Source organism: Kitasatospora sp. NBC_01302 (genome assembly GCF_035976515.1).
Classification (GTDB): Bacteria; Actinomycetota; Actinomycetes; order Streptomycetales; family Streptomycetaceae; genus Kitasatospora.
This window is the reverse complement of sequence record NZ_CP108404.1, coordinates 7192131-7307473: the sequence shown is the minus strand read 5'-3', so window position 1 is coordinate 7307473 and position 115343 is coordinate 7192131. Positions and strand designations below refer to the sequence as shown.

Genomic DNA, 115343 nt, shown 5'->3' with positions numbered 1-115343 from the left:
GAGGACGTGGTCCGCGCGCTGCCCACCGCGCTGCGCCACCCGCGCGGCGAGCGCTGGATCGAGGGCGTGTTCAACCTGCGCGCCCGGGCCGAGGGCGCCGGCACCGGCTACGAGACCATCGCGGCCTCGGGCGCCCACGCCGGTGTGCTGCACTGGATCCGCAACGACGGCGCGCTCGACCCCGCCCAACTGCTGCTGCTCGACGCCGGGGTGGAGACCGACACCCGCTACACCGCCGACATCACCCGTACCCTGCCGCTGAGCGGCACCTTCTCCCCCGTCCAACGGCAGGTCTACGAGCTCGTGCTGGCCGCCCAGGACGCGGGCATCGCCGCACTGCGCCCCGGCGCCGCCTTCCGCGACTTCCACCGCGCGGCGATGCGGGTGATCGCCGAGGGGCTGGCCGACTGGGGCGTGCTGCCGGTCCCGGCCGAGCAGGCGCTGCGGGAGGAGAGCGGCCTGTACCGCCGCTACACCCTGTGCGGCAGCGGGCACATGCTGGGCCTGGACGTGCACGACTGCGCGAAGGCCCGGGCGGAGGCCTACCTGGACGGAGTGCTGGAGGCCGGTCAGGTGCTGACCGTCGAGCCCGGGCTCTACCTGCAGCCGGACGACCTGACGCTGCCGCCCGAGCTGCGCGGGATCGGGGTGCGGATCGAGGACGACCTGGTGATCACCGAGGACGGTGCGCGACTGATGTCCGGTGCGCTGCCGCGCACGGTGGCCGGGATCGAGGAGTGGATGGGGACGCTGCTCGGGTGACGGTGCCGTCAGCCCGCCGTCCGCCTCCCGGTCGGCGGGCTGACGAGGTGTCACTATGCGGGCGTATCCGAGATGTTATCGCCGGATTTTCCGCCCGAGGAGGACCTGCACGATGCCCCGCCCCACCACCCGACCCGCACTGCTGGCGGGCCTCGCCCTTGCCCTGCTCTCCCTGGCCGGTTGCGCCGGCGCCGACGAGAGCCCCGTCGCGGCCGGCGGCCCCCCGCCGCCGGAGAAGCCCTTCGGCCAGAGCTGCGCCGCACTGCCCGCGGACGGCCCGGGCAGTCTGGACTCGATGGGCGGCATCCCCGTGCTGTCGGCGATCGAGCAGTCCAAGGACCTGACCACGCTGGCCAAGCTGGTCAAGACGGCCAAGGCCAAGGACGTCTTCGACTCGATGGACAACGTCACCGTCTTCGCCCCCGACGACGCCGCCTTCGCCAAGCTCCCCGACGACCAGCGCAAGGCGCTGGACACCCAGCCGGGCGCCGGCGAGCTGCTGCGCAAGCTCATCGTGGTGCGCGACCTGAAGAAGAACGACCTCACCGACAAGTCCTACACCTCGCTCCAGGGCGCGGTACTGAAGGCGACCGGCACCGGGGACGACTACCGGATCGGCGGCGCGCGGGTGCTCTGCGGCAGCATCCGCACCTCCAACGCCCGCCTCGCGACGCTCGACCAGGTACCGGCCTTCGGCGGCTGAACCACCCACCGCTGGGCGCCGCCTCCCCTGCGGAGGCGGCGCCCAGCGGTGTGAACCGGGCAGGCCCCAAGGACGTCCTGGTGCCGCGTCAGGCAGCCTTTGCCCGACGGGGCGAAGGCTGCCTGACGCGGCACTAGATCACCGACTGCCAGACCCCCAGCAGGTACGCCCCGTACCAGCTCCCGGCCAGCAGCGCCGCCCCCGCGACCGGCCAGGCCACCCGCCCGCGGGCCCTGGCCAGCGCGACGGCGCCGGGCAGCAGGAAGAGCAGCGCCGGCACCAGCAGGCGCGGCTTGCAGGAGGAGTAGTCGCTCTGGCCGATCGCGAGGGCCGTCACCAGCAGCCCGTAGAGCGCCAGCGGCGGCCAGGGCCGCCAGAGCAGCGCCAGCAGGCTGCCGCCGAGCGCCGCCAGCACCAGCAGCGCGATGCTGACGTCCACCCAGCCGGTGCCGCCGGTCAGCTGGTCGGTCACGTAGTCCCAGCTGTGCGCGCCCCAGTCCAGCGCGGTGCCCCACCCCGCCTGCTGGATCCGGAACCACCCGTCGGCCCGGCCGGTCCGCAACCCCACCCAGAGCAGGTAGCCCGGCGTGGCCGAGCAGGCCACCAGGGCGGAGACCAACGGCCGCACCCACGGCTTTCTCTGATGGATCGTCAGCCAGGCCGCCAGGGCGACCGCCGCGCCGACCGCGAGCCCGCTGGGACGGGTCAGCCCGGCCAGCACCCCCCAGGCCGCAGCCGCCGGCCACCGTTCGCGGTGGGCGGCCAGCAGCGCGCCCACCGCGCAGGCCAGGAAGACGGCCTCGCTGTACCCCATGCCGAGCACCACGGCCATCGGCTGCGCGACCGTCAGCAGCACCATGAAGAGCCCGGTCCGACGGTCGTACAACCGCCCGAAGAGCTGGTAGAGCAGCACCACCGCGACCGCCCCCGCCACCCGGGAGACCGCCAGCGCCGCGTCCCCGAAGCTCGCGCCGGTGGCCAGGTGCACCAGGCGGATCGCGGCCGGGAAGACCGGGAAGAAGGCGAGATTGCTGCCGAGCCAGGCGCCGCTCAGATCACGCGGCGCGCCGGGGGCGGGGTAGCCGTGCTGGGCCACGTCCAGGAAGAGCCGCGCGTCCCAGCCCAGCAGCACCCGGCCGAGCTCGGGCGAGCCGGGCTGGCGCAGCAGCGCGAGCAGGCCGAGCTGGAGCGCGCAGGCCACACCGTAGAGCAGCAGCGGCGGCCCCCAGTCCAGCGCCAGGCGGCGGGCCGGGCGGGCTTGCGGGCCGCGGCACGCACCGGGCGCGAGGGTCACCAACCCCGGGGCGTCGCCCGAGACCGGCCCCGCGGTGGCGCCGGTCGGCCGCCCGTCCTCGGGGTCGGGCGGCGCGGGGCGCGGCTGGAGTGCGAAGTCGGTCATGCACGCGACGGTACGGTCGCCGTCGGCGCCGCCCCGCCTTGCTCGGACGTGTTGCGGCGCGACTGCACCGAACGGCGCCGAACGCTAGGCCGAAAGCGGGGAATCATATTCAAAGCACGATGACACGACGTCAGCTGATCATTTTTTAATCTCTTCTCCGGCTACTCCTTGACGCGCATGTGTGTTCGCGGGGGTCGCGAGAGGAGACGCCGGTGCGTCCGGTGCGGTCCAGGGCTGGCTTCGAGGGTCGGCTCTCCACGGTGGTGCGGTGCGTCCTCGCACTCCTCTGCCTGATCCCGCAAGGCGGTTTCGCCCTCGCAGCCACCCCCGTGCGCCTGTCGGCGGCCGCCCCGACGCGCGCCACCGCGCCGGCGGCCACACCGGCGGCGACATCCGCGGCCCCGTCTGCTGCGTCGGCGTCCGCCTCCGTCCCCGGGAGCGCACCGGCGGCCTCGTCCACACCGACGGCAGCGTCCCCCTCGGCCTCCGCGCCCGAGCCGACGGCCACGCCGACCGGCACATCGACCGGCACGTCGACCGGCACGTCGGCCGACACAGGCGAGTCGACCGCGCAGGCCGCGACCGACGCCCCCGCGCAGGCCGCCCCCGAACAGGCGGGCTCCGCCGACCCCGGCGAGCAGCAGCGTGCCGTGGTCTCCTGCACGCCCACCGGCAGCTTCACCAACTGCTCCCGGTTCACCTACAGCGGCGCCGACCAGTCCTTCACCGTGCCACCCGGCGTGAGCAGCGTCTTCGTCCGCCTCTGGGGCGGTGGTGGCGGCGGCTCGCCGAGCGCGTACTACACCGGCCAGCGCGGCGGCGGTGGCGGCGGCTACACCACCGGCACCGTCGCGGTGACGCCCGGTCAGAGCTTCACCGTCACCAGTGGCCAGGGCGGCGTCCAGAACGGCACCAGCCGCACCTACGGCGGCGGCGGGGCGGGCGGTGTCGGCAAGAGCCTCGCCTCCGGCGGCAGCGGCGGTGGCCTGAGCGCGCTGTGGAACGGTGCCTACGCCTCCACCCCACTGCTGATCGCCGGCGGCGGTGGCGGCTCCTCACCGGGCGCCGACACCCTCAACCCCGCCGGCGGCAGCGGCGGCGGCAGCACCGGCGGCCAGGACAGCCAGCCGACGGTCTCCGGCCGGGGCGGCACCCAGAGCGCCGGCGGCGCCGCGGCCACCGACACCCGCTGCGGCGCCGGCGCCCCGGCCACCGCGGGCGGCCGGTACCTGGGCGGTGCGGGCGCCGGCGACACCGGCTACGAGGGCGGTGGCGGTGGCGGCAGCGGTCTGTTCGGCGGTGGCGGCGGCGAGTGCCAGCGCTCCGGCGGGCCCGAGGCCAACGGCATGGGCGGCGGCGGCTCCGGCTACACCGGCGGCAGCGGCGTCAGCGGCGCGCAGACCGCCAACGGCGGGATGAGCACGCAGAACCAGGTCGGCGGCACCGCGGGCGGCAGCAACGACCCGCTGTACAGCAGCGGTGTCGGTGCCGGCGGGGCCAACTCCAACGGCGGCAACGGCGAGGTGACCATCGAGTGGGTCACCCAGGTCGCCCTGGCGATCAACAAGACCGCGGACAAGGCGAGCTACACCCCCGGCGAGAGCCTCACCTACACGATCACCGCCACCAACGCGGGCCCGGCCCCGGCGCTCGGGGCAGCCATCCGCGACACCCTGCCGTCCGCGCTCGCCGGGTTCACCTGGACCTGTTCGGCGACCGCGCCCAGCACCTGCAACAGTCCGACCAGCGGCACCGGTACCATCGACACCACCGCGGACATCGCGGTGAACGGCACGGTCAGCTACACCGTCACCGGCACCGTCCCCGCGAACACCACCGGCACCCTCGCCAACACGGCCACCGTCACCCGTCCCGCGGCCACCGCCGACGACAACTGCGGCCCGACCTGCTCCAGCACGCTCAACACCCCCGCACTGCCCAGGACCGGCCTGTCCGTCACCAAGACGCCGGACAAGAACCGGTACGTCCCGGGCCAGTCGCTGACCTACACCATCGTGGTGCGCAACGCCGGCCCCTCCGACGCGACCGGTGTGACCGTGCAGGACACGCTGCCCGCCGCGATCCAGGGCTTCACCTGGTCCTGCACGGCGACCGGCGGCAGCAGCTGCGGCAGCACCAGCAGCGGGACGGGGAACATCAACACCACGGTCAACATCCCGGCCGGCGGCCAGGTCACCTACACCGTGACCGGCACCGTCCCCTCGACCGCCACCGGCTCGCTCGACAACCGCGCCACCGTCACACCGCCCAGCGGCGCCACCGACCCGAACTGCTCGCCGAACTGCACCAGCACCGCCAACCCGCTGCCGCCCGACGGGCAGGCGAACCTGGTGATCTCCAAGGTGCTGCAGACCAACCCCGTGGTGGCCGGGCAGCAGATCCAGTGGCAGGTCCGGGTCACCAACAACGGACCCTCGCTGGCGCGCAACGTGGTCGTCCGGGACCGGGTCCCGGTCGGCGTCACCGGCGCCACGATGACCGCCGACGCCGACGGCACGCCCTGCCCGATCAGCGGCGGCACCGCCACCTGCCCGGCCGTCGAGATCCCCGTCGGTGCCTCGCTGACGTGGACGCTCACCGGCACCCTGCCGCCCGACGCGACAGCAACGCCGGTGAACACCGCCACCGTCACCGGCGGACCCGACCCCTCCGCCTCGGTCCGCACCGCCATCGCCTCACCGTCCACCTCACCGTCGGTCCAGGCGAACCTGGCGATCTCCAAGGCGCTGCTCACGAGCCCCGTCGTGCCGGGGCAGCAGATCCAGTGGCGCGTCACTGTCACCAACAACGGACCCTCACGGGCACGGAACGTCGTCGTCACCGACCAGATCCCCACAGGCGTCACCGGCACCACCATGACCGCCGACGCCGACGGCACCCCCTGCCCCATCAGCGGCACCACCGCGACGTGCCCCGCTGTCGAGATTCCCGCCGGCGGTTCGCTGACGTGGGCGGTCAGTGGCACGCTCGACCCCAACGCCACCATCGCACCCACCAACACCGCGGTGGTCACCGGCGGACCTGACCCCTCGGCATCGGCTCACACCGCCATCGCCTCGCCCTCCAACTCGCCCACACCGCAGGCGAACCTGACCATCTCGAAGGTGCTGCTCACCGACCCGGTGGTCCCCGGCCAGCAGATCCAGTGGCACGTCACCGTCACCAACAACGGACCCTCCCGCGCCCGTAACGTCGTCCTCACCGACCAGATCCCCACCGGCATCACCGGCGCCACCATGATCGCCGAGGCTGACGACAGCGCCTGCCCGATCGCCAACGGCACCGCCACCTGCCCGGCCGTCGAAATCCCCGCAGGCGGTTCGCTCTCCTGGACGGTCAGCGGCACCCTGGCGGCTGACGCCACAACGACACCCACCAACACCGCGGTGGTCACCGGCGGACCCGACCCCTCGGCATCGGCCCACACCGCCATGGCCTCGCCCTCCAACTCGCCCACACCGCAGGCGAACCTGACCATCTCGAAGGTGCTGCTCACCAACCCGGTCGTCCCCGGCCAGCAGATCCAATGGCACGTCACCGTCACCAACAACGGACCCTCCCGGGCACGTAACGTCGTCCTCACCGACCAGATCCCCACCGGCATCACCGGCGCCACCATGACCACCGACGCCGACGGCACCCCCTGCCCGATCAGCGGCACCACCGCCACCTGCCCCGCCACCGAGATCCCCGCAGGCGGCTCTGCCACCTGGACCGTGACCGGCACCCTGGCCGCCGACGCCACGACAACGCCCACCAACACCGCGGTCGTCACCGGCGGCCCCGACCCCTCGGCCTCCGCCCACACCGCCATCGCCTCGCCCTCCAACTCGCCGTCCCCCCAGGCGAACCTGGCAGTGACCAAGACCCTGTTGACCAACCCGGTCATCCCCGGTCAGCAGATCCAATGGCGCGTCACCGTCACGAACGACGGACCCAGCCGCGCCCGCAACGTCGTCGTCACCGACCAGATCCCCGCCAGCCTGACCGAGGCGACGATGACGGCCGACGCCGACAGCACCCCCTGCTCTGTCACCAACGGCACCGCCACCTGCCCAGCCACCGAAATCCCCGCAGGCGGTTCCGCGACCTGGACGGTCAGCGGCGTACTCGACCCCAACGCCACCACCGCGCCCGACAACACCGTCGTCGTCACGGGCGGCCCTGACCCCTCGGCATCGGCTCACACTGCCGTCGCAACACCGTCGACCTCGCCCTCGCTCCAGGCGAAGCTTGCGATCTCCAAGGTGCTGCTCACCACCCCGGTCGTCCCCGGCCAGCAGATCCAATGGCGCGTCACCGTCACCAACAAGGGCCCCAGTCGCGCCCGCAACGTCATCGTCACCGACCAGATCCCCACCGGCATCAACAACGCCACGATGACCGCCGACGCCGATGACAGCACCTGCCCGATCACCAACGGCACCGCCACCTGCCCCGCCGTCGAGATCCCCGCAGGCGGCTCGCTCTCCTGGACGGTGCGCGGCACGCTCGACCCCAACGCCACCGCCACACCCACCAACACCGCCGCCGTCACCGGCGGCCCCGACCCCTCGGCCAGCGCCCACACCGCCGTCGCCTCGCCGACGAGTTCGCCCGCGCTCCAGGCGAGCCTGACCATCTCCAAGGCCCTGCTCACCAACCCCGTCGTTCCCGGCCAGCAGATCCAATGGCGCGTCACCGTCACCAACAACGGGCCGTCCCGGGCTCGGAACGTCGTGGTCACCGACCAGCTCCCGGCCGGCGTGAACAACGCCACGATGACCGCCGATGCCGATGACAGCACCTGCCCGATCACCAACGGCACCGCCACCTGCCCCGCCGTCGAAATCCCCACCGGCGGCACGCTCTCCTGGACGGTCAGCGGCACCCTGGCCGCCGACGCCACGACAACGCCCACCAACACCGCGGTCGTCACCGGCGGCCCCGACCCCTCGGTCTTCGCCCACACCGCCGTCGCCAGCCCCACCGGCTCCCCCGTGGCCCATGCGAACCTGGCCGTCTCGAAGGTCCTGCTCACCAACCCGGTGATCCCCGGCCAGCAGGTCCAGTGGCGCGTCAGCGTCACCAACAACGGCCCCAGCCGCGCGCGGAACGTCGTCGTCACCGACCGCATCCCCGACGGTGTGGCGGACGCCGTGCTGCAGTCCGACTCCGACAGCACGGTCTGCCCGATCACCAACGGCACCGCGACCTGCGCGCCCCTCGAGCTGGCCGTGGGCCAGGTGCAGTCCTACACGCTCACCGGCACGCTCGCCCAGGACGCGACCGCCACGCCGACCAACATCGCCGTCGTCACCGGCGGGCCGAACCCGTCCGTGAGCGCGTACACCGCCGTCGCCTCGCCGAGTGGCCTGCTCACCCCACAGGCGAACCTGACCATCGCCAAGGCCCTGCTCACCAATCCGGTGGTGCCCGGCGGGCCGATCCAGTGGCTGGTCACGGTGACCAACAACGGCCCCTCGCTCGCCCGCAACGTCGTGGTCACCGACCGGATTCCGGCCGGCGTCACCCATGCGACCATGCAGGCGAACGTCGACGACCGCAGCTGCCCGATCACCGGCGGCATCGCCACCTGCCCGGCGATCGAACTCACCGTCGGCCAGTCGGCCTCGTACACCGTGACGGGCGTGCTCGACCCGAACGCCACCACCGCACCGACCAACATCGCCGTGGTCACCGGCGGCCCCGACCCCTCGGCCAGCGCCCACACCGCCGTCGCCAGCCCCACCGGCCTCCCGGACCTGCGGGCGGATCTCGAGATCGGCAAGGTGCTGCTCACCAGCCCGGTGGTTCCTGGCCAGCAGATCCAATGGCGCGTCACCGTCACCAACAACGGACCCTCCCGCGCCCGCAACGTCGTCGTCACCGACCAGATCCCGGCCGGCGTCACCAACGCCACCATGACCGCCGACACCGACAACACACCGTGCCCGGTCAGCAGCGGTGTCGCGACCTGCCCGGCCATCGAGCTGGCCGCCGAGGCATCGGTCTCCTACACAGTCACCGGCACGCTCGACCCGAGCGCGACGAGCACACCGGTCAACGTCGCCTCCGTCAGCGGCGGCCCCGACCCCGACCCGTCCAACAACACCGCCACCGCCCAGCCCTCCGAGAGCACCCGGCCGCAGGCCGCGCTCAGCATCTCCAAGGTGCTGCTGACCAACCCGGTGGTACCCGGCCAGCAGATCCAATGGCGGGTCGCCGTCACCAACCACGGCCCCTCGCTGGCCCGCGACGTCGTGGTCACCGACACCGTGCCGAACGAGGTGGTCGGCGCCACCATGACGGTCGACGAGACCGGGGCCGCGTGCCCGATCACGGGCACCACCGCGACCTGCCCGCCGGTGCAGATCGCGCCCGGCGCCACCGCGTCCTTCACGCTCAGCGGCACCCTCGCCCAGGACGCGACCGCTACGCCGACCAACATCGCCGTGGTCACCGGCGGCCCCGACCCGTCGGCCAGTGCGCACACCGCCGTCGCCTCGCCCACCGACTCGCCCGCACCGCAGGCCGCGCTCAGCATCTCCAAGATCCTGCTCACCGACCCGGTCGTCCCGGGCCGCCAGATCCAGTGGCGGGTCACGGTGACCAACCACGGCCCCTCGCTCGCCCGCGACGTCGTGGTCACCGACCGCATCCCCGACAGTGTGTCGGGTGCGGCCATGGCCTCCGACACCGACGCGACCCCATGCCCGATCGCCAACGGCACCGCCACCTGCCCGGCGATCGAGCTGGCGGCGGGCCAGTCCCACAGCTACACGGTCAGCGGTGTGCTCGACCCCAACGCGACCGGAACGCCCGGTAACACGGCAGTCGTCACCGGCGGCCCCGACCCCTCCGCCAGCGCCCACACCGCCGTCGTCTCGCCCACCAACTCCCCCACCCCGCAGGCCAACCTGACCATCTCCAAGGCCCTGCTCACCAACCCCGTGATCCCCGGCCAGCAGATCCAATGGCGCATCACCGTCACCAACAACGGACCCTCCCGCGCCCGCAACGTCATCGTCACCGACCAGATCCCCACCGGCGTCACCAACGCCACCATGACCGCTGACACCGACAACACCCCCTGCCCCATCACCAACAACACCGCCACCTGCCCCGCCACCGAAATCCCCGCCAGCACCACCCTCACCTGGACCATCACCGGCACCCTCGCCCCCGAGGCCACCACCACCCCCACCAACACCGCCACCGTCACCGGCGGCCCCGACCCGGCCACCCCCACCCACACCGCCGTCGCCACCCCGACCGGGTCGCCGGAGCGACAGGCCCACCTCGACATCGCCAAGGTGCTGCTCACCTCCCCGGTGATCGCCGGGCAGCCGATCGCCTGGCGGGTGACGGTCACCAACAACGGTCCCTCGCTCGCCCGTGACGTCCAGGTCACCGATCAGGTCCCCGAGCAGGTCGACGGCGCGGCGATGAGCGCGGACGCCGACGGCACCCCGTGCCCGATCGCCAACGGCACCGCCACTTGCCCCGCCGTGGAGCTGGCACCCGGTCGGACGATCAGCTACACGCTCACCGGCACACTGTCGCCGGATGCCACCAGCGTCCCGGTGAACACCGCGGTGGTCACCGGTGGCCCCGACCCGTCCGCCTCCGCGCACACCGCGGTGGCCACGCCGACCGAGCCGATCACGCTCCGCCCTGACCTGCGGCTCGACAAGCAGGTCAGCCCCGCCCACCCCAAGCCCGGCGACCGGGTCACCTACACCGTGACCGCGACCAACAACGCGACCGGGACGTACTTCGGCGCCACCATCGTCGACGACTTCACCGGCGTGCTCGCTGCGGCCGTGTACGAGAGCGACGCCAAGGCCAGCACCGGCCAGACCTCCTACGTCGAGCCCAGGCTGACCTGGACCCTCGACATCCGTCCGGGTGCCACCGAGACGCTCGTCTACAGCTTCACGGTGCGGCGCGACGCCGGTGGCAAGCAGCTGCAGAACGTGATCGTCTCGCTCGGCGACGGCACCAACTGCCCCGCCGGTACCAACCTTCGCGCCACGGACACGTCCGGCTCCTGCAGCACCGACATCACGGTGACCCCGTCCAGCCCGTCCCCGTCCCCGTCCCCGCACCCCACGCACACCCACCGCCCGAGGCCCACCTCGGAGCCGTCCCCCGGCGGGAGGCCGGGCCCGCTGCCCGGGACCGGTCTGCGGGACGTCGCTCTGGCGGCCCTGGTGGCCACGCTCCTGCTGGGCGTCGGCGGTGGCATGCTGATCATCCGCCGCAGCCGCCGCTGACCGCAGGTCACCGACCGGGAGTGAACCGATCCGCCCGTACGCCGCGCTCCTACGGCGAACGGGCGGATCGCGTTCCCCCGGCCCGGCGCGGATCGGCGCACCGGGCAGGGCACCGCCCAAGGATGGCGCCATGCCGGCCCGCCGACCCTCCGTTGCCCTGCGCGCGGCCATCAGCAGCAGCTGGACCGGCCCGCTCCTGGTCACCCTGCTCGCCGGGCTGCTCCGGTTCTGGTACCTGGGTAGCCCGCGCGCGGTGGTCTTCGCGAGACCTACTACGCCAAGGACGCCTGGTCCCTGCTGCAGTACGGCTACGAGGGCAGCTGGCCGGACCAGGCCGACGCCCAGCTCCTCACCCATCCGGCCACGATCAGGCTCAGCCGTGCACCGGAGTTCGTCGCGCATCCGCCGGTCGGCAAGTGGCTGATCGCGCTCGGCGAGGGGCTCTTCGGCATGACGCCGTTCGGCTGGCGGTTCGTCCCCGCGCTGCTCGGCACCCTCTCCGTGCTGCTGCTCTGCCGGGCCGCCCGCCGTCTGCTGCGCTCCACCGCGCTGGGCTGCCTGGCCGGCCTGCTGCTCTCGCTGGACGGGCTGCACCTGGTGATGAGCCGCACGGCGCTGCTCGACATCGTGCTGATGTTCTGGGTGCTGGCCGCGTTCGGCTGCCTGCTGCTCGCCCGGGATGCCCTCGCTGCTCTGGTGGACCGCCCTGCTCGCCCTGGCCTACCTCGGCCACCTCCTGCTACGCCACCGCGACCCCCGTGCCGCCGCCGTGCTGGGTGCGGTCGCGGCCGGGCTACCTCCCGTGGTTCCTCTACCAGGGCCGCACCCTCCTTCTACGCGGTCGCCTTCGTGCCCTTCCTCTGCCTGGCCGTCGCCGTCCTGGCACAGGACCTGCTGCGCACCCCGACCCGCCCGCGCATCCTCGTCGCCGGTCTGGCGCTGACCGCGATCGCCACCAACTTCGTCTGGTTCCTGCCGCTCTACACGGCCCACCCGATCCCGACGGCGGCCTGGCGGGCACGGATCTGGTTCGACGGCTGGCTCTGAAGCTCCCCGGCGGCGCGCAGCGGCCTCACCGCGGCTCCCGCTCCTGTGCCGTGCCCGTCCGCCAGGGAGTGTCCTGCCGCTGCGCCTCGTGCCACAGCCGCGCGGTGATCTCGCCCGCCGTCCCCGGCCGGGCCTTGGCGAAGGCGGTGCCCGCCCACAGGTGCATCTGCTGGGTGTCGGCGCGGGCGGTGGCCGCGGCGCGCAGCGGGGCGGTCAGGTGGTGCACCTCGGGGTAGGCGTGGGGGGCGTGCCCGGCGTGCTCGTCGATGAAGGCGTTGCGCAGGCCGCGGGCGACCCGGCCGGTGAAGGCACGGGTGCCGACGGTCTCGGTGAAGGCCGGGTCGGCCAGTGCCGCGCGGTGCGGTGCGGAGGTGCCGGCCTCCTCGGCGAGCAGGTAGGCGGTGCCGAGTTGGACGGCCCTGGCCCCGGCCCGCAGCGCCGCGGCGATCGCGGCGCCGTCGCCGAGCCCGCCGGCCGCGATCAGCGGCAGGTCGACGGCGGCGCGGACCAGGGCGAGCAGCTCCAGCAGGGGTTCACCGCCCGGTTCGGGGCCGGCCTGGTGGGTGCCCCGGTGACCGCCCGCCTCCGGGCCCTGGACGCAGAGCGCGTCCACTCCCAGCGCCACCGCCGCGCGGGCCTCGGCCACGCTGGTCACGGTGGCCACCTGGGCGGTGCCGGCCGCCCGCAGTGCGTCGGCCTCCTGACGGGTCGGCAGGCCGAAGGTGTAGGAGACCACGGGCACCGGATCGGCGAGCAGTGCGGCGATCTTGGCGTTCCAGTCCTCGTCGTCCGGGGCGATCCGCTCCGGCAGGGCGACGCCCCGGCGCTCCGCCTCGGGGAGCAGCTCCGCCCGGTAGGCGGGAACGCCGGCCAGCGCGGCGGGGTCGGTGGCGGCGGGGACGAAGAGGTTGACGCCGAACGGACGGTCCGTCAGTTCGCGTGTCCGGGCGATCTGCTCGCTCATCGCGTCGGCTCGTCTGTATCCGGCGGCGAGGTAGCCGAGGCCGCCCGCCTCACTGACGGCCGCGACCAGCGCGGGAGTTGAGGCGCCACCGGCCATGGGGGCGGCGATGATCGGCAGGGTCGGCTCGGGAAGAGTGGACACGCGCCCCACTGTACGACGCTGCGGGTGGGACGGGCGGGCCGGGCCGCGCGTGATCGCGGGCCAGGTGACCGTCGGGTGTGCGGGCCACGGGTCAGCCGGGCAGCCCGTGCGCCGCCGTCCGGATGGCCGTGAGCCGCTCGGGCGGGCAGCCGGCCCCGCAGGCCAGGCGCACCGCGGCATCGGCCACCGCGACGCAGACCGTCTCCGTCGCGTGCTCGGCGCACTGTCGCGAGACGGCCACGGTGCCCTCCACCAGGCCGAGCACCAGCTCGGCCCGCAGGGTCAGCTCCGACGCGGGCAGACCGTCCAGCCCGGCCAGCAGGGTGCGGTAGGCAGCGCCGAGTTCGCAGCGGAGCCGGCGGAAGTCGGCGAACCGCTCGCCTCGCACCTCGGGCAGCAGGTAGAGCGCGCCCAGGTTGGAGAAGCCGCCGAGCAGCAGAGCGGTGTCGAAGTGGACCATCGACCAGAGCCGGGCACCAGGCACCGGTTCGGCGGTCTCCAGCAGGCGGTTGGCGTGGGCGAGGGCGGGGGTGACGGTGCCTTCGAGCAGGGTGGCGAGGATGGCGTCCTTGCTCGCGAAGTGGTGGTACAGGGTGGACTGGCGCAGTCCGGCGCGTTCGGCGACCGCACGGGTGGTGGTGGCCGCGTAGCCGTCCCGGGTGAACAACTCGGCGGCGGCCGCGAGGACCTGGGCGCGGCCGGCGGTACCGCGCGCGACCGCGGCGGTGGGGCTGGAGTTGGAGGCAGCGGCGGCGGGGGACGGTGAGGCGGGGGGCATGGCGCGATCCTCCCACAGCCGGGTTGCATCAGATTCTCCTGATGCAGGCCGTTTCGTCAGCGGATCGTCCGCTTTGCCACCCCGGAAGCCGTAAAATCTTTTGCCTTGTCATGTCCGAGGTATGGACGCTCCCAGGGCCGGGCTGCTTGGGTAGGGCGTGTCACCCCCATGCGCCCCGCGCTTCCTCGGTGCCCATCGCCATCGGCAGGCCGTGCCGCCGTATGACTGGTACCCGCGTACAGCAGGGCTGAGCCCCGCGACGCCCCCGGTTCCCGGGCGGCCCGGCCTTGACGTGCGGTCAGGCCGAGCCGCCCGGCCACAACCGGTCTCCGGGTGCCCTCGGAGACCTCCAGCGGCTCCGGACGCCCTCCGTTCAGCCGGCGCGGTGTCAGCCGGCGCGGATCAGGCCGCTGCTCAGCCCGGCGGCGATCGCGGCGGTGCGGCTGTCCACGCCGAGCTTCTCGTAGATGTGCACCAGGTGGGTCTTGACGGTGGCCTCGCTGATGAAGAGGCGCTTGGAGATCTGACGGTTCGCCAGCCCCGATGCGAGCAGTTGGAGGATCTCGGACTCGCGGGGCGACAGCGTGGGCCGGCCGGCCCGTACCCGCCCGAGCAGGCGCGCCGCCACCGGCGGTGCCAGCACCGTCTCGCCCCGGGCGGCGGCCTGGACCGCGGCGACCAGCTCCGGTGGCGGGGCGTCCTTGAGCAGGTACCCGGTCGCACCGGCCTCAACGGCGGCCAGGATGTCGGCGTCGGTGCTGTAGGTGGTCAGGATGAGCACCGCGGGCGGGTCGGGCAGGGCGGTGATCCGCCGCGTGGCCTCCACGCCGTGCATGCCGGAGCCCATCTGCAGGTCCATCAGGACCACGTCGGGCCGCCGGGGCAGGGCGTCGAGCAGGCGCAGCGCCTCCGCTCCGTCGCCGGCCTCGCCGACGGCCTCCAGCTCGGGCAGCTCGTCGACCATGGCGCGCAGGCCCCGCCGCACCACCGGGTGGTCATCGACCAGCAGCACCTGGATCATCGCGGGGCCGCCAGACTCTCGCCCGAGCTCGCGGCCCGGGGACCGAGCAGGCGCGCGGCCAAGGCGTCGAGCCCCTCGTGGCCGTCCTGCGCGCTCAACCCGTCGAACGACAGGGGCCGCACCGGGCCGGACGGCTCGTCCGAGCCGTCCGGCCCGGGTGGGCCGCCCAGCGTGCCCGGCTCGTCCGGCTCAGGCTCGTCCAGCCCATCCGGCCCGTCCGGCTCGTCCAGCCCGATCGGGCCCGTGAGAGCGACGAGCCGCAGGGAGGCCGCGACCACCGTGCCCTCGCCCGGGGCCGACTCGACGGTGAGACTGCCGCCGAGCGCCGCGATCCGCTCGTGCATCCCGTGCAGGCCGAAGCCGCTCCCGACCGCCGGGTCGGCCACCGCTCGGGGGTCGAAGCCCACCCCGTCGTCGAACACGTCGAGCGTCACCTCGTCGTCCAGGTAGCTGAGGGTCACCGCGATCCGCTCGGCCGCCGCATGCCGCTCGGCGTTGGCCAGCGCCTCCTGGGTCAGCCGGAGCAGGGCCACCTCGGCCTCCACCGGGAGCGGGTACGGTTCGCCGTCCAGGTGGAAGACCGCCCCGCGCCCGGCCGCCAGCCGGCGCAGCGCCTCGGCCAGCGTGGCGTCGTCCAGCGCGGGCGGGGTGAGCGCCTGCACGAAGCGGCGGGCCTCGGCCAGGTTCTCGGCGGCGGTGCGGCCCACTTCGCGGATCCAGTCGGCGGCGGCCTGCGGGTCGGCGGGCAGGGCCGCCTCGGCGGAGCGGGCCAGCATGACGATGCTGGAGAGCCCCTGGGCGAGCGTGTCGTGGATCTCCCGGGCCAGGCGCTGACGCTCCGCCAGCCGCCCCGCCTCGCGCTGGCTGGCGACCAGCTTGCCCTCGGTGCGTACCAGGTCCTCGATCAGGTGCTGCCGCTGGCGGTTCTCCCGGTAGAGGGCCGCGTAGCCGTAGGCGGTGAGCAGCGCGACCGCGGCCCCGGCCAGCGGGCCGAGCACCTTCGCCGTGCTCAGCCCGCCCGCCGTGCCGGCCTGGGCCGCTACCACCAGGCCGGTCAGGCCCAGCACGGCGGGCACTGCCCAGCGCACCGGGAGCAGGTGCAGGCAGATGAAGTAGAGCGGGAAGGCGAGGTAGCAGAACTCCGGGTGGCCGAGCGTGAGCGCCGCCCAGAGGAGCACCACCACGCCGAGCCAGGCACCGGCCCAGCGCCGGTCGAACCGGATCCGCCGCACCAGCCCGCCGACGGCGTAGGCGGCGCCGAGCGCCAGCGCCGCGGCCAGCCCGGCCGCCCCGAGCTGGCCGTCCAGCAGACCGCGCAGCACCAGCACCGCCAGGAGGGTGAAGAACAGCCCGTGCAGGGCGAGGTTCATCACCCGCAGGGCGGGGGTGCTCACAGAATGTCCGGCGAGGGCGAGGGCAGGGACGGGGGCAGGGGTGGGACGACCGGGGTGATCGGCCCGGTCGGCACGGTTGAGGCGGCTCACGCCTTCCGAGGGTACGGGCCGGGCACGGCATCGCCGCACCTCTCGGCATCAACCGTTCGATGGATTCCGGGCTCCACCAGACGAGCGGCTTGCGAGCCGCTCCTCTCGGCGATGGCAGGCAGCCCGCCGGCCGACAGAGTGGAGCCACAACCTCTCCCCCAACCACGACACGACCACGACCATCCGCCCGCCCGCCCTCGACCAAGTAGGTTCCCGTGTTCGTCGCTCTGCGTGACCTCCGCTTCGCCAGGGGCCGCTTCGCCCTGATGGGCGCGGTGGTCACCTTGATCAGCACCCTGGTGGTCTTCCTCTACGGGCTGACCGGCGGGCTGGCCTCGGCGGCCTCCTCCACCATCGCCGGGCTGCCGGCCGACCGGATCGTCTTCGGCGCGCCCGCCGGCGCCGCGCCGACCGTCTCCTTCAGCTCCAGCTCCATCTCGTCCGAGCAGCAGGCGGGGTGGACGAGTGCGCCCGGGATCTCTTCGGTCGAGCCCCTCGGGGTCTCGATGACCAGGCTGACCGCCGGCGGGGGCGCCACCTCGGTCAGCGTGCTGGGCGCCGGCGGCCCGCTGCTGCCGCCGCTGCGCTCGGGAGCCGCCCCGGGCGACGGTCAGGTCGCGGTGGGCGCCGACACCGCCGCCGACAGCCACCTGGCGGTCGGCCAGCAGGTCCGGCTGGGGCCCCGGACGCTGACCGTCAGCGCGATCACGGACCAGCGCTCCTATGCACACGCCCCCACCGTCTGGACCACGCTGCCCACCTGGCAGGCGCTCAGCGGCCAGACCCGCCCGACCGCCCTGGCGATCACCGCGGGCCGCGCCGCCGACCTCGGCTCCCTCGATCGATCCCAGAACACGAAGGCCGCCACGCTGGACGGCGCCCTGGCCGGCATCGACGGCTACGCGGCCGAGCAAGGCAGCCTGCAACTGATCCAGGCCTTCCTCTTCGCGGTCAGTGCGCTGGTGGTCGGCGCCTTCTTCACCGTCTGGACGATCCAGCGCAAACCCGATATCGCCGTCCTCAAGGCGGTCGGCGCGAGCAGCGCCTACCTGGTGCGGGACGCACTCGCCCAGGCCACCGCGGTGCTGCTGGCCGGCGCCCTGCTCGGCGGGGCGGCGGGTGCGGCCGGCGGGGCGATCGCCGCCACCGACGTCCCCTTCGACCTGAGCGCGACCAGCGTGGCCGTACCGGTGGCCGCCATGGTGCTGCTCGGCCTGCTCGGCGCCGTGCTGGCCGTGCGCCGGATCACCGCCGTCGACCCGATCACCGCCCTGGGAGCCGCCCGATGACCAGTACCCTGACCACGCCGCGCACCCGCACAGGCCTGGCGCTGCGTGAGGTGACCCTCACCTACCCCGACGGCGAGCAGCGGCTCACCGCGCTGGACGAGGTCAACCTGGAGGTCGCGCCCGGCGAGTTCACGGCGGTGGTGGGGCCCTCGGGTTCCGGCAAGTCCAGCCTGCTGGCCGTGGCCGCGACCCTGCTGCGGCCCGACCGCGGCCAGGTGCTGATAGACGGTCAGGACGCGGGCGCGCTGTCCGCCAAGGCCCGCACCGCGCTGCGTCGCGAGCGGTTGGGCATCGTCTTCCAGCAGTCCAATCTGCTCGCCTCGCTCACCGCAGTGGAGCAGTTGCTGGTCCTGGCGGACCTGCGGGGCGAGCGTCCCGGCCGGGTCCGCTCCCGGGCCGAGCAGTTGCTCGCCTCGGTCGGGCTGGACGAGGCCAAGCAGCGCCGCCGCCCCCACCAGCTCTCGGGTGGTGAACGCCAGCGGGTCAACATCGCCCGGGCACTCTTCGGCCGGCCCTCGGTGCTGCTGGTCGACGAGCCCACGTCCGCGCTGGATCACGAGCGCGGGGCCCAGATCGTGCGGCTGCTGGCCGAGGCCACCCGCGAGCACGGCACGGCCACGGTGATGGTCACCCACGACCGGGCGCTCCTGAGGGAGGTGGACCGGGTGCTGGAAATGGCGGACGGACGTCTGCGCGGGTGACGGTCGACCGCGAGCGCTACCGCGTCCCCAGGCGCAGGGCCGGCTTCTCCGCCGCGGCCTCCTCGCGGCCGGCCGCCCACAGGGAGCGGACGTGGCTGAGGTGGCGGGCCATGCAGGCCTCGGCGGCCTCGGCGTCGCCGGAGATCATCAGGTCCAGCAGTTCCAGGTGCTCCTCGGCGGAGGAGACCAGCTCGCCGCGCTGGTCGAGGCGGGTCAGGCCGTAGAGGCGGGAGCGCTTGCGCAGGTCACCGACCACCTCGACCAGGCGGGCGTTGCCGGCCAGGCCCAGCAGGGTCAGGTGGAACTGGCGGTCGGCCTCCAGGTACCCGATCAGGTCGTGCTGGCGGGCGGCGGCCACGATCTCCTCGGCGACCGGCCGCAGCGCCTCCAACTGCTCGGCCGTGGCGCCGCGGGCGACCCGACCGACCGTCGGGACCTCGATCAGCTCACGGATCTCGGTGAAGTCGTCCAGGTCCCGCTCGGTCATCTCGGTGACCCGGAAACCCTTGTTGCGCACGGCCTCGACCAGGCCCTCACGGGCCAGGTCAAGCATCGCCTCGCGGACCGGGGTGGCCGAGACGCCGAAGTCGGCGGCCAGCGCGGGCGCGGAGTAGACCACACCCGGGCGCAGCTCACCGGAGATCAGCGCGGCCCGCAGGGCGTGGGCGACCTGGTCGCGCAGACGCTCCTGAACGGAGATGAGGGGGCGGGGCTTTGACTCGGTCACTGCGGTCCTCCGGAGAGTGCGGAGCCCCCAGCGTACAATGTCACGTTTCGACTGGTCAGCACGGCTGAGCGACGGATCGGCGCCGAATCGCCCGGCCGGCGAACCGCGAACACCCCACAGACGGTCCACGGATGCTCCACGGATGGTCCGCGCATGCCGCACGGATGACCCACGGGTGATCCACGGACGGCCCCCGGACCGCCCGGCCGGCCACCTTGCGGGCACGCCCGCCGTCCGGCACGCCCCCGCAATCCCTTTGACGCCGGGTCAGCCGTCAACGTCGGCGACGGTGAAGTTCCGCGGCGAGGGCGAGGTCCTGCCAGGCCATGCCGACGCTCTTGAAGAAGCGCGGCCGGTCCGTCGGGACGGCGGCCCTCCCGTTCACCAGCTCGGTGAGGTTGGCCCACGCCTTCGGCGCCTCGGGCCCGGCCCCGCCGTCCGCGAGCAGCAGGTCCCCCGCCTCCAGCCGGGCCGCCGCCCGGGCCTCCACGTAGCAGGCGGCCCGGGCCACCAGGACGCCGTCCACCTCCCGCGCCCGCGGGCTGTGCGAGCCGACCGCCGCCACCACCGCGTGCTCGCGGACGAGCGCGCCGTCGAAGAGCGGCGTGGTCGCGGTGGTGCAGCAGACCACCAGGTCGGCCCCGGCGACCGCGTCCGGCTCCCCCGCCAGCGCCGAAAGCCCCAGCTCTTGGGCGTACCGGACCAGCCCCGCAGCCGGTTCGGCCCGGCGCGCCACCACCGTGACCCGTCCCAGCGGCCGGACGGCGCACAGCGCATCGAGGTGCCCGTAGGCCTGCGGCCCGGCGCCGAAGAGCACCAGGTGCTCGGCATCGGCAGCGGCCAGCCGGTCCACGGCGACAGCGGTCACGGCAGGCGTGCGCAGCGCCGTGAGTGCCGCACCGTCCAACAGCGCGAGCGGCAGCAGGGTGGCGCCGTCCAGCAGCAGATAGCTGCCGGTGATCCTGGGCAGGCCGAGCGCCGGGTTGGCCGGGGCCACGCCCGCGATCTTGACACCCGCGTACCCGTCGGCGGCGGCCGGCATCAGCAGCAGCTCGCCGCTCGGTACGGCCACGTTGCTGCGGCCCGGGCAGGCCTCCACATCGAGTCCGGCCCGCAGCACCTCGGCGATCGCGTCGATGGCCTGACGCATCGTCAGATCGACCGCCAGCTCGGTGATCACAGCAGGAATCCGGTGCCGAGCAGGTCGGCCGGGTCCAGCACGAACGTGTGCTCGCCGGTGCGATGGGCCTGCCCGGTGACCTCGGTCAGCACACCGCCCGGCCCGTGGCCGAGGACCCGGCCGGTGAAGACGGTGCCGATCACCGACTCGTGGCGCAACTCCTGTCCGGGGCCCAGCCGCCCGTCGGCCGCGAGCAGGGCCAGCCGCGCCGAGGTGCCGGAGCCGCAGGGCGAGCGGTCGATCTGACCGTCCGTGAAGACGGTGACGCTGCGCTGGTTCGGGCCGGCCTCGGTGTCGGGCAGCTCCTCATGGAAGATCACCCCGTACAGGTCGTACGTGTCGAGCAGCGCGGCCCGGATCTCCCGCCCGAGCGGGACCAGCGCCGCCAGCGCGCCCGGGGCCACCCGCGCACCGGAGCCCGCCGCCGCGAACGGCCCGCCGCCCGGCACCGCCAACGAGGCGTAGCGGGCCCCGGAGTCGGCCACGTCGACCTCCAGTGTCCCCACCGAGGTCGCCACCGGCAGCTTGCGGGCCAGGACCCGGGTCGGGACGTTGCGGAAGGTCACCGCCGTGGTGCGCCCGGCACTGCGGTGCACCAGCGCGGCGACCCGTCCGGACGGGACGTCGATCCAGACCCGGGCGGTGCCGTCGTCCGGCGCGGCGACCAGCCCGCTGTCCACGGCCCAGGCACCCAGCGCCATGGTGCCGTGACCGCAGGCGGTGGAGTAGCCGTCCTTGTGGAAGAAGAGCACGCCCAGCTGCGCCTCGTCGTCGTCCGGCGGCACCAGGAACCCGCCGTACATCCCCGCGTGTCCGCGCGGTTCCCGGGTCAGCAGCTGCCGCACGGTCTCCAGCGGGCCGGGCCGCGGCACCCGCGCGCCACCGACACCGACAACCGAACCGGCGGCCGGCCGCAGCGCGATGGCCCGGCGCTCGGCCACGCTCCCGCCCGGAACGGGCGGCAGACCGGCGGTGACGATCCGGAACGGCTCACCGGCGGTGTGGTAGTCCACCGTCCGGACTTCGAGTCCCGCCGGTGGCAACGGCTCCGACCCGGGCCCGCTCACCGCACCTCCCCCGCCGGCAGCAGCGAGATCGTGCGGCTCGCGGTGTAGAAGTCCAGCGCCGCTGCCCCCTGCTCGCGGGCGCCGTAGGAGGCCTGCTGGGTGCCGCCGAACGGCAGGTGGAAGTCGACCCCGCTGGACGGCGCGTTGATCCGGATCATCCCGGCCGCCAGCCGGTCGGCCGCCGCGAGCGCGACGTCCAGGTCCCGGGTGTGCACCGAGGCCGCCAGGCTGTGCCGGGTGGCGTTGGCCAGCGCGACCGCCTCGTCCAGATCGGCGGCGGCCAGCAGCACCGCGACCGGCCCGAAGAACTCCTCGGTCAGCAGCGGATCCCCGTCCGGCACCTGCTCCAGCAGCGTCGGTTCGACGAACCAGCCCGCCCGCTCGGGCACCCGCCCGCCCGTCAGCAGCTGCGCCCCGCCCGCCACCGCCGAGGAGACCGCGCCGGTCAGCCGCTCCCGCGCCGCCTCGGAGATCACCGGCCCGCACTCCACCTCCGCCAGCGCCTTGACCAGCGCCGCGCGCAGCGGTTCGAGCGCCGCGCCCACCGCGATCACCCGGCTGGTGGCGGTGCACTTCTGGCCCGCGTACCCCGCGATGGCGAAGGCCAGCTGGGCGGCCGCCTGCTCGACGTCGGCCGTCGGCAGCACGATGGCCGCGTTCACCCCGCCCAGCTCGGCCTGCACCGGCACCGAGCGCTCGGTGGCCGCGCGGATCACGGCCTGCCCGGTGCCGGTGGAGCCGGTGAAGGAGATGACGTCCGCCGCGGAGACCAGCGCCGCCCCCTCCGCCGCGCCGCCCGGCACCACGGTCAGCACGTCCGCGGGCAGCGCGAGCAGCTCGGCCAGCCGCAGTGCGCAGGCGCTCGCCTCCGGCGCGGGCTTGAGCACCACGGTGTTGCCGACTGCCAGCGCGGGCGCGGCCTTCCAGAGCGGAATGGCGTACGGGAAGTTCCACGGCGTGATGAGCCCGGCCACGCCGTGCGGGCGACGGCGGGTGAGCAGCAGCCCCGGCCCCGCGGCGGTCTCGTGCACGGCGCCGGAGGGTGCGAAGGGCGCCTGTGCGTAGTAGCGCAGGATGGCGACGGTCCTGGCCACCTCCCCCTGCGCCTCGGCGACCGGCTTGCCCACCTCGCGCACCGCGAGCGCGGTCATCTCCGCGGCGTGTGCCTCGACCGCGTCGGCGGCCCGCCCCAGCGCGGCCGAGCGAGCGGCGGCGCCGAGCGCCAGCCAGCCCGGCTGCGCGGCCCGGGCCCGCTCGACGGCCGCGGTGGTGCCGAAGGCGCCGGGGGCCGGGACCTCGGCGACCAGGTCGGCCGGGTCGGCGGGGTTGTAGGAGCTGACAGTGGCGCTCACAGCAGGAAGCCTCCGGGGAAGGGGTCACTCGGGTCGAGGAAGTACTGGGCGGTGCCGGTCAGCCAGGCCCGCCCGGTGACGGTCGGGACCACCGCGGGCCGCCCGGCCACCTCGGTCGACTCGACCAGTCGGCCGGTGAACCGGGTGCCGATGAAGGACTCGTTGACGAAGTCCTGACCGATCGCCAGCTCACCGCGCGCGTGCAGCTGGGCCATCCGGGCCGAGGTGCCGGTGCCGCAGGGCGAGCGGTCGAACCAGCCGGGGTGGATCGCCATCGCGTGGCGGGTGTGCTCGGCGGTGGAGCCGGGGGCCAGCAGGTTGACGTGGTGGACGCTGTGGAAGGACGGGTCCTCGGGGTGCACCGGGCGCTCGGCGGAGGCGTTGATCGCCTCCATCAGGGCCAGGCCCGCCGCCAGCAGCTCCTGCTTGCGCGCCCGCTCGAAGGGCAGCCCGAACTCGGCTGCCGGCAGGATCGCGTAGAAGTTGCCCCCGTACGCCAGGTCGTAGCTGACGGCGCCCCAGCCGGGCACCTCGATCTTCCGGTCCAGCGCGACCGCGAACGAGGCGACGTTGCGGATGGTGACGGCGGTGGCGGCGCCGTCCGTCACCCGCACCTCGGCGGTGACCAGCCCGGCCGGGGTGTCCAGGCGGACGGTGGTGACCGGCTCGACCACCGGCACCATGCCGGTCTCCACCAGCACGGTGGCCACCCCGATGGTGCCGTGCCCGCACATCGGCAGCAGCCCGGAGACCTCGATGAACAGCACGCCGTAGTCGGCGTCCGGCCGGGTCGGCGGCTGCAGGATCGCGCCGCTCATCGAGGCGTGGCCGCGCGGCTCGTACATCAGCAGGGTGCGCAGGTGGTCCAGGTGCTGCTGGAAGTGGACGCGCCGCTCGGCCATGGTGGCACCGGGGATGACGCCGACCCCACCCGTGATCACCCGAGTGGGCATGCCTTCGGTGTGCGAGTCGACGGCGTGGAAGACGTGGCGGGTGCGCATGGGTGACCCTTCGTCAGCTGATATGAGGGGGGGTTGACGGCAGGCCCTAGCTCAGGCCCTCCGCGAGCGCCTTCTCGGTCGCAGCCCGGACGGCGGCCTCGACCTGCGCGGGCAGCGGTCCGCGCGGCGGCCTGGTGGGCCCGCCGGGCAGCCCGGCGATGTCCATCGAGAGCTTGATCGCCTGGACGAACTCGGTCTTGGAGTCCCAGCGCAGCAGCGGGTGCAGCGCCCGGTAGAGCGGCAGCGCGGTGGCCAGGTCGTGGGCGACGGCGGCCCGGTAGAGCGCGACCGAGGCCTCGGGCAGCGCGTTCGGGTAGCCGGCGATCCAGCCCACCGCCCCGGCCAGCGCGAGTTCGAGCAGCACGTCGTCCGCGCCGATCAGCAGGTCCAGCCCCGGCGCCAGCTCGGCGATCTCGTAGGCCCGCCGGACATCGCCGCTGAACTCCTTGACGGCCACGATGCTGCCCTCGCCGTGCAGTTCGGCCAGCAGCTCGGGAGTGAGGTCGACCTTGGTGTCGTACGGGTTGTTGTACGCCACCACCGGCAGGCCGACCTTGGCCACCTCGGCGTAGTGCGCGCGCACGGCGGCGGCGTCGGCCCGGTAGGCGTTGGGCGGCAGCAGCAGCACCGACCCGGCGCCGGCCTCGGCGGCCTGCTCGGTCCAGCGCCGGGACTCCGCGCCGCCGTACGCCGCCACGCCCGGCATCACCCGGGCGCCGTCGCCCGCCGCCTCGACGGCGGTGGTGACGACTCTGGCGCGCTCCTCGGCGGTGAGCGTCTGGTACTCGCCGAGCGAGCCGTTGGGGACCACGCCGTCGCAGCCGGCCGCGATCAGGCGCTGGACGTGCTCGGCGAAGGCGTCGTAGTCGACGGAAAGGTCCGGGCGCAGTGGCAGCGCGGTGGCGACCATGATGCCGCGCCACGGACGGGTGCGATCGTGCTGGGGGTGGGTCACGAGCGACTCCTTGGTGAGGTGTGACATTTTATGAAGGGGGAACGAGATCGTGCAAGGGGGCGCTCCCGGTGTTCGCGTCCCCGGTGGATCAGTCCGACGGCAGCTCCGCCAGGTCACCGAGCCGCACCGGACAGGAGAACGGCCGACGGTCGGCAGCCGGCTCCTCAGCCCCGGCACCAGCACCGGCACCGGCACCGGCACCGGCCAGGCAGGCGACGGCCGGACCGCACATCCGGCCCTGGCACCAGCCCATCCCGGCCCTGGTGAGCAGCTTGACGGTGCGGGCGTCACCGGCGCCCAGCTCCTGGACCGCCTCGGTGATCCGGGCCAGCGGCACCTCCTCGCAGCGGCAGACCTCGGTCTCCGGGGAGAGCCAGCCCGTCCAGCCGGGCCCGGGCCGGTGGACGGCCGCCATCAGCTCGGCGAAGGCGCGCAGTCGCCGGCGCCGGGCCAGCAGCGCGGCGGGCGGCTGCTGGCCGGCGATCGTCGCCGCAGCCAGTTCGCCCTCGGCCAGCGCGAGTTCCGCGCCGCCCACCCCGCAGGTCTCCCCCGCCGCCCAGAGGCCGGGCACGGTGGTGCGCTGGCCGGCGTCGACCCGCAGCGCCAGGGTGCCGTCCGGCACGGTCCTGGTGGCCGCGCCCAGCTCGGTGGCCAGCTCCAGCTGCGGCACCAGACCGTGCCCGACGGCCAGCGCGTCGCAGGCGATCCGCCGCTCGGTGCCGGGCAGCGGACGCCAGGTACGGTCCAGCCTGGCCACCGTGACGGCGCGCACCCGGTCGGTGCCGTGCGCCTCGATCACGGCGTGGGCGGTGCGCGGACGCACGGCGTGCCGGGCCAGCGCGGCACCGTGCACGACGCCCTCGGCCAGCTTGCCGGGGACCGCGGCGAGCGTGCCGGGGCTCCGGGCGTACCCGAGGTAACCGCCCGCCTCCAGCAGCGCGGGCACCTCGGCCCCGGCGGCGGCCAGCGAGGCGGCCACCGCGAGCAGCAGCGGCCCGCTGCCGGCCACCACGATGCGCCGGCCCGGCAGCACCAGGCCGGCCTTGAGCATCGCCTGCGCCCCGCCGGCGGTGACCACCCCGGGCAGCGTCCAGCCGGGGAAGGGCAGCTGGCGCTCGTAGGCTCCGGTGGCCAGCAGCACCGCACGGGCGTCGACCCGGCCGGTGCTCCCGGCCCCGGACTCGACACCGGAACTCGTGTGCAGGCGCCACCCCGTCGACGCCCCGGACACCGGCGGCGCTCCCGGCAGCGGCACTCCTTGCACCAGCACGACGTGGTGCCGCAACCGGACCTCGACCCGCCCGGCTTCGCGGTGCTCCGCCAGCCGCCGGGACAGCGCCGTGAAGGTCGACCAGTGGTGGTGCAGCCGGTCGGGGCGGGCGGCCCGCAGCTCGGCGGCGGGGTGACGGTAGTACTGGCCACCGAGACCGCCGCCCGCGTCCAGCAGCACGCAGCGCAGGCCCCGGTCGGCGGCGGCCACCACCCCGGCGAGCCCCGCGGGGCCGGCGCCGACGACGGCGAGGTCGTAGCCGGCGCCGCCGGCCGCGACACCCGTCGACCCGGACGGCTCAGACGGCTCAGACGGCGAGTTCGGCATGGCCGTGCCCTTCCTGCGTCGTGACGGTGTCGCCGGGCGCGGCCGGGAGCAGACAGGTGCGCTGGTTGGGCCGGCCGTTGACAGTGGCCAGGCAGTCGTAGCAGGCGCCGATCCCGCAGAAGGCCCCGCGCGGCCGGCCGCCCACCCGGGTGGTGCGCCAGGCCACGATGCCCTGCGCCCAGAGTGCGGCGGCGATGCTCTGGCCCGGCAGCGCGGGGATCGTCCGGCCGTCGAACTCGATGGTGTGGGCCGGCCCCGGGGTCGCCGCGACCAGCGCGGCGGGAGTGCGGGGACCAGGGCGGGGACGGCGCATGGGCGGGGTCCGTTCTGCGCAGGGGGCGGACAGGAGCGGCGGACAGGATCAGGGCGGACGGGAACGGGACGGGCAGGGCAGGCGAGCAGGGCAGGGCAGGCGGTCGGCGGTCAGTCGTCGAAGCGCTCGGGCCGGAGCGCCGCAAGGTCGACCCCCGCGCGATCCACCGCCCGCCGCCCGGTCAGCTGGTCGGCGATCAGTAGCCCGGTGGCCGGCGCCAGGCCGATGCCAGCGCCCTCGTGACCGCAGGCGTGGTAGAGGCCGGGCGCCCGGGGGTCCGCGCCGATCGCGGGCAGGTGGTCCGGCAGGTAGGGGCGGAACCCCCGGTAGGCGCGCAGCACCCGCACCCCGGCCAGCACCGGGAAGAGCGCGGTGGCCTGGGCGGCCAGCCGCTGCAGCGCCTCGACGGAGACCGTCCGGTCGAAGCCGACCCGCTCCCGGGTGGCGCCGATCAGGACCGGGCCGCCCGGGGTGCCCTCCACCACGGCGGAGCTCTGCAGCGCGGCCGACCCACTGGCCACGTCCGCCACGTAGTCGGCGGCGTAGACCTTGTGCCGCACCACCCGCGGCAGCGGCTCGGTGACCAGGACGAAGCCGCGCCGGGGCAGCACCGGCAGGCGCACCCCGGCCAGCGCGGCCACCTCCCCGCCCCAGGTGCCCGCCGCATTGACCACCGCGCCCGCCGCCAGCTCGCGCCGGGCGGTGCGCACGCCACGCACACCCGGCGTGCCGGACCGACCGGCCGCCGGGTCGAGCAGCAGGGCCGTCACCCGCTCGCCGGGGTAGAAGACGGCACCGGCCCGGCGTGCCTCGCGCAGCAGGTGCGCCGCGGCCAGGGCGGGCTGCACCTGGGCGTCCTCGGGGTAGTGGAAGCCACCGGCCAGCCCCGGGGCCAGGTGCGGCTCGTGGTCGGCCAGCCGATCGGCGGCGACCTCCTCGGCCCGCACCCCGGCCGCTGCCTGCCTGGCCGCGAAGGCGCGCAGCGCCTGCTGCCCGGCCGGCTCGGCGGCCACCACCAGGCCGCCCTTGGCCTCGTACTCGATCGCTGCGGGCAGCTCCTCGGCCAACTCGCGCCAGAGTCGGGCGGAGAGCCGGGCGAGGTCGAGCTCGGGGCCCGGCGCCTTGTCGGAGAGGAGCAGATTGCCCTCGCCCGCACCGGTGGTCCCGCCCGCGACCGGTCCGCGGTCGACCACGCCGACGGACAGGCCGGCGCGGGCCGCGTAGTACGCGCAGGCGGCGCCGACGATGCCGGCACCGATCACCACGACGTCATGGGATGGTCTCGTGAGCACACCAGTAATATGTCACATTGCCTTCACCGTGCCAAGGTCCTCCGGGGTCCGGACATGCGCATGCCCCGGTCCGCGGCAGCGGTCCGGGGCATGCGGCACAGCGAGGGCCGGGCGTCCGTCAGGTGATGTCGTCGTCCACCTGCTCGCCGCGCGCGGGCGGGACGGAGGCCACCGGCGCAGCCGAGGCGACGGCGGGGGCCGAGGCGGCGACCGACTCCGCGCCCTCGACGCCCTCGACCGACAGGTCCAGGTGCGAGGCCTCCTCGTCCGACAGGGCGGCATCCGGGTTGCGGCGCAGCCGGCGGCGGTCGTTGAGCAGGGCGAAGCCCACCGCCACGAAGTAGAGCACCCAGATCGGCGAGGCCAGCGCCAGCATGCTGACCGGGTCGGCGCTGGGCGTGGCGACGGCGGCGAAGACCGTGATCGCCATGACCATGGCGCGCCACCAGCCGAGCATCCGCTTGCCGGAGAGCACTCCGCCCAGGTTGAGCATCACCAGCAGCAGCGGGAACTCGAAGGCCAAGCCGAAGACCAGCAGCATCCGGGTGGCGATGTTGAGGTAGTCCTCGACCGGCAGGATCTGCTCCGCGCCGATCGGGGTGAACGAGCCCAGCACCTCGATGGTGGTCGGCATCAGCAGGTAGCCGCAGGCGACGCCGCCGAGGAAGAGCGGGGTGCCCAGCCCCAGGAAGGTCAGCGTGTAGCGCTTCTCGTGCCGGTGCAGGCCGGGCGAGATGAAGGCCCAGGCCTGGTAGAGCCAGATCGGGACAGTGGCCACCAGGCCGGCCAGCAGACAGACCTTCAGGGTGAGGTTGAAGGGCTGGGTGACACCGATCACCGCCACCTTGGCGCAGTGCTTGATCCCGGGCAGCGGCTTGCCGTCGGGCCCGCACTCCGGCAGCGGCCGCATCAGGAAGTGCAGCAGCTCGTTCTTGAAGTACGCCGCCACGATCGTGCAGAGCACGATCGCCAGGACCGACTTGACCAGCCGGTTGCGCAGCTCACGCAGGTGGTCGCCCAGGGACATCCGTCCGTCATCGTGCTTGGGCGGCTTGGAAGACTTGCTCAACCCCGGTCCTCAAACTCGTGCGTCATGGCGCGCCGGGCGGCGGCCACTGGGTGGACCGGTCGCCCGCTCAACGCGTGCGGCCGGTTCGCTGCTCGGTGGCCGGCCGCGCGGTGGAGGAATCACCGGGTGCGGCCTTGATGGTCAGTGCCGGGTCGGCCTGCGGCGGCGCGACCGGCGGCTTCGCTTCCTTGTCGAACTCCTCGCGCAGGGCGGCGGTCTCGCTCTTCAGGATCCGCAGTGACCGTCCCAGGGCGCGGGCCAGATCGGGCAGCCGCTTGCCGCCGAAGAAGACCGCCGCCATCAGGATGATCACCAGGAACGCCAGGATCCTGCCCATGGACGACTACCTTCTGACTCGGCGCGGTTGTCCGGGCCCGACTGGACCCCGGCCGCTGCTGGACGGGACGACGCGGCCCGCGGGTACACCCGGCGCCACGGTGAGAGCCTAACCCGCGCGCTGCGGCGGCAGGAGACCCCCGGCTCACCCACGGGTGAAGTTTGGGCGGCCGCGGGGCACCCGCGAGGTGGTCGGCACCGGCCGCGGCCTCAGCGGCGCACGCTCTCGACGCTCTCGCCCAGTTCCTCGGCCGCGCCGGTCAGCGCCTGCGCGGCGCCGTCGACCTGCTTGGCCAGGCTCCGGACATCCAGCCACAGCCGCATCCCGAGCACCCCCAGCACCAGCAGCCCGGCGGTGGCCAGACCCACCGCGCCCATCAGCACCCAGGTCCCGGTCATCCGTCCACCGCCTGGAGCAGGCGGATGGTGGAGACCCCCGCACCGGTCAGCGCCGCCACGATCTTCTCCCCGGCCGGCTTGCGCACCGCAGCCCCGCAGGCGGGGCAGGTGAAGCTGTAGAAGGTGCGCTCCTTGGTCCGCCCGAGCGCCAGGCGGAACTCGGCCGCGGCCAGTTCCACCTTCTCCCGGCACTGCGAGCAGTAGACCTTGAACCGGGTGTCGGCCGTCGTCTCCGCGGCGTCGGCGGTCGCAGCGGTGTCGGCCGTCGCAGCGGTGTCGGCGCTCACGGCTGCTCCGGGTACCCGGCCAGCGCCGCGAGCGCGGCGGCCCTGGCCTGCTCGGCCAGCGGCCCGGGTGCCACGATCCGCCCGTCGCGGCCCAGTCGCAGCGCCAGCGTGCGCAGGCCCGAGGGGTCCGAGCTGCGCAGGGTGATCCGCAGGCCGCCGTCCGGCAGTTCCTCGGCCAGGTCGTGCGTGTAGTACTCGGCCACCCAGCGCCCGCCGGGGCCGACCTCGACCACCACCTCGGGGTCGTCGGCGGCCGGGTTGACCAGGCCCTGGGAGAGGTCGCGCGGCTCCAGCCGGGGCGGATCGGCCGGCTCGTCGAGGATCCTGATCTCGGCGACCCGGTCCAGCCGGAAGAGCCGGCGGTCCTCGGAGGTGCGGCACCAGCCGTCCAGGTAGGTGTGACCCTCCGTCAGCAGCCGGATCGGGTCGACCTCACGCTCGGTCATGCCGCCGCGCCCGTGCGAGTAGTAGCGCAGCCAGATCCGCCGGCCCTCGCTGAGCGCGCGGTCGATGTCGGCGAAGACCTGGCCCTCGGCCTCGAAGGTCACCCCGACCCGGGCGCTGCCCTCGGCGCTCTCCCCCGCCGCGTTCTCGATCTTGGCGACGGCCCGGGTGAGCGCCTGGCGGTCCCGCTCGCGCAGGCCCGGCAGACCGGCCACCGCCCGGGCGGCCACCAGCAGCGCGGTGGCCTCGTCGGCGGCCAGCCGCAGCGGCTGGGCCACGTCGTCGACGTTGTGCCACCAGATCCGCTCACCGTCGGTGTCGATGTCCAGCAGGTCGCCGCCGCGGAAGCTGGTGCCGCACATCGGCAGCACGTTCAGGTCGGCGATCAGCTCGCGCTCGGTGATCCCGAAGGCCCGGGCCACCTCGGCGACCTCCGCACCGGGGCGCTCGCGCAGGTAGGTGACCAGCGAGAGCATCCGCCGGGTCTGGTCGATGGCGTTGCTCACCCTCAGGCTCCTTCGACGGTGTCGACAGCGGAAACGGCGGACGCACCGGCACCGGTGCGACCGGGCGGGGCGAGCGGCGGCAGCCCCGCCACCGCGCGCAGCCGGTCGACGACCTCGGCACGCAACTCCTCGGGCGCCAGCACCACCAGGTCGGGCCCGTACTCGGCCAGGTTGGCACCCAGCCCGTGGCCGTAGGGGATCTCCAACTCGTCCCAGTCGGCGTCCAGCTGACGGGTGGCCAGCGCCTTGGTGCGCAGCGGGAAGCCCGCCCCGCGGCGCAGCCGCACGGTGGCCGAGGCGGTGGCGCCCTCGCCGGCGAAGGTGGCCACGTAGGCACGGACGTCCACGTGCTCGGGCACCGGCGCGGTGAAGGCCGCCGCCCGGGAGCGGACCTTGCCGGTGATCCGGCTGAGCCGGAAGACCCGCACCGCGCCGCGGTCGCGGTCCCAGCCGGCCAGGTACCAGTGGCCGCGCCAGCACTCCAGCGCCCAGGGCTCCACCGAGCGCGGCTCGGTGACGGCGGCGCCGGCCTTGCGGTAGTCGAAGGCGACCGGGCGCCGGTCGCGGGCGGCGAGCAGCAGCGGCTCGAAGGCGGCCTCGCGCGCCGGGATGGTGGGCTCCAGCGCGGTGCGGCCCTCGGCGGCGTCCTCGGTGAACGGCACGCCGGCCGCGCGCAGCTTCTGCAACGCGCCGCTGGCCGCACCGGAGAGCCTGGCCTGCTGCCAGACCCGGGCCGCCAGGCTCAGCGCGGCGGCCTCCTCGGCGTCCAGCGCGATCTCCGGCAGCCGGTTGCGGTCGCGCCGGGCCAGGTAGCCGGCCTCGCCGTCCAGGGTGTTCTCGTCGACGTCGATCACCAGGCCCAGCTCGCGCAGGTCGTCCTTGTCCCGCTCGAACATCCGGTTGAAGGCGTCCTCGCTGCCGGACTGCCAGGCCTCCCGATAGGCCTCGACGGACTCCCGCAGTTCCCGCTTGGAGAGCGGCCTTCTGGTGTTCATCAGGCACAGGGCGAGATTCATCAGCCGCTCTGCCTTGGCGATCGCCATCGCTGACCCTTCCGATATCCGCTGTCGGCCGCGCCGAGCGCGGGGCCAGCCCCGATCTTCCGGGCCCGGCGACCCTGACCGTACCGGGTGCGGGACCTGCGGCGAAAGCCGAGATCGCGCGGCGCGTCAGGAGAAGCGAACGGCGCCGGCCGCGCCTGCTGGTGGCAGGGTGCGGCCGGCGCCGGAACGGGATCAGACCGAGATGAGGTCGACCACGAAGATCAGCGTCGAGTTCGGCGGGATCAGCGGGGTCGGCGACTGCTTCCCGTAGCCCAGGTGGGCCGGGATGGTCAGCTTGCGGCGGCCACCGACCTTCATGCCCTGCACGCCCTGGTCCCAGCCCTTGATGACCCGGCCGCCGCCCAGCGGGAAGCGGAAGGTCGAGTTACGGTTCCAGCTGGCGTCGAACTCCTCGCCGGTCTCGAAGGTGACACCGACGTAGTGCACCTCGACGTTGGCGCCGGCCTTGGCCTCGGCTCCGGTGCCGACCTCGATGTCCTCGATCAGCAGCTCGGCCGGAGCCTCGCCACCCGGGAAGTCGATCTCCGGCTTCGTCTTCTGCGTCACAACTGCCTCTTTTCATCGGCCGCCGTCGGCGGCCCCACGTCACGTCCACACAGCACGGCGGCGGATCCGCCGCACGACGGCTTGGTCACAAGCCACCGTACGGGCATCCGCCGCCCGTGCAGTTCAGGCCCGGCCGCGGGTCACCCCGCGGACCGGAAGCCCCCATCTTGTCATCCGCTCTGGCCGGAACCCTGCCCCGCGTCCAGGATGTCGACCACGAAGACGAGCGAGGCGTTGGCCGGAATGCCGCTGCCGGCCGGCGGCTGGTCCTTGTAGGCCATCGACGCCGGGATCACCAACTCGATCCGGCTGCCGACGTTCTGGCCCACCACGCCCTTGTCCCAGCCCTCGATGACGTTGCCGCCGCCGACCGCGAAGCTGAACGCCTGGCCCTTGTCGAGCGAGGAGTCGAACTTCTTGCCGTCCTTGAGGGTCACGCCGGTGTACTGGACCAGCACCTGGTCGCCGTTGGCGATCTTCGGGCCCTTGCCCTGGATCAGCACGGCGGTCTTGAGGTCGGTCGGGTCGGTCACGTTGGCCGGCGGGGTGATGGTGTCGGCTTTCTTGTCGCCGTTCACCTTCACCTGCGGGAAGTCGGCCGGCGGCGGCGTCATGTCACCGCTGACCCGCGCGTCGGGCGCGTTCACCCGCTGGATGTCGGCCACCAGCACCAGGGTGTCCTTCGGGGCCAGACCCATGCCCTGGTTGCCCTGGTCGCCGAAGGCGGCTGCCGGCGGAGCGACGATCAGCACCCGGCTGCCCGCCTTCTGACCCACCAGGCTGGAGTCCAGGGCCGGGATCACACCGCCGGTGCCGGGCTGCAGCAGCAGCGGCTTGCCCAGGTCGTAGGAGCCCTGCAGGTCCTTGCCGCTCTGCCAGTCCTTCAGGGTGTAGTCGACGGAGACCCAGTCACCCTTGTTGATCTTGGCGCCGTCGCCCTCGGAGATCGGCTTGACCACGAAGGTGCCGTCGGGCGCCTCGGAGGGCACCGTGATGGTCGCCTTCTTGCCGAAGTCGCCGGAGACCGTCGGCAGCACCTTGGCGGTGTCCTTGATCGGCGGCACCGGCGCCTGGCTGGGCGAGGGCGGGGTGCTCGGCGCACTGGTGGCGGAGTCCGCGGCGCTGCTCTTGTCGTTGTGCTGGTTGACGACGTAGATGCCGATGCCGCTGCCGACCAGCAGCACCGCCAGCACCACGCCCAGCACGGCGCCCAGCCGTCCGCCGCCGCCCACGTTCTCGTAGTCGGCCTCGGAGATCTGCTGCTTGCGCACCGTGGAGGCGAAAACCTGCGGCTCCTCCGGCTGGGCACCGGCCGACGGAGCGGCCACGCGCTCGCCGGGCGCCGTCCAGCCGGCCTGCTGCTTGAGCACCGAGGGCGGGATGACGATCGATTCGCCGTCTCCCGACACCGGGCCACCCGGCCGCGACGCCGCCGGGCCGGTGACCGCGCCGCTCACGCCGTCGTCGGTCTCGCTCGGGTCCGGTGGATTCTCAGCCATTTCTCCCCATCCTCGCCATCAGGTCGCTCGCCGCTGTGCGAATCGGCAGCAGTATGTCAGTTCGCCCTGAGCACGGGCACTCATCGAGTGTGCATGACACACCGGAATTTCCCGCCCGCCCGGTGGACCGGCGCCCGCCTGGTCCCGCCGCCGGTCAGACGGCCGCCAGGATGTCGATCACGAAGACCAGCGTGGAGTTGGCCGGAATGCCGTTCTGCGCTTGGTCCTTGTAGCCGAGCGCGGGCGGGATCACCAGCTCCACCCGGCTGCCCACCGGCTTGCCGACCAGCCCCTGGTCCCAGCCCGCGATCACACTGCCGTTGCCGATCTGCAGCGCCTGCGCGCCGCCGTGGCTCCAGGACGAGTCGAACTGCTGGCCGTTGCTCCACAGCACCCCGGTGTACTGCACCAGCAGCGTCTGGCCCGACTGCACCGGCTTGCCGTCCCCGGTGATCAGCACCGAGGTCTGCAGCTGGGTCGGGGCCGGCTCGCCGGGCGGGATGGTGATCGTCGGCGCGGCCTTGCCGTTGTCCTTGACCTGCGGCATGTTCGCGGGCGGCGCGGTGGGCGTGCCGGTGACCACCGAGTCCTGCGGCACGGCCTGGGTGATGTCCAGCGCGAAGACCACGGTCTCGTTCTTGCCGACCCCGAGCTGCTGGTTGCCGTTGTCGGCGAAGGCCGTCGCGGGCGGCGCGACCACCAGCACCCGGCTGCCCACCTTCTTGCCCACCACGCTCTGGTCGAAGGCCGGCACCAGCTGGCCCAGCCCCGCCTGGTAGAGCTGCGGCTTGGAACCCGCGTCGTAGGAGCTGGGCACGTCCTTGCCGGTGGTCCAGTCCTTGGCGGTGTAGTTCACCGTCACCCAGTCGCCCTTGTTGACCGTGGCGCCGTCGCCCTCGATCACCGTGCTCACCACGAACTGGCCGCTCGGCTGGCCGCTCGGCAGCGTGATGGTCGCCTTCTTGCCGAACTCCCCGCTCACCATCGGCATCGGCGAGGCCGAGCCCACCGGGGCCGGCACACTCGGCGAGGCGCTGGTCGGAGCCGGGGACGGCCCGCTCTTCGCAGGCGTGCCGCTGCTGCACGCGGCAAGCACCAGCATCGGCAGCAGTACGAGCAACCCGGCTCTGCGGCGCACGGTGGTCCTCACTGTCGGTCACATCATCTACGGATCGGTGGACTCGACCACCCTAGGCCGTGAATCCCCGTCACCGGAGCAAGGCGGGCCGACGACATGCGGCGGGGAGGTGATCAGTCATCCGACCTGATCACCTCCCCGCCGCCGAGCAGCCGTCACATGCCCGCGATCAGCTTCTCCACCCGCTCGTCCACCGAACGGAACGGGTCCTTGCACAGGACCGTGCGCTGCGCCTGGTCGTTCAGCTTCAGGTGCACCCAGTCCACCGTGAAGTCGCGGCGCTGCTCCTGCGCCTTGCGGATGAAGTCGCCGCGCAGCCGGGCCCGGGTGGTCTGCGGCGGCACCGACTTGGCCTCGAAGGTCTTCAGGTCGGTGGTCACCCGCTGCGCCTGGCCCTTGTTCTGCAGCAGGTAGAAGAGCCCGCGCCGACGGTGGATGTCGTGGTAGGCGAGGTCGATCTGGGCGATCCGCGGGTTGGACATGCTCATCTGGTGCTTCTCGCGGTAGCGCTCGATCAGCTGGTACTTCATGATCCAGTCGATCTCGGTGCCGGCCTTGGCCAGGTCCTCGGTGCGCACCGCCTCCAGCGTGCGGCCCCACAGCTCGAGCACCCGGGCCACCGTGCCGGTGTTCAGGCCCTTGCGGTCGGCGAAGTCCAGCGCCTTGGTGTAGTACTCCTCCTGGATCTCCAGGGCGCTCGCCTCCCGCCCGTTGGCCAGGCGCACCTGGTGGCGCCCGGTGAGGTCGTGGCTGACCTCGCGGATCGCCCGGATCGGGTTCTCCAGGGTGAGGTCGCGCATCACCACACCGGCCTCGATCAGGCGCAGCACCAGGTCGGTGGCGCCCACCTTGAGCAGCGTGGTGGTCTCCGACATGTTGGAGTCACCGACGATCACGTGCAGCCGGCGGTACCGCTCGGCGTCCGCGTGCGGCTCGTCACGGGTGTTGATGATCGGGCGCGAGCGGGTGGTGGCCGAGCTGACGCCCTCCCAGATGTGCTCCGCGCGCTGGCTCACGCAGAAGACGGCACCGCGCGGGGTCTGCAGGACCTTGCCGGCACCGCAGATCAGCTGCCGGGTGACCAGGAAGGGGATCAGCACGTCCGCGAGCCGGGAGAACTCCCCGTGGCGGGCCACCAGGTAGTTCTCGTGGCAGCCGTAGGAGTTGCCGGCCGAGTCGGTGTTGTTCTTGAAGAGGTAGACGTCCCCGGCGATGCCCTCCTCGTGCAGCCGCCGTTCGGCGTCCACCAGGAGACCTTCGAGGATCCGCTCGCCCGCCTTGTCGTGGGTCACCAGCTCGGTGACATCATCACACTCCGGGGTGGCGTACTCGGGGTGCGAACCGACGTCAAGATAGAGGCGGGCGCCATTGCGCAGGAAGACATTGCTGCTGCGGCCCCAGGAAACTACGCGGCGGAAGAGGTACCTGGCCACCTCGTCCGGAGACAGACGCCGTTGTCCCCGGAACGTACACGTGACGCCGTACTCGTTCTCCAGCCCGAAAATTCGGCGGTCCATGCCTGGACTTTACGCTTTTGCCGGGGTCCTGAAACCGTTTCGGACACGCCAATCGGATCACGATCCGTGCCGGCGCCGTCACACCCGGGCACGCCGGTGGGGTGCGGCGCCATCGGCTCCGCACCCCACCGCGGGGGCCGCCCTCACTCCTCGGAGGAGGCCTCCGCGGCCGTCTCCCCCTCGGCGCCTTCCGCGCCTTCCGCGCCTTCCGCGCCCTCGGCGCTCGCGTCGCCGCTGAGCAGCCGGCTGAGCTGGGCGCCCAGGACCCGCTTGAACTTGCGCTGCTGGGGCCGGTTGCGGTCCAGCACCGCCACCTCCAGCTGCTCGGCGGTCAGGATGCGCGGCGTGCCGCCGTTGGGGTCACGCGCCAGCGACTCGACGGCCAGCTTGAGCGCCTCGGCCAGCCCCAGGCCCTCCTGGTGACGCTGGCTCAGGTAGGTGCCGATCGAGTCGGCGTTGCCGCCGACCACCACGGTGTTCCGCTCGTCCACCACCGAGCCGTCGGGGGTGAGCCGGTAGATCTGGTCGTCCTCGGCGCCCCGGCCGACCTCGGCGACGATCAGCTCCACCTCGTACGGCTTCTCACCGGTCGAGGAGAAGATGGTGCCCAGCGTCTGGGCGTAGACGTTGGCCAGCCCACGGGCCGTCACATCGGCCCGGTCGTAGGAGTAGCCGCGCAGATCGGCGTAGCGCACGCCGCCGATCCGCAGGTTCTCGAACTCGTTGTAGCGACCGACCGCGGCGAAGGCGATCTTGTCGTAGATCTCGGACACCTTGTGCAGCGCCCGGGAGGTGTTCTCCGCCACGAAGACGATGCCGTCGGCGTAGGTGAGCACGACCACGCTGCGACCGCGCGCGATGCCCTTGCGGGCGTACTCCGCGCGGTCCGCCATGGCCTGCTGCGGCGAGACGTAGAACGGTGTGGACACCGGCTGGTCATCCCCTTCTGGATGGGCCTCTCCCGCCCGACGGCGGGCAAGGAGGGAGGGTGGCGGACTAGAGGAGCGGGGCCTGCGGGCCGTCGGGCTGGCTGCGGCGGTGCTCGGTGACGGAGACCGCGACCGCGGACACCTCGTCCTCGGAGAGCCGGCGCAGTCCGTCCTCGGTGATCAGGGTGACGATCGGGAAGATCCCTCGCGCCAGGTCGGGCCCGCCGGTGGCGGAGTCGTCGTCGGCCGCGTCGTAGAGGGCCTGGACCACCAGGGTGGCGGCCTGGTCCTCGGTCAGCCCGGTGCGGTAGAGCTTCTTCAGCGAGCCACGGGCGAAGACCGAGCCGGAGCCGGTCGCGGCGAAGCCGCGCTCCTCCGAGCGGCCGCCGGTGACGTCGTAGGTGAAGATCCGCCCGCGCCCGAGGTCCAGGTCGTAGCCGGCGAACATCGGCACCACGGCCAGGCCCTGCATCGCCATGCCCAGGTTGCCCCGGATCATGGAGGTCAGCCGGTTGGCCTTGCCCTCCAGCGAGAGCACGGTGCCCTCGATCTTCTCGTAGTGCTCCAGTTCCAGCTGGAACAGCCGGACCATCTCGACCGCGAGGCCCGCGGTGCCGGCGATGCCGACCGCGCTGTACTCGTCGGCCGGGAAGACCTTCTCGATGTCGCGCTGGGCGATCACGTTGCCCATGGTGGCCCGACGGTCACCGGCGATCACCACCCCGCCCTCGAAGACCGCCGAGACGATGGTCGTCCCGTGCGGCGCCTCGATCGTCAGTCCCTCCGGCAGGACCCGCCGTCCGGGCAGCAGCTCGGGCGAGTGGGCCGCCAGGAAGTCCACGAAGGAGGAGGACCCGGGCGTCAGGAAGGCAGCCGGTAGACGCCCGGTGCCACTCATGTTGGCTTCCACACGATTCCTTCCAGGTAGTCAGCGGCCCGGCGAGGGGCGTCGAGCCGGTCCCGCATTGCTGTCCCAGCGCCGCGCCGCGCGCGAAGCAGAGGATGCCACGGACCCTACCCGTTTCGTGGTCGTGATCCACATGCTCGGCGGGCTCGGTCGCAAGAGACCGGCACCCGGCGCCGGCGCGGGCAGAACGGGACGCGCTGCAGGCACGACAGGGCGCCTGCAGCGCGTTCCATCCGATCGGTTCTTTTACGGCATCAGCGCTCACCGATACCCGACCGCATTTCGGCACTGCTCCGCGAAATGCGATTCGGATACGGACTACTCGCCGCCCTTCTGGACAAATCCCCGGACAAAGTCCTCGGCGTTCGACTCGAGTACTTCGTCGATTTCGTCCAGTACGGAATCGACGTCCTCGCCCAGCTTCTCCTGGCGCTCCTTGAGCTCCTCGGACTGCTGCGCCTCCGCGGCCTGCTCCTCGACCTCGTCCGAGGAGCGGTTGGCCCGCTGCTGGCCGCCGCCGGTGTCCTTGGTCGCCATGTCCCTCACCCCGCTCGCATTCGTCTGGCACGTTGGTCCGGGCTTGCTGCTCAGACCCTATACACCGGGTGGCGACTAGCGCTGCCCGTTTGGATCGTGTCCACGGGTGCCGCGGACACGGCCGGATCGCCGTTCGGTCCTGCTCCTTGATGAACGCTCGGACCGCACCTGGATGATTCCCCGCCGGGACTGTTTCACCCCACGTCAGCGATCAGTCACCCACCGGAAAGGAAGCGGACCAGCTCCTCCGCGGTGCGGCAGCGGTCCAGCAGCTCCTTGACGTGGTTGCGGGTGCCGCGCAGCGGCTCCAGGGTGGGCACCCGCTGGAGCGAGTCGCGCCCCGGCAGGTCGAAGATCACGGAGTCCCAGGAGGCCGCGGCGACGTGCTCGGCGTACTGGTCCAGGCAGCGGCCGCGGAAGTAGGCCCGGGTGTCCTCGGGGGGCTGGTGGACGGCGCGCAGCACGTCCTCCTCGGTCAGCAGGCGCTCGAAGCGGCCCCGGGCGACCAGGCGGTTGTAGAGGCCCTTGGCCTCGCGGACGTCGCTGTACTGGAGGTCGACCAGGTGCAGCCGGGGGTTGTCCCAGTCGAGCCCGTCGCGCTGCCGGTAGCCCTCCAGGAGCTCCTTCTTGGCGATCCAGTCGAGCTGCTTCGACAGGCTCATCGGATCGCGTTCCAGCCGGCCCAGCACGTCCTCCCAGCGGGAGAGCACGTCCTTGGTCTGCTCGTCGGCGTCGTGTCCGTAGCGGTCCTCGACGTACTTGCGGGCCAGCTCGTAGTACTCCATCTGCAACTGGACCGCGGTGAGTTTGCGGCCGTTGCGCAGTGTGATGAGGTACTGCAGCGAGGGGTCGTGGGAGACCCGGTGCAGGGTGCGCACCGGCTGGTCGACGGCGAGGTCGACGGCGATGAAGCCGTCCTCGATCATCGACAGCACCAGCGAGGTGGTGCCGAGCTTGAGGTAGGTGGAGATCTCCGAGAGGTTGGCGTCGCCGATGATCACGTGCAGCCGGCGGTACTTCTCGGCGTCCGCGTGCGGTTCGTCGCGGGTGTTGATGATCGGGCGCTTGAGGGTGGTCTCCAGGCCGACCTCGACCTCGAAGTAGTCGGCGCGCTGGCTGATCTGGAAGCCGTTCGCGGAGCCGTCCTGGCCGATGCCGACCCGGCCGGCGCCGGTGACCACCTGGCGGCAGACGAAGAACGGGGTGAGGTGGCGCACGATGTCGGCGAACGGGGTGGCCCGCTGCATCAGGTAGTTCTCGTGGGTGCCGTAGGAGGCGCCCTTGTTGTCCGTGTTGTTCTTGTACAGCAGGATGTTCTGCCCGTTGGGCAGCTCCAGCGCGCGGGCGGCGGCCTCGGCCATGATGCGCTCGCCGGCCTTGTCCCACAGCACGGCGTCGCGCGGGTTGGTGACCTCCGGCGAGCTGTACTCGGGGTGGGCGTGGTCGACGTAGAAGCGGGCCCCGTTGGTCAGGATGATGTTGGCCAGACCGATGTCCTCGTCGGTGAGCTGGCTCGCGTCGGCCACCTCCCGGGCGAGGTCGAATCCCCTCGCGTCCCGCAGCGGGTTCTCCTCCTCGAAGTCCCAGCGGGCGCGGCGCGCCCGGTGCATCGCCGCCGCGTAGGCGTTGACGATCTGGGACGAGGTGAGCATGGCGTTGGCGTTGGGGTGTCCGGGTACGGAGATCCCGTACTCGGTCTCGATGCCCATCACGCGCCTTACGGTCATGCGGCCCTCCTTGCCCGTCGCCCCGCCCCTAGCGGGCGGGACACCGACGTCCCTGCTGTGCACCGCGGCTGACGGTCCGTTGGATCCGTCAGCCGCGGGTCGTGCCTGGCGTTGTCAGAGGTACTGTCCGGTGTTGGCGACGGTGTCGATCGAACGGCCGGACTCGGCGCCCTGCTTGCCGGTGACCAGGGTGCGGATGAACACGATCCGCTCGCCCTTCTTGCCGGAGATCCGGGCCCAGTCGTCCGGGTTGGTGGTGTTCGGGAGGTCCTCGTTCTCCTTGAACTCGTCCACGCAGGCGGCGAGCAGGTGGGAGACGCGCAGGCCGCGCTGGCCGTGGTCGAGGAAGTCCTTGATCGCCATCTTCTTGGCCCGGTCCACGATGTTCTGGATCATGGCGCCGGAGTTGAAGTCCTTGAAGTACAGGACCTCCTTGTCACCGTTGGCGTAGGTGACCTCCAGGAAGCGGTTCTCCTCGGTCTCGCCGTACATCCGCTCGACCACGGACTGGATCATGGCGGCGACGGTGCTGTCCACCGAGCCGTCGTGCTCCTTGAGGTCGTCGGGGTGGAACGGCAGCGAGTTCTTGAGGTACTTGGAGAAGATGTCCTTGGCGGCCTCGGCGTCCGGACGCTCGATCTTGATCTTGACGTCGAGCCGGCCCGGGCGCAGGATCGCCGGGTCGATCATGTCCTCGCGGTTGGAGGCGCCGATCACGATGACGTTCTCCAGGCCCTCCACGCCGTCGATCTCGGCGAGCAGCTGGGGGACGATGGTGTTCTCCACGTCCGAGCTGACGCCGGAGCCACGGGTGCGGAAGAGCGACTCCATCTCGTCGAAGAAGACGATGACGGGTGTGCCCTCGCTGGCCTTCTCCCGAGCCCGCTGGAAGACCAGGCGGATCTGCCGCTCGGTCTCGCCGACGTACTTGTTGAGCAGCTCGGGGCCCTTGATGTTGAGGAAGTAGCTCTTGCCCTGGGGCCGCCCGGTGACCTCGGCCACCTTCTTCGCCAGCGAGTTGGCCACCGCCTTGGCGATCAGCGTCTTGCCGCAGCCGGGCGGGCCGTAGAGCAGCACCCCCTTGGGCGGGCGCAGCTCGTACTCCTTGAAGAGGTCGGCGTGCAGGTAGGGCAGCTCGACCGCGTCGCGGATCTGCTCGATCTGGTTGCTCAGGCCGCCGATCTGCCGGTAGTCGATGTCCGGGACCTCTTCGAGGACCAGCTCCTCGACCTCGGACTTGGGGACCACCTCGTAGACGTAGCCGGAGCGCGGCTCCATCAACAGGGCGTCGCCCGGGCGCAGGGTGATCTCGCGCAGCGGCTCGGCCAGCCGCACCACCCGCTCCTCGTCGGTGTGCCCGACGACCAGCGCGCGTTCGCCGTCCTCCAGCACCTCCTTGAGGGTGACCAGGTCGCCGATCGACTCGAAGGCGAAGGCGTCGACGACGTTGAGCGCCTCGTTGAGCAGGACCTCCTGCCCACGGCGCAGCTCGTCCAGCTCGATGGTGGGGCTGACGTTGACCCGCAGCTTGCGACCGCCGGTGAAGATGTCGGCGGTACCGTCCTCGTTCTGGGCGAGGAAGGTACCGAAGCCGGCCGGCGGCTGAGCGAGCCGGTCGACCTCCTCCTTCAGGGCGACGATCTGGTCGCGGGCTTCGCGCAGCGTGGCGGCGAGCCGCTCGTTCTGCGCGGTCACCCCGGCCAGGTTGGTCTGGAGCTCGACGATCCGGTCTTCGAGAACCCTCGAAGAGCGCGGAGAGTCGGCCAGCTTGCGACGCAGCACGGCGATCTCCTGCTCCAGGTACGAGACCTGTGCGGCCTCGTCGGAACCACGGGCGGGCTTTCCGGCACTGCGGTTGTAGTCGTCTTCGTGGGCTGCCACGGTCCTCACCTCCTCCGGGGAGCGGGATGCTTCCAGACCCTACCTGCACCAGGGGTCGTGTAAACCCCTAGATCAAGAAAGACGGAAGGGGTGTGTCCGATCTTCACCCGTGTGTGCTTCCCCTCTGCCAACCAGATACCCACCGCACCCCTCGGGAAAGCGGCCGGATGTATGGTCGAGCGAGTCAATACCCGATCGTGACCGTTCCTCCTGGACGGATCGTCGGACAGCGGATCAGAACGGCAGGAAGTGGGATGTCAGTGACCAGTGGGACCGGCGCTGCCGAGCAGCTCGAGGTGTGGATCGATCAGGACCTCTGCACCGGTGACGGGATCTGCGTCCAGTACGCACCGGAGGTCTTCGAGCTGGACATCGACGGGCTGGCCTATGTGAAGGGCGAGGACGACGAGTTGCGCCAGCAGCCGGGTCAGAGCGTCCCGGTGCCGCTGACGCTGCTTCAGGACGTGGTCGACTCGGTGCGCGACTGCCCGGGCGACTGCATCCACGTCCGCCGGGCCGCGGACCGCGTCGAGGTCTACGGCCCGGACGCGGAGTGAAGTGAACGGGCCGGCCGGTGGCGGGCCCGCCGGCCGGGCACCGGCCCGCCGGAGCGCACTCGGTCGGGTCGGCGCCGTTCGAACGTGAGGTCGGCGCCGGTGCTCCGGCCCGCAGGGCGTCCCACAGGGCGTCCCGAAGAGTCTTCTGACACCCCGTCAGGCTGCGGCCGACGGGGTGTCGTGCTGGGTCCGCTGGTAGCCGGCGCCCTGCCGGGTCCAGTCGAACTGCACGTTCAGATCCGGGCAGCAGCGCGGTACGTCGTTCGTGGAGTAGCCCTTGGCGAGGGCCGTGACGGCGCCGTCGGAGCGCAGCGCGAGGCGGGTGACGGTGAAGCCCTCCTGCCAGCGCAGCAGGGTGTCGTGCACGACGGGGTGCCCGTCGGGGCCAGCCACGAGGATGAAGACACCGTCGGGGGCGGAGCCGCCGCCGGCCTGGCAGTGCGCGGCGGCCACCGTGACCGGGATGCCGTCGCCGAGGTCGGCGGCGAAGCTGACCGAGACCGCGGTGGGCAGCGGGCCGCAGTCCAACGGGAGCTGGGCCTGCGCGGCGTCCGGCGCCTGGCCGGCCGGCAGGGCGTGCGGCCGACCGCTGGCGCTGCCTGCGGCGCTCCGGGCCGTGGGGGCGACGCCGGGGGCGGCGGCCATCGTGCCGGCCACCAGGGCGGCGCACGCGGCGGCCACCGCGCCCCATCTCCAGGGGCCCGAGCGGGCGGCCGCGCCGGGTTCCGGCCGGCCCGCGGGCGACTGGGTCGTGTGTGCCAGATCGAGCGCCGCGTCCGCTGCGTCCGCCAAGAGGTCCCCTCCACCAACCGGGGTGAACGTGTGTGGGCAGCATCGTCGCACATCACCGGGCCAGGGCCCGCACGGGGGGCTGCCCGGGGCCGCCCGCAAAAACCGGCGGGGCGGCGCTCCCCACACACAGGTGGGCAGCGCCGCCCCGCGGGCGGACGGTGTGTCAGTCCTGGTCGATCACCGGGGTGGCTTCCCGGGCGGCGGCGCGGGCGGCGGCCCGCTCGGCCAGGGTGGGCTCGGGTGCCCCGTTGTCGTAGTCCTCGCCGTAGGCGCCCTTGGCGGGGCGGCGGCGGCGCAGCGGCGGCTCGACGCCGTCGGCGAGCCGACGGGAGGTGAGCAGGAAGCCGGTGTGGCCGATCATCCGGTGGTCCGGGCGGACCGCCAGGCCCTCCACGTGCCAGGTGCGGACCATGGTCTCCCAGGACTGCGGCTCGGTGAAGTTGCCGTGCTCGCGCAGCGCCTCGACGGTGCGCGAGAGCTGCGTGGTGGTGGCCACGTAGCAGCAGATCAGGCCGCCGGGGACGAGCGCCTTGGCGGCGACGTCCAGGCACTCCCAGGGCGCCAGCATGTCCAGGATGATCCGGTCGACCTCGGACTCCACCAGGTTGTCCTGGAGGTCCCCGACCGTGAGCTTCCAGGCCGGGTGCGGGCCGCCGAAGTAGCGCTCGACGTTCTTGCGGGCGATGTCCGCGAAGTCCTCGCGGCGCTCGTAGGAGGCGAGCATGCCGGTGTCGCCGACCGCGCGCAGCAGGTAGGTGCTCAGCGCACCGGAGCCGACACCCGCCTCCACCACCCTGGCGCCGGCGAAGATGTCGGCCATGGCCAGGATCTGCCCCGCGTCCTTCGGGTAGATCACGGCCGCACCACGCGGCATGGACAGGACGTAGTCGGGGAGCAGGGGGCGCAGCGCGAGATAGGGAACGTTCCCCGTGGTGCGCACGACAGTGCCCTCGGGGGCACCGATCAGCTCGTCGTGGGGGAACGCACCCTTGTGGGTGTGGAAGTTCTTCCCGGCTTCGAGCGTGAACGTGTAGTGACGGCCCTTGGGGTCGGTCAGCTGTACCTGGTCCCCGACCGTGAATGGCCCCCGCCTGCGGGTGGCACCGGTCGGTTCGGACATGCGGACAATCCTATCCCGACCCGCGCACCGCTCCGCGCCGCCCGTCGGCGCACCCCGGCGGCCGGCCGGTGGACGGTCAGCGGCCGGTGAGCACCGCGCTCAGGCGCCGCTCGACGTCGGAGACGGCCAGCACCCCGTAGACCGCGCCGTCCGCCTCCACCACCAGGTACTCGCTGGCGGGCACGCTGCGCAGCGCGGTGAGCAGCTCCTCGCCGTCCAGGTCGGCCGAGATCCGCAGGCCGGGTTCCAGCGAGCGGGCCAGCGGCCCCACCGCAACCCAAGGCCTGCGGTGCTCGGGGACCTGGAGCACCGCGGCCTCCTTGACCAGCGCGATCGGGTCGCCGTGCCCGTCGGCCACCACCACGGCCCCGGCCTGCGCCTCGCGGGCCCGGCGCAGCGCCTCGGCGAGCGGGGTGTCGGCGGGCACCGAGACGGCCCGGCGGGTCAGGCCGCGCACCGCCAGGCCCGGCAGCGCCTCCTTGAGCCGGGCGTTGCGCACCGCGCCGCCCGCCCCGTTCCAGATCACCACGGCCAGCACCGCGGCCAGCGCGGAGTCGAGCAGCGACTGGCCACCGCTGCGCTGGCCGTGGTCCTGGGCCGCGGCGATGGCGGGCAGGCCGAACAGCACGGCCAGCGCGAGCACCCGCCCGGCCCAGGCGGCGGCGATGGTGCCGGTCATCGGGCGCCCGGTGATGCCCCAGACCACGGCGCGCAGCATCCGCCCGCCGTCCAGCGGCAGGCCGGGCAGCAGGTTGAAGACGGCGACCACCAGGTTGGCGACCATCAGGCCGGCCAGCAGCACGCCGGGCACGGTCTCCAGCTCGACCAGGTCCAGGAAGAGCCAGCAGATCCCGCCGAGCACCAGCGAGAGCAGTGGACCGACGAAGGCCAGCCAGAACTCGCGGCCCGGGGTCTCGGCCTCCTTCTCGATCTCGGAGACGCCGCCGAAGAACTGCAACTGGATCCGGCGCACGCCGAGCTTGTAGCGCAGCGCCACCACGGTGTGGGCGAGCTCGTGGACCAGGACGGAGGCGTAGAAGGCGATCGCGAAGGAGAGCGCGATCAGGTAGCGGGTGAAGCCGAGGTCCGGCAGCACGTTGCTGAGCTGGTCGCCGAAGAGCCAGGTGATCAGGGCGGCGATCAGGAACCAGGTGGGGGTGACGTAGATCGGCACGCCGAAGGGGCGGCCCACCAGGATGGCGCCGGTCGGCCGGTCCGGCTGCTTGGCCTTCTTCGGCCCGTCCGGGCCGGCCGGCTGCTGTGGCTGCTGGGAGGTCTGCTGCCCCGTGGTGTCGCTCACCGTGACCCCTTCAGGTCGTCGTCCCCGCCGTGCCCCCGGCCACAGCGGACGGGAGGCTGCCCACGCTACGTGATCTCGAACCACGATGGCCTGACTGCCCCCTTGTCATCCTTGTACCCGCTTTCCGGCCTTTCGGTCCGCGGCACCGCGTTCCGGAGCTCCGCCCGCTCGTGGCCCCCGGATGCGGGCCCGACCCCATAGGGTCTTGGGTATGCAGCAGACCGAGACCGCCCGCCCGGCCGTTCCGCCGAGTGGCCTCTCCCCCTCCCGTGCCGGGGATTTCCTGACCTGCCCACTGCTCTACCGGCTGCGGGTGATCGACAAGCTGCCGGAGCCGCCGAGCCCGGCCGCCACCAAGGGCACCCTGGTGCACGCGGTGCTGGAGCGGCTCTTCGACCACCCGGCCGCCGAGCGCACCCCCGAGCGGGCGCTGGCGCTGCTGCGCCCGCAGTGGGAGCGCCTGCTGGGCGAACGGCCCGAGCTGGGCGAGCTGTTCCCGCCGGCGTCCGGCGACGGGACGGTGGACACCGAGGCGGTCGGCGAGCAGCTGGCCCGCTGGCTGGCGGAGGCCGAGAAGTTGCTGGGCCAGTGGTTCCGGCTGGAGGACCCCACCCGGCTGGAGCCGGTGGAGCGCGAGCTCTACGTGGAGACCGTGCTCGACTCCGGGCTGAAGCTGCGCGGCTACATCGACCGGGTCGACGTGGCCCCCACCGGCGAGGTGCGGCTGGTGGACTACAAGACCGGCCGGGCGCCCTCGCGGGACTTCGAGGGCAAGGCGATGTTCCAGATGAAGTTCTACGCCCTGGTGGTGTGGCGCTGGAAGGGCGTGATCCCCAAGCGGCTGCAGCTGGTCTACCTCGGCGGGGGCGGCGACGTGGTCAGCTACGACCCGGACGAGGCGGACCTGCGCTCGGTGGAGCGCAAGCTGCTGGCGCTGTGGGAGACGATCAGCCGGGCGGTGGCCACCGGCGAGTTCCCGGCCACCCGCAACCGGCTCTGCGACTGGTGCGATCATCAGGCCAGCTGCCCGGAGTTCGGCGGGACTCCCCCGCCGTACCCGCTGCCGATCCTGCCGCTGCCCTTGGTGCCCGCGGCCCGAACCGTCGAGGATCCCACGGGGGATGCTCGGATGAGCACGATGAGCAAGGAGTCCTAGGGTGACGATCCGTGTGCTGCTGGTCGACGACCAGCCGCTGCTGCGCACCGGCTTCCGGATGATCCTGGAGGCCGAGGCCGACCTCGTGGTGGTGGGCGAGGCGGGGGACGGCCAGCAGGCGCTGGAACAGGTGCGGGCGCTGCAGCCCGACGTGGTGCTGATGGATATCCGGATGCCCCGGATGGACGGGGTGGAGGCGACCCGCCGGATCGTGGGGCCCGGCCGCGACGGCCCGGTGAAGGTGCTCGTGCTGACCACCTTCGACCTGGACGAGTACGTGGTGGAGGCACTGCGGGCCGGCGCCAGCGGGTTCCTGCTCAAGGACGTGCCCGCCGAGGAACTGGTGCAGGCGATCCGGGTGGTGGCCGACGGCGCCGCGATGCTGGCGCCCTCGATCACCCGCCGCCTGCTGGACATGTACGCCACCCGCCTGCCCTCCGGCGACGAGGCGCCCTCACCGGCACTCACCACGCTGACCGAGCGGGAGATGGAGGTGCTGCGGCTGGTGGCCAAGGGCCTGTCCAACGCGGAGATCGCCGCCGAGCTGTTCGTCAGCGAGACCACGGTCAAGACCCATGTCGGCCATGTGCTGACCAAGTTGGGCCTGCGCGACCGGGTACAGGCCGCGGTCTTCGCCTACGAGAGCGGACTGGTGCGGCCCGGCGCCGCCTGACCGCTGCTCCGGCCCGTACCGGCGGGGCCCTCCGCTCCTGCGGACGGCCCCGCCGATACGTTTCTCCGCGCTGTTGCGCGCCGTTGCGCGCAGGTCAGCTGCGGCCGAGCTCGGCGAACCGGACGATGGAGGTCGAGTCCACCGCGGTCTCCACGCCGGTGATGTTCTGCCGCGAGACGTAGAGCGCCTTGCTCTGCTCCAGCGGCAGCATCGGCACGTCGACGGCCAGCTGGTTCTGGATGCTGGCGAAGGTACCGGCCGCCTGGGCGCGGTCGGCCTGGCGCTGGCTCTGCGGCAGCAGCTGCTGGCTGATCAGCGGGTCGTCGAAGCCGTTGTGGAACGCCCCGCCGTCGACCACCAGCGGCGCCACGAAGTCCTCGGAGTCCGGGTAGTCGGCGCTCCAGGCGGTGGTGTAGGCCTGGTAGCTGCCCTGCTGCCAGCCCTTCTGGTAGGTCGCCCAGTCGGCGACCTGCTGGGTGTTCACCTGGAACAGCCCGCTCGACTCCAACTGCTTCTTCAGCGCGGCCGGTTCGTCACCCGCGGCGCCGGAGCCGGTCCAGCTGAGGGTGAAGCTGACCGGGGTGGGGATCTTCGCGGCGGCCAGGATCACCTTGGCCTTGGCCACGTCGGGCTGGCCGTACTTGTCGAAGAAGGCGGTGGTGTGGCCGGCGATGCCCTGCGGGACGAGCGAGTAGAGCGGCTGGACGGTGTTCGCGAAGACGCCGTTGGCGAGCGCCTCGCGGTCGACCAGCTGGGCGATGGCCTGACGCACCGCCTGCTGCCCCATGGTCTGGTCCTTGGTGTTGAAGACCATGAAGCCGCTGTCGCTGCTGTCCACCGGGGTGACGTTGAGGGTGCCCTTGCCGGCCAGCTGGTCGGCCTGCAGCTGGGCGGCCACCTTCGGGTCGAGGCTGTTGTCGGTCAGGTCGACCGCGCCGCTGTCCAGGGCGCTCTTCAGCTGGCCCGGATCGGTGAAGTAGCGGACGTCGATCTTCGAGGTGGTCGGCTTCTCGTCGCCCTGGTACTTCGTGTTGGCCGACAGGCTGATCTTGCTGGGCGCCTTGCCGCCGCCCGCGCTGGTGGTCTCGTCCACCGAGTCGATCTTGTACGGGCCCGAGCCGACCAGCTGGTTGTTGGGCAACTCCTTGTCGGCCGGGAAGACGCTGTGGTCGACGATCGAGCCGGCGGCGCTGGCCAGCTTGTCGGGCAGCACGGCGTCGGGCTCGGAGAGGTGGAAGACCACGTCGCTGTCGCCCTGCGCCTCGACCGACTTGACGGTGGAGAACAGCACGGCCGGACCGCTCGGGTCGTTGATCTTCTTCATCCGGTCCATCGAGAACACCACGTCCTGCGCGGTGAGCGGGTGGCCGTTGGAGAAGGTCAGGTTCGGGCGCAGCGTGCAGTGGTAGGTCATCGCGTCGGCGCTGAACGAGCAGGACTGCGCCGCGTCCGGCTCCGGTGTGGTGGCGCCGACCGGGAGCCGGAGCAGCCCCTGGAAGGTGTTCTCCAGGATCAGCCAGGAACCGTTGTCGTACGCGCCGGCCGGGTCGAGCACGCTGGTGGTGTTCACGGTGCCCAGGGTGATGGCACTGCTGCCGCCGCCGGCCAGTGACTTGACCGAACCGCAGCCGGCCAGGCTGGTGGCCACCAGGGCCGCGCAGCCCAGGGTCACCAGGCGTCCGGGCGCGCGTCGTATGGCTGAACTCATGCGTTCCTTCTCCGTGCGGGCCGGTCGGGATGGAGCCGGCGGGCAGGCCGAAGGGCAGCCCCGGATCAGGGATCGCCCCACACGCTCTGCCCAAGCGTGTCGGGATAGATCGCAGCAGCCTGCCACACGACCGGCCGGTCGTTTGACCGCAGAGCGCATACGGAGTATGAGAAATCGCTGGGAGTTTCAGCGACTTGTCGCCGATGTCCTGTTTCGACCCGAACCGATCGGCCCAGTGGGATGCGGGCTCAGGGTTGCGAGGTGATCAGCGTCACACGCGGGCGGTGACCGCCGAGCGCAGCAGGGCGAGGTCGAGGTCGGCCAGCGAGCGCAGCACGATGCGACCGGGCGCGGCGGCGATCGGCGCCACCGAGGGCACCGCGATCACCGGGCAGCCGGCCGCCTCGCCGGCCGCCACGCCCAGCGGGGCGTCCTCGATCACCACGCAGCGACCGGGCTCGGCGCCGAAACGGCGCACCGCCGTCAGGTACGGCTCCGGGTCCGGCTTGGTGCGGGCCACCTCGTCGCCCGCCACCGAGAAGGCGAACGGGTGGTCGCCGAGGTTCTTCAGCACCAGGTCGATGATCGGCCGGTGCGAGGCGGAGACCAGTGCCGCCGGGATCCGGTGCTCGACCAGCAGCGCGAGCAGCTCGGCGGCCCCGGGCATCAGCGGCGCCCCGCCGTCCAGCAGCTCGACGAAGCGCCGGTTGATCCCGGCGGCGACCTCGGCCGGGTCCAGTTCGAGCCCGGTGGCCGTGAGCAGGATGTCGATCACCCGGCTCATCGGGCCGCCGACCAGCTGCACCCGGTGGGTGTCGTCCAGCGGGTGGCCGAGGTCCGCGAAGAGCGAAGCCTCGGCCTCCCACCAGAAGTGCTCGGTGTCCACCAGCGTGCCGTCCATGTCCACCAGCACCGCCTGCGGGCCCTTGGCGCCCGGGGCACCGAGGTTCGGGATGCTGGTGTCGACGGTCGTCATGCGGGCACGCCCCTTCGCTGCTGGGCCCCGCCGGTGTCACGGGGTCGTCCAGGATACGCGCACCCTGGCGAACGGCGCGCGACCGGTGGATTACCGCGCGTTGAAGTACGTCGCCTCCGGGTGGTGGATGACGATCGCGTCGGTGGACTGCTCGGGGTGCAGCTGGAACTCCTCGGAGAGCACCACGCCGATCCGCTCCGGCTTCAGCAGCTCGGCGATCTTCGCCCGGTCCTCCAGCTCGGGGCAGGCCCCGTAGCCGAGCGAGAAGCGGGCACCGCGGTACTTGAGCTGGAACATGTCGCGGATGTCCTGCGGGTCCTCGTCGCCGAAGCCCAGCTCGAAGCGGACCCGGGCGTGCCAGAACTCGGCCAGCGCCTCGGCGAGTTGGACGGACAGGCCGTGCAGTTCGAGGTAGTCGCGGTAGGCGTTGGCGGCGAACAGCTCGTTGGCCGCCTCGGAGACCCGGTTGCCCATGGTGACCACCTGCAGGCCCACCACGTCGCGCTCGCCGGACTCCTCGGGGCGGAAGTAGTCCGCCAGGCACAGCCGCCGCCCGCGCCGCTGGCGCGGGAAGGTGAAGCGGGTCCGCTCGGTGCCGTCCTCGTGGTAGACGATCAGGTCGTCGCCCTTGGAGTTGGCGGGGTAGTAGCCGTAGATCACGGCCGGCTCCAGCCAGCCCTCGGTCTGCAGCCGGTCCAGCCACATCCGCAGCCGCGGGCGCCCCTCGGTCTCCACCAGCTCCTCGTAGGAGGGCCCCTCGCCGCTGCGCGCGGCCTTCAGGCCCCACTGGCCCTTGAAGAGCGCGTCCTCGTCCAGCCAGGAGGCGTAGTCGGCGAACGGGATGCCCTTGACGATCCGGTCGCCCCAGAACGGCGGCGTGGGCAGCCGGTTGTCCACCGAGACGTCGGAGCGGACCTGGCCGAGGTTGACCTCCTCCGGCTCCGTCACCTCCACCCGGGCGTGGCGGCGCTGGCGCAGCTCGGGCAGCGCGGCCCCCGGCACCCCGCGCTTGACCGCGATCAGCGCGTCCATCAGCCGCAGGCCCTCGAAGGCGTCCCGGGCGTAGCGGACCTCGCCCTCGTAGATGGCGTGCAGGTCCTGCTCGACGTAGGCGCGGGTGAGCGCGGCCCCGCCCAGGATCACGGGGTACTGGGCGGCCAGCTTGCGCTGGTTGAGCTCCTCCAGGTTCTCCTTCATGATCACGGTGGACTTGACGAGCAGTCCGGACATCCCGATCACATCGGCCTGGTGCTCCTGGGCGGCCTCCAGGATCGCCGAGACCGGCTGCTTGATGCCGAGGTTGACCACGGTGTAGCCGTTGTTGGACAGGATGATGTCCACCAGGTTCTTGCCGATGTCGTGGACGTCGCCCTTGACGGTGGCCAGCACGATGGTGCCCTTGCCCTCGTCGTCGGACTTCTCCATGTGCGGCTCCAGGTGGGCCACCGCGTTCTTCATCACCTCGGCGGACTGCAGCACGAAGGGCAGCTGCATCTGGCCCGAGCCGAACAGCTCACCGACCGTCTTCATGCCGTCCAGCAGCGTCTGGTTGACGATCTCCAGGGCCGGACGCTGGGTCAGCGCCTCGTCCAGGTCGGCCTCCAGGCCCTCGCGCTCGCCGTCGATGATCCGGCGCTTGAGCCGCTCCTCCAGCGGCAGCGCCGCCAGCTCCTCGGCCCGGGAGGCCGCGCTGGAGGCGGAGGAGACGCCCTCGAAGAGCTGGAGCAGCTTCTGCAGCGGGTCGTAGCCGTCACGGCGGCGGTCGTAGACCAGGTCTAGGGCGACCTCGCGCTGCTCCTCGGGGATCCGGGCGATCGGCAGGATCTTGGAGGCGTGCACGATCGCCGAGTCCAGGCCGGCCTGCACGCACTCGTGCAGGAAGACCGAGTTCAGCACCTGGCGGGCCGCGGGCGACAGGCCGAAGGAGATGTTGGACAGGCCGAGCGTGGTCTGCACGCCCGGGTGGCGGCGCTTGAGCTCGCGGATCGCCTCGATGGTCTCGATGCCGTCGCGGCGCGACTCCTCCTGACCGGTGCCGAGGGTGAAGGTCAGGCAGTCGACCAGGATCGAGCCCTCCTCGATCCCGTAGTCGCGGGTCAGCTCCTCGATCAGCCGCTCGGCGATCGCCACCTTGGTCTCGGCGGTGCGCGCCTGCCCCTCCTCGTCGATGGTCAGCGCGATCACGCCGGCACCGTGCTCGCGGGCCAGCGAGGCGATCCGGCCGAAGCGGGAGTCGGGGGCGTTGCCGTCCTCGAAGTTGACCGAGTTGAGCACGGCCCGGCCGCCCAGCTGCTCCAGCCCGGCGCGCAGCACGGCCGGCTCGGTGGAGTCCAGCACGATCGGCAGGGTGGAGGCGGTGGCCAGCCGGCCGGCGATCTCGCGCATGTCGGCCACCCCGTCGCGCCCGACGTAGTCGACGCACAGGTCCAGCAGGTGCGAGCCGTCGCGGATCTGGCCGCGCGCGATCTCCACGCAGGCCTGCCAGTCGCCGGCCAGCATCGAGTCGCGGAACTTCTTGGAGCCGTTGGCGTTGGTGCGCTCGCCGATCGCCAGGTAGGAGGTGTCCTGGCGGAACGGGACGGACTGGTAGAGCGAGGCGGCGGCCGGCTCGGGGCGCGGGTCGCGCCGGACGACCTCCCGGCCGCGCACCCGCTCGACCACCTGGCGCAGGTGCTCGGGGGTGGTGCCGCAGCAGCCGCCGACCAGCGCGAGGCCGTACTCGCGGGTGAAGGTGTCGTGCGCGTCGGCCAGCTCGGCGGGGGTCAGCGGGTAGTGCGCGCCGTCCTTGCCGAGCACCGGCAGGCCCGCGTTCGGCATGCAGGAGAGCCCGATCCGGGCGTTCTTGGCCAGGTAGCGCAGGTGCTCGCTCATCTCGGCCGGGCCGGTGGCGCAGTTCAGGCCGATGTAGTCGATGCCCAGCGGCTCCAGCGCGGTCAGCGCGGCGCCGATCTCGGAGCCGAGCAGCATGGTGCCGGTGGTCTCCACCGTCACCGAGCAGATCACCGGCACGTCCAGGCCGGCCTCGGCGAGCGCCGCCTTGCAGCCCAGGATGGCCGCCTTGGTCTGCAGCAGGTCCTGGCTGGTCTCCACCAGCAGCGCGTCCGCACCGCCGGCCAGCAGGCCGGCCGCGTTCTGCTGGAATCCCTCGCGGACCAGCTCGAAGGTGGTGTGCCCCAGGGTCGGCAGCTTGGTGCCGGGGCCGATCGAGCCGAGCACCCAGCGCGGGTGGTCCTCGGTGCTGAAGGAGTCCGCCACCTCGCGCGCGATCCGGGCACCGGCCTCGGCCAGCTCGAAGATCCGCTCGGGGATGTCGTACTCCCCCAGCGCCGCGTAGTTGGTGCCGAAGGTGTTCGTCTCCACGCAGTCCACGCCGACCGAGAAGTACGCCTCGTGCACCCCGCGCACGATGTCGGGCCGGGTGACGTTCAGGATCTCGTTGCAGCCCTCCAGGTCCTGGAAATCCGCGAGGGTCGGATTCTGCGCCTGCAGCATCGTGCCCATCGCGCCGTCGGCGACGACGACCCGGCTGGCGAGGGCTTCGCGCAGCGCGGTGGCGCGGGCTTGCTGGGCGGCTGACTGGGCAGCTGAGGGGACACTGGTGGCCATGGGGCTACTCCCTGGGTGCGACGGCTGTCGGCTATGCGGTCCCCTCCGAACGGGGACGCACCCCGTCAGCGTATCCGGCTCGGGCACCGTCCATCGCGGGCATTCCGAATCGTGGGCCATCGGGGTGAGTCCGGGAACCGCGGCGACGGTTCGCGTGAGGACGGCGGACGGGCTGTGGCAGGTCCGCGCCGGCCTGGCCGACAGGGGTCGCCGGGGCGGCCGGAGGCCGGTCGCACGGCTGGTCGCACGGCAGGTCGCACGGCCGAGGGCCGGTCCGGCGGGGTCGGCGCGGCAGCCGGGTAGCGTGGCCGGCATGTCTGCTGATCCTCCGATGGTGATACCGCGTCAGTCCGCTGCGGGCGGACTCGTCTTCGAAGGGCTCACCTACGCGGTGGAGCCCGGGTTCCGGCCGCTGCTGCTCGATCTGCACCTGCCACCGGCCCCGGCCGACGGCGCCGCGGTGCCGCTGGTGGTCTGGGTGCACGGTGGCGGCTTCCACTCCGGCGACCGCCGCCACCCGCCGGAGACGGTGCCGCCCGGGGCGCTGTGGGCGGCGCTGACCGGGGCCGGGATCGCGGTCGCCACGGTCGACTACCGGCTCTCCGGCGAGGCCCGGTTCCCGGCACAACTGGCCGACCTGACAGCGGCGTTGGCTTTCCTGCGGCGCAACGCGGCGACGCTCGGGCTGGACGGCGGGCGGATCGCGCTGTGGGGCGAGTCGGCGGGGGCGGCGCTCGCGGCGCTGGCGGCGTTCGCCGATGCGCGCGGCGCCGGCGAACGCTCGGCCGAGGGGGCGGACGGCGCGAGGGGCGTGGCCGCCCTGGTGCTGTGGTACCCGATCACCGACCTGTCGGTCCGCTCACCCCTGGACCCGGACTCCAGCGAGGGGCGGCTGCTCGGCGGCGCACCGCGCGAGCTGGCCCGACTCGCCGCGCAGGCAAGCCCGGTGGCGCAGGTGCCGGCCGACCCGCCGCCGGCGCTGCTGATCCACGGCCTGGCCGACGTGACGGTGCCGAGCGCGCACAGCGAGCGGCTGCACGAGGAGTTGCTCAAGGCGGGCGGGCGCGCCGAACTGCGCCTGGTGCCGGGTGCGGCGCACATCTTCGCGGGCTGTCCGGACGTACCGGCGCTGGTGACCGCCTCGGTGCGGTTCCTGGCCCGCGAACTGGGGTGCTGACCGCTCCGGGGGACCGAGCGCACCGCGGGTCGAGGGCCGAGCACGCCGGGGCCGAGCACGCCGCCGGGCCCGTCGGCAGTGGCCGTCGGGCCCCGGCGGCGTCCGGGCTCAGCTGAAGTCGAGCTCGCCCGTGCGGGTGCGCTTCAGCTCGAAGAACTTCGGGAAACCGGCCAGCAGGCGGGCGCCGTCGAAGACCTTGACGGCCTCCTCGCCGCGCGGGATCGCGGTCAGCACCGGGCCGAAGAAGGCCACCCCGTCGATGTGGATGGTCGGGGTGCCGACGTCCTCGCCGACCGCGTCCATGCCCTCGTGGTGGCTGCGCTTGAGCGCCTCGTCCCACTCGGTGCTGTTCGCGGCGGCGGCCAGCTCGGCCGGCAGGCCGACCTCGGCCAGCGCCTGCGGGATGACCTCGGAGTAGTCCTTGTTGTCCCCGTTGTGGATCCGGGTGCCCAGCGCGGTGTAGAGGTCGCGCAGCACCTTCGGGCCGTGCTGCTCGGCGGCGGCGATGCAGACCCGGACCGGGCCCCAGCCGCGGCCCAGCAGCTCCTTGTACTGCTCGGACAGGTCCTCGCGGCCGTCGTTCAGCACGGACAGGCTCATCACCCGGAAGTTGAGGTCCAGGTCGCGGTGCTTCTCCACCTCCAGGATCCAGCGGGAGGAGATCCAGGCGAAGGGGCAGATCGGGTCGAAGTAGAAGTCGACCTTGGTCGTCGGGCTCTGGTCGGAAGTCGTCATGGGCCCAACGATAGGACGCTGGTCCGACGTCCGGCACCGGCCGTCGATTTTCGGCCACCGGCCGACGGGCAGCCGCCGCGCACTGCGTTCGGTGGGTGCCCCGGCCTCGGGCCGGACCCGTGACCACGGCGACGGGGCACGGGGAAAACCAGTTGCCACCGAGCGCCCGTGCTGTTCTGCTGACCGCATGGATGCTGCGCACGTGCTGGCCAGATTCGACCGTGAGGCCCGTCAGGAGATGCCGCCGGACGGGCCGGGCGCCGTGGTCGAGCGGGTCGGTGGCGTGGTGCGCCAGGACGGCGGGGAGCACGGCTGGTCCGCCGTCCTCTGGTCGGACCTGGACGAGGCCGGTGCCGACGCGGCGATCGCCGAGCAGGTGGCCTACTTCGGCGCGCTGGGCCGGGAGTTCGAGTGGAAGCACTACAGCCACGACCGCCCCGCCGACCTGGCCGACCGGCTGCGCGCGGCCGGCCTGGTCCCCGAGCCGGCCGAGACGCTGATGGTGGCCGAGGCCGCTGCCCTGACCGGCGAGGTCGAGCTGCCGCAGGGGATCCGGCTGCGCACCGAGACCGACCGGACGGGCATCGACCTGCTGGCCCGGGCCCACGAGCAGGCCTTCGAGAGCGACGGCTCGCACCTCACCCGGCGACTGCTCGACCAACTGGCCGAGGCCCCGCAGACGCTCGCCGTGGTGGTCGCGCTGGCCGGCGACGAGCCGGTCTGCGGCGCCCGGCTGGAGATGCTGCCGGGCAGCTCGTTCGCCGGCCTGTGGGGCGGCGGGACCGCGCCCGAGTGGCGCGGGCGCGGCATCTACCGGGCGCTGGTGGCCCACCGCGCGCGGCTGGCGGTCGAGCGCGGCTACCGCTACCTCCAGGTGGACGCCTCCGACCAGAGCCGCCCGATCCTGGCCCGGCTCGGCTTCACCGCGCTCAGCGTCACCACACCCTTCATCTGTCAGCCGTGAGGCCTCGCCGACAGCCGTGAGCCTCGGACACGCATCGCGGTCGAACCACTACGATGCGTGGCCATGAGCTCTCCGTGCCACCGCACGAGCCGCCGCGGACTGGCTGCTCTCGCCGCACTCCCCCTGCTGTTCCTGGCCGTCGCACCACGCGCCGCGGCCGCGCCCACCGGCTATGTGGCGCTCGGCGACTCCTACGCCGCCGGCGTCGCCGCCGGCTCCTACGACCCGGCCAGCGGCGACTGCCACCGCAGCACCCGGGCGTACCCGGCGCTGTGGGCCGCGGCCCACCCGGGCGGCGCGTTCACCGACCGCGCCTGCAGTTCGGCGACCACCGACGACGTCCGCACCGGCCAGCTCCCCCAACTGCCCGCCGGCACCGGCGAGGTGACGCTGACCGTGGGCGGCAACGACCTCGACTTCAGCGACGCGGTGGTCCACTGCCTGCAGCCGCTGACCACCGAGAGCGCCTGCAACGGCGCACTGGACCACAGCGCGCAGCTGCTGCGCGACACCCTGCCGGGCAAGTACGACCAGCTGCTCGGTGCGATCGCGCAGGCGGCGCCGGGCGCCCGGGTGGTGGTCACCGGCTATCCGCACCTGCTCCAGGCCAAGGCGGCCGGCACCTGCTGGGCGGGCACCGAATCGCGCCGGGCGCGCTTCAACCAGCTGACCGACCGGCTCGACGAGCTGATCCAGCAGCAGGCCGGCGCGCACCACGCGCGGTTCGCCGACCCGCGGGCCGCCTTCGACGGGCACGGCGTGTGCGCGCCGGGCGGCTCCGAGTGGATCACCGGCATCGTGCTGCTGCACCTGTGGGAGTCCTTCCACCCCACCTCCGAGGGCCAGGCGCACGGCTACCTGCCGGCAGTGTCGGACGCCTTGGGCGGCTGACGGCCCGCGCGGCGGGGCCGACCCGGGGCTGCCGCGGGCGGACGGCGCGGGGTGACCCGCGCGCGATAACCAGTGGCACTCGTGGGACGGGCGGCCGAGACTGTCCGCACGCCTGTCCCCACGGCCCCCGCAGGCCGGCGGCCCGTCGGGATCGGCGCGCTTCAAAGCCCGTAGGCTGGGCAGGTAGGGTCCGTGGAACGGAGCGTTCCACGTGAGGAGAGCAGTCGGCAGCCGGTCGTCCGCAACTGCCCGCAGGGTCGCCGTGAACCGGCCCCGGGGCGGCAGAGGCGGTCGCGCCGGCCGGAGGGAGACGCTGGGTGATCGAGCTGGAAGATGTTCCCGAGTTGATCGCCCCGGTCATGGTCTGTGCCTTCGAAGGCTGGAACGACGCGGGCGACGCCGCCTCCACGGCGGTCGGACAACTGGACGAGACCTGGGGCGGCAAGGTGTTCGCCGCCCTGGACGCGGAGGACTACTACGACTTCCAGGTCAACCGGCCCACGGTCTGGTTGGACGGCGGCGTGCGCCGGATCACCTGGCCGACCACCCGGCTCTCGGTGGTCCGGCTGACCGACCCCACCCCGCGGGACCTGGTCCTGGTGCGCGGGATCGAGCCGAGCATGCGCTGGCGCTCGTTCTGCAACGAGTTGCTGGCCTTCGCGCACGAGCTGGGAGTGGAGCTGGTGGTGATCCTCGGCGCCCTGCTCGGGGACACCCCGCACACCCGCCCGGTGCCGGTCAGCGGTGTCACCTCGGACGCGGACCTGGCCCGGCGGCTGGACCTGGAGGAGAGCCGCTACGAGGGGCCGACCGGCATCGTCGGCGTGCTCCAGGAAGCGTGCGCGCACGCGGGCGTGCCCGCGGTGACGCTCTGGGCCGCGGTGCCGCACTACGTGGCGCAGCCGCCGAACCCGAAGGCGACGCTGGCGCTGCTGAACAAGCTGGAGGACCTGCTCGACCTGCGGATCCCGCCGGGTGAACTGCCCGAGGACGCCCGGGCCTGGCAGCTGGGCGTGGACCAACTGGCCGCCGAGGACAGCGAGGTGGCCGAGTACGTGCAGCAGCTGGAGGAGGCGCAGGACACCGCCGAGCTGCCGGAGGCCAGCGGCGAGGCGATCGCGCGGGAGTTCGAGCGCTATCTGCGCCGCCGGGACAACCAGGGCCCGGCGGGCGAGAAGCCGGTGGCCGGGCGGGCGATCGCGGAACGCGGGGCCGACGGCCCCAGCGGCCCGAGCACCGGCGGCACCGAGCCGGACGCGGACGCGGATGAGCAGCACGGCGGCGAGCACCGCGCGGGCGACGGCGAGGCCGGCGACGAGGGGGCCGAGGGCGGCGCGAGCGACGGGCCGGACGGCAGAGGCACCGACGGTGCGGATCCGGACGGCGCCGGCGCGGACGGCGCGGACACCAACGGCGCGGGGGCGGACGGGGCCGACGGCAAGGGCAGCACCCGCTGAGCACGGGTCAGCAGCCGGCTGCTTGCGGTCGATGACCGGCGTCGGGCAGCCGCCGGTCATCGACCGCGACCAGTCCACCCGTCAGGACCGATACCTGTCAAGGGTCTAGACCATTTTCCGCCATGGGCGGCGTGCCGGTCGGCCGGGCCGGGACGGCCGGGACGGCGGGTCGGCCCGGGGGGCGGCGCCGGCGGTGCGGGGCCTGGGCGGCGGGGCGGCGGCTGGTCCGGCGGGGCCTGGCGGAGGGTTCGGGCCCGCCTCGTCCGTCCCACCTGCGGAGTACCGTGGAGGTCCGAACCGGTGCGGGCCGAGGTGATCAGCCATGTTGATCCTGGATGCGATCCTGGGGGCGATCGGCGTACTCGTCGTGCTGGGCGCGGCCTGGGGGGCACTGAGCATCCGGGTGGTGCAGCAGTTCCAGCGCGGTGTGGTGTTCCGCTTCGGCAAGGTCCGCTCCCAGATCCGTGATCCCGGCCTGGTGATGCTGCTGCCGGTGGCCGACCGGATCCGCCGGGTGAATGTCCAGATCGTCACCATGCCGATCCCGGGGCAGGAGGGCATCACCCGCGACAACGTGACGGTCCGGGTGGATGCGGTCGTCTACTTCCGGGTGGTCGACCCGGTGCGCGCCACCGTCAACGTGCAGGACTACCAGTTCGCCATCTCCCAGGTCGCCCAGACCTCGCTGCGTTCGATCATCGGCAAGAGCGAGCTCGACGACCTGCTGGCCAACCGCGAGCCGATCAACCAGGGCCTGGAACTGATGCTGGACAGCCCCGCACTCGGCTGGGGCATCGAGATCGACCGGGTGGAGATCAAGGACGTCGCGCTGCCCGAGTCGATGAAGCGCTCGATGGCCCGGCAGGCCGAGGCCGACCGCGAGCGGCGGGCCCGGATCATCACGGCGGACGGCGAGTTCCAGGCCTCCAAGCAGCTCTCCGAGGCGGCCGCGATCATGAGCGCCACCCCGGCCGCGCTCCAGCTGCGGCTGCTGCAGACCGTGGTGGAGGTGGCCGCCGAGAAGAACTCGACGCTGGTGCTGCCGTTCCCGGTCGAGCTACTGCGGTTCCTGGACAGCTCGACGAAGAACCAGGAGGCCCAGCGCGAGCGGACCGCCGAGCCGGCCACTGCTCCGGCCGCGCCGGATTCCCCCGAGCCTGCGGATCTGCCACCGGTGGAGGTGCCGCCCGCGGCGGCCGTGGAAGTGCCGCCGGTGGAGGTGCCACCGGTGGAGGTGCCCCCCGTGCAGGTGCCGCCCGTGCCATCCGTGCCGCCGGTGCCGGTGGCGTCGGTGGAGGTGCCCGGTCAGGAGGCGCTGGAGTTCGGTGCGCTCACCGTCCCGGGCTCGAACGGCCACCGTCCGGCCCGGGGGCCCGGCGCGCCCAACGGCAGCGGCGCCGCGGGCCCGGACACCGGGCGGTAGGTAGACCACCGCGGTGCCGGGCCGCGGCGCCGAAGGTCAGCGTCACAGCCGGTGGGTCGGGACGGGTGCGTCAGCGCCCTCGCATCAGCGCTCTCGCGTCAGCGCCCTCGTGTCAGAGCGCCACGCCCAGCAGCGCGTCCACCGTGCGCGAGACCAGGCCGGGCGCGCCGGTGTCCTCGCCTCCGGTGGCGGCCTGCTGCTCGGCCCAGCGGTCCACGGCGGCCAGCGCAGCGGGCGCGTCCAGGTCGTCGGCGAGCGCGGCCCGCACCTCGGCGAGCAGCTGCTCGGCCGACGGCCCGTCCGGGCGCGAGACGGCGGCACGCCAGCGGGCGAGGCGCTCCAGCGCCTCGTCCAGCGTGGTCTTGGTCCACTCCCAGTCGGACCGGTAGTGGTGCGCGAGCAGCGCCAGGCGGATCGCGGCCGGGTCCACCCCGTCGCGGCGCAGGGCGGAGACGAAGACCAGGTTGCCGCGCGACTTGGACATCTTGTGGCCGTCCAGGCCGACCATGCCCGCGTGCACGTAGGCCCGCGCGAAGGGGTGGACACCGGTGGCCGCCTGGGCGTGGGCGGCACCCATCTCATGGTGCGGGAAGACGAGGTCACTGCCGCCGCCCTGGATGTCGAAGGACATGTCCAGGTACTCCAGCGCGATCGCCACGCACTCGATGTGCCACCCGGGGCGGCCGTGGCCCAGCTCGGTGTCCCAGGCCGGCTCGCCCTCGCGGGCGGCCAGCCAGAGCAGCGCGTCCAGCGGGTGGCGCTTGCCGGGGCGGTCCGGGTCGCCACCGCGCTCGCCGAAGACCGGCAGCATCTCCTCGCGGCTCAGCCCGGAGACCTCGCCGAACCGGGGGTCGGCCTCGACCGAGAAGTAGATGTCGCCGTCCAGCCGGTAGGCGGCGCCGCTCTCCAGCAGCTTCTGGACCAGCGGCACGATCCACGGGATCGACTCGACCGCGCCGATGTAGTGGGCCGGCGGCAGGATCCGCAGCGCCGTCATGTCCTCGCGGAAGAGGGCCGTCTCGCGCTCGGCGAGCTCGGTCCAGTCCTGGCCGGTGGCGACCGCGCGCTCCAGCAGCGGGTCGTCCACGTCCGTCACGTTCTGGACGTAGTGGACGTCGTGGCCGGCGTCCTTCCAGACCCGCTGGATCAGGTCGAAGGTGTTGTACGTGGCGGCGTGGCCCAGGTGGGTGGCGTCGTACGGGGTGATGCCACAGACGTAGAGGCGGGCGGTCGGGCCGCTCGGCACGACCTCTCGGATCGTGCCCGCGGCGGTGTCGTGGATACGCAGGGGGAGTCCCTGACCAGGCAGGGCGGGAACCTCGGAGGCGGGCCAGGCATGCATGAAAATGACTCTAACCTTGCGATCATTTGAAAGGCTAACCAGTATGCGGAATCGGCTGAAACAAGCGGTCGCTCAGGCGGGCCGGAGCTCGCGCCGCCAGTCGGCGTGCCGGCCGGCAGCCGGTGCTCAGACCGGCGGCCAGGGGATCGAGGGCCACTCCTGCGAGGGCACCGGGTGCCGTCCGGCACGCAGCAGGTCCGCCACCCGCTCACGGGTGGCCGCCAGCTCGACCTGCGTCAGGTGGGGACGCAGCCGCTCCCCCAGGCCGCCCGCCAGCTCGGCCCGCAGGCGGTCCAGCATCTCCACCGCCTCCTCGGTCAGCGGCTGCTCGGCCCACCCCCAGAGCAGCGTGCGCAGCTTGCCGGTCGCCGCGAAGGTGACGCCGTGGTCGATCCCGTAGATCCGGCCGTCGGCGGCCGACAGCAGGTGGCCGCCCTTGCGGTCGGCGTTGTTGAGCACCGCGTCGACCACCGCGAGCCGGCGCAGCCGCTGGTCGTCCAGGTGCACCAGCAGCGCGGTGCGGCCCTCGCCGACCTGGGCCTCGATGATCGGCAGCCAGCCCTGCTCGGGCCCGGCCGGATCCTGCAGGGCCAGCAGCGGGGCCGCCCCGGGGTCGGGCTCGACCCAGATCTGCACCATGCCGGAGCCGTACGGGCCCTCGCGCAGCACGGTCGGCGGGATCGGCGCCCAGCCGGTGGCCGCGGCCAGCTCGTAGGCCGCCACCTCGCGCCCGGCCAGGGTGCCGTCGGGGAAGTCCCACAGCGGGCGCTCGCCGGCCACCGGCTTGTAGACGCACGGAGCCGAGAGGCCGTCGAGGGTGAGGGAGCAGTAGAGCGCCGCGTTGGAGGCGTCGGTGATCCGGCCGTGCACGGTGAGCTCGCCGTCGCGCAGCAGCTCCAGCGCGGCCGGGACGTCGGCGGCCAGGGCGGCGCCGGTGGCGGGGTCGGCCTCCGGTATGTCCGGGCCGTCCTCGGCCGGCGCGCCGTCCGGCCGCGGGCCCTCCTCGGCGGCGGGGGCGGCCTGGTCCGTCGGATCCTGGTCGGTGTTCAGCGCTTGTAACCGTTCTGACGCGGGCACAGGTGGCCCTCCGGGTCCAGCGGCAGGTTGCAGAACGGGCACGGCTTGCGGCCGGCCGCCACCAGGTCGAGCGCCCGCTTGGCGAAGACCCGGGCCATCGCACCGGTCAGCCGCACCCGCAGCATGTCCGGGCCGTTCTCGTCGTCCTCGAAGGCCAGCTCGGCCTCCTCGTCGTCGGCGTCCTCGGGGCCCTCGATCACCGCCTGCGCCTCGACCACCAGGTACCCCTCGGTGCTGTCCCAGGCCAGCGCCATGGTGCCGACCCGGAACTCCTGCTCCAGCGGCAGGTCGAGCGGCGCGGTGTCGACCAGCTCCGTCGGCGCCATGGCCGGAATCGGCGCCTGCCCGCCGCTGCGCCGCAGCGCCTCGTCCAGCACCTCCTCGACCCGCTCGGCGAGCGCCGCGACCTGCGTCTTCTCCAGCAGCACGCTGGTGATCCGGCCGCGCGCGCTGGCCTGCAGGAAGAACGCCCGCGAGCCGGGCTGGCCGACGGTGCCGGCCACGAACCGCTCGGGCTGGTCATAGAAGAAGACCTGTCGGGGCACTCTCTCGCTCCGGGGTGTGTAACGGGTCGGGGGTCAGGAATTCTGGGGCGGGTGGGGACGGGCGCGCCTTTTCACCCTACGGCTTCGGCGCCCCGGTCAGTCGGTGCCGGTGGAGCCGCCGACCACCGCGTCGCCGCTCGCGCCGTCGGCGTTCCCGTCCTTCTTGGCGTGCGGCCTCGGGGCCAGGCCGCGCAGGTTGCCGGTGTCGCCCATGCGCAGCAGGAACGGGCGCAGCGGGGTGTAGCGGATCGCGGTGACCGTGCACGGGTCGACGTTGATCCGCTGGAAGTGGTCCAGGTGCAGACCGAGCGCGTCGGCCACCACCGCCTTGATCACGTCGCCGTGGGTGCAGGCGACCCAGACCGCGTCCGGTCCGTGCTCGGCGGCGATCTTCTCGTCCCACTCGCGGGCCGCGGCCACCGTGCGGTGGCTCAGCGCCCGCAGCGTCTCGCCGCCCGGGAAGGCAGCCGCCGAGGCGTGGTCCTGCACCGTGCGCCAGAGCGGCTCCAGCGCCAGTTCGGCCAGCGGGCGCCCGGTCCACTCGCCGTAGTGGCACTCGCCGAACCGCTCGTCGAGCGTCGGCTCGCCCAGCTCGGGGCGGGCCGCCAGCAGCGGGGCCAGGGTCTGCCGGCAGCGCTCCAGCGGACTGCTCACCGCCGCGGCCAGCGGCACGCCGGCCAGCCGTTCGACCAGTGCGTCGGCCTGCGCCCGGCCGTTCTCGTCCAGGTCCACACCGGGTGTCCAACCGGCGAGGATCCCGGCGGAGTTCGCGGTCGACCTGCCATGGCGTACCAACAGGAGAGTGGGCATGCCCCAAGCCTACGGGTCCGGGCGCGGCGGTCCGTAGGCCGAGGGGTACCCGACGGGGCGCTGCCGGGCGGGAGGAATCAGGCGAGGCCGGCCAGTTCCAGCGCCTCGACGCCGGTGCGCAGCGCCGCGACCCGCTCCTCGAGCGTCCAACCCGCCGGGGACAGGGTGAGGGTGGTGACACCGGCCGCGGCGTAGGCCTGCATCCGGTCCGCGATCCGCTCCTTGGTGCCCAGCAGCGCCGTCGCGTCGATCAGCTCCTGCGGCACGGCCGCCGCGGCACCCGCCTTGTCACCGGTCAGATAGCGCCGCTGGATCTCCTCGGCGGCCTGCTCGAAGCCCATCCGCCGCGCCTGCTGGTTGTAGAAGTTCTTGTCCTTGCTGCCCATGCCGCCGATGTAGAGCGCGGTGTAGTCGCGCTGGGTGTCGGCGGCCGCCGCGATGTCCTCGCCGACCGAGATCGGCACCGTGGGGCAGAGGTCGAAGCCCTCCAGGGTCAGCCCGGCCTTGGCCCGGCCCGCCGCCAACGGGTCGAGCGAGGCCGCGGCGTGCTCGGGCGAGAAGAAGATGCCGAGCCAGCCGTCGGCGATCTCGCCCGTCAGCTCCAGGTTCTTCGGGCCGATCGCCGCGATGTAGAGCGGGATGTGCTCGCGCACCGGCACCACCGTGAGCTTGAGCGCCTTGCCCGGGCCACCGGGCAGCGGCAGCGTCCAGTTGGCGCCCTCGTGGGTGAGCCGCTCGCGCGCCATCGCCTTGCGGATGATCTCGACGTACTCCCGGGTGCGGGCGAGCGGCTTGTCGAACTTGACGCCGTACCAGCCCTCGGAGACCTGCGGCCCCGAGACCCCGAGCCCGAGCCGGAACCGCCCGCCGGACAGGGTGTCCAGGGTCGCGGCCGTCATCGCGGTCATCGCCGGGGTGCGGGCCGGGATCTGGAAGATCGCCGAGCCGACGTCGATCCGCTCGGTCTTCGCCGCGACGTAGGAGAGCACGGTGGCCGCGTCCGAGCCGTACGCCTCGGCGGCCCAGCAGACCGCGTAGCCCAGGCGGTCCGCCTCCTGGGCGACGGCGATGTTGTCGGCGTCCAGACCGAGTCCCCAGTAACCGAGGTTGATGCCAAGTCGCATAGCTGCCACGCCTTTCGGGAGGGGGTTTGGAGCCGAGGGTAGCCGGGTGGGCGAGGGCCTGCTACTGACCGGTAGTAGTGGCGCGGGTCACATCGCGCGCGCCGTGCGCCACCGGCCTGGGCGCACCGTTTCTGCAGGTCCGGGAGCGTTGCCCGGCAGGTCTGCGCGGCGGGCCGCGGGCCGCCCACTACGCTCGGCAGTGCCGGCCTTCCGCCGTCCCTTCCGCCGCCGTCCGCCGTCCTTTCCGCCGCCTTGAGCAGGCGCTTCCAGCGCCGCGGACCGGCGCGCGGCGGCGGCGTTCACACCACGATCGAGGGGGTCACCCTGCCATGGAGCAGCGTCATCTCGGCCGCACCGGTCTGCGCGTCTCGCGGCTGGGCCTGGGCACCATGACCTGGGGCCGGGACACCGACGAGCACGAGGCCGCCGAGCAGTTGAAGGAGTTCGTGGACGCCGGCGGCACCCTCGTCGACACCGCGGACGTCTACGCCGACGGCGGCGCCGAGTACCTGCTCTCCCGCCTGACGGACAGTCTGATCCCGCGCTCCGAACTGGTGATCGCCACCAAGTCCGGCAGCGCGCCGGACGCCACGCGCCGCTTCGACGCCTCGCGCGGACAGCTGCTCGCCGGGCTGGACGCCTCGCTGCGCCGGCTGGGCACCGATCACGTGGACCTGTGGCAGGTGCACGCGTTCGACCCGGGCACCCCGGCCGAGGAGACTCTGCACGCACTGGACCTGGCCGTCTGCTCCGGCCGGGCCCGCTACGTCGGCGTCTGCAACTACAGCGGCTGGCAGCTCGCCAAGGCGGCGACCTGGCAGCGCTGCGCCGTGGGCCGGGTGCCGCTGGCCAGCACCCAGATGGAGTACTCGCTGCTGCAGCGCGGCGTCGAGCGCGAGGTGCTGCCGGCCGCGATGGACGCCGGCGTCGGACTGCTCGCCTCCTCGCCGCTGGGGCGCGGGGTGCTGACCGGCAAGTACCGGCACGGCATCCCGCAGGAGTCCCGGGGTGCCTCGCCCTACCTGGCCGGCTTCGTGCAGCCCTACCTCGGCGATCGCAGCCGGCGCATCGTGGACGCCGTGGCCACCGCGGCCGACGGCCTGGCGAGCAGCCCGCTGGCGGTGGCACTCTCGTGGGTGCGCGATCGCCCCGGCACCGCGAGCGCGATCGTCGGCGCGCGCACGGCGGCACAGCTGCAGGCGGCGCTGTCGGTGGAGGCGCTTACGCTTCCGGATGAGATCCGCGGTGCGCTCGACGACATCTCGGCGCCGGTGCGTCGCTACCCTGATCAGGACTGGAACGAACTGTGAGTCAGACGCAGGACCCGGGCGAGGGCCCGCAGGAGACGGAGCCCGAGGCTCGGACGGCAGCTGAGGCGGCGCCCGGGGCGGCACCTGAGGCAGCGCCCGAGGTGGCACCCGGGGTGGCGGGGGCCGAGGCGGCCGGAGCGGCGGGAGCCGAGCCGGCCGGTGCCGGGGCGGTGACGCGGGCTGACGCGGTGGCGGGGGCCGAGGGGCGCGTGGAGGCGGTGCCCGAGCCGCGTTCGGAGGCGGTGCCGGCTGCGGCGGGCGCCGAGGCGGGGGGCGCTGAGGCGGGGGGCGGGGCCGACGGTGGTGCGGCCGACGGCGGTGCGCGGCGGGCGGCGGAGGTGGCCGCGCTGGCCGAGGCGATCCGGACGATCGGGGGCGGTGCCGGCGGAGCTGGGAGTGCTGGCAGGGCCGGCAGCGGTGACGGGGCCGGTTCCGGTGGTGGCGCCGGGTCCGGGGCCGCCGGTGGTGCCGGTTCCGCTCCCGTCGCTGCCTCCGACGAGGCGCGGGCGGCTGCCCTGCGGGCCGTCGGCGAGGTGCTGACGGCCGGCGGCGCTCCCGCGCCCGCCGTCGCCGCGCTGGCGTCGGCCGCCCTGACCGCGTTCGGCGAGGGCGCCGGCGAGGCCCTGCGCGCCGACCCGTGGGCGCTGCTCGCGCTTCCCGGGGTACGCCCCGAGCAGGCGGACGGCTTCGCCCGCGCGCTGCTCGGCCAGCAGGCCGGCCCCGGCGACCCGCGGCGGGGGCAGGCGCTGGCCGTCTGGCTGCTGGAGCAGGCCGCCGTCCGCGGCCACTCCGCGCTGGAGGCGGGCGAACTGCAGGCCGGGCTGGCCAAGCTCGGCCTGCCCGAACCCGAGCAGGCGCTCCAGGAGGCCGTGCTGGACGGCCGGGTGATGCCCTTTCAGGAGGAGGAGACCGGCCCCGGCGCGCACTCCGCCGCCGAGGACGCGGAGCCTCCGGTGCGAATGCTGCTCGCGCTGGAGCGCCTGGCGCTCGCCGAGGACAGCGCGGCGGACGGCCTGGTCCGGATCATGTCGACCTTCGAGCCGCCCGTGCCGGAGGCTGCTGGTGGGGATGACGCTGCCGAGGGGGCGACCGGCGAAGAGGCAGCCGGCGAGGGGGCGGCCGGCGAAGGGGCGACCGGCGAGGAGCCGGTCGACGAGGGCGCGGCTGGTGAGCTCGTCCCGGCGCGGCCCTCCGCCGAAGCGTGGGAGGCTGCTGCCGCTGCCGCGCCGTCGTCCTCCGCGGCCGCCCTGCTACGGGCCGTCGCCGCGAACCCGCTCGTGCTGCACACCGGCGACGCCGCCGCCCGCGCCGAACTCGCCGCCCTGCTCGCCGCCGCGCGCGGCCTGGGGCTGCGGGCCTGGGCCGCCGCCTGGAGCGAGCACGGCCGGGACGCGCTGACCGAGCTGCTGCCCGCCGGGACGGCCACCGGCAGCGCCCCTTCGCTGACGCTGGCCGAACTGCTGGGCGGCGCCGGCCCTGCCGTCCCCGTCGGCAACGCTCCCGGCCGGGCCGACGACGGCTCGCTCGCCGTCGACCTGTTGATCGTCCAGGACGCACCGCTGCTCGACCTCGAACTGGCCGCCACCCTGGTGGAGGCGCTGGCGGACGGCACCCGGCTGGTGCTGTCCGGCGACCCGGGCCAGCTCTGGTCGGCCGGTCCCGGCCGGCTCTTCGCCGACCTGCTCGCCGCCAAGGCCTGCCCCGTGGTCGCCTCCCGCACCCCTGACCTGAGCCCGATCGGCGAGCTGGTCTCCGGGATCGGCATCGGTGAGCTGCAGAGTGTCGAGGCACCGGACAAGGAGGTGGTGATCCTCACCGCGCGCGGCGCAGGCGAGGCCGTCCACCGCGCCGTCCAGCTGCTCACCGACTCGATCCCGCGCGCGCTCGGCATTCCCGCCGAGCAGACCGTGCTGCTGACCCCCGGCCACGGCGGCGAGGCGGGCACCCGCGCGCTCAACAGCGCCGCCAAGGCCCAGTTGAACCCCGGTCCCGGGCGGTTCGCCGGTTTCGACCCCGGGGACCGGGTGGTCTACTCCCCGCTGCCCGGGGTGAACCGCCCAGGCTCCGTGCTCGGCGGCGAGGCCACCGGGCTGCGGCTGGCCCTGGCCGACGGCGAGGAACTGCTGCTGCCGCCCGCCCAGGTCGACCGGCTGCGCCACGGCTGGGCACTGACGGCCCATCAGGCCGTCGGGCGGCGCTGGCCGGGCGTGGTCGTGGTGCTGCCCGAGGACGCCGCCGCCGCGCTGACCCGTCAGTGGGTGTACACGGCGTTCAGCCGGGCCGAGCGCCACCTGTCCGTGGTGCACGCCGCCGGCCCCGCGCTGGCCCAGGCCGTCGCCGAGCGCCCGGCCGCCGCCCGCACCACCCGGCTGCGCGCGATCCTGGCGGAGCACACGGAACAGGCGTACTGACGGCTGCGGGCCGGGCCGAGGGGTGCGGTGCTGCGGAGTACACCCCTCGGCCCGGCGGCCGGACAGGCCGTGTGGGCCGGGTGGGCGGGTAGGCCGGGTGGGCGGGTAGGCCGGGTGGGCCGTACGGCTTGTCCGACGAGCCCTACTCGATCTCGTCCTCGTCGTAGACCTCGCTGACGTCGAACCGGCAGAGCAGCAGCTGCGGGTCCGGGCTGTCGAACGGCTCGGCCAGCCACTCCCCGGGCTCGGTCGGCTCGGCCACCGTCACCCAGAGCGTCGAGTCGCCCTCCTCGAGGCCGAACTCCTCCGCGCGGGCGGCGATCTCGTCCGGGTCGTACTCGCCGAAGACGATCCCGACCGCGGCCGTCACGCCCTCCGCCGCGTCCGCCACGGCGGGCAGCGAGTCGTCCAGGCGCTCCGCCTGGACGCGCAGCCGCCGGGGGTCGGCGATCCGGTAGTCGCGGCGGATCAGCACGCTGATCGCCTCCGGCTCCTCCGGTCCCTGGTAACTGCCGGGCCCACCGTCGCCGGGGACCTCGAAGGGGGTGACCTCGTCATAGACCTCGTACAGCAGCTGGTCGTAGTGGATGGCCGCCGCGGCCAACTCCTCGTACGCGGCGAACACCGCCGGATCGTCGTCAGCGGTGGTGCTGGACACCGCTTCCAAATGGCGGTCGATGGCGGCCTTGACCGCCTCGGCGGCTTCGCGTACCTCGGTGCGGGTGAGCTGCGCGGCATCAGACATGGGTCAGACGCTATCCGTACCGGGGCCCGGGGCGCACAGGGGTTCCGCTCTCAGTTTGCGAAACCCCGGCAACTTGACCCGTGATGTCCGAACCATGTGCTTCTGCGCCCGCCCTGCACACCCCTCACCACGCCGCCTCCGGGCTCCTGCGAGAACTCGCGCGGGGGTGGTGCGCCCGCCCCCGCGCGCCTCGTGTGCGGCGCTTTCGTGGCCGTCGGCGCGGGTAGAGACTTCCTGACAGAGGGCGGAAGCCGTCGTTCGGGGGGAATTGACCGAGCATCAGCCGGCGTTTCCCCGGAGCCCGGCGTGAGGCCGGTCCGGGCCGAGAACCGGCGCTGGTCTCACCGTCGGAGGCAAGTCGTAGGCTTGCCTGAAGACGTCGCGCAGGAGGCGAATCTTGACCCCACCGAAACTGGTCCGACAGCCCGAGTACGAGTACCAGTCGCTGCGCATGCCGCGTGGCACGACGCGCAACGCGGCCCGGCAGCTCCTCACCGAGCACGCCGAGTACGGACACTGGGAGCTGGACAGGCTACGGCTCTTCCCCGACGGCAGCCGCACGGTGTTGCTGCGGCGCCGGATCATCCGGCAGGTGCGCAGCAGCTGGTAGGAGCGCGGCAGCCGGTAGGAGCGCGGCCGGGGAAGCCGACGGCGGGGCTGGGCAAGCCGGTAGCAGGGCCGGGGAAGCCGGCGGCGCGGCTGGGGAAGCTGGTGGCGGGGCCGGGGACGACGTGGGCCGGTGCCCCCTGGAGAGCACCGGCCCACGTGGAACGTGCCTGACTCAGGCGGCCGTGCGGGAGCGGCGGTACAGCACCCCGCCCGCGATCAGCAGCGCCAGACCGGCCGGCGCGATCACGTCGAGCCCCTGGGAGCCCGTGAACGCGAGCTGCTTGGCAGCCGGCGCCGCGGCCTGGGGGGCCACTGCCGGAGCGGCGGCCGGAGCCACCACGGGCGCCGCGGCGGGCGGCGTGGCAGGCGCGCGGGTGGAGCCGTTGGGCTGCGTCTGGGCCGGCGGGGCCTGCACGGGCGGCGTGTTGACCGGCGTCGCGATGGGGGCCGGGGTGACCGGGGCGCTCTCGTGGTTGGCGCAGTCGTTGCCCATCACCGGGTTGAGCGCGCCGATCACGTTGATCGAGTTGCCGCAGAGGTTGACCGGCACGTCCACCGGGAGCTGGCCCGTATTGCCCGAGGCGACGCCGGGCGAGTGCGAGCCGACCCCGGAGGCGGAGCTGCCGCCGCTGGTCGAGCTGCCGGCGGTCGGTGTGTGGGAGACCGGCCCGCTCTGGGGGCCCGAGCTGTCGCCGCCGGGCATGGCGGGCGTCCCCGGCACTCCGGGCATGCTCGGGGTGCCGGGCCAGTTGCCCTGCTGGGGGCCGCCGCCCGGGCCGTTCTGGCTGCCGCCGCCCTGCTGACCGCCGCTGTTCTGGCCCCCGCTGTTCTGGGTGCCACTGTTCTGGCCGCCGCCGTTCTGGGTGCCACCGTGCTGGCCGCCGTGCACGGATCCGCCGTGCGGGGAGCTGTTCCCGCACTGGTTCCCATAGGCCGGGTTCAGCAGCCCGACCACATCGACCGTGTTCCCGCAGACGTTGACCGGCGCGTCGACCGGCACCTGCACGGTGTTGCCCGAGCCGACCCCCGGAGAGCCGACCGCCGCGCCGCTCGCATCCGCACTCGCGTACGCATAACCCGCCGTGGAGGCCAGCACGCTGCCGGTGGCCACCGCCGTAAGGATCCCTTTCCTGGCAACCTGTCGCATAGGTACCCCTGACATGTGATGGTCGGTATTTCCGACGAAATCCATTCCCGCCCACTGCCTAACGAGCCGGCCCCGAAAAGGTTGACCCGGGCGGACCTGCCTCACTCGATCAGGTGGATTAAACCGCGAAAAAGGGCGCCCCGACCGGGACGCCCCTCTTTCGTGCACCGTCAAGCTGTCAAGCCGACTGGCCGACTGGCCGACTGGCCTATGGTCAGACGTTCTGGCAGCCGTTGCCGAAGGCCGGGTTCAGCACGCCGATCACGCTGATCGTGTTGCCGCAGACGTTCACCGGAACGTGCACCGGAACCTGGACGACATTGCCGGCCACGACGCCGGGCGAGTGGACTGCGGCACCCTCGGCGCCGGCCCCGCCGTGCGCGGCCGCGACACCCGCGCCGGCCAGCATCAGCCCACCGGCGGCAGCCGAGACGACGGCAATCTTCTTCGCGTTCATCTTTTCCTCCTGATCATCTGAGCAGCCCGGTCCCCGAGCCGCCATAGGAGTGAACGAGGGCTCTGCCGAATGGGGTACGCCACCCGATCGGCATTCACTCGCAGCGGTGAAGTCTCGCTCGGATGATCGACCATGGAGAAAGTGGAAGAAACGATTCGGCAGCGGCGATTTCCGGCGGTGGCTCATCATCCCCTCACATAAAACGGGCCCGCTCCGGAGGCTTTCCATCCTCCCGGAGCGGGCCCATCGCCAGGCCGTTCGTGTTCTGCCGACCTACCGCTCAGCCGGTCCGACGCACGCCCACGATCAACACGCGTCGATTGATCAGCACGCGTCGATGAAGCGGTCGAGCACCCGCACGCCGAACTTCAGCCCCTCGACCGGCACCCGCTCGTCCACGCCGTGGAACATCCCCGCGAAGTCCAGCTCCGGCGGCAGCTGGAGCGGCGCGAACCCGAAGCAGCGGATGCCCAGGTCCTGGAACGACTTGGCGTCGGTGCCGCCCGACAGGCAGTACGGCACCGCCCGGGCGATCGGGTCCTCGGCGCGCAGCGCCAGCTGCATCGCCTCCACCAGCGGGCCGTCGAAGCTGGTCTCGATCGCCTTGTCCGAGTGCACGCTCTCGCGCTTCACCCGCGGGCCGAGCACACTGTCCAGCTCGGCGAGGAACTCCTCCTCGTAGCCCGGCAGGAAGCGCCCGTCCACGTGCGCCGTGGCCTGGCCGGGGATCACGTTCACCTTGTAGCCGGCGCCCAGCATGGTCGGCTGCGCGGTGTTGCGCAGCGTGGTGCCGATCATCTTCGCGACCCCGCCGAGGATCCGCAGCGTCTCATCCATGTTCTCCGGGTCGAGCGGCACCCCCAGCGCGTCCGACAGCTCGTCCAGGAAGGCGCGGACCGTCTTGGTGATCCGCAGCGGGAACTCGTGCCGCCCGAGCCGGGCCACCGCCTCGCACAGCTCCGTGATGGCGTTGTCGTCGTTCATCATCGACCCGTGCCCGGCCCGGCCCTCGACCGTGAGCCGCATCCAGTGCATGCCCTTCTCGGCCGTCTCGATCAGGTAGAGCCGGGTCTTGTCGTCCACGGTGAACGAGAACCCGCCGACCTCCCCGATCGCCTCGGTCACGCCCTCGAACAGCCCCGGGTGCTTGTCCACCAGGTACCGCGCGCCGTAGGTGCCACCGGCCTCCTCGTCGGCCAGGAACGCGAGCACCAGGTCACGCGGGGGCTTGCGCCCCGTCCGCAGCCGGTCCCGGACGACCGCCAGGGTCATCGCGTCCATGTCCTTCATGTCCACCGCGCCCCGGCCCCAGACACACCCGTCCGCGATCTCGCCGGAGAACGGGTGGTGCGTCCAGTCGTCCGCGTTGGCCGGCACCACATCGGTGTGCCCGTGGATCAGCAGCCCCGGCCGCGACCGGTCCTCGCCCTCGATCCGCACCACGGTCGAGGCCCGCCCCTTGGCCGACTCGATGATCTGCGGCTCCAGCCCGAACTCGGCCAGCTGCTCCGCCACGTACTCGGCCGCCGCCCGTTCCCCCGGGCCCGACCCGTCGCCGTAGTTGCTGGTGTCGATCCGGATCAGATCGCGGCAGATATCGGCAACCTCCGACTCCCCGGTCACCCGCGACCCACCCGCCTGCTGCGCCTGCGACTCGCCCACACCCACTCCTCGTCGTCCGCTCGACCCGGGCACACGTCCGACCGCCCCGACCTCGCCGGGAACCGTCGAGCACCCTCCCGCTCATCCTCCCCCACGCCCTGCCCCACCCCAAGGAAATCCCCCCAGAACCTCTCCGAACCCTCCCGTCCACCGCCCGGCCACCCCCACTCCCCCAGGCTTTTGGGCCCCTGAGCCGATCTTTGCTACAGTTATGCATGTCAGCGAGACCGCAGGGCCACGCAGACACCACCTAGTCCGGGTGGCGGAATGGCAGACGCGCTAGCTTGAGGTGCTAGTGCCCTTTATCGGGCGTGGGGGTTCAAGTCCCCCCTCGGACACCGACCGTAAGCCCACGGCTTTCGGGAAAGTGCTGGTTGAGATTCATCTCAACCAGCACTTTTTGCTTTCCGGAGTCGTAGGTGAGGATCAGGCCCAGCTGCTGGTAGAGCGTAGCCCGGTGCACTGGCTCGGCCTCGGCGAGGACTCTGACCAGGTCACTGTGACCGCGGGCAAGGGTGGCGATGGGCTTTACCCCGGATTGTGGACACTTCTGAGAAGCGGATCTTCGGGTCCGTGGAGAGGATGTCCTCATGGGTACTGCGAGGTACTCGGGGGAGTTCAAGCGGGACGCGGTGGCGCTGGTGGAGTCCAGCGGGCGGCGGATCCCGTCGGTGGCGCGCGAGCTGGGCGTCCATCCGGAATCGCTGCGCCAGTGGGTCGCGCACTCACGCGCTGCGGCGGGCAGCTCGGGTGCGGGCGGTGAGGGCCCGTTGAGCCCGGCCGAGCGCGAGGAACTGCGCAGTCTGCGCAAGCAGGTCCGCGAGCTGGAACTGGAGAAGGAGATCCTGCGCAAGGCGGCCGCGTATTTTGCCAAGGAGATGGGTCGATGACCGGCCGCTGGCGGTTCGTCTCCGAGTTCCGTGACCTGTACGGAGTACAGCGGCTTTGCCGGGTGCTGAGTGTGTCGGCGTCCGGATTCTACCGGTGGATCGCCGCGGCGGCCGTCCGGACGGTGCGACGGGAGGCCGACGAGGGTCTGGCTGCGCGGATCGAGGAGATCCACGAGGAGTCGAACGGCGCCTACGGGGTGCCCCGGATCACCCGGGAGCTGCGGGACCGGCACGGGGTGGTGAACCACAAGCGGGTCGCCCGCCTGATGCGCGAGCGCGGGCTTGCCGGCCGCCACCTGCGCCGCAGCGTGCGCACGACGGTGGCGGACCGCAATGTGCCGCCGGCGCCGGACCTGGTCGGGCGGGTGTTCGCGGCCCCGGCGCCGGACGTGCGCTGGTGCGGTGACATCACGTACCTGCCGGTCGGCGGGGCGTGGATGTACCTGGCCACGGTCATCGACATGCACTCGCGGCGGGTCGTGGGTTGGTCGCTGGCCGAGCACATGCGCGCCGACCTGGTCGTCGAAGCCGTACGGGCCGCGGTCGACGCCCGGGGCGGCGAGGTGCGCGGCGTGGTCTTCCACTCCGACAGGGGCGCCCAGTACACGTCTGCGGCGTTCGCCAAGGCCTGCCGGGCACACGGGATACGCCGCTCGATGGGCCAGGTCGGGTCCAGCTACGACAACGCCCTCGCGGAGTCCTTCTTCGCCGCCCTCAAGCGCGAACTGCTCTACGGTGCGCGCTGGCTGACGCGGACCCAGGCCCGCCTGGCGGTCTTCACCTGGATCGCCTGGTACAACCGCCGTCGGCGACACTCCGCCCTCGGCTACCAAAGCCCCGTCGACTACGAACGACAGCACGCCAGCAGCATCACTATGCTGGACCTGGTGGCATAACAGGCGAGTGTCCACGAAATAGGACAAAGCTCGACCCACGTGATCCTGGACGGCACGCTGATCGAATCGGACCGGCTCGCCGGCGTCCGCGTGAGAACGGCAACGACCTGTGGTTCAGCCACAAGCACAAGGCGTTCGGCGGGAACATCCAGTTCCTGTCCGCCCCGGACGGCACCCCGCTATGGGCCTCCGACGTGGAACCCGGCCCGACCCCCGACATCACCACCGCCCGCATCCACGCCCTGCCCACCCTCTACAAAGCGGCGGCCGAGGGCCTGCCGCCCCTGGCGGACAAGGGCTACATCGGCGCGGGCATCGGCATCCGCTTCCCGGCCCGACGCCCAAAAGGCCAGTCCGAACAGGCACTTCACGTCGGCACACGCATGTTCAACACCCTGCTACGGCACGTGCGGGCCTTTGGGGGAACGGACCGCCACCGAGCTCAAACAGCGCTGGCGCACCCTGCAGTACGTCACGCTCAGCCCCAGCCGTATTGGCGACAACGCCCGCGCCGCCCGCGCCCTCAACGGAATCTGGAAGTGATTACCGTTGCGAAAACCCTCAGTGGCTTAGGGCGTGCAGATCTATAACCCGTGGCTTCCCACCCGGTGGATCGTTGATCTGGTATGAGCGAGTTGGATGTGCAACGGGCCGTGTTGGCAGCCAAGTTCGCGGCGATCCTGCCGCATCTCGATGAACGGCAGCGGCGTCTGCTGATGGGGGCGGAGGCCCGGTCGCTCGGTCACGGTGGGATCACGACGGTCGCCCGTGCCGCCGGCGTCCGGGAGGCCACTGTGTCGCTCGGAGTGCGGGAACTCGACTCTGGCCAGGGTCCGCTGGGGCGAGTACGCAGAGCAGGAGGCGGCCGTAAGCGGATCGTGGATCTGGACCCTACCCTTCGAACCGCGCTGCTCGCACTGGTCGAGCCGGACATGCGCGGAGACCCGATGCCACCGCTGCGCTGGACCACCAAATCGACGCGGAACCTCGGCGGGGAACTGACCCGCCAGGGCCACCGGATCTCCGCAGACACAGTGGGCGATCTCCTGCGCGAGGAGGGCTTCAGCCTGCAGAGCAATGCCAAGACCCTGGAGGGCAGACAACACCCCGACAGGGAAGCCCAGTTCCACTACCTCAACCAGCGGGCCCACACCCACCAAGGCATCGGCGATCCGGTGATCAGCGTGGACACCAAGAAGAAGGAACTGGTCGGCCCCTACAAGAACAACGGCCGCGAGTGGGAACCGAAGGGCGAGCCGGTGCGGGTCGACACCCACGACTTCCCCGACCGCGAGCTGGGCAAGGTGGTGCCCTACGGCATCTACGACGTTGCCGCGAACACGGGCTGGGTCAACGTGGGCACCGACCACGACACCGCCGCGTTCGCAGTCGAGTCGATCCGCCGCTGGTGGACCAACGCTGGACAAGCTGCCTACCCCAGGGCCGATCGACTACTGATCACCGCCGACGCAGGCGGCTCCAACGGCTACCGCACCCGCACCTGGAAGACCGAACTCGCGCGGTTCGCCGCCGAGTCCGGCCTGGCGATCACCGTCTGCCACCTTCCTCCCGGAACACAATGCCGTTGCTTGACTCAGTGAACTATCGCTGGTTGCAGGGTGATGACCTTGGGTGTGACGCGCCGTGTCGGCTGCCGGTCTCGGGTGTTGATCCGATAGGAGAGCTTCGAGGAGTACTTGGAGTCCGGCCGCTTGAGATGCCGGTCCGCCTCGCGTAGACGCCTGGCGCCGTTGTCGAGCTTGCGGCGCGCCTTCGCCGCCAGCACGGCCAGGAACTCCTTGATCTTCGTGGGTGAATCGCTGCGGGTTCTTCAGAGGCTCTAGATTGTGGCTGTGACCTGCAGGTTTGGCTGTTGGCTGTAGTACTTGGCTTCGTATTCGGCGGGTGGGGTGTGGCCGAGTTCACTATGGAGCCGGGTGGAGTTGAACCAGTCGACATACTCTGCGGTGGCGATCTCAACGTCGGCAAGGGTGCGCCAGGGGCCCTGACGCTTGATGAGCTCGGTTTTGTACAGCCCGATGGTCGATTCCATCAGGGCGTTGTCCAGGGCGTCTCCGACCGATCCGATGGACGCGGCGATCTTCTCCTTGGCCAGGTGGGTTGCCAGGCGGAACGACGTGTACTGCGAGCCGGCATCGGAGTGGTGTATCAACTCCCTTGGCATTACCGGGAATCCGGAGCGGTCCCGCTGCCACAGGCCCATCTCGAGGGCTGAGAGGATCAGTGGGGTCTGCTTGTTGGTGGCCGCCGACCAGCCGACGATCCGCCGTGAGAAGGTGTCGACGACGAAGGCGACGTAGACGGTGCCGGCCCACGCCGCCACGTGCGTGAAGTCCGCCACCCAGACGCGGTTCGGTGCGCTCGCGACGAAGTTGCGCTGGAGCAGGTCGGGCGCCCGGTCGACGCTCTTGTCCGAGACGGTGGTGACGATCTTCTTGCCGCGCACCGCTCCTGACAGTCCTTCTGCCTTCATCAGGCGGGAGACCGTGCACTGGGCGACCGTGTGGCCGCGCCGGTTGAGTTCGGCCCAGACCTTGCGGTAGCCGTAGACGCCGTAGTTGCTCTCGTGGATCTCCTTGATGATCGGGACGATTTCGGCGTCGCGGCGGGCGCGGGCGGAGGTGGTGCCGCTCTTGTGGGCGTAGTAGGTGCTGGGGTGGATGCCGCAGTCGTTCGCGGTGAGCGTCCTGCAGATCGGCTCGACTCCGCCGAAGCGGTCCCGGTGCTCGTCGATGAACGCTACGAGCGTGTGTGTGGCCGGTCGAGCTCGGCCGCGAAGAAAGACGCCGCGGCCTTGAGGATCTCGTTGGCGCGCTTCAGCTCGGCGTTCTCCCGCTTGAGCGCCTTCATCGCCGCGGATTCCTCCGTCGTCGTGCCCGGCCGGGCGCCGGCGTCGGTCTGGGCCTGGCGGACCCACTTGCGCAGGCTTTCCGGGCCCACGTCGAGCTTGGCGCCGATCGACCGGATGCACTGGTACTCGGTCTCGTACTGATCGCGGGTCTCCAGCACCAGGCGTACCGCCCGCTCCCGGACCTCACTGGGGTATGGCTTCCTCATAACGGAATCGATCCTTCCAAGAGAAGGAGTCTCGGTCAAACCCGCAGCGATTCATCCTGTTCGTGCTGTACACCGGAATCACCTGGCAGCAACTGCCCATGGAGCTGGACTTCGGCTCGGGGCAGGCCTGCTGGCGGCGTTTGGGGCGGTGGCAGGAGGCCGGGGTGTTCGAGGCCCTGCACCGCATACTCCTGGCCGAGTTGAACGCGGCCGGGCAGATCGACTGGACGCGCGCCTGCGTGGACGCCTCCCACGTGCGCGCGAAAAGAGGGGCGAGGCGACCGGCCCATCGCCGGTCGACCGACGCAAGACCAGCAGCAAGCACCACCCCAGCAGCGACGGAGGCGGCATCCCCTTCCACATGATCACCACCGCGGCCAACGTCAACGACGTCACCCAGACCTTCGCCCTGGTCGACGGCATCCCGCCGGTCGCCGGCCGCATCGGACACCCCCGCAAACGCCCGGACGCCCTGCTCAGCGGCAAGGGCTACGACAGCAACCCCAACCGCCGCGAGCTGCGCAAACGAGGCATCCTGCCGGTCATCTCCCGCAAGAGCGAACGCGACATCATCGGCCTCGGCAAGCTCCGCTACGTCGTCGAGCAGACCTTCGCCCAACTCCACCAGTTCAAGCGCCTCGCCGTCCGCTGGGAACGCCGCCTCGACCTCCACAACGCCTTCGTCTCACTCGCCTGCAGCCTCATCTGCTGGCGACAACTCAACACCCACGGCCAGTGATCGTGTTACGAGTTCGTAGGTGGCGCTCGTTCCAGATCAAGGTCCGATCCAGGAGTTCGTGGCGGCATGTCTGCACCCAGCGCTCCATGATGGAGTTCATCCGCGGCATGCGGATGCCAGAGAGCACGACTTTGATTCAGGCGTCGCCCAGGATCTGGTCGAAGATCGCCGGGAACTTCGCACCCCGGTCGCGCATCAGGTAACTGCCGGCGGCTCCGGCATCCTCAATGTCCATGACGAGGTTCCGGGCGGCTTGGCCCACTCAGTGAGCAGTGGTATGCACTGTAGCGCCCAGGACGCGGACACGGCGGGAGGCGTGCTCGATGACCGCGAGGATGTACTGCCGTTGGCCGGTCAGGGTGAGGGTCTCGATGAAGTCGCACGCAAGAAGCGCTCCGGCGTGGAATCGCAGGAAGTCGGCACAGGTGGTGGCGCTGCGGTCGGGCGCGGGGGCGAGGCCCTCGGCCTTGAGAACCTCCCATACGGTGGAGGCAGCGATCTTGATGCCGAGGGCGGCGAGTTGACCGTGCACGCGCCTGTACCCACACGACGGGTTCTCCCGCATCAGGCGCAGGATCAGAACGCGGATCGAGCGGACCGTGGGCGGGTGACCTGGTCACTTCGGCCGGCAGGCGCGGGCGTGACGCTGCTTCATCAGGTCGCGATGCCAGCGCAGCACGGTGTCCGGTCGGACCAGCAGCCGCAGGCGACGCCGGACCGCGCGCGACAGCGGGGCGAAGAGCGCCGCGAGGAAAGCCCGGCCCGCCGGAGCGAACCTCACCCGGCCCTCACCGAGCTGCCGCTCAAGGACGGCGAGCTGATGACGCAGGGCGAGGATCTCCACATTCTTAGCAGGGTCGCTCAACGGCAGCGGCCTCGGGGCCGCGAGCACATTGGTGACAGTCAGCTATGCCAGGCAAAGAAACACGATTGATCATCCTGTCGCAGCCATGAAGCACGCCATCAATGCACGGGTGGCATTCTCAGCAGGCGCAATTCCCAGAACCCACCCGCGCGCAAATTTCGCAGATCCGCAACTCCAGGGGCAGGAGTGACGCCCTTCAAGCAGGCATTTCAATCAGATCGCCTGGGTACCACAGCCCCCTCTTAGCGATGAATAATGTCGACACCAAAATCTCGCATCACTCTCGCCACCGAGGCCATGAAACCTTCTCCTAGAAGCTCTCGCGAGAGAGCTGACCTGTCCCAGGTAAGCTGAAAGTTGGCCATCGATTCCCGACTGGCCGAGAGGCAGTCGGCGACAGCGTCGATATTTGATCCGAAGTATCCCCCCGGGCCGTTCACAGCTTCGCCCAACGCACAATAGAAGCTCGCCTTGTTATAGATCACTCCGCCATCGATCGAGGCCTCTGAAGCTGTTCCATAGTTCATTGCCCTCCGCCTGCCAGTAAACCAGGCCACCTGGGCCACGTGAAGCCAGCTCCAATGAGACCCGGCAGGCCAGCGGGCCCACTCACGCTGTTCGAGAGGGATCTCCTGCGCCCATCGCCGCCATATCTCTCCAGCACTCTCATACTCACAGGTGTACCCAAGATACGAGCATTCGAGATCGCCCCGCTCGCCGCCGACCGCGCCATGCCCTGGCGTCAGAAGGACAGGTCCAGCATCGTAGCTTCCGATCCGCTCCTGACGATGATTCAGTACCTCCAGTTGCGCCTCTTCGATTTTCTGTTTCACCAGCGGGGCCTGACATAGCCCCGTAAAAGTGATCAGCCCATCGGGCTGCCGATCAGGTCCGACGAAGAATCCACGGATATCTTCGGCTACTACGAGAACACTTTGAGATTCCGCATCCACGAGCCTGTACAACGGCACTCCGGCTCTCTTGAAAGAAATCAATTCAGACCAATCATGCAGGGGCGGCGGACGCTATTTACCACCCCCAGTCGGGGAAGTGTGGGGCGCCGAACCGCTGGATCTTGTTGTAGTGAGTGGCGGTCCATCCTATTGCCTTGACCCCGTTGGGGAGCGCCTTAACCAAGATCCTCTCAGTGTCCGGCCCCCCTGGCACCCTGAACTCCTCGGCACCCGCCCACCAAGGATGCTCGTGTCCCTGGTAGATGTTGTGCGATGTGAGCCGCCCCGCCTTGTAGTCGTCGTACGCAGAGGCGATTCTCTTACTCATCCCCTGGGGCAGCCGGTCGGAAAGCCGCCCAGCGGGCACCTGCTTGGCAGCATATGGCGCCAGCCCGAGCGGGTCGCTCCAGGTGTGCGGGTTGTGCACGTACGTGGCCGGGTTGGGCGCCGGGGTGAGGCCGAGGGGGTCTGGGCTGAGATAGCGGGCGGTGGTGGGGTCGTAGTGGCGGTGGTGGTTGTAGTGGAGGCGGGTTTCGGGGTCGTGGTACTGGCCGGGGAAGCGGAGAGGGGTTGTGGTGGTGCTGGTTCTGGGGTGGGTGGTGGTGCCCCAGAGGGTGGTGCGGGCTTGCCAGGCGGTGGTGCCGTCTGGGTTGAGGAGGTGGGTGGGGGTGCCGATCAGGTCGGTGATGATGGCGAAGAAGCGGCGGTCGACCGCTTCAGGAGTGTCGAGGTGTTCGGTCTGGGTGAGGGGGTGGAGGCCGTCGTGGTCCCAGGTGAAGGTGTAGGGGCCGGGGAGGCTGGGACCCTGGGCGGTCTGTTCGGCGAGGGTGGGGCCGTCCCAGGTGAAGAGGGTCCGTTCACCGGTGGCCGGACAGTGCTTGGCGATGCGGCGGCCGAAGGGGTCGTAGAGGTAGTGCCACCGGGTGCCGTCGGGGGTGGTGACGGCGGTGAGGCGGTCCTCGGGGTCCCAGGTGTAGCGCCAGGTGTCGGTGCGGCCGGAGAGGGTGGTCTGGCGGCGGGTGGCGACGCGACCTTGGGTGTCGTGCTCGTAGCGGATGCGGCCGGCGGTGGTGATCCGGGTGCCGCTGTAGGTGCGGGCGCCGAGGGCGCTGTCGTCGTGGGTGGGCCACGCGGCGTCGGTGAGGTTGCCGGCCGGGTCGTAGGCGTAGCGCTCGGTCCAGGTCGCGGCGTGGACGGCGGTGACGCGGCCCTGGATGTCGAGGTCGAAGCGGCGGGTGCCGGTGTGCTGGTCGTCGAGGGCGGTCAGGTTGCCGTCGGCGCGGTAGTGGTAGGCGCGGTCCTGGAGGGTGCGGGTGCCGGCGGTGAGGGTCTGGGTGCTGCGGCGGTGGGCGGCGTCCCAGGTGGTGGTGAGGCGGAGGGCTTCGGTGAGGTGGCGGGTGGTCTCGCGGCCGGCGGCGTCACGGTCGAAGGTGAGGGTGTGTCCAGCGGTGGTGAGTGCGAGCGGGTTGCCGGTCGGGTCGTAGGTCCAGCTACTGGCGGTGCCGGTGGGGGTGGTGCGGGTGGTGCGTCGACCGAGGAGATCGTAGGTGGCGGTGAGGGTGCGGCCGTTGACGGTTTCGGTGAGGAGTCGGCCGCAGGTGTCGAGGGTGCGGGTGAGGTGGGTGGTGGGGCTGGTGGCGGTGAGGAGCCGGCCCGCGAGGTCGTAGGTGTAGCTGGTGCGCGCGCCGTCGGCGTCCTTGCCGGTGAGATTGCCGAGCGGGTCGTAGCTGTAGCTGATCTGCTGGCCCAGGCCGTTGGTGCGGGCGGTGAGTTGCCCTGCAGCGTCGTGGGTGTAGGTGACGGTGCGGTTGTCGAAGTCGGTTTCGGCGATGACGCGGCCGGCGGCGTCGTACTGGTAGGCCCAGGTCAGGCCCTGGGGGTTGGTGACCTGGGTGAGGCGTAGTTCGTCGTCGTAGGCGAAGGTGTAGCGGGTGCCGTCGGGGTCGGTGCGGGCGGTGAGGAGGTCGAAGTCGGTGTACTCCATCGCGGTGACCGCGCCGAGGGGGTTGGTGTGGGTGAGGGTGTTGCCCGTCGTAGGTCCAGGTCTCGGTGGCACCGTCGGGAGTGGTGCGGGAGGCGATCAGGCCCTCGGGGGTCCAGGTGAGGTGGGTGGCGTTGCCCAGGGGATCGGTGACGGTGACCGGGCGGCCGAAGGAATCCCGCTGGTAGCGGGTCACCCCGCCGAGCGGGTCGGTGGCGGCGAGGACGAGGCCGGCCGCGTCGCACTCCACGGTGGTGGTGTGGCCGAGCGCGTCGGTGACGGCGGCGAGGTGACCGCTCGGGCCGTAGCTGAAGCGGGTGGTGGCGCCGGCGGGGTCGGTCAGGGAGGTGCGGTTTCCGCTGCTGTCGTAGGTCTGCTGCCAGCGGGAGCCGTCGGGGTCGACGACCGTGGTGGGCAGGTTGCTCGCGTCGTACCGGGCGCAGGACCGTGTGCCGTCCGGGCGGGTCACGGTGATGACGTTGCCGACCGCGTCGTACTCGTAGGCCGTGGTGCGGCCCAGGGGGTCGGTGACGGACAGCAGGCGGTGGTGGCGGTCGCGGGTGAAGCGGGTGGTGTGGCCGAGCGCGTTGGTGTGGGCGGTGATCTGGTGACGCTCGTTGACGTCGTACTGCTCCACCGTGCCCAGGGAGTTGGTGGCGATCGTGCGGCCCGGACGGTACTCGTAGCGCCAGCGCAGGTGGCCGCCCGAGCCGCCCTGGGATATGCAGCGGTCCTGGTCGTCGTAGACGTAGTCGTAACGGGAGTTGTTGCGGTCGATCCAGGCGGTCATCCGACCTGCGTGGTCGTACTCGAAGCGCAACGGGAGGCCGGAGGAGTTGACGACCTCGGCGAGGTGGCCGTCGGTGTAGCCGTAGCGGACGAGGTCGAGCCCGCCGACGCGCAGGGCGGTGATGCGGGAGTCGACGGTGTCGATTTCCAGGTGGTAGCCGGCGGTGTGCCGGACGCCCATCGGGCCGCCGTCGTGGTCGTACTCGAAGACCAGCTGGTGGCCGGCACGGTCGGTGAGGGAGTCGATCGGGGCGAGGGCGGGGTTGGCGGGGTCCGGGAGGAAGGTGCGTATGTGGCCGGTGACCGGGTCGGTGACCGTGTAGCGCCCCTCGCCGTCCAGGGCCAGGGGCCAGCGGGCGCCTGTACTCGGAAGGGTGGGCAGACCGGGCGCGGGGTGCGGGTAGGCCAGGGCGATGCCGTCGCCGAGCAGGAGGACGACACCCTCGTCGTCGATCTCCAGGCGTTCGTCCAGCGTGCAGGCCCAGGTCGGACCCATCCAGCGCCCGGCCCGGTAGTGCGAGTCGTGGGTGCGGGTGAAGAGCAGCGGGAGGACGCCGGCGAGGTGGGCGTCGGTCTGGGTGAGCGTCATGTGGCCGGTGGCCATGTCGATCGGGTCGTTCTCGCAGACCCGGTCGTCCTTGCCGCGGCCGGGGACTTCGGGGTCCTTGACGGCATCGCGGCCCGCGGTGCCGCCCGCGTTCTCCGCCCCGTCCCTGGCGGCGTTCTCGGCCGTGTCCCGGGCGGTGTTCGCGGCGATGTCGGTGCCGGCGGCGGCCGCGTCGCCGCTGCCGCCGGTGGCGATGCCGAAGGCGATGTTGGTGAACAGCTTGCCGCCGGCCTCGAACGGATCCGAGCCCCAGCCCGAGCCGACCAGCGAGGAGACCAGCTGGGTGGGGTGGTCGGAGGCGTGGATCAGGCCGGCGGCGACCTGGTTGACGTGGTCGAGGTAGGTGGCCGGGTGGGTGAGGTTGTAGGGGTCCATCGGGTTGATGCCGCGGCCGAACTTGACGATGTCAGCCGCACCCTTGACGATCCCGCCGGTCAGGTGCTGGTAGCCGTCCCAGCCGCCCTCGCCGAGGTCGACCGCGTCCAGCTTCATCCGCTGCGTGAAGCTCGGCTCCGCCGGCGCCGCGTCCGTGGCGGCCTTCAGCGCCTTCGCCGCGGCATCGGCGGCCGTGTCGCGGGCCGAGCGTGCACCGCGCAGCAGGTCGCGGGCGTGGGCGAGCTGGCCGGTGGACGGGTCGTGGAAGTCACCGGGGTCGGTGGGCTCGGGACCCGGGTCGAGGTTGCTCTTGGCGCTGTCGGTCCAGGTCTTGAGGGCCTTGTTGTAGCTGTCGACATCCGCGTTGTACGCGTCCTGGGCCTGTTGGTGGGCCTTCTTGGCGGCGTTGTAGGCGTCGATCGCCTGCTTGGCCTGGTCCTGCGCCCAGCTGACGGTGTGCGAGAAGTCGTCCAGCGCCTTGGCCGCCGCCGCGCACGCGTCCGCCGCCGTCAGCCACTGCGCCGGGTGCGGGGCGAACGTGGCACGGAACGCCTCCGCGGCCTGGCCCCGCCAGTGATCGGCGTCCATCGAGCGCAGACCGCTGCCGGTCTCCTCGAACGCGTCATGGAAGGCCAGCAGATGCTTCGCCGACTCGGCGATCGCCTTCACGTCACCGTGCACCAGGTCCTTCGGATCGTCGGAGTCACCGAGCTGCACCTCCCCGACCTGGGCACCCATGTCGTCGGCCACCTGATCGCCGAACCTGTCGACCGCGTGCGCAACGTCGTGCAGGCCGACGAAGTCCAGCACCCCGCCGACCGTGTGAGCGTTGCCGTCGACGACCTTCCCGACCGCCTTCTTGCCGTCCTTGTACAGCCCCTCCAGGCCGTCTCCGACCGAATCCAACAACCCCATCAGTACCCCTCCCCCGTCAGCCCTGGCCACCCTGCGGATCGGCCATCGCCCGCAGCCGCTTCGACTCCGCCAACAGGCGCTGCTGCTCCGCCGTGTCGGCGCCCGTGGTCCCGGTCAGCGCGGCGAGCGCCTGCGCCTGCGGGTCGCTCCCCAGCACGTCGGCCCCCTCGGCGTCCCAGGTCGCGGCCGAGTCCAGCATCGCCTTCTGGAACGAGGCGGCCGAGTAGTCCGCGTGGCCGATCTGCGTGACCTCGTTGTCCTTCAACGTCGTGTCCCACGACTGCGCCTCGACCTGGTCCTGCGTCAGGTCCGGGTTGCCCATGGCCGCGTTCACCACGTCCTTGAGCATGCCCGAGGCGTACTGCTCCTGGTCGTAGTACATCCCCGCCGACAGTCCCAGGCGCAGCGCTATCTCGTCGCCGTCGTGGACCAGGCGCCGCACCCCCAGCTCCACCGTTCGCAGAAGCCGTCCAACGCGCCCTGCAGCCCCGGGTTGCCGACCTGCATACCCGTCAGCGAGACGTTGGAGAAACCGCGCCCTACCTCACCGCTCTCGCTGATCCCGAGCTTCTGCAGCTCCGCGATCGCGTCCTTGATCCCTTTCGCCGTGTTGTTCAGCGCATCCGGGTCGACCTGGTAGGAGTCAGCCACGATCCACCGCCACCGCATCCGGCACGATCCCGTGCACCGGCGGCAGCAGGAACGGCGCCGGCCCCGCCACATCCACCGCCACCCCCGCGGCAACCCCCATCGCCGGAACGGCCACATCCAACAACCGCGCCCCCGACACCGTCAGGTACGGCGCCGCGGCCCCCAACCCACGCGCCACCGCGAACCGGCCCAGCGCATCCTCACCACTGAACGCGTACAACCACGTGATGCCACCCAGATCACCCGCCAACGGCTCCCCGCCCACCGTCGGCACCAGCACCACACTCCGACGGAACTCCACCGCAACCCGCGGAGCGTCCACCAACCCCGCATGCAGCCCGGCCAAACGCCCAGCCAACCCCCGCCCCACCATGAGCCCCCCCAACTACTCTCAGCAACCGCCTCAACGCTCACCAGATTATCGAACAGTAGTGACACAATGACTCACGGAGCTCACGCCAAGACACCTCGCCTCCCCGGAACAGGCCGGGCCGCACCCCCAGAAGCGGCAGTGGTAGGCGGCAGCGCCACGGAGAAGGCGAGGGCCATCCTGGGGCCCCGTCGACCGGATCGGCAGATGGACGGCCAGGGGACCTTGCCCAGCGGCGCCCGGCGATCACCGGAGAGCATCCAAATCCAGTTCCCCCACCACCCCCGACCGCAGTAGGCCCACAGTGCATGTCCCCCCTCGGACACATATGTCAGATGACCTGATCCGGTACTTGATCAGGTCATCTGCTTTTTGGGGCTGCTGGGCAGTCTGCGCGGGGCGGTGAATCTCTGTTGCCCGTCATCGGGTTGCACGGCGATGATCCCTGCATGTCCGACACCACCTCCGCGAGTCCCACGTGGCGGCCCTATCCCAAGGTCTCTGCCAGGCAGCGGCCTGCCGGATCCGGGAGCCGGGAGTGGGTCGCGGTGGAGAAGGTGCACGGGGCGCACTTCGCGGTGGTCTGCGACGGATCCGGAGTTCGTCCGGCGAAACGGCGCGAGCTGCTGGGTGACGATGCCCTGGACGACTTCTTCGGCGTCAGCAGGGTCTGGTCGGCGCTCTCGGTGGCGGCAGCTCGCTTCGCCTCGTCAGTGCGCAGCAGCTGGGGCAACACTGCCGCAGTGACGGTTTACGGCGAACTGGCAGGCGGCTGCTACCCGCATCCGGATGTTCGCGTCGTTGCCGGAGTCGAGCCGGTGCAGACCGGCGTGTGGTACGCACCGGGCCTGCAGTGGCTGCCGTTCGACGCCTCGGTCGAGCGGGCTGACGGCCGGTGGTGGCTCTCCGACCGTGCGCTGCGTGAAGCCGCAACCCCCGCCGGGCTCAACTGCGTTCCGGCGCTCGGGTACGGCGCGCTGAACAGGCTTCAGGAGTTGCCCAGCGCCTTCCCCACCAGAGTCCCAATCCTTTTCGGGCTTCCGGAACTGATGGACAACCTCGCCGAGGGCTACATCCTCAAACCGGCCGGCGAATGGCAGGAGGCCGATCCCGCAGGCACCGACCTGCGGCCAATGGTGAAGGTGAAGCAGAAGGCCTTCGCGGAGGACGCACGCTTCGACGGCGCACGTCCCTACCTGCCCCCATCGCAAGGCGCGGCCGGGATCCCCGCCTGGCTCCTGGTCCAGGCATCGGCGCTCCTCACCCCCACCCGCGCGGCCGCCGCGGTCAGCAAGCTCGGACCCCGCACTCCCACGAACGCCGTCGCGAGGGAGATCACCCAGGACGTAACGGAGGAACTCGCCGAAGCCCTGGGAGGACTCGAGGATGAGCTCCTGCACGCCCTGGAGCAAGCACTATGGCCCGGAGCCCACGCCCTGGCAGCGTTCGACGCCAAGGATCGCCACGCTTCCCAGTGACGGGCGCTGGACGGATCCAGTTGCGCAGGGCCTCGTGGTGCACGTGCAGGTCACGGGCCATCTGCCGGATCACCGGCTTATGGTCGGCGGCCAGGTACGCGGCAACGGGCCGTTACCGCAACTCGGGCGGGTACTTCATCGGTGCAGCCATGACAGCGGCTCCCTTCTCACGACCCATCAGGTCGTGTCCGGTAACCTTCCGCACCTTGGGGGAACCTCAGGCACCGACTGGTACCCCTTGGGGATCATTCAAGTGCTGGTTGGGATTCATCTCGACCAGCACAGCCTGGTGGACCGGGTGATCGAGCTCGGCACGGCTACCGCGACGCACTCGACGGGTCCAGCGCGACCGGCAGTGGGGCGACGGCCGTTATGGGTGACGGGCTGGGGGTGGGCCGTCGGAGGGGTGCTCTGCTGGGGCGGGCACGGGATCGGCTGCCGCGCGGGTGAAGGACTCGCCGGTCATGGCGGCGGTCAGGGTGCTGCCGTCGGCCGGGTCGATCAGGAGGAACGAGCCGGTCCGGCGGTTGTCGGTGTAGGGGTCCAGGGCGAGTGGCTCGGCGGTGCGCAGGAGGACGTGGCCGATGTCGTTGACCTTCAACTCCTGGGTGTCGCCGAGCTGTTCGAGGGTGTCGATGTCGATCCGGTAGCTGATCTCCTTGACCAGTGCGCGCACGGTGCGGGTGGTGTGCTTGAGCAGCACCTTGTCGCCGGCGCGCAGCGGACGCTCGTGCAGGTGGCAGACGGTGGCCTCGACGTCCTTGGTGGGGCGAGGGGTGGGGCCTGCGGCGATGAGGTCGCCGCGGGAGATGTCGAGGTCGTCGGTGAGGCGCACGGTGATCGACTGCGGGGCCCAGGCGATGTCGGTCTCGGTGCCGAGGGCGTCGATGCCGGCGATGGTGGTGGTGTGGCCGGAGGGGAGGACGGTGACGGTGTCGCCGGTGCGCAGCACGCCGGAGGCCAGCTGGCCGGCGTAGCCGCGGTAGTCGTGGTGTTCCTCCGACTGCGGGCGGATGACGTACTGGACCGGGAAGCGGGCCGGGTCGGCGACGGGGTCGGTGCCGGTCTGGACGGTTTCCAGGTGTTCGAGGAGGGTGGGGCCGCCGTACCAGTCCATGTGGGCGGAGGGTTCGACGACGTTGTCGCCGGCGAGTGCGGAGATCGGGATGGCGATGATGTCACCGATTCCGAGGGAGGCGGCGTAGGCGGTGAATTCGGCGGCGATGGCGGCGAAGACGGGTTCGGCGTAGTGGGCCAGGTCCATCTTGTTGACGGCGAGTACGACGTGGGGGACGCGTAGCAGGGCGGCGACGGCGGCGTGGCGGCGGGTCTGTTCGACGACGCCGTTGCGGGCGTCGACCAGGACGACGGCGAGTTCGGCGGTGGAGGCGCCGGTGACCATGTTGCGGGTGTACTGCACGTGGCCGGGGGTGTCGGCCAGGATGAAGCGGCGCCGGGCGGTGGCGAAGTAGCGGTAGGCGACGTCGATGGTGATGCCCTGCTCGCGTTCGGCGCGCAGGCCGTCGGTGAGCAGCGCCAGGTCCGGTGCCTGCTGGCCGCGCTTGCGCGAGGCGTGCTCGACGGCTTCCAGCTGGTCGGTGAGCACCGACTTGGAGTCGTGGAGCAGGCGGCCGACCAGGGTGGACTTGCCGTCGTCGACGGAGCCGGCGGTGGCGAAGCGCAGCAGCGAGGTGGCGCCGAGGACTTGGGCGTCGGGGGGCTGGTCGCCGGTGGTGATGCTGACCATCTCTAGAAGTACCCTTCGCGCTTGCGGTCTTCCATCGCGGCCTCGGAGAGCTTGTCGTCGGCCCGGGTGGCTCCGCGCTCGGTCAGGCGGCTGGCGGCGATCTCGGTGATCACCTGGTCGATGGTGGCGGCGTCGGAGTCGACGGCGCCGGTGCAGGACATGTCGCCCACGGTGCGGTAGCGGATCAGGCGGCGCTGGACCGTTTCGCCTTCCCTGGGGCCGCCCCAGTCGCCGGCGGTCAGCCACATGCCGTCGCGGGCGAAGACGTCGCGCTCGTGGGCGTAGTAGATCTCCGGCAGGTCGATCGACTCGCGCTCGATGTACTGCCAGACGTCCAGCTCGGTCCAGTTGGAGAGCGGGAAGACGCGGACGTGTTCGCCCACGGCGTGCCGCCCGTTGTAGAGCGACCAGAGTTCGGGGCGTTGGCGGCGCGGGTCCCAGGCGCCGAACTCGTCGCGCAGCGAGAAGACGCGTTCCTTGGCGCGGGCCTTCTCCTCGTCGCGGCGCCCGCCGCCGAAGACGGCGTCGAACCTGCCCGTCTCGATGGCGTCCAGCAGCGGCACGGTCTGCAGCGGGTTGCGGGTGCCGTCGGGGCGCTCGCGCAGCCGGCCCTCGTCGATGAACCGCTGCACCGAGGCCACGTGCAGGCGAAGGCCGTGTTCGGCCACCACGCGGTCGCGGTAGGCGATCACCTCGGGGAAGTTGTGGCCGGTGTCCACGTGCAGCAGCGAGAACGGGACCGGCGCGGGAGCGAAGGCCTTCAACGCCAGGTGCAGCATGACGATCGAGTCCTTGCCACCGGAGAACAGGATCACCGGCCGCTCGAACTCACCCGCCACCTCACGGAAGATGTGCACCGACTCCGCTTCGAGCACATCCAGGTGGGAGAGCGGGTGGGGGCGTCCGGGGCCGGACGCCGGGTACTCCGCGGTCGGCGGCAGCGGGTGGGGCGCGGTCGTCATGCCAGGCCCCTCTCGGCCAGGAAGGCGTGCAGCTCCGCCGCCGACTCGGCCACCGAGCGGCCCTGCGTCTGCAGGCGCAACTCCGGTGCGGCCGGCACCTCGTACGGGTCGTCGACCCCGGTCAGGCCGGTCAGCTCGCCGGCCGCCTGCTTGGCGTAGAGGCCCTTGACGTCCCGCTCGGCGCAGAGCTCCACCGGAGTGGCGACGTGGATCTCCAGGAGTTCGGTGCCCTTGGCCACGTGCAGCTCGCGGACCGCGGCCCGGGAGTCGGCGTACGGGGCGATCACCGGGGCGAGCACGGTGACGCCGTGCGAGGCCAGCTTCTCGGCGACGAAGCCGATCCGGGTGACGTTGGTGTGCCGGTCCTCACGGGTGAACCCCAGGCCCTTGGAGAGGAATTCGCGGATCTCGTCCCCGTCCAGCACCTCCACCCGACGGCCCTCCGCCCGCAGCCGCTCGGCCACGGCGAGGGCGAGCGTGGTCTTGCCGGCACTGGGCAGCCCGGTCAGCCACACCGTGGCCCCGCGCTCGCGGCGGGCTGCCGCGGGGACCGCCTCCGCGGCTCCCCCGACGACCGGGATGTCGACTGTGATCACGATCAACTCCAAAGGGGGAAAGCTTCCTTGGGGTCCGTGGGCGAGCCGGCTGCGGACCGCGGGCGCGGCGAGCCGCTGCCACCGCCCCCCACGACGTCTTCGGCCGTGCACGAGGAATCCCCGCCCGCAGATCTGGCGCATGCGCTCCATCCGGTTCGAGCCGTCCCAAGCCGTGACGACCGCGGCCGTCCGCACGCACCGCTCTTGAGGCTGCGGTCGCCCTGGTCCGGCCCGCGAGGGTTCGGACGCCAGGGATCAGGGTTCGTCGTGGGGGCGGCCAAGCGAGGCCACGACACCGAGCCGAGGTGAACCATCGCCGTGTCACTGCCAGTTCACTGTGGTGAGGGTGGATCGGTGGCGACAAGCCCTCCTCGTATGCCAGGAGGGCACGCTACCCGATCGTACGATCGGGGCCAAGAGGGCGCGGGCGCGGCCGGAGCGGCCTCCGGAGAGACGGTCGGCCGACTGCCGGGCACGGTGGGATTCCGAGTGATTCACCTCGCCGATCCATTGACATGTACTCGCAACTTGGGTTTAACCTAACGGCGTTACTGCCCAGTAGTCCCAGGTTGGACCGGATCGCGGGATGGCGCAACGGCGCCCCCGAGCAGCGAAGTTCGCGTCGCGGAAGGGCGCGTCGCGCCCTTCCGCACTTGCTCATGCCCCAGTTGCACCAGGATCCGACGCGGCCCGTGTTCCCCTCCCACCCCGCTGCCGAAGGAACACGCCCCTTGTCTGCCACCCCGATCGCCCTCACCCTGGCCAATCTGCTGCTCCGGCCGGGCTTCGGCACGCGTCGCAACCCCGACCGGGCCTTCGACCGGCTCATCGCCACGACCGCGCAGGCGGACGGAGACCAGCCGTTCGCGGACGACTTCCGGCTGCTGCTGCGCAACTGGTCGAGGGACGACAGCCTCACCCCGGTCGGCTGGGCCTCCGCGCAGGCCCACGTCCGCAGACAGCTCGGCAACCGGGCCCGGATCCGCCGGCTGATCTCCCAGCACCCCGCGATCGAGCGCGAGCCCATCGAGCAACCGGTGTTCGTGGTGGGCCTGCCGCGCACAGCCACCACCCTGACCCACAGCGTCCTGTCGCTCTCGGCCGAGCACCGCTGCCCCCTGCTGTGGGAACTGCTCACGCCCGATATGGAGCCGACGCCCGATCAGCGCAGAAGGGCGATCACCGCCGCGCGTCGGATGGTCGGCGCGATCGACCTCTTCGCCCCGCGGTTCCGCGACATCCATCCGCTCGACGCCGAGGGCCCCGACGAGTGCACCTTCGCCCTCCCGCACACCGTCATGCCACTGTCCCAGGCCCGCATCCCCAACTACACGGTCCGGCACTACGAACGGGACTTCATCCCCGACTACCGCTACCTCAAGCAGATTTTCCAGGTACTCCAGTACGGTCGCCCGCGCCGCCGATGGGTGCTGAAGTCACCCATGCACCTGGAGAACCTCGACGCACTGCGCACCGTCTTCCCGGATGCCACCATCGTGTGGACGCACCGCGACCCGGTCGCCGTCGTGGCGTCCTTCTGCAGCCTGGTCGAGCACGGGATGGCCATCACCGTCCGCCCCCTCGACCTGCACGGAATCGGCGCCACCTGGCTCGACGTACTGAGCCGCGCCATGACACGGGGCCTGGCGGCCCGTGCCTCGATCCCCGCCGAGGCGCTGGTGGACGTCCCCTACTCCTGGCTCGGGTCCCACCCCGCCACCGGCGCCCCCAGACTCTACGAATCCATCGGCGCCCGCTGGACGAGCGCCACCGCGGCCCGGCTTCCCGAGATCACCGCTCGCCCGAAGGGCACCCGCCCGCACAGCTACGACCTGGCGCGCTACGGCCTGACCCGCGCCGCCGTCGAGGCGGCGTTCGCCGACTACAACACCGTGCGCGCCGAGATCGACCGGAGCTGATGGCGCAGGGCAAGGATCTCCGCATCCTTCTCGCCCTCCCGCACCTGCGCATGGCGGTCGAGACGGACACCGCCGACCTGGCCGGCCTCGAGCACGACGCCCCCACCGCACCCGGCCCCCGAACGCCGTGGGACGACGGTGCGGGGGCCGGGTGCGGTGGGGCCGGTGAGGCGGTGGTCAGGCGGAGTGGGCCCGGTGTTCGGCGGGGGCGGGGTGGTGGCGGACCGGGCCGGCGGCGACGGTGGCGGCCAGCAGGTCGAGGGCGGCGGCCGAGGCGGTGTCGGGCTCGGCGCTGTAGAGCAGGACGCGGTGGCCGCTCTCGTCCGAGAAGCGCATGCTCTCGAAGGAGAGCTCCATCTCGCCGACCAGCGGGTGGTGGAAGGACTTGGTGCCCACGGTGCAGTTGCGGACCGGGTGACGCGACCACAGAGCCCCGAACGTCGGGCTCTGGATGGCGAGTTGACCGACCAACTGGGCCAGTCGCTGGTCCTCCGGGTGGCGGCCGACGACCAGTCGCAGGGCGGCCAGGGCGACCCGGGTCTCCTCCTCCCAGTGGGTGTACAGCTCCCGGGTGTGCGGGTCGAGGAAGAGCAGCCGGGTGAGGTTGGGGCGCTCGGCCGGGCGGTCGGGGCTGTCCAGGTCGAGGTGGCCGGCCAGCAGGGCGTGGCCCAGCGGGTTCCAGGCCAGGACGTCGTTGCGCCGGTCGAGCACCACCGCGGGGACCTGGGCCATCGCGTTGATCAGGTTGCGGGTGGCGGCGCGCACCCGCTCCGGACGCACCACCGGCGCCTTCGCGGCCCGCTCGGGACGGGCCAGGTTGCGCAGGTGCGCGTGCTCGTCCGGGCTCAGTCGCAGCGCGCGCGCGACGGCGTCGAGCACGCCGTCCGAGGCGTTGGCGCTCTGCCCCTGCTCCAGGCGGGTGTAGTAGGTCACGCTGACGCCGGCCAGCATGGCCAGTTCCTCGCGGCGCAGCCCGGGGACCCGCCTGCGGTTGCCGTGCGGGTTCAGGCCCACGTCCTCCGGACGCAGTTGGGCACGCCGGTTGCGCAGGAAATCTCCCAGTGCGGTTGATGTCTCCATGCGTCCAAGTCTGCCCGCGGGGTGGCTCGCGCGGGTGGCTCAAGCTGTCCCTGCGAGTGCTACTTTCGGCAGTCGTACCCAGCCGCTGGCTACCTTTCCCAGGGGTCTGGGTAGCCCCGCCGCGGCAGTGCAGGCTCGTTCTCGTACCCAAGACGACGAACGAAGGGTTCCTTGCCATGTCGGCGGTTGACGATCTGAACGTGCGGGAGCAGCGCCTGGCGGCGCCGGCCCCCAAGACCGATGAATCCCGGTTGTCGGGGCGACTGCTGCTGGTGCTGATCGTCCTGCTGGTCGCCCAGTTCATGCTCGCGGTCGACTTCTCCATCCTGAACGTGGCACTGCCGGTGATCGGCAAGGGCCTCGGCTTCTCGCTCGGCAACCTGCAGTGGATCGGCACCGCGTTCGCGCTGTCCGCGGCCGGCTTCACCCTCCTGTTCGGCCGGGTGGCCGACCTCTTCGGCCGCCGCAGGCTGTTCCTGCTGGGCCTGGCGCTGCTCGGCGCCGCCTCGCTCGCCGGCGGTCTGGCCACCAGCCCGACCATCCTGCTGATCGCCCGTGTCGCCCAGGGTCTGGCCACCGCCGCCGTGACGCCGGCCGGCCTGTCCCTGCTGACCACCTCCTTCCCCGAGGGCCCGCTGCGCGACAAGGCGCTGGGCCTCAACGGCGCGCTGATGTCGGCCGGCTTCACCACCGGCGCGATCCTCGGCGGGGTGCTCACCGACCTGCTCTCCTGGCGCTGGGCGTTCTTCATCAACGTGCCGGTCGCCCTGGCGGTCCTGCTGATCGCGCCGAGCGTGATCAAGGAGAGCCGCCCGCAGACCCGGCCCAAGCTCGACCTGCCCGGTGCCGCGACCGTCACCCTCGGCCTGCTCTCGCTGGTCTACGGCCTGACCCAGGCCGGTCAGCACGGCTGGGGCAACCCGACCGCGCTGGTCACCCTGGTCCTGGGCATCGTCCTGCTGGTGGCCTTCTACGCCGTCGAGAAGCGGGCCGCAGCACCGCTGGTGCCGGTCTCCATCCTCAAGCGCCCCACCGTCATCTGGGGCAACATCGCCGGCCTGATCGCCTTCCTCACCGAGACCTCGCTGGTCTTCCTGATGACCCTCTACCTGCAGGACGTCCTCAACTTCTCGGCGCTCGCCGCCGGTCTCTCCTTCGGCGTCCTGGGCCTGGGCACCGTCATCGGCGGATCCACCGCCGCCAAGATGATCGCCCGCACCAGCACCCGCAGCACCCTGGTGATCGGCGGACTGCTGCAGGCTGCCGCGACCGCTTCGCTGCTCGCCCTCGGCCAGAGCCACTCCTGGCTCGGCCTGCTGCTGCCGGCCACCTTCATCGGCGGCGTGGGCAACATGTTCGTGATCGTCGGGTTCATGGTCACCGCCACCTCCGGTCTGCCGGACCACGAGCAGGGCATGGCCACCGGCCTGGCCACCATGACCCAGCAGATCGGGATCACCATGGGCACCCCGATCATGAGCTCCATCGTCGCCACCCAGACCACCGCGCACACCAACGCCCACAGCGTGCTGGACGGCGTGGGCCTGGCGGTGCTGGTGAACGCGCTGCTGGTGCTGGTCGGCGTCCTGACCACCGTCTTCCTCCGCCGCCGCAAGGAGCAGCACAGCGGCGCCGCGGGGTAGGACGGGAATCGCGCGCCGACCCCTGCGGCGCGCCCGAGGGGAGCGGGACGGCCACCGGGCCGTCCCGCTCCCCTCGTTTTCCGTGCCGCTTTCCGTGCCGCTTTCCGTGCCGTTTTCCGTGCCGTGCCGGGCCCGGTGCTGCCTGTCCCTGGCAGTGCTAGCCACACCGGTGCTACCCGGCGCAGGGGCCTGGCTGGGCCCGGCGGACCACGGCAGGGTTGGTCCCAACAGGCCGTCAGGAGGAGTACAGCGATGGCGATCCACGATCACATGCGGCCGGGCACCGTCCGCTGGCACAGCGTCCGGCTGCCGGCCGGCCGGCACCTGGTGGGGGCTCGGGTCTTCACCCCCGCGACCCCGCCGGAGGGCTGGCTGGTGTGGGCGCACGGCGGCAGTTGGCGGGCCGGCTCGGTGGCGGGCTGGCACGGCGCCACCGCCGACCTCGCACGGCACTCCGGCTGCGCCGTGGTCAGCGTCGAGTACCGGCTGAGCCCCGGCCACCGCCACCCGGCCGCCCTGGCGGACGTGCTGACCGCGGTGGACTGGGCGTTCGAGCAGGCCGGGGCGGCGGGCGCGGTGGCGGTCGGCGGCGACAGCGCCGGCGGCACGCTCGCCGCCGCGGCGGCCCTGGCCTGCCGCGACCGGGCACGGCCACTGGCCGCGCAGGTGCTCGCCTACCCGCCGCTCGACCCCGTGTGCGACGCCGACTCCTACACCCGCTACCAGGGCAACTTCCCCACCCCGCAGGCGATGGTCGCCGCCTGGCAGGACTACCGTGCCCCGGGCCGCCCGGTGGCCGAGGACGGCACCCGGCTGTACAGCACGCCGTTCGAGGCCGCCGACCTGCGCGGCCTGGCCCCGGCCCTGCTCGCCGTCGGCGAGTTCGACCCGGTGGCCGACGACGTGCGCCGCTACCGGGAACTCCTGCTGGCGGCGGGCGTGCGGGCCGAGCTGCGGGAGTTCCCGCAGACCTTCCACGGCGCCTTCCTGGACCCGGGGCAGCAGCCGCCCTCGACCGCCGAGGAACCCGGCCTGCGGCCCTGGCTGGGCACCGCGTTGCGAGCCCGGCTCGCCCGCGGCGCCCGCTGAGCCGGCCCGTCGCCGACCCACCGCCCCGTCCCAATGCCCCGCTTCGCCTTCACCCTGCCCCGCCCGGCGAGCCGCGTTCCGCCGTGCCCCGCACCGCGAGCCCCGATCAATCGCGCCCGGCTCTCCCGGGCTGCCCGACACCATACGGAGACCCGATGAACTTCCCTGCCCGGACCTCGTCCCCGGCCGAACTCGACGGCCTGCTGAGGCACTTCGCCGACCTGCGGGACGGCACCCACGGCGACGCCGTCTCCCGCGGCGGCAAGGAGCGGCTCTTCGAGGCCGCCGTCGCCCTGCTCGACCCGTACGCCCGCCAGGCGCTGCGCGAGCTCGACGAGCGGCTGCTGCTGGGCCGCGGCGAGCTGACCGCGACCGGTGTCCGCCGCGGACCGGACGGCGGCGTCTACGCCGCCTGGCGGCTGTCCTGGGCCGAGCAGCGCGAGACGGGGATCGATCCGATCACCCTGCTCGCGCACTACGGCACCGGATTCCATCACCCGCACGTGCGCGGCGCCACGGTCGGCGAGTGGCCGCTGAACGTGTTCACCGACGAGCAGGCCGCCGCCGAGCTGCCCACGCTGCGCGCGATCGCCGCCGCCGACCTGCACAACCTGGTGTTCGAGCGGGACTACCGGATCGTGCCGGCCACCATGGCCGATGCCGCGTCCGCCCCGGCCGAGGAGGAGCGGGCATGACGCTGCGCCTGTCGGTCCTCGACCAGACGCCGGTCGGCGAGCACTCCTCCGGGGACCTGGCGCTGCGCTCCTCGGTGGAGCTGGCACGCGCCCTCGACCCGCTGGGCTTCACCCGCTACTGGACGGCCGAGCACCACGGTTCGCCGGGCTTCGCCGGCACCGCCCCGGAAATCCTGGCCACCGCGCTGCTGGGCGCCACCGAGCGGATGCGGATCGGCACCGGCGGGGTCCTGCTGCCGCGCTACCCCGCGCTGAAGGTGGCGGAGGTCTTCGGCGTGCTGTCCGCGTTGTACCCGGGGCGGGTGGACCTGGGCATCGGCCGCGCGGGCGGTCCCGCGCACCAGTTCCCCCGGCAGCTCGCCGAACTGCGGGACCACCTGGGCCTGGTGGAGCCCTTCGAGCCGACGGTGCCGCGCGGGGTGCTGCCGCCCAGGCTGTGGCTGCTGGGGGCCGGCACCGGCTCGGCCGAGCTGGCCGGCGAAGCGGGCAGCGACTTCGCCTTCGCGCACTTCCTCAACCCGCGTACCGGGCGCGCCGCGTTCGAGACCTACCGGCACGGCCTCGCGGCGCGGCCGGCGGAGGTGGCCGCCCTCGCCGGCCCGGCCCTCACCCGCCCGGCCGCCGGCACGGCGCGGCCGACGGCCGCGCTGGCCGTGCGGGTGGTCACCGCGGACACCGCGGCCAGGGCCGAGCTGCTGGCGCAGGCGATGCTGCTGTGGCGCAGCCGCAAGGACCTCGGCCACGACCTGCCGCTGCCCTCCGCCCACACCACGCGTCACCACCGCTGGACGGGGGCGGAGACCGAGCGGGCGCTGGCCAACAGTGCGGCCCTGGTGTCGGGGACGCCGGAGCAGGTGCACCGGCAGCTCACCGCGCTGGCGGCCGAGCACCAGGTGGACGAGCTCATCGTCAACACCCTCACCGCGGATCCGGCGGACCGGCTGCGCTCCTACGAGCTGCTCGCCGAGGTGTTCGCGCTGGACGGCGCACCGGCGCCGACGCCGGACGCGGGCCCAGTGCTGCGGGCCTGCTGACAGCTGACGAAGCCGGCTGCCGCCGCCCCGAACGGGGGCGGCGGCAGCCGGCTTCTGCGTGCCGCGGCGAGCCGGTGCTCAGGAAGGTGCCGGGGACGACCCGACCGGCAGCGCGGTGGCGGCAGCGTCCGCACCGGCTCCGGCTCCGGCGGCGGCTCCGGCACCAGCCGTCGGTGTCACCGCCGTCGAACGCCGGCGGGCGCGGCTGAAGCGGCGCATGGCCGGCATCTCGACGAAGCGCCACAGCGCCCAGCCACCGGCCAGGGTGACCGCGAGGAACAGCGCGAGCATGCCCAGCCCGACCGGCACGCTGTGCGAGCCGGACCCCAACTGCAGGCGCAGCCAGAAGATGGTGACGCCCTGCACCAGGTAGAAGCCGAAGGAGATCTCCCCCAGGCGCACCATGACCCGGCCGTTCAGCCCGGTGCGCCGGCCCGCCTGGTCGGCGGCGGCCACCGCGCTGATCAGCGCGCCGATCGGCACGATGGTGGCGACCACGAAGCTGTACTGGAAGGGCACCAGCAGCGCGGCGCCGTAACCGGCGGCCAGCAGCAGCACGCTGACCCGCACGCCCAGCGGGCGCGGCCAGCGGCCGGCGGCGACGATCCGGGCGAGCAGCATGCCGAGCACGAACTCGAAGAGACGGCCGGGCGGGAAGAGGTAGCCGAACCAGAACTGGAGGTCCGAGACGGGTGTGATGGCCGACTTCGGGGTGTCGGGGATCAGGAACTGGGTGACCAGCTGGACGCCGACCGTCCCGGCGACCATCACCGCGGCCCACCAGTACAGCCGCCGCTCGGCGATCCGGCGCACCGGCCCGATGAGCAGCGGGAAGAGCAGGTAGAACAGCAGCTCACTGCCGAGCGACCAACTGGGCGGGCTGACACTGAGGTTGACGGACGCCTGGGGGAAGAAGGTGTGCACCAGGAAGAGGTTCGGCAGCCAGTCGAGAACCCCGTGCACGGCCTTGCCCGCGAAGAGCAGCATCGCGACGGCGAAGACCGCGAGGTGGTTGGGGAAGATCTTCACCAGCCGGCGCCGCCAGAAGGCGGTCATCCGCCCGCCGGGCCGGTGCGACCAGGCGAGCAGGAAACCGCTGAGCACGAAGAAGAACGACACCCCCACGTAGCCGGCCTTGCTGAAGAGCGTCTCGACCGCGTTCGCGACCCCGTGGTCGGCGAACGGGTTGATCGGACCGTTCGGCGGGATCGGGGAGTTGAACAGCGAGGAGTGGAAGCAGAAGACCAGCAGGGCGGCGAGGAAGCGCAACCCGGTCAGGGAGAGCAGGGGCGGTCGGGTGGTGGGGGCCGGCCCGGTGTCGGGGCCGCTCACCGCGGTTCGGGGCATGGCGATGGGCGCCTTTCTGGCGGTCGGAGGTGAGGGGGCACATGAACGGCGTGCGGGGGCGTCCCGAGGGCGCGCCCACGGCAGGGCGGGGCGGCTGCCGTGGCCGCCCCGCCCGAGCCGTGCGTCAGTCGGTGCCGATCTCGTTGCGGTAGAGCATGACCTTGGCGTCCTGGGCGACGTAGTAGTTCTGCACCGAGTAGGCGATGGTGGCGAAGTCGAGCCGGCCGTCGCCGTTGAAGTCGGCGGTCGCGATCCGGGCCACCGACTCGTCGCTGACCCGCCACTTGGCCCAGACGCCGTTCGCCAGGTCCACGGCCTTGTAGTACATGACGCCCTGCCAGGGCCAGGGGCCGCGCAGCGCGACCAGGAACTCCTCCTCGCCGTCCCCGTCGAAGTCGGCGCAGACGATCTGGTGGCCCGGACCCTCGCCGTTCTCGTTGGGGTCGCCGTACACGTCGAGCAGCACGCGGCGCCAGGGCACCTGGTCGGCCGGCCCCTCCTCGGCCTTGGTGTAGACGGCCACCGTATTGCCGTGGAAGGGCTCGATCGCGGCCACGTACGCCATCGGGTCGTCGCCGATCCGGCCGGCGTTGAGGTCGCCGCTGCCCCGGAAGCCGGTCTGCGGGAACTGGGTGAGCTCGCCGGTGCCGATCAGGGTGCGCACCCACTCGCCGACCGCGGTGTCGTAGTGCAGCCAGGTGACGCCCTCGTCGGAGGCGAGCAGCAGCGAGTCGAGGTCCGATCCCGGGATCAGGCCGGCCTTCTTCTCGGCGCCGTGGATCATGCGGAAGTGGGTGTCGTCGATGACGGTCATCGGCCACTCGGCGGCGTTGCGGACGTCGTCGGGCTGGGTGAAGAGCACCACCGGCAGCACCGCGTGCACGTCCTCCTTGGCGACGATCGGCAGGCCGATGATCTCCAGCCGCTCGGTCTGGGTGAAGTGGCCGACGCGCAGCCGGTGCATCCCGGTCGCCCGGCCGACGTAGTGCCGCTGCCAGCGCGACTCGTCCTTGTCCGGGCTGCCCGGGTTCTCCAGCCAGTCGATCTTCCCACCCGTGGTGTTGGCGTCGTGGATGGTGCCGATCGGGCCGTAGAGGTCGTAGCAGACGATGACGTCGGGCTCGCCGTTGCCGGTGATGTCGGCGTAGTCGGAACCGACCGGCATCGGGATCCGGTCGGCGATCAGCCGGCGGGTCCACTGGCCGTCGTTCTGGTACCAGTAGATCTCACCGAGCCGCAGGCCGTAGCCGAACAGGTCGGGGCGGCCGTCCTGGTCGAGGTCGGGCGCCTCCAGCCAATAGCCGTCCCGCAGTTGGTCGGCGACGATCTCCGGGGTGAATCTGGGGGCACGGATGGCGGGGGTGTCCTTGTCGGTCATGGTGCTTGCTCCTGGGAGGGATTGACGAGGGATCAGGACTGTCGGGCGTGGTACTCGACGGCCAGCCAGAGGCTGTCGGTGTCGGCGCGGTACTGGTGCCAGGGGTAGCGGAAGGCACCGTCCGGGCCGAGGTCGCAGAACGGGTCGTGCGTGTGGCCGGGGCTCATCAGGACGTCCTGGCGGAGCGTGGCGTGGTCCTCGGCCCGGAACGTCTGCATCCGGCCGGTGCCCTGGACCTGGGTGTGCACCTCCAGGAACGGGTGCCGGTCGTGCAGCCCGCAGTCGGTGCCCGCCGGCGCGAACCAGAGGTTCACACGGACTCCGAACTCCCGTGGCCGCTCGGTGCTCCGGCTCCCGCCGAGCAGTCGCGCCGGGTCCAGCTCGACGGCACCGAGGTCGTCCTGCGGGCCGCGCCACAGCGGGGTGTCGCGGGGGAAGCCCGGCAGCAGGTCCGCCAGCCGGGCCCAGCCGGGCTCCGCGAGGATCACGGCGGCGGGCCGCTGCTCACGGACCCGCACCAGCACCAGCAGCTCGGCGCGGGCGACGGTGGCGTCGACCAGGACGGTGGAGGCGAGCGGCGGGATCACGGTGCGCGGTGTCCCGGCGAGCAGGGCCGGGTGGGCCCCGGCGTTGACCACGATCGTGCGGCCCTCGACCGGGAAGTCCTCGGCGTCCCGGACCACCAGCGCCTCGACCTGCGCTCCGCCGAGGGCGAGCGGGCGGATGCGGTTGGCGGTCCGGGCGGGCGCGGCCGCGGCGGGCGTGGTGGTCAAGGCTGTCGTGGCGGTCACGGCGTTCGTGGTGATCATGGCGTTCGTGGTGGTCATGGCGTTCGTGGTGGTCATGGCGTTCGTGGTGGTCATGGCGCTCACGCCGGGACGTAGTCGGCGGAACGGGCCAGCTCCGTGGCGAGTTCGTCCACCTGGACCGCCGGGACGAACGGCGTCACCGCCGGCCCCTCGCCGAAGAAGTGCGCGAGCGCGGCCACGGTCCGCTCGGTGGCCCGGCCGTCACCGTACGGGTTGGCCGCGCTCGCCATCCGCGCGTACTCCTGCTCGCTGCGCAGCAGCCGCAGCGTCTCGGCCACGATCCGCTCGGTGGTCTTGCCGACCAGCCGGGCGGTGCCGGCCACCACCGCCTCGGAGCGCTCGGTGACGTCGGCGAGCACCAGGGTGGGCTTGCCCAGCGCCGGCCCCTCCTCCTGGGAGCCGCTGCTGTCCGAGACGATCACGTCGGCACGCCGCATCAGCTTGCAGAAGCCCAGGTAGGGCAGCGGGTCGACGACGGTGATGTTCGGGTGGCCGCCGATGCCGCCCAGCATCGCCTCGCGGACCGCCGGGTTGCGGTGCAGCGGCACCACGACCCGCACCCCGGGCTCGTTCGCGATCTGCGCCAACGCCGCTGCTATCTCGGGAAGTTGAGGCCAGGCGTCACGACGGTGCGCGGAGGCCAGGACGACCCGGCGCGGGTCGCTGTCCAGGTCCTCGATGGCCGGGTGGCCGTACGAGCGGGCCTGGCCGCCGGCCCACCGCAGGGCGTCGATCACCGTGTTGCCGGTGACCACCACCGTGCTCGGGTCGACGCCTTCGCGCAGCAGGTTGACCCGGTTGCCGGGGGTCGGCGCGAGGTGCAGGGCAGCGAGCTGGGCGACCAGGCGCCGGTTGCCCTCCTCCGGGAACGGGGAGGACAGCCGGCCGCTGCGCAGGCCGGCCTCGACGTGCACCAGCGGGATCCCGTGGTGGAAGGCGGCCAGCGCGCCGGCCACCGTGGTGGCGGTGTCGCCGTGCACCAGCACCGCCTCGGCGGGGTGCGTGCGGAACAGCTCCTCCAGACCCGCCAGCGAGCGGTAGGTGACCTGGGACAGGGTCTGCCGGGGCGCCATGATCCCGAGGTCGACGTCGGCCCGCAGACCGAAGGCCTGCAGGGTCTCGTCCAGCATCTGGCGGTGCTGCCCGGTCGACACGACGGTGGGAAGGAAGCGTGGGTCGTCCTTGAGAGCCCGGATCACCGGAGCGAACTTGATCGCTTCCGGGCGGGTGCCGAGAACGATGGCTATCGACCGCATGGAATCTCTTTCCTTCGATCTTGGAACGGAAGGGCGGCAGTCGCGCTTCGGGAGCACCGTCCGCAGGCCGCGGAACGCGGGCAGGGGGCACCCCCGTGGGGGCGGCGGCGGGAAGCGCGGTGGGACGCGGAGACACGCCGGGACGAGACGTGCGACCGGCGGGGCCGTTCGCTGGGGAACCGGCCGGGAAACAGCTTTCCGGGCAGCCCCGGTGAGCGTCAACCGACTGTCCGGGCTGCCTGAACACCCGTGCGCGGACGACGAAGAGCCCCGGTTCCCGCGTGCTGCGGGGACCGGGGCTCTTCGGGGTGGCGAGGGTGCGCCGCCGGCTGGGCGGCGGGTGGCGGGCGGCTGGGGCAGACGCTAGGGCAGCTTGACGGAGAGCGAGTGGCGGAAGTGGTCGCTCGGGTCCCAGCGCCGCTTCACCTGCTGCAGCCGGGGATAGTTGTCCTGGTAGTAGAGCGTGGACCACGGCACGCCCGAGCGGTTGTAGCGCGGATCGTCCATGTCCCGGTCGGGATAGTTGATGTAGCAGCCCTGGGTGTCCGCGCCGGGCCTGGGCACGCCGCCGGTGCTGACGAAGAAGTCCTCGTACAGGTCGCGCAGCCAGCCGAGGTAGAAGTCGTCCTGGCTCTCGTCCGCCCAGAAGGTCTGGAAGCACATCTTGAAGACCGAACCGCGCTGCGCGTTCGCGGTCGCGTCCTGGGCCACCGCGTTCACCTGGCCGCCGAAGGAGAACAGCACCAGCATGGTGTCCGGGTTCGTGAAGCCGGGATCGCTCAGGTGCCGGTAGAGGGTGGCGACCTGCTGGTCGGTGAAGTTGCGGCGCATGTAGGCGGACTTGTGCCCGCCGCGCGAGGTCGGGTTGGTGATCACCGGGTTGTTGGTGCCGACCAGGCGGGTGGCCTGGAGCCAGGGCAGCCGCTGCGGCGCGGCCAGCTGCGGCATCGCGGGCAGCTCCCCGGTGGGCCGGGTGAGCGCCTGCGGGGTGACGCCGGTGCCGGCGGTGATCGCCGTCAGATAGTCGTCCAGCAGTTGTCCGGCTCCGGGCACGGTGGCGTCGACCTGGGTGAACATGCCGAGGCTGCCATGGGCCTTGGAGCTGACGTTGAACAGGCTGCTGAGGTGGCGGTAGGGCGAGTCGGGCGCACTGTTCTTCTCGTGCCAGGCACCGAAGTTCTGCAGCAGCCGGGCGAAGCTCGCCTGGGTCAGCTGGTCCCAGGGGATGTCGACCGCGCTGACCAGGACCTCGGACGGCGGCGCGATCAACTGCTGCCCGGGGTCGGTCCCGGTGGCGTCCGGCGAGCGGAACCAGTACTTGGTCACGATCCCGAAGTTGCCCCCACCGCCACCGGTGTGCGCCCACCAGAGGTCGCGGTTGGGGTCGTTCGCCTCACGGGTGGCCACCACCGTCCGCACCTTCCCGCGCTCGTCCACGACCACCACCTGCACCGCGTACAGGTGGTCGGCGACCAGGCCGTGCGCCCGGGAGAGCAGCCCGTAGCCGCCGCCGGCGATGTGGCCGCCGGCCCCGACGCTGTAGCAGATGCCACCGGGGATGGTGACGCCCCAGCCCTTGTACAGCGCCTCGTAGACGTTCAGCAGCCGGCAGCCGGGCTCGACGGTGAAGGCGCGGAACCGCGGGTCGTAGTCCACCCCGGTCATCTCGGAGAGGTCCAGGATGACCTCGATCTCCGGGTTGCAGGTGAAGTCGGCGAAGCAGTGGCCGCCGCTGCGCACCGACACCCGCTTGCCGGCCTGCACGGCCTCGCTCAGCGCCTGTTCGGCGTCGGCGGCGGAGCGGATCATCCGCACGTAGTCCGGACGGGCGACGAAGCGCTGGTTGTTGCCCGTGGTCAGCAGTGGGTAGCGGGGGTCGTCGGGCCGGATCGTCACCCCGCCCCGTGGTGCGGCGGCGGCAGGAGCGGCTGCGGCTCCGGCTGCGGGAGCCGGATCGGCGAAGGCTGCGCCGGGCAGGCCGACGGCCACGGCCGCACCGCCCACCGCGGCGGCGCCGCGGGCGATCAGGGTCCGGCGGTCGACACCAGTCATGGTGGTTCACCTCTCGTCAGAACGGAAACGGGTGACGTGCACAGGAGGTCTGCGGGGGATGCCGCAGAACGTCCCAGGGGTCAGACGACGTGGTAGGCGGGGGCTGCGGGCTGCTCGGCGGGACTCGCGGCAGCGCGGGTCCGCCGTTCCAGCAGCCCCGAGCAGGCCGCGGCGCCCAGGCCGGCGGCGGCCAGCACCGCGCCGATCCAGTTCGGCGCGGTGTAGCCGAGGCCGTGGCCGATGGCCAGGCCGCTCAGCCAGGCGCCGATGGCGTTGCCGAGGTTGAACGCGGCGATGTTGGCGGCCGAGGCGAGCGCGGGCGCTCCCTCGGCCTGCTGCATCACCCGCATCTGCAGCAGCGGGACGGTGGCGAAGCCCACGGCACCGAAGACGGCGATGGTGACCGCGGCGGGCAGCTCCGCGTGCGCGGTGGCGACGAAGACCACCAGGACCAGCGCCAGGGAGCCCAGCACGACGTACAGGCTGGGCATCAACCGCCAGTCGGCCGCCCGACCGCCCAGCAGGTTGCCCACGCACAGGCCGACACCGAACAGCACCAGCAGCCAGGCCACCGCCGGATCGGAGAAGCCGGCCAGCGTGGTCATCATCGGCGCCAGGTAGGTGAAGGAGGCGAACACCCCGCCGAAGCCGAGCGTGGTCATCGCCAGCGCCAGCCACACCTGCGGACGCGCGAAGACCCGCAGTTCGCCGCGGAGCCCGCCGGAAGGCTCCGGCGGCAGCGCCGGAACCAGGACCAGGACGCCCAGCAGGCCCACCAGGCCGAAGGCGGTGACGCCCCAGAACGTGGCGCGCCAGCCGAAGTGCTGGCCGACCAGGGTGCCGACCGGGACGCCGGCCACGTTGGCGACGGTCAGGCCGGTGAACATCAGGGCGATCGCCCGCGCCTTGCGTTCCGGCGCCACCAGTTGGGCGGCGACCACCGAGCCGATGCCGAAGAACGCGCCGTGGGTCAGCGCGGCCACCAGCCGACCCGCCATCAGCACCCCGTAGGAGGGCGCCAGTGCGCAGATCAGGTTGCCCACGATGAACACGCCCATCAGGACGGCCAGCATGGTCTTGCGCGGCAACCGGGCCCCGGCGGCCGTCATCAACGGCGCTCCGACCACGACGCCCAGGGCGTATCCGGTGATGAGCAGACCGGCGCTGGGGATCGAGACCGAGAAGTCGCCGGCGATCTGCGGCAACAGCCCGACGATGACGAACTCGGTGGTGCCGATGCCGAAGGCCCCCAGGGCCAGGGCGAGCAGGGCGAGAGGCACGCCGCCTCCTTCGTAGTCTTCGGGTGTGTGTGCGTGCGTGTGTACGTGCATGGGTGCGTGCGTGGGTGCGTGCATGGGTGGGTGCGTGCGTGCGTACGGGGGTTCGTGCGTGGTGCGTGGACGGCGCCGTGGGCGGTTCAGGCCGCGCCGTCCGCGTCGTCGGCCCGCTCGGCCAGCCGGTCGGCCAGCTCCTGCCAGGAGCGGGCGCTCAGTCGGGCGGCCTCGGCGACCGTGGCGGCGCGGTGCGAAGGCACCGTGCGGACCAGTTCCTGCCGCCGCCGCGCGCCGCCGAGCTGGAGGTCGAGCATGCGCAGCAGCAGCCGCCCGGCCTCGGTCAGGCGCAGCGCCGGATCCTGGCAGAGGTTGCGCACCAGTCTCTCCAGCGCCTGGTCGGCCCCGGGGTCGAACGCGACCACGACGCCTTCGTCGCCGAGGTCCTGTACCACCGGCCCGCGCCGCTCGACGGGCCGCAAACGCGGGGGCACCGGGTCCTCGCCCCGGTCGGTGCGCCGCCGCACGTCGCGCACGGTGCCCGGCGAGATCCGGGCCTGCCGTGCCACCTCACGCAGCGAGGCCCGCGGGTTGGCGGCCAGCAGCCGCGCCGCCTGCCGACGTCCTTCGGCGGTGTTCAGCGGCCGCACGACGCCGTCCCGGCCGAGCCGGACCGGGACGGACTCCGGCCTGGCCGGCACCTCGTATCCGGTCTGCCCGGTGCGGACGCGGCGGCGCAGCACCGCGACGGTCTTGGCCGCCAGACCGGTGCGGGCGGCGATCGCCCGGTCCGACCACTGGGGGTGACTGAGCAGGATCCGGCCCGCCGCCGCGCGGCGGTCCGCCCCGCGCAGCGGCAGGCCGTGACCGATGTTGGCCTCGACCGCGAGGACGAAGGCGTCCTCGGCGGTGCCGTCGAAGAACAGCACCTCGACGACTGCCTGGCCGCGCAACTCGGCGGCCCGCACCCGGTGGACGCCGTCGATCACTCGCATGGTGGCGCGGTGCACCAGGACCGGTGGGAGCGGTGTGCCGGCACCGGCCAGGGCGAGGACGTGCGCCGCGACCTCGCCGGAGGCCCGGGGAGAGTCGTCGGTGTGCAGCCGGTCGAGCGGGACCCGGTGGACCTGGTGGTCCCGGTGCCGCCACAGCCGGTACGGCGTGTCCTGTTCGTACGGCTGCTGAACTGTCCGATGCGTGGTCATGCGCAACACACCCCCGTGGGTTGGCTGGACGCCGGCGGCAAGGGCCGCTCGGTGGTCGGCCGGTCTCCGGCATCAGGAGAATACGTAACTACCGTTCGGTTATCCGGTTTCGAGCCGCGCCCCCGGACGACCTTGGCAACTCGCCCGCCCACCAGCGCCGTTGTCGAGGACGACGGCCGGAACGCCGCGCCGGCGCCGGCACCGCCGACGGCGCTGTGCAACCGTGCCACCGACCGCAGTTGCTCATCCCACCGGCACCGGAGTCGCCTGCTCGACGAACTCCCGTAGCCAGGAGCGGAACTCGGGCCCCAGGTCGGCGCGCTCCCAGGCCATCCGGACCGTGGCGCGCAGGTAGTCCGAGCGGTCGCCGGTGTCGTAGCGGCGCCCGGTGAACACCACACCGTGCACCGGCCCCGCGCCCGGCGTGCGGGCCAGTTCGGCCAGCGCATCGGTCAGTTGAACCTCGCCACCACGGCCGGGGGCGGTGCGGCGCAGCACGTCGAAGATCTCCGCATCGAGCACGTAGCGTCCGATCACCGCGAGGTCGCTGGGCGCCGAGCCCGGGTCCGGCTTCTCCACCAGGTCGACCACTCGGACCACGTCGTCCTCACCGGTGGCCGCCACCGCCGCGCAACCGTACTGGTGGATCAGCCGCCGGTCCACCCGCATCAGGGCCACCACGCTGCCGCCGTGGCGTTCGCGCACCTGCGCCATCCGGCTCAGCAGCGGGTCGCGCGGGTCGATCAGGTCGTCACCGAGCAGGACGGCGAACGGCTCGCGGCCCACGTGCGGGGCGGCACACAGGACGGCGTGGCCCAGTCCGCGCGGGTCGCGCTGGCGCACGTAGTGGATGTCGGCCAGTTCCGTGGGGGCGCAGACCCGGGCCAGCCGGTCCAGGTCGCCCTTGCGCTGCAGGGTCTCCTCCAGCTCGTAGTTGCGGTCGAAGTGGTCCTCCAGCGGACGCTTGTTGCGGCCGGTCACCATCAGGACGTCGGACAGCCCGGCGGCCACCGCCTCCTCCACCACGTACTGGATGGCCGGCTTGTCGACCACCGGGAGCATCTCCTTGGGGGTGGCCTTGGTGGCGGGCAGGAAGCGGGTACCGAGCCCCGCGGCGGGGATGACCGCCTTGGTCAGTCGAACACCAGCGGATGAGTTCATGCCCGCCAAGCTAGCCGGGGCGACTTCCGAGCCAGAAGCCAACTTTCTTTCCAGCAGTGCTACTTGAGCAGATCCATACCGTGCAGCAGCAGACTCCAGATCTGTTCGATTTCGGCCTGGACGCCCGGCGAGGCACCCAGACCGCCCTCCTGCCCGGCCGCACACCGCAGGTGCACCTCGACACCGGCCACCAGGTGCCGGGCGAGCGCCACGAGCGGCCCGGCCGCTCCCGCGGGCGACGGCCCGCCCGTCACCCTGGCCGCCAGCCTGCCGAGCGCGGGGTTCCAGGCCGTGCACCAGACGGCCGGACAGCCGGGCCGCTCCCGGCTGAGCCTGGCCGCGGCGCGTACCGTGACGTCGCGCTCCAGCAGTCCGGCCAGGGCCAGCGTCAGGTCCACCACCCCCCGCAGCGGGGGCGGACGCAGCTCCGTCAGCCCGTCCACGACCAGCTGGGTGGTGTGCCGGCCGTGCCACTGGACGGCGTCGGCCAAGGCGTCCTTGGTCGGAAAGTGGAAGGTCAGCGCACCCGTCGACAGGTCGGCCGCGGTGCTGATCCGGGAGAGCGAGGTGCCTCCGTAGCCGTGCCGGTCGAACTGCTCGGCGGCGGCCACCAGGACGGCCCCCCTGGTACGCACGGCCCTGTTCTGCATGGCCAAGCCTCTGCCTCTTCCACTCCTGCGGCGCCCGGACGGCGACCCGCTCCGGCCAGCACACCCAATCCGGCAGGCCTCCTGGGGCCACCGCGCCCGATCGCAGCGCGACTTGGGCAACTCGGTGACGACGCCGCGACGTCGCACGCAGGCCGGGTCGCCACTCTGGATAAAAAAGCGAACGTTCTATATGGTTTCTACGTCGCCACCCGCCGTGCCCCGGCGACTCGGGAGGGAGAGCAGGACTGATGGCACTCGGCGCAAGCCCGCTACGGAACACCGCCCCAGGACAACTCGGCAGACCGTTCGACACGTTCAGCACACTGAGCCCATCCGACGCGGTCGGCACACCCGGCTCGGCCGGTGCGGTCGGTACACTCGGCTCGGCCGACTCGTTCAGCACCTTCACCGAGGAGCTCTTCGGCCATCTGCCCCGCGCGGACCAGCGCAAGTGGGCGAACGGCTATCTCCAAGGGCTGCTCCGGACCCCGGGCAAGAAGACCGTCCGGCGGCTGGCCGCCACGGTCTTCGACTCCCCGACGGCCTCCCAGTCCCTCCACCAGTTCGTCAACTCCAGTCCCTGGCCGTGGGAACCGGCACGAGCCGGCCTCACCCACTGGAGCGCGCGCCGGCTGCCGCTGCGCGCCTGGAGCCTGGGCGCGGCGGTGCTGCCCAAACGCGGCGACCGCTCGGTGGGCGTGCACCGCCGCTTCGATCCCGCCCTCGGACGGACCGTCAACTGTCAGCTCGGACTGGGCCTGTTCCTGGCCGGCGGCCGGCACAGCATCCCGGTCGAGTGGCGGCTCTTCCTGCCGGCCCACTGGAGCGAGGAGCCGGCCCTGCGCGAGGGCGCCCGGATCCCGGACGCCACCCGGCACGAGCCGCTCTGGGCGCAGGCCGTCGACCTGGTCGACACGCTCGCCGCGCGCACCCCTCTCCCGCCGGTGCCGGTGGTTGCCGACCTCGTCGGCTTCCTCAGCCCGACCCAACTGCTCGACGCACTCGACGCCCGGGAGCGGGACTTCGTGCTCAGCGCGCCGACGGACCTTCCGGTGCTCGCGTCCGGCGGCCGGCTCGGCGGCCCCGGCGACCCGGGACCCACCGTCGTCAGCCGCGCCCACCACGTGCTGGGCATCGGACGCACCCGCGAGCCGCTCCCGATCACGGTGGCCACCCCGGACGGCGGGCGGCGCCAGCTGTGCGTCCGCTCCGCCCTGGTCCGTCTGCCCCAGGACCGGCCCGGCACCGGGTCGACCCAGCGCACCTACCGTCTCTTCGCCGCGCGCGAGCCCGGGGAGCCGTGGCCGGCCAAGGTGTGGATCAGCAATCTGGTGCACCGCCGGGTGGACGAGCTGCTGACCCTGGCCCACCTGGCCGCCGGGACCGCGTGCGCCGTCCGAGCCCTGGAGGACGACTTCGGACTACTGGACTTCGAGGGGCGCTCGTTCCCCGGCTGGCACCGCCACCTGACCCTGGTCTCGGCCGCGTACGCGCACCACCGACTCGGGTGGCGCGACCGGGCCCCCGGCGTCCAGCCGCCGTCACCGTCGCGGGTGCCGTTGCAGCGGCGCAGCGCGTGAGCGGTGGCACCCGGACGGCGCGGGCCGACCGGGGCGCCGCCGCCCGCTGCGGGCGCAGGGCCGGTCCGGCGGATCTTGTGGGACACGGCCTAACCGACCCCGAGGTGCGCGCGGTACCAGGCGGCCGCCTCGCCGATCACGTCCAGCGGGTCCGGGTCCGGTGCGCAGCCGGCCGCCCGCCACACCTCCTCGGAGCGGTACCAGTGGTCCTGGCCCAGCAGCGAGAACTGACGTTCACTCACCCACCCCTCGGTGGCGCGCAGCCGCTCCACCGAGCGCGACCAGCTCCAGTCCTCCTGGACCGCCGGCAGCACGCCGGCCTCGGCCAGCCGCGCCAGCAGGTCGCCGAGCCGTACCGGCACCGGATGGCCGGCGTGCCGGACCACGCCCCGGCCGGCTTCGGGCGCCGGCCGACCGTGGGCGGTCAGCAGGGCCACCAGCAGGCGGGCCAGGCTGCCCACTCCGACCAGCGACAGCAGCGCCCGGCCGCCGTCCCACCGGGCCGGGACCCGGGCCACCGCATCGGCCAGCGCCGGCACCACCCAGCGGTCGCCCGCACCCAGGATCAGGCCCGGACGCAGGACGATGCCACCGGCCGCCAGCGCGAACTCCTCGCCAGCCAGCCGGGACCGGCTCGCCGCGGAGACCGGCGCCGGCTCCACCTCGCCCACCGCGATCCCACGGTGCGGCCCGGCCCCGTAGACGGCCGCGGTGGACAGCTGCACGATCCGGCGCACCGCGCTCAGCCGCGCCTCGGCCAGCAGCGCCGCGCTGCCGTGCCGGTTCACCGCCTCGCCGACGGCCGCGTCAGGACCGATGTACGAGGCGAGGTGGAGGAGTGCGTCCGCACCCTCGCAGACGCCGCGCAGCGAGTCGGGACTGGCCAGGTCGGCCCGGACCCACTCCACCTCGGCACCCGGCACCGGCCCGGGCCGGGTCCGCCCGAGCACCCGCACCTGCAGCGGTGCACCGGCCGGGTCCGCGCTCTGATATCTCGTCAGCTCGGCCAGTACGGCGGAGCCGATGAATCCGGTCGCCCCGGTGAGGACGATCCGCCGCGGCCTCACGCCAGGCTCCGACATCGCCCGGCGTCGAAACAGAGCCGCTCCCGTGCCGCGGGCAGCGCCACCCCGGGCAGCAGGTAGCGCCACATCGCCTCGACCCGCTCGGGCAGGTCGGCCCGGCCGGTGGCGATCTGCGAGAAGAGCTGGGTGCCGCTGTAGGCCCCCACCAGCACCTGGGCGAGCGTCAGCTCCTCCACCTCGGGCAGCAGATCGCCCGACTCCCGCGCGGCGCTGAGCTCCTGGCGGAACCGCTCGACCCACAGCTGGTAGGGGGCGTCGTCGCGCATCCCGAACTCGCCCTGCTCGACCGCCAGCCGAACACCCGCCCGGAGCAGGACGTTGTGCTGCAGCTGGTTCGCCAGGTACAGCGTGATGTCGATCAACTGCTGCAGCCCCGGCTCGGCCTCCGGCAGCTCGAGGCCGGAGCCCTGACCGAGCATCACCGCCTGGGCCAACGCCTCCTTGGAGGCGAAGTGGAAGTACATGCTCCCCGCCGTGACCTGCGCACGCTTCATGATCCGACTGATGCTCGCACCGTGGAAGCCCGACTCGTCGAACACCTCCGCGGCGGCCTCGATGATCTGGGCCCGGGTGCGGACCGCCCGCTCCTGCTTGGGTTCTGCCATGCCTCGACCTACCGAAACTCATCGACAAACAAAACGAACATCCTTTATTTTACAGACGGCGGCACACGCCGCCAGAGTTCGGGCCGAACCGGGCTCGTGCGCGAATCGACCGGGGGTAGATCGTCATGTCCGGCACCACACAACTAGCCGTCCCCGCCCAACCCGTCACCCTGACCTCGACGGTGCCCCGCGAGTACGTCCACCGCACCGCCGTGGCCGAGGTGTTCCTCACCGGCTGGCAACCCACCGGCCCGGACGAGTTCCGGGTCACCGCCCAGTGGCCCCGGGCACACGCCTTCTACGGCACCCAGCACGGCCTGTACGACCCACTGCTGCTCTGCGAGACGATCCGTCAGACGTTCCCGCTTCTCTCCCACGCGGCCTACCACGTGCCCTTCGACCACCACCTCAGCTGGGACTACCTGCGCTACACGCTCCGCCCGGACGTCCTGCGGGTCGACCGTGCCCCCGCCGAGGTCGAACTGCGGATCAAGTGCTTCGACCTCACCCGCCGCGGCAACCGGCTGGCGGCCACCTCGATGCACTTCCAGGTCTTCCTGGACGGCACCCAACTGGCCACCGCCACCACCAGATTCGCCTGCCACTCCCCCGCTGTCTACCGCAGACTGCGCGAGGGCCGTGCCGACCACGGCCCGCTCCTGCACCCTCTCCTGCCGCTCGCCCCCGCCGTCGAGGCGAGCCTGGTCGGCCGGGACCGCGCCGGCGACGTGGTCCTCGGCGCCACCGACCGGCCCGGACAGTGGGAGCTGCGCGCCGAACTCACCCACCCCGTGCTGTTCGACCACCCGGTCGACCACGCCCCCGGGATGCTGCTGCTGGAAGCCGCCCGGCAGGCGGCCCAGGCCGTCACCGCCGACCACCCCACCCTGCCCACCGGCATGGACGCCGCGTTCTTCCGCTACGTCGAACTCGACTCCCCCTGCTGGATCACCGCCGAGTCCCCCGACCAGTCCCACACC

General features: G+C 72.4%; 94 protein-coding genes, 1 tRNA gene and 7 pseudogenes (2 of these 102 cut by a window edge). 33 read left to right on the top strand and 69 right to left on the bottom strand.

Annotated elements, in window-relative coordinates; all coding sequences use genetic code 11:
• Both OG294_RS32050 and OG294_RS32045 read left to right on the top strand, forming a co-directional pair.
• On the top strand, nucleotides 1-762 hold the 3' portion of the coding sequence (locus OG294_RS32050; protein ID WP_327070050.1) for an aminopeptidase P family protein. The gene continues 696 nt to the left of window position 1, outside the view; 762 of the gene's 1458 nt are visible here — the last part of the coding sequence; its start codon lies off the left edge, out of view; it ends in the stop codon at nucleotides 760-762.
• Between the two features lie 112 nt (nucleotides 763-874).
• On the top strand, nucleotides 875-1465 hold the full coding sequence (locus OG294_RS32045) for a fasciclin domain-containing protein (RefSeq protein WP_327070049.1): 591 nt from the start codon (nucleotides 875-877) through the stop codon (nucleotides 1463-1465).
• 133 nt (nucleotides 1466-1598) lie between these two features.
• Here the strand turns inward: OG294_RS32045 and OG294_RS32040 are convergent, their stop codons facing one another.
• Entirely contained in the window at nucleotides 1599-2864 is a 1266-nt protein-coding gene (locus OG294_RS32040) for a glycosyltransferase family 39 protein (RefSeq protein WP_327070048.1), read from the bottom strand.
• A gap of 221 nt (nucleotides 2865-3085) precedes the next feature.
• Here OG294_RS32040 and OG294_RS32035 point away from each other — a divergent pair, with 221 nt between their 5' ends.
• Together OG294_RS32035 and OG294_RS41250 are read left to right on the top strand one after the other, a co-directional pair.
• A complete protein-coding gene (locus OG294_RS32035; RefSeq protein WP_327070047.1) occupies nucleotides 3086-11143 on the top strand; it encodes a DUF7927 domain-containing protein in 8058 nt (2685 codons plus the stop codon).
• A gap of 130 nt (nucleotides 11144-11273) precedes the next feature.
• Nucleotides 11274-11836, top strand: a pseudogene (locus tag OG294_RS41250) (phospholipid carrier-dependent glycosyltransferase); the annotation flags it as partial.
• Between the two features lie 379 nt (nucleotides 11837-12215).
• Here OG294_RS41250 and OG294_RS32025 read toward each other — a convergent pair.
• The 4 genes from OG294_RS32025 to OG294_RS32010 all read right to left on the bottom strand — a co-directional run bounded on the left by OG294_RS32025 (nucleotide 12216) and on the right by OG294_RS32010 (nucleotide 16488).
• The gene (locus tag OG294_RS32025; RefSeq protein ID WP_442789373.1) at nucleotides 12216-13250 is read right to left on the bottom strand and encodes a nitronate monooxygenase; all 1035 of its coding nucleotides are present in this window, start codon (nucleotides 13248-13250) and stop codon (nucleotides 12216-12218) included.
• 136 nt (nucleotides 13251-13386) lie between these two features.
• Entirely contained in the window at nucleotides 13387-14073 is a 687-nt protein-coding gene (locus tag OG294_RS32020; RefSeq protein ID WP_327070045.1) for a TetR/AcrR family transcriptional regulator, read from the bottom strand.
• A 388-nt stretch (nucleotides 14074-14461) separates the two neighbouring features.
• Entirely contained in the window at nucleotides 14462-15094 is a 633-nt protein-coding gene (locus OG294_RS32015; protein ID WP_327070044.1) for a response regulator transcription factor, read from the bottom strand.
• The gene (locus OG294_RS32010) at nucleotides 15091-16488 is read right to left on the bottom strand and encodes a sensor histidine kinase (protein ID WP_327070043.1); all 1398 of its coding nucleotides are present in this window, start codon (nucleotides 16486-16488) and stop codon (nucleotides 15091-15093) included. The genes OG294_RS32015 and OG294_RS32010 overlap by 4 nt, the downstream gene beginning before the upstream one ends.
• Before the next feature lie 305 nt (nucleotides 16489-16793).
• On the opposite strand from OG294_RS32010, the gene OG294_RS32005 reads away from it, so the two are divergent.
• Nucleotides 16794-17867, top strand: a complete 1074-nt coding sequence (locus OG294_RS32005) for an ABC transporter permease (RefSeq protein WP_327070042.1) — start codon at nucleotides 16794-16796, stop codon at nucleotides 17865-17867.
• On the top strand, nucleotides 17864-18568 hold the full coding sequence (locus tag OG294_RS32000) for an ABC transporter ATP-binding protein (RefSeq protein WP_327070041.1): 705 nt from the start codon (nucleotides 17864-17866) through the stop codon (nucleotides 18566-18568). The genes OG294_RS32005 and OG294_RS32000 overlap by 4 nt, the downstream gene beginning before the upstream one ends.
• A gap of 16 nt (nucleotides 18569-18584) precedes the next feature.
• Here OG294_RS32000 and OG294_RS31995 read toward each other — a convergent pair whose 3' ends face one another.
• The 18 genes from OG294_RS31995 to OG294_RS31910 all read right to left on the bottom strand — a co-directional run bounded on the left by OG294_RS31995 (nucleotide 18585) and on the right by OG294_RS31910 (nucleotide 35187).
• The gene (locus OG294_RS31995; protein ID WP_327070040.1) at nucleotides 18585-19295 is read right to left on the bottom strand and encodes a GntR family transcriptional regulator; all 711 of its coding nucleotides are present in this window, start codon (nucleotides 19293-19295) and stop codon (nucleotides 18585-18587) included.
• A 274-nt stretch (nucleotides 19296-19569) separates the two neighbouring features.
• Nucleotides 19570-20475: an ornithine cyclodeaminase family protein gene (locus OG294_RS31990; RefSeq protein ID WP_327070039.1), complete on the bottom strand. Its 906-nt coding sequence runs from the start codon at nucleotides 20473-20475 to the stop codon at nucleotides 19570-19572.
• Nucleotides 20472-21488, bottom strand: coding sequence for a proline racemase family protein (locus OG294_RS31985; RefSeq protein ID WP_442789257.1), 1017 nt, complete (start codon nucleotides 21486-21488; stop codon nucleotides 20472-20474). Before OG294_RS31985 ends, OG294_RS31990 begins: the two co-directional genes overlap by 4 nt.
• A gap of 50 nt (nucleotides 21489-21538) precedes the next feature.
• A complete protein-coding gene (locus OG294_RS31980; protein WP_327070038.1) occupies nucleotides 21539-22894 on the bottom strand; it encodes an aldehyde dehydrogenase family protein in 1356 nt (451 codons plus the stop codon).
• Nucleotides 22891-23895 (bottom strand): proline racemase family protein, encoded by a 1005-nt coding sequence (locus tag OG294_RS31975; RefSeq protein ID WP_327070037.1) that lies wholly within the window; start codon nucleotides 23893-23895, stop codon nucleotides 22891-22893. The genes OG294_RS31980 and OG294_RS31975 overlap by 4 nt, the downstream gene beginning before the upstream one ends.
• A gap of 46 nt (nucleotides 23896-23941) precedes the next feature.
• Nucleotides 23942-24805, bottom strand: a complete 864-nt coding sequence (locus tag OG294_RS31970; protein ID WP_327071742.1) for a dihydrodipicolinate synthase family protein — start codon at nucleotides 24803-24805, stop codon at nucleotides 23942-23944.
• Between the two features lie 133 nt (nucleotides 24806-24938).
• Nucleotides 24939-26447 (bottom strand): NAD(P)/FAD-dependent oxidoreductase, encoded by a 1509-nt coding sequence (locus OG294_RS31965; protein ID WP_327070036.1) that lies wholly within the window; start codon nucleotides 26445-26447, stop codon nucleotides 24939-24941.
• Complete coding sequence (locus OG294_RS31960) at nucleotides 26428-26760, bottom strand: (2Fe-2S)-binding protein (protein WP_327070035.1); 333 nt, start codon at nucleotides 26758-26760, stop codon at nucleotides 26428-26430. Before OG294_RS31960 ends, OG294_RS31965 begins: the two co-directional genes overlap by 20 nt.
• A gap of 110 nt (nucleotides 26761-26870) precedes the next feature.
• The gene (locus tag OG294_RS31955; protein ID WP_327070034.1) at nucleotides 26871-28052 is read right to left on the bottom strand and encodes an NAD(P)/FAD-dependent oxidoreductase; all 1182 of its coding nucleotides are present in this window, start codon (nucleotides 28050-28052) and stop codon (nucleotides 26871-26873) included.
• A 118-nt stretch (nucleotides 28053-28170) separates the two neighbouring features.
• Nucleotides 28171-29121: a twin-arginine translocase subunit TatC gene (gene tatC / locus OG294_RS31950; RefSeq protein ID WP_327070033.1), complete on the bottom strand. Its 951-nt coding sequence runs from the start codon at nucleotides 29119-29121 to the stop codon at nucleotides 28171-28173.
• Between the two features lie 67 nt (nucleotides 29122-29188).
• Complete coding sequence (locus tag OG294_RS31945; RefSeq protein ID WP_327070032.1) at nucleotides 29189-29458, bottom strand: twin-arginine translocase TatA/TatE family subunit; 270 nt, start codon at nucleotides 29456-29458, stop codon at nucleotides 29189-29191.
• Between the two features lie 209 nt (nucleotides 29459-29667).
• Nucleotides 29668-29856, bottom strand: a complete 189-nt coding sequence (locus OG294_RS31940) for a hypothetical protein (protein ID WP_327070031.1) — start codon at nucleotides 29854-29856, stop codon at nucleotides 29668-29670.
• A complete protein-coding gene (locus OG294_RS31935) occupies nucleotides 29853-30143 on the bottom strand; it encodes a hypothetical protein (protein WP_327070030.1) in 291 nt (96 codons plus the stop codon). Before OG294_RS31935 ends, OG294_RS31940 begins: the two co-directional genes overlap by 4 nt.
• Complete coding sequence (locus OG294_RS31930) at nucleotides 30140-31063, bottom strand: helix-turn-helix transcriptional regulator (protein WP_327071741.1); 924 nt, start codon at nucleotides 31061-31063, stop codon at nucleotides 30140-30142. The genes OG294_RS31935 and OG294_RS31930 overlap by 4 nt, the downstream gene beginning before the upstream one ends.
• Nucleotides 31064-31095: 32 nt before the next feature.
• Entirely contained in the window at nucleotides 31096-32136 is a 1041-nt protein-coding gene (locus tag OG294_RS31925) for a helix-turn-helix transcriptional regulator (RefSeq protein WP_327070029.1), read from the bottom strand.
• Nucleotides 32137-32328: 192 nt separating this feature from the next.
• The gene (locus OG294_RS31920) at nucleotides 32329-32703 is read right to left on the bottom strand and encodes an FKBP-type peptidyl-prolyl cis-trans isomerase (RefSeq protein WP_327070028.1); all 375 of its coding nucleotides are present in this window, start codon (nucleotides 32701-32703) and stop codon (nucleotides 32329-32331) included.
• Between the two features lie 170 nt (nucleotides 32704-32873).
• On the bottom strand, nucleotides 32874-34202 hold the full coding sequence (locus OG294_RS31915; protein WP_327070027.1) for an FKBP-type peptidyl-prolyl cis-trans isomerase: 1329 nt from the start codon (nucleotides 34200-34202) through the stop codon (nucleotides 32874-32876).
• A gap of 154 nt (nucleotides 34203-34356) precedes the next feature.
• Entirely contained in the window at nucleotides 34357-35187 is an 831-nt protein-coding gene (locus OG294_RS31910; RefSeq protein ID WP_327071740.1) for an FKBP-type peptidyl-prolyl cis-trans isomerase, read from the bottom strand.
• On the opposite strand from OG294_RS31910, the gene OG294_RS31905 reads away from it, so the two are divergent.
• Nucleotides 35165-35470 carry a hypothetical protein gene (locus OG294_RS31905; RefSeq protein ID WP_327070026.1) on the top strand — a complete coding sequence of 102 codons (306 nt, stop codon included), beginning with the start codon at nucleotides 35165-35167 and terminating at the stop codon, nucleotides 35468-35470. The two genes, OG294_RS31910 and OG294_RS31905, sit on opposite strands and share 23 nt — an antisense overlap.
• Before the next feature lie 25 nt (nucleotides 35471-35495).
• Here OG294_RS31905 and pafA read toward each other — a convergent pair whose 3' ends face one another.
• From pafA to arc, 6 genes are all read right to left on the bottom strand, one after another.
• Complete coding sequence (pafA, locus tag OG294_RS31900) at nucleotides 35496-36857, bottom strand: Pup--protein ligase (protein WP_327070025.1); 1362 nt, start codon at nucleotides 36855-36857, stop codon at nucleotides 35496-35498.
• 143 nt (nucleotides 36858-37000) lie between these two features.
• On the bottom strand, nucleotides 37001-37786 hold the full coding sequence (prcA, locus tag OG294_RS31895; RefSeq protein WP_327070024.1) for a proteasome subunit alpha: 786 nt from the start codon (nucleotides 37784-37786) through the stop codon (nucleotides 37001-37003).
• A gap of 67 nt (nucleotides 37787-37853) precedes the next feature.
• Nucleotides 37854-38696 (bottom strand): proteasome subunit beta, encoded by an 843-nt coding sequence (prcB, locus tag OG294_RS31890; RefSeq protein WP_327070023.1) that lies wholly within the window; start codon nucleotides 38694-38696, stop codon nucleotides 37854-37856.
• 315 nt (nucleotides 38697-39011) lie between these two features.
• On the bottom strand, nucleotides 39012-39230 hold the full coding sequence (locus OG294_RS31885; protein ID WP_327070022.1) for a ubiquitin-like protein Pup: 219 nt from the start codon (nucleotides 39228-39230) through the stop codon (nucleotides 39012-39014).
• Nucleotides 39231-39445: 215 nt separating this feature from the next.
• Complete coding sequence (gene dop, locus OG294_RS31880) at nucleotides 39446-40957, bottom strand: depupylase/deamidase Dop (protein ID WP_327070021.1); 1512 nt, start codon at nucleotides 40955-40957, stop codon at nucleotides 39446-39448.
• Nucleotides 40958-41071: 114 nt separating this feature from the next.
• Nucleotides 41072-42838 (bottom strand): proteasome ATPase, encoded by a 1767-nt coding sequence (arc, locus tag OG294_RS31875; protein WP_327070020.1) that lies wholly within the window; start codon nucleotides 42836-42838, stop codon nucleotides 41072-41074.
• Nucleotides 42839-43092: 254 nt separating this feature from the next.
• On the opposite strand from arc, the gene OG294_RS31870 reads away from it, so the two are divergent.
• Nucleotides 43093-43395, top strand: a complete 303-nt coding sequence (locus OG294_RS31870) for a ferredoxin (protein WP_327070019.1) — start codon at nucleotides 43093-43095, stop codon at nucleotides 43393-43395.
• 156 nt (nucleotides 43396-43551) lie between these two features.
• Here OG294_RS31870 and OG294_RS31865 read toward each other — a convergent pair whose 3' ends face one another.
• The 3 genes from OG294_RS31865 to OG294_RS31855 form a co-directional block, all read right to left on the bottom strand.
• Nucleotides 43552-44187, bottom strand: a complete 636-nt coding sequence (locus OG294_RS31865) for a hypothetical protein (protein WP_327070018.1) — start codon at nucleotides 44185-44187, stop codon at nucleotides 43552-43554.
• Nucleotides 44188-44350: 163 nt separating this feature from the next.
• On the bottom strand, nucleotides 44351-45307 hold the full coding sequence (locus OG294_RS31860) for a tRNA (adenine-N1)-methyltransferase (protein ID WP_327070017.1): 957 nt from the start codon (nucleotides 45305-45307) through the stop codon (nucleotides 44351-44353).
• Nucleotides 45308-45383: 76 nt separating this feature from the next.
• Nucleotides 45384-46607: a site-2 protease family protein gene (locus OG294_RS31855; RefSeq protein WP_327070016.1), complete on the bottom strand. Its 1224-nt coding sequence runs from the start codon at nucleotides 46605-46607 to the stop codon at nucleotides 45384-45386.
• Nucleotides 46608-46818: 211 nt separating this feature from the next.
• On the opposite strand from OG294_RS31855, the gene OG294_RS31850 reads away from it, so the two are divergent.
• Nucleotides 46819-47763 carry a RecB family exonuclease gene (locus OG294_RS31850; protein ID WP_327070015.1) on the top strand — a complete coding sequence of 315 codons (945 nt, stop codon included), beginning with the start codon at nucleotides 46819-46821 and terminating at the stop codon, nucleotides 47761-47763.
• A 1-nt stretch (nucleotide 47764) separates the two neighbouring features.
• Nucleotides 47765-48436, top strand: coding sequence for a response regulator transcription factor (locus tag OG294_RS31845; RefSeq protein ID WP_327070014.1), 672 nt, complete (start codon nucleotides 47765-47767; stop codon nucleotides 48434-48436).
• A gap of 94 nt (nucleotides 48437-48530) precedes the next feature.
• Here OG294_RS31845 and OG294_RS31840 read toward each other — a convergent pair whose 3' ends face one another.
• The 3 genes from OG294_RS31840 to metH all read right to left on the bottom strand — a co-directional run bounded on the left by OG294_RS31840 (nucleotide 48531) and on the right by metH (nucleotide 54726).
• Entirely contained in the window at nucleotides 48531-50144 is a 1614-nt protein-coding gene (locus OG294_RS31840; RefSeq protein ID WP_327070013.1) for an ABC transporter substrate-binding protein, read from the bottom strand.
• A 271-nt stretch (nucleotides 50145-50415) separates the two neighbouring features.
• Nucleotides 50416-51120, bottom strand: coding sequence for an HAD family hydrolase (locus OG294_RS31835; RefSeq protein ID WP_327070012.1), 705 nt, complete (start codon nucleotides 51118-51120; stop codon nucleotides 50416-50418).
• A gap of 90 nt (nucleotides 51121-51210) precedes the next feature.
• Nucleotides 51211-54726 (bottom strand): methionine synthase, encoded by a 3516-nt coding sequence (gene metH, locus OG294_RS31830; RefSeq protein ID WP_327070011.1) that lies wholly within the window; start codon nucleotides 54724-54726, stop codon nucleotides 51211-51213.
• 313 nt (nucleotides 54727-55039) lie between these two features.
• Here metH and OG294_RS31825 point away from each other — a divergent pair, with 313 nt between their 5' ends.
• Nucleotides 55040-55903 carry an alpha/beta hydrolase gene (locus OG294_RS31825; protein WP_327070010.1) on the top strand — a complete coding sequence of 288 codons (864 nt, stop codon included), beginning with the start codon at nucleotides 55040-55042 and terminating at the stop codon, nucleotides 55901-55903.
• Between the two features lie 108 nt (nucleotides 55904-56011).
• Here the strand turns inward: OG294_RS31825 and OG294_RS31820 are convergent, their stop codons facing one another.
• A complete protein-coding gene (locus tag OG294_RS31820; RefSeq protein WP_327070009.1) occupies nucleotides 56012-56638 on the bottom strand; it encodes a mycothiol-dependent nitroreductase Rv2466c family protein in 627 nt (208 codons plus the stop codon).
• A gap of 187 nt (nucleotides 56639-56825) precedes the next feature.
• On the opposite strand from OG294_RS31820, the gene OG294_RS31815 reads away from it, so the two are divergent.
• The 4 genes from OG294_RS31815 to OG294_RS31800 all read left to right on the top strand — a co-directional run bounded on the left by OG294_RS31815 (nucleotide 56826) and on the right by OG294_RS31800 (nucleotide 61373).
• Entirely contained in the window at nucleotides 56826-57602 is a 777-nt protein-coding gene (locus OG294_RS31815; RefSeq protein WP_327070008.1) for a GNAT family N-acetyltransferase, read from the top strand.
• Between the two features lie 63 nt (nucleotides 57603-57665).
• Nucleotides 57666-58493 carry an SGNH/GDSL hydrolase family protein gene (locus OG294_RS31810; RefSeq protein WP_327070007.1) on the top strand — a complete coding sequence of 276 codons (828 nt, stop codon included), beginning with the start codon at nucleotides 57666-57668 and terminating at the stop codon, nucleotides 58491-58493.
• Between the two features lie 317 nt (nucleotides 58494-58810).
• Entirely contained in the window at nucleotides 58811-59950 is a 1140-nt protein-coding gene (locus OG294_RS31805) for a PAC2 family protein (protein ID WP_327070006.1), read from the top strand.
• A 322-nt stretch (nucleotides 59951-60272) separates the two neighbouring features.
• Complete coding sequence (locus OG294_RS31800) at nucleotides 60273-61373, top strand: slipin family protein (protein ID WP_327070005.1); 1101 nt, start codon at nucleotides 60273-60275, stop codon at nucleotides 61371-61373.
• A gap of 112 nt (nucleotides 61374-61485) precedes the next feature.
• Here OG294_RS31800 and mshC read toward each other — a convergent pair whose 3' ends face one another.
• The 5 genes from mshC to OG294_RS31775 all read right to left on the bottom strand — a co-directional run bounded on the left by mshC (nucleotide 61486) and on the right by OG294_RS31775 (nucleotide 66271).
• Nucleotides 61486-62715: a cysteine--1-D-myo-inosityl 2-amino-2-deoxy-alpha-D-glucopyranoside ligase gene (gene mshC / locus OG294_RS31795; protein WP_327070004.1), complete on the bottom strand. Its 1230-nt coding sequence runs from the start codon at nucleotides 62713-62715 to the stop codon at nucleotides 61486-61488.
• 126 nt (nucleotides 62716-62841) lie between these two features.
• Complete coding sequence (locus OG294_RS31790) at nucleotides 62842-63672, bottom strand: SCO1664 family protein (RefSeq protein ID WP_442789372.1); 831 nt, start codon at nucleotides 63670-63672, stop codon at nucleotides 62842-62844.
• Between the two features lie 89 nt (nucleotides 63673-63761).
• The gene (locus tag OG294_RS31785) at nucleotides 63762-64337 is read right to left on the bottom strand and encodes a DUF3090 domain-containing protein (protein WP_327070003.1); all 576 of its coding nucleotides are present in this window, start codon (nucleotides 64335-64337) and stop codon (nucleotides 63762-63764) included.
• Nucleotides 64338-64433: 96 nt separating this feature from the next.
• Nucleotides 64434-65147: a histidine phosphatase family protein gene (locus OG294_RS31780; RefSeq protein ID WP_327070002.1), complete on the bottom strand. Its 714-nt coding sequence runs from the start codon at nucleotides 65145-65147 to the stop codon at nucleotides 64434-64436.
• Nucleotides 65148-65224: 77 nt separating this feature from the next.
• Complete coding sequence (locus tag OG294_RS31775; RefSeq protein WP_327070001.1) at nucleotides 65225-66271, bottom strand: LLM class F420-dependent oxidoreductase; 1047 nt, start codon at nucleotides 66269-66271, stop codon at nucleotides 65225-65227.
• A gap of 329 nt (nucleotides 66272-66600) precedes the next feature.
• On the opposite strand from OG294_RS31775, the gene OG294_RS31770 reads away from it, so the two are divergent.
• Together OG294_RS31770 and OG294_RS31765 are read left to right on the top strand one after the other, a co-directional pair.
• On the top strand, nucleotides 66601-67581 hold the full coding sequence (locus OG294_RS31770; RefSeq protein ID WP_327070000.1) for an aldo/keto reductase: 981 nt from the start codon (nucleotides 66601-66603) through the stop codon (nucleotides 67579-67581).
• On the top strand, nucleotides 67578-69992 hold the full coding sequence (locus OG294_RS31765) for an ATP-binding domain-containing protein (protein WP_327069999.1): 2415 nt from the start codon (nucleotides 67578-67580) through the stop codon (nucleotides 69990-69992). Before OG294_RS31770 ends, OG294_RS31765 begins: the two co-directional genes overlap by 4 nt.
• A 142-nt stretch (nucleotides 69993-70134) precedes the next feature.
• Here the strand turns inward: OG294_RS31765 and OG294_RS31760 are convergent, their stop codons facing one another.
• Nucleotides 70135-70737 carry a hypothetical protein gene (locus OG294_RS31760; protein ID WP_327069998.1) on the bottom strand — a complete coding sequence of 201 codons (603 nt, stop codon included), beginning with the start codon at nucleotides 70735-70737 and terminating at the stop codon, nucleotides 70135-70137.
• 412 nt (nucleotides 70738-71149) lie between these two features.
• On the opposite strand from OG294_RS31760, the gene OG294_RS31755 reads away from it, so the two are divergent.
• Nucleotides 71150-71347, top strand: a complete 198-nt coding sequence (locus OG294_RS31755; protein WP_221521849.1) for a DUF5703 family protein — start codon at nucleotides 71150-71152, stop codon at nucleotides 71345-71347.
• A 171-nt stretch (nucleotides 71348-71518) separates the two neighbouring features.
• Here the strand turns inward: OG294_RS31755 and OG294_RS31750 are convergent, their stop codons facing one another.
• The 3 genes from OG294_RS31750 to OG294_RS31740 all read right to left on the bottom strand — a co-directional run bounded on the left by OG294_RS31750 (nucleotide 71519) and on the right by OG294_RS31740 (nucleotide 74612).
• Entirely contained in the window at nucleotides 71519-72457 is a 939-nt protein-coding gene (locus OG294_RS31750) for a chaplin (protein ID WP_442789256.1), read from the bottom strand.
• 250 nt (nucleotides 72458-72707) lie between these two features.
• On the bottom strand, nucleotides 72708-72950 hold the full coding sequence (locus tag OG294_RS31745; protein WP_327069996.1) for a chaplin family protein: 243 nt from the start codon (nucleotides 72948-72950) through the stop codon (nucleotides 72708-72710).
• 324 nt (nucleotides 72951-73274) lie between these two features.
• The gene (locus OG294_RS31740; RefSeq protein WP_327069995.1) at nucleotides 73275-74612 is read right to left on the bottom strand and encodes a M20/M25/M40 family metallo-hydrolase; all 1338 of its coding nucleotides are present in this window, start codon (nucleotides 74610-74612) and stop codon (nucleotides 73275-73277) included.
• Nucleotides 74613-74865: 253 nt separating this feature from the next.
• Between OG294_RS31740 and OG294_RS31735 the strand changes: the two genes are divergently transcribed.
• The 5 genes and pseudogenes from OG294_RS31735 to OG294_RS31720 all read left to right on the top strand — a co-directional run.
• A tRNA-Leu gene (locus tag OG294_RS31735) sits at nucleotides 74866-74950 on the top strand.
• 252 nt (nucleotides 74951-75202) lie between these two features.
• A protein-coding gene (locus tag OG294_RS31730; protein ID WP_442789255.1) for an IS3 family transposase occupies nucleotides 75203-76398 on the top strand; the annotation gives its coding sequence in 2 pieces (ribosomal slippage) (nucleotides 75203-75412 and nucleotides 75415-76398; 1194 coding nt in all).
• Nucleotides 76284-76799, top strand: a pseudogene (locus OG294_RS41245) (transposase family protein); the annotation flags it as partial. The gene OG294_RS31730 and the pseudogene OG294_RS41245, both read left to right, overlap by 115 nt.
• Nucleotides 76800-76815: 16 nt before the next feature.
• A complete protein-coding gene (locus OG294_RS41240) occupies nucleotides 76816-76941 on the top strand; it encodes a hypothetical protein (RefSeq protein WP_442789254.1) in 126 nt (41 codons plus the stop codon).
• 83 nt (nucleotides 76942-77024) lie between these two features.
• Nucleotides 77025-77975: pseudogene (locus OG294_RS31720) on the top strand (ISAzo13 family transposase); the annotation flags it as partial.
• 17 nt (nucleotides 77976-77992) lie between these two features.
• Here OG294_RS31720 and OG294_RS31715 read toward each other — a convergent pair.
• Both OG294_RS31715 and OG294_RS31710 read right to left on the bottom strand, forming a co-directional pair.
• The gene (locus tag OG294_RS31715) at nucleotides 77993-78184 is read right to left on the bottom strand and encodes a hypothetical protein (RefSeq protein ID WP_327069993.1); all 192 of its coding nucleotides are present in this window, start codon (nucleotides 78182-78184) and stop codon (nucleotides 77993-77995) included.
• A gap of 54 nt (nucleotides 78185-78238) precedes the next feature.
• A protein-coding gene (locus OG294_RS31710) for an IS3 family transposase (protein WP_327065281.1) occupies nucleotides 78239-79476 on the bottom strand; the annotation gives its coding sequence in 2 pieces (ribosomal slippage) (nucleotides 78239-79203 and nucleotides 79203-79476; 1239 coding nt in all).
• Nucleotides 79477-79538: 62 nt separating this feature from the next.
• Between OG294_RS31710 and OG294_RS41235 the strand changes: the two are divergent.
• A pseudogene (locus OG294_RS41235) lies at nucleotides 79539-79646 on the top strand (transposase); the annotation flags it as partial.
• Entirely contained in the window at nucleotides 79625-80215 is a 591-nt protein-coding gene (locus OG294_RS31705) for an IS5 family transposase (protein WP_327069992.1), read from the top strand. The pseudogene OG294_RS41235 and the gene OG294_RS31705, both read left to right, overlap by 22 nt.
• Before the next feature lie 16 nt (nucleotides 80216-80231).
• Here the strand turns inward: OG294_RS31705 and OG294_RS41230 are convergent.
• The 7 genes and pseudogenes from OG294_RS41230 to OG294_RS31665 all read right to left on the bottom strand — a co-directional run.
• Nucleotides 80232-81086 (bottom strand): annotated as a pseudogene (locus OG294_RS41230) (integrase); the annotation flags it as partial.
• A gap of 236 nt (nucleotides 81087-81322) precedes the next feature.
• A complete protein-coding gene (locus OG294_RS31690) occupies nucleotides 81323-82045 on the bottom strand; it encodes a barstar family protein (RefSeq protein WP_327069989.1) in 723 nt (240 codons plus the stop codon).
• A gap of 370 nt (nucleotides 82046-82415) precedes the next feature.
• A pseudogene (locus tag OG294_RS31685) lies at nucleotides 82416-84372 on the bottom strand (RHS repeat-associated core domain-containing protein); the annotation flags it as partial.
• 846 nt (nucleotides 84373-85218) lie between these two features.
• A pseudogene (locus OG294_RS41225) lies at nucleotides 85219-86700 on the bottom strand (putative T7SS-secreted protein); the annotation flags it as partial.
• 16 nt (nucleotides 86701-86716) lie between these two features.
• Complete coding sequence (locus tag OG294_RS31675) at nucleotides 86717-87142, bottom strand: hypothetical protein (RefSeq protein ID WP_327069987.1); 426 nt, start codon at nucleotides 87140-87142, stop codon at nucleotides 86717-86719.
• A complete protein-coding gene (locus tag OG294_RS31670; protein WP_327069986.1) occupies nucleotides 87109-87351 on the bottom strand; it encodes a hypothetical protein in 243 nt (80 codons plus the stop codon). Before OG294_RS31670 ends, OG294_RS31675 begins: the two co-directional genes overlap by 34 nt.
• Nucleotides 87344-87634, bottom strand: coding sequence for an SseB family protein (locus OG294_RS31665; protein ID WP_327069985.1), 291 nt, complete (start codon nucleotides 87632-87634; stop codon nucleotides 87344-87346). The genes OG294_RS31670 and OG294_RS31665 overlap by 8 nt, the downstream gene beginning before the upstream one ends.
• 536 nt (nucleotides 87635-88170) lie before the next feature.
• On the opposite strand from OG294_RS31665, the gene OG294_RS31660 reads away from it, so the two are divergent.
• Nucleotides 88171-89199, top strand: a complete 1029-nt coding sequence (locus OG294_RS31660; RefSeq protein WP_327069984.1) for an RNA ligase family protein — start codon at nucleotides 88171-88173, stop codon at nucleotides 89197-89199.
• Between the two features lie 370 nt (nucleotides 89200-89569).
• On the opposite strand, the gene OG294_RS31655 is transcribed toward OG294_RS31660, so the two are convergent.
• From OG294_RS31655 to cysC, 3 genes are read right to left on the bottom strand one after another with little or no spacing between them, the layout of a single operon-like run.
• Nucleotides 89570-90946, bottom strand: a complete 1377-nt coding sequence (locus tag OG294_RS31655; RefSeq protein ID WP_327069983.1) for a sulfate adenylyltransferase subunit 1 — start codon at nucleotides 90944-90946, stop codon at nucleotides 89570-89572.
• Nucleotides 90947-90948: 2 nt separating this feature from the next.
• Nucleotides 90949-91908 (bottom strand): sulfate adenylyltransferase subunit CysD, encoded by a 960-nt coding sequence (gene cysD / locus OG294_RS31650; protein ID WP_327069982.1) that lies wholly within the window; start codon nucleotides 91906-91908, stop codon nucleotides 90949-90951.
• Nucleotides 91905-92489: an adenylyl-sulfate kinase gene (cysC, locus tag OG294_RS31645; RefSeq protein ID WP_327071737.1), complete on the bottom strand. Its 585-nt coding sequence runs from the start codon at nucleotides 92487-92489 to the stop codon at nucleotides 91905-91907. Before cysC ends, cysD begins: the two co-directional genes overlap by 4 nt.
• Before the next feature lie 746 nt (nucleotides 92490-93235).
• On the opposite strand from cysC, the gene OG294_RS31640 reads away from it, so the two are divergent.
• Nucleotides 93236-94423, top strand: coding sequence for a sulfotransferase family protein (locus tag OG294_RS31640; protein ID WP_327069981.1), 1188 nt, complete (start codon nucleotides 93236-93238; stop codon nucleotides 94421-94423).
• Nucleotides 94424-94600: 177 nt separating this feature from the next.
• On the opposite strand, the gene OG294_RS31635 is transcribed toward OG294_RS31640, so the two are convergent.
• Nucleotides 94601-95503: a helix-turn-helix domain-containing protein gene (locus tag OG294_RS31635; protein ID WP_327069980.1), complete on the bottom strand. Its 903-nt coding sequence runs from the start codon at nucleotides 95501-95503 to the stop codon at nucleotides 94601-94603.
• 176 nt (nucleotides 95504-95679) lie between these two features.
• Here OG294_RS31635 and OG294_RS31630 point away from each other — a divergent pair, with 176 nt between their 5' ends.
• From OG294_RS31630 to OG294_RS31615, 4 genes are all read left to right on the top strand, one after another.
• Nucleotides 95680-97146, top strand: a complete 1467-nt coding sequence (locus OG294_RS31630) for an MFS transporter (RefSeq protein WP_327069979.1) — start codon at nucleotides 95680-95682, stop codon at nucleotides 97144-97146.
• A 252-nt stretch (nucleotides 97147-97398) separates the two neighbouring features.
• On the top strand, nucleotides 97399-98235 hold the full coding sequence (locus OG294_RS31625; protein WP_327069978.1) for an alpha/beta hydrolase fold domain-containing protein: 837 nt from the start codon (nucleotides 97399-97401) through the stop codon (nucleotides 98233-98235).
• A 155-nt stretch (nucleotides 98236-98390) separates the two neighbouring features.
• A complete protein-coding gene (locus tag OG294_RS31620) occupies nucleotides 98391-98930 on the top strand; it encodes a hypothetical protein (protein ID WP_327069977.1) in 540 nt (179 codons plus the stop codon).
• A complete protein-coding gene (locus tag OG294_RS31615; protein ID WP_327069976.1) occupies nucleotides 98927-99964 on the top strand; it encodes an MsnO8 family LLM class oxidoreductase in 1038 nt (345 codons plus the stop codon). Before OG294_RS31620 ends, OG294_RS31615 begins: the two co-directional genes overlap by 4 nt.
• A gap of 78 nt (nucleotides 99965-100042) precedes the next feature.
• On the opposite strand, the gene OG294_RS31610 is transcribed toward OG294_RS31615, so the two are convergent.
• The 9 genes from OG294_RS31610 to OG294_RS31570 form a co-directional block, all read right to left on the bottom strand.
• Nucleotides 100043-101311: an acyltransferase family protein gene (locus tag OG294_RS31610; protein ID WP_327069975.1), complete on the bottom strand. Its 1269-nt coding sequence runs from the start codon at nucleotides 101309-101311 to the stop codon at nucleotides 100043-100045.
• A 124-nt stretch (nucleotides 101312-101435) separates the two neighbouring features.
• A complete protein-coding gene (locus tag OG294_RS31605) occupies nucleotides 101436-102689 on the bottom strand; it encodes an FG-GAP repeat domain-containing protein (RefSeq protein ID WP_327069974.1) in 1254 nt (417 codons plus the stop codon).
• 32 nt (nucleotides 102690-102721) lie between these two features.
• Entirely contained in the window at nucleotides 102722-103552 is an 831-nt protein-coding gene (locus OG294_RS31600) for a hypothetical protein (RefSeq protein WP_327069973.1), read from the bottom strand.
• 5 nt (nucleotides 103553-103557) lie between these two features.
• Nucleotides 103558-104754 carry a non-hydrolyzing UDP-N-acetylglucosamine 2-epimerase gene (gene wecB / locus OG294_RS31595; protein ID WP_327069972.1) on the bottom strand — a complete coding sequence of 399 codons (1197 nt, stop codon included), beginning with the start codon at nucleotides 104752-104754 and terminating at the stop codon, nucleotides 103558-103560.
• Nucleotides 104755-105117: 363 nt separating this feature from the next.
• Nucleotides 105118-106806 (bottom strand): FAD-dependent oxidoreductase, encoded by a 1689-nt coding sequence (locus OG294_RS31590; protein WP_327069971.1) that lies wholly within the window; start codon nucleotides 106804-106806, stop codon nucleotides 105118-105120.
• 80 nt (nucleotides 106807-106886) lie between these two features.
• Nucleotides 106887-108086, bottom strand: coding sequence for an MFS transporter (locus OG294_RS31585; protein ID WP_327069970.1), 1200 nt, complete (start codon nucleotides 108084-108086; stop codon nucleotides 106887-106889).
• Between the two features lie 137 nt (nucleotides 108087-108223).
• Nucleotides 108224-109282, bottom strand: coding sequence for a ParB/RepB/Spo0J family partition protein (locus OG294_RS31580; RefSeq protein WP_327069969.1), 1059 nt, complete (start codon nucleotides 109280-109282; stop codon nucleotides 108224-108226).
• 243 nt (nucleotides 109283-109525) lie between these two features.
• The gene (gene galU / locus OG294_RS31575; RefSeq protein WP_327069968.1) at nucleotides 109526-110443 is read right to left on the bottom strand and encodes a UTP--glucose-1-phosphate uridylyltransferase GalU; all 918 of its coding nucleotides are present in this window, start codon (nucleotides 110441-110443) and stop codon (nucleotides 109526-109528) included.
• Nucleotides 110444-110502: 59 nt separating this feature from the next.
• Complete coding sequence (locus tag OG294_RS31570) at nucleotides 110503-111078, bottom strand: helix-turn-helix domain-containing protein (RefSeq protein WP_327069967.1); 576 nt, start codon at nucleotides 111076-111078, stop codon at nucleotides 110503-110505.
• Between the two features lie 263 nt (nucleotides 111079-111341).
• On the opposite strand from OG294_RS31570, the gene OG294_RS31565 reads away from it, so the two are divergent.
• Complete coding sequence (locus OG294_RS31565; RefSeq protein ID WP_327069966.1) at nucleotides 111342-112673, top strand: IS701 family transposase; 1332 nt, start codon at nucleotides 111342-111344, stop codon at nucleotides 112671-112673.
• Nucleotides 112674-112762: 89 nt separating this feature from the next.
• Here the strand turns inward: OG294_RS31565 and OG294_RS31560 are convergent, their stop codons facing one another.
• Both OG294_RS31560 and OG294_RS31555 read right to left on the bottom strand, forming a co-directional pair.
• Entirely contained in the window at nucleotides 112763-113740 is a 978-nt protein-coding gene (locus tag OG294_RS31560; protein ID WP_327069965.1) for an NAD-dependent epimerase/dehydratase family protein, read from the bottom strand.
• Nucleotides 113737-114363, bottom strand: a complete 627-nt coding sequence (locus tag OG294_RS31555; protein ID WP_327069964.1) for a ScbR family autoregulator-binding transcription factor — start codon at nucleotides 114361-114363, stop codon at nucleotides 113737-113739. Before OG294_RS31555 ends, OG294_RS31560 begins: the two co-directional genes overlap by 4 nt.
• 125 nt (nucleotides 114364-114488) lie before the next feature.
• Between OG294_RS31555 and OG294_RS31550 the strand changes: the two genes are divergently transcribed.
• Nucleotides 114489-115343 carry the 5' portion of a ScbA/BarX family gamma-butyrolactone biosynthesis protein gene (locus OG294_RS31550; RefSeq protein WP_327069963.1) on the top strand. Its footprint extends 69 nt past the window's final position, so only the first 855 of its 924 coding nucleotides appear in the window; the start codon lies at nucleotides 114489-114491; its stop codon lies beyond the right edge, outside the window.

Excerpts from the sequence above, each read along its gene's own strand:
- OG294_RS32045 (WP_327070049.1), top strand. The coding sequence starts at position 875 with ATGCCCCGCCCCACCACCCGACCCGCACTGCTGGCGGGCCTCGCCCTT.
- OG294_RS32040 (WP_327070048.1), bottom strand. The coding sequence starts at position 2,864 with ATGACCGACTTCGCACTCCAGCCGCGCCCCGCGCCGCCCGACCCCGAG.
- OG294_RS32025 (WP_442789373.1), bottom strand. The coding sequence starts at position 13,250 with ATGGCCGGTGGCGCCTCAACTCCCGCGCTGGTCGCGGCCGTCAGTGAG.
- OG294_RS32020 (WP_327070045.1), bottom strand. The coding sequence starts at position 14,073 with ATGCCCCCCGCCTCACCGTCCCCCGCCGCCGCTGCCTCCAACTCCAGC.
- OG294_RS32015 (WP_327070044.1), bottom strand. The coding sequence starts at position 15,094 with ATGATCCAGGTGCTGCTGGTCGATGACCACCCGGTGGTGCGGCGGGGC.
- OG294_RS32000 (WP_327070041.1), top strand. The coding sequence starts at position 17,864 with ATGACCAGTACCCTGACCACGCCGCGCACCCGCACAGGCCTGGCGCTG.
- OG294_RS31975 (WP_327070037.1), bottom strand. The coding sequence starts at position 23,895 with ATGCGCACCCGCCACGTCTTCCACGCCGTCGACTCGCACACCGAAGGC.
- OG294_RS31970 (WP_327071742.1), bottom strand. The coding sequence starts at position 24,805 with ATGGTCGCCACCGCGCTGCCACTGCGCCCGGACCTTTCCGTCGACTAC.
- OG294_RS31965 (WP_327070036.1), bottom strand. The coding sequence starts at position 26,447 with ATGCCGAACTCGCCGTCTGAGCCGTCTGAGCCGTCCGGGTCGACGGGT.
- OG294_RS31960 (WP_327070035.1), bottom strand. The coding sequence starts at position 26,760 with ATGCGCCGTCCCCGCCCTGGTCCCCGCACTCCCGCCGCGCTGGTCGCG.
- OG294_RS31945 (WP_327070032.1), bottom strand. The coding sequence starts at position 29,458 with ATGGGCAGGATCCTGGCGTTCCTGGTGATCATCCTGATGGCGGCGGTC.
- OG294_RS31940 (WP_327070031.1), bottom strand. The coding sequence starts at position 29,856 with ATGACCGGGACCTGGGTGCTGATGGGCGCGGTGGGTCTGGCCACCGCC.
- OG294_RS31930 (WP_327071741.1), bottom strand. The coding sequence starts at position 31,063 with ATGCTCTCGCTGGTCACCTACCTGCGCGAGCGCCCCGGTGCGGAGGTC.
- OG294_RS31925 (WP_327070029.1), bottom strand. The coding sequence starts at position 32,136 with ATGGCGATCGCCAAGGCAGAGCGGCTGATGAATCTCGCCCTGTGCCTG.
- OG294_RS31915 (WP_327070027.1), bottom strand. The coding sequence starts at position 34,202 with ATGGCTGAGAATCCACCGGACCCGAGCGAGACCGACGACGGCGTGAGC.
- OG294_RS31910 (WP_327071740.1), bottom strand. The coding sequence starts at position 35,187 with ATGGTGAGCGGGGAGTTCGGCAAGAAGGCGACCATCACGCTGCCGAGC.
- pafA (WP_327070025.1), bottom strand. The coding sequence starts at position 36,857 with ATGGACCGCCGAATTTTCGGGCTGGAGAACGAGTACGGCGTCACGTGT.
- OG294_RS31885 (WP_327070022.1), bottom strand. The coding sequence starts at position 39,230 with ATGGCGACCAAGGACACCGGCGGCGGCCAGCAGCGGGCCAACCGCTCC.
- dop (WP_327070021.1), bottom strand. The coding sequence starts at position 40,957 with ATGACCGTAAGGCGCGTGATGGGCATCGAGACCGAGTACGGGATCTCC.
- OG294_RS31870 (WP_327070019.1), top strand. The coding sequence starts at position 43,093 with ATGTCAGTGACCAGTGGGACCGGCGCTGCCGAGCAGCTCGAGGTGTGG.
- OG294_RS31860 (WP_327070017.1), bottom strand. The coding sequence starts at position 45,307 with ATGTCCGAACCGACCGGTGCCACCCGCAGGCGGGGGCCATTCACGGTC.
- OG294_RS31850 (WP_327070015.1), top strand. The coding sequence starts at position 46,819 with ATGCAGCAGACCGAGACCGCCCGCCCGGCCGTTCCGCCGAGTGGCCTC.
- OG294_RS31840 (WP_327070013.1), bottom strand. The coding sequence starts at position 50,144 with ATGAGTTCAGCCATACGACGCGCGCCCGGACGCCTGGTGACCCTGGGC.
- OG294_RS31835 (WP_327070012.1), bottom strand. The coding sequence starts at position 51,120 with ATGACGACCGTCGACACCAGCATCCCGAACCTCGGTGCCCCGGGCGCC.
- metH (WP_327070011.1), bottom strand. The coding sequence starts at position 54,726 with ATGGCCACCAGTGTCCCCTCAGCTGCCCAGTCAGCCGCCCAGCAAGCC.
- OG294_RS31825 (WP_327070010.1), top strand. The coding sequence starts at position 55,040 with ATGTCTGCTGATCCTCCGATGGTGATACCGCGTCAGTCCGCTGCGGGC.
- OG294_RS31820 (WP_327070009.1), bottom strand. The coding sequence starts at position 56,638 with ATGACGACTTCCGACCAGAGCCCGACGACCAAGGTCGACTTCTACTTC.
- OG294_RS31815 (WP_327070008.1), top strand. The coding sequence starts at position 56,826 with ATGGATGCTGCGCACGTGCTGGCCAGATTCGACCGTGAGGCCCGTCAG.
- OG294_RS31810 (WP_327070007.1), top strand. The coding sequence starts at position 57,666 with ATGAGCTCTCCGTGCCACCGCACGAGCCGCCGCGGACTGGCTGCTCTC.
- OG294_RS31800 (WP_327070005.1), top strand. The coding sequence starts at position 60,273 with ATGTTGATCCTGGATGCGATCCTGGGGGCGATCGGCGTACTCGTCGTG.
- mshC (WP_327070004.1), bottom strand. The coding sequence starts at position 62,715 with ATGCATGCCTGGCCCGCCTCCGAGGTTCCCGCCCTGCCTGGTCAGGGA.
- OG294_RS31780 (WP_327070002.1), bottom strand. The coding sequence starts at position 65,147 with ATGCCCACTCTCCTGTTGGTACGCCATGGCAGGTCGACCGCGAACTCC.
- OG294_RS31775 (WP_327070001.1), bottom strand. The coding sequence starts at position 66,271 with ATGCGACTTGGCATCAACCTCGGTTACTGGGGACTCGGTCTGGACGCC.
- OG294_RS31770 (WP_327070000.1), top strand. The coding sequence starts at position 66,601 with ATGGAGCAGCGTCATCTCGGCCGCACCGGTCTGCGCGTCTCGCGGCTG.
- OG294_RS31760 (WP_327069998.1), bottom strand. The coding sequence starts at position 70,737 with ATGTCTGATGCCGCGCAGCTCACCCGCACCGAGGTACGCGAAGCCGCC.
- OG294_RS31745 (WP_327069996.1), bottom strand. The coding sequence starts at position 72,950 with ATGAACGCGAAGAAGATTGCCGTCGTCTCGGCTGCCGCCGGTGGGCTG.
- OG294_RS31660 (WP_327069984.1), top strand. The coding sequence starts at position 88,171 with ATGTCCGACACCACCTCCGCGAGTCCCACGTGGCGGCCCTATCCCAAG.
- OG294_RS31655 (WP_327069983.1), bottom strand. The coding sequence starts at position 90,946 with ATGGTCAGCATCACCACCGGCGACCAGCCCCCCGACGCCCAAGTCCTC.
- cysD (WP_327069982.1), bottom strand. The coding sequence starts at position 91,908 with ATGACGACCGCGCCCCACCCGCTGCCGCCGACCGCGGAGTACCCGGCG.
- OG294_RS31635 (WP_327069980.1), bottom strand. The coding sequence starts at position 95,503 with ATGGAGACATCAACCGCACTGGGAGATTTCCTGCGCAACCGGCGTGCC.
- OG294_RS31630 (WP_327069979.1), top strand. The coding sequence starts at position 95,680 with ATGTCGGCGGTTGACGATCTGAACGTGCGGGAGCAGCGCCTGGCGGCG.
- OG294_RS31625 (WP_327069978.1), top strand. The coding sequence starts at position 97,399 with ATGGCGATCCACGATCACATGCGGCCGGGCACCGTCCGCTGGCACAGC.
- OG294_RS31620 (WP_327069977.1), top strand. The coding sequence starts at position 98,391 with ATGAACTTCCCTGCCCGGACCTCGTCCCCGGCCGAACTCGACGGCCTG.
- OG294_RS31615 (WP_327069976.1), top strand. The coding sequence starts at position 98,927 with ATGACGCTGCGCCTGTCGGTCCTCGACCAGACGCCGGTCGGCGAGCAC.
- OG294_RS31610 (WP_327069975.1), bottom strand. The coding sequence starts at position 101,311 with ATGCCCCGAACCGCGGTGAGCGGCCCCGACACCGGGCCGGCCCCCACC.
- OG294_RS31605 (WP_327069974.1), bottom strand. The coding sequence starts at position 102,689 with ATGACCGACAAGGACACCCCCGCCATCCGTGCCCCCAGATTCACCCCG.
- OG294_RS31600 (WP_327069973.1), bottom strand. The coding sequence starts at position 103,552 with ATGACCACCACGAACGCCATGACCACCACGAACGCCATGACCACCACG.
- wecB (WP_327069972.1), bottom strand. The coding sequence starts at position 104,754 with ATGCGGTCGATAGCCATCGTTCTCGGCACCCGCCCGGAAGCGATCAAG.
- OG294_RS31590 (WP_327069971.1), bottom strand. The coding sequence starts at position 106,806 with ATGACTGGTGTCGACCGCCGGACCCTGATCGCCCGCGGCGCCGCCGCG.
- OG294_RS31580 (WP_327069969.1), bottom strand. The coding sequence starts at position 109,282 with ATGACCACGCATCGGACAGTTCAGCAGCCGTACGAACAGGACACGCCG.
- galU (WP_327069968.1), bottom strand. The coding sequence starts at position 110,443 with ATGAACTCATCCGCTGGTGTTCGACTGACCAAGGCGGTCATCCCCGCC.
- OG294_RS31565 (WP_327069966.1), top strand. The coding sequence starts at position 111,342 with ATGGCACTCGGCGCAAGCCCGCTACGGAACACCGCCCCAGGACAACTC.
- OG294_RS31555 (WP_327069964.1), bottom strand. The coding sequence starts at position 114,363 with ATGGCAGAACCCAAGCAGGAGCGGGCGGTCCGCACCCGGGCCCAGATC.